This window comes from Bacillus sp. 0209A (assembly GCF_036765095.1).
In the GTDB taxonomy this organism is placed as follows: Bacteria; Bacillota; Bacilli; order Bacillales; family Bacillaceae; genus Bacillus; species Bacillus subtilis_G.
Window position 1 is genome coordinate 114,745 of the sequence record NZ_JBAIZV010000002.1, and the last position, 115,343, is coordinate 230,087.

The following is a 115,343-nucleotide window of genomic DNA, read 5'->3' on the forward strand; positions in this document are numbered from 1 at the left end:
CAAGGCGGTAAAGGGCCGAGTGTAGTCGATGTGATGACAGCGGGTGCGCACGGCGTGCCGAGAAAAATCACGGATACGATTGAAGAGAACGAATTTTATCCGAACCATGAAGCCATTGATTTCTATCACAGATACAAGGAAGATATCGCTTTGTTTGCGGAAATGGGCTTAAAATGCTTGCGGACGTCCATTGGCTGGAGCCGGATTTTCCCGAAAGGCGATGAGGCTGAGCCGAACGAAGCGGGCTTGCAGTTCTATGATGATGTGTTTGATGAGTTGCTGAAGCATGGGATCGAGCCGGTCATTACCTTGTCCCATTTTGAAATGCCGCTGCATCTGGCAAGAGAATATGGCGGCTTCAGAAATCGGAAAGTCGTGGACTTCTTCGTCAATTTCGCAGAGGCCTGCTTCAATCGTTACAAAGATAAAGTGAAGTACTGGATGACCTTTAACGAGATCAACAACCAAATGGATGTGAATAACCCGCTGTTCCTATGGACGAATTCAGGTGTTACGGTCGGAGAAAACGAAAATGCCAAGGAAGTCATGTATCAAACGGCGCACCATGAATTAGTGGCGAGCGCATTAGCGGTGGCAAAAGGAAAAGACATCAATCCAGACTTCCAGATCGGTGCCATGGTGTCACACGTGCCGATCTATCCTTTCTCATCCAATCCTGAAGATGTGATGCTGGCTGAGGAAGAAATGAGGCAGCGGTATTTCTTCCCGGATGTGCAGGTTCGCGGGTACTATCCAAGCTACGCGCTGAAGGAATTTGAACGGGAAGGCTATCACATCACTTTCGAAGATGGCGATGATGAGATTTTAAGAAACGGCACCGTCGATTACTTAGGCTTCAGCTACTACATGTCAACAACTGTGAAAAGCGATGTGGAAAATGATAATACAGGCGATATCGTTAACGGCGGATTGCCAAATGGTGTCGAAAACCCATACATCACATCGAGTGACTGGGGTTGGGCGATTGATCCCACCGGGCTGAGATATACGTTAAACCGTTTTTATGATCGGTACCAAATCCCGCTATTCATCGTGGAAAACGGCTTTGGCGCAGTGGATACGGTGGAGGAAGGCGGCAAGATCCATGATCCGGAACGAATCCAATATTTGAAATCACATATTGAAGCATTGGAAAAAGCGGTCACTTACGACGGTGTAGATTTAATCGGCTACACCCCGTGGGGCATTATTGATATCGTCTCCTTTACAACAGGCGAAATGAAAAAACGCTACGGCATGATCTATGTTGATCGTGATAATGAAGGAAACGGATCTATGAAGCGATATAAGAAAGATTCATTTGAGTGGTATAAAAACGTCATTCAAACGAATGGCGAGGAATTGTAAGCAGCTGGCCCGAATCGAGCACTTTTACTAAAGTGCCTGGTTCGGGTTTTTTTGTGTGATGTGAACGAACATCCAGTGATGGGAATAGATTACCAGCGCTGAACGTTATGTTATGATTTCACCTGTAAGATCCTTTTTTGTATAATTGAATATTAGAACGGAAGAAAGGGAGAGAGTTTGTAAGTGAAAAGGGATGAAAGCGGGTGTCTGGCTGAAGATTTTATGTTTACGATAGAGTTCCCTAAGCAATCTCCTGAAAAAAATTTGGTGAGGAAGGGGCAACATCACATTGAAAAACATTTTAATAAGAGCTGGGATATCACCATTTGATACATTTGATCCAGCTGAAATGATTGTTCGCAACTCCATTGGCGGTAACGTAGGAAACTTAGTATATGCCTACAGTGTGTTTCGTACGCTGATGACAGAAGGAACGACGATTACTCCTGATTATTATCGGATTAATGCGGCGGATGCGGAGCAAATCAATGAAAAATATGATATGTATATTATTCCGCTGGCAGATGCCTTCCGCGAGGATTTTGTGCCTTCTTTACGGAAATATACCCAATTAATTAAGAAGTTAACCATTCCGGTTGTTGTGATTGGGGTTGGTTTGCGGGCTCCGTTTGAACCAAAGTTAAATGAAGGTTTTCCTTTTGACGAGGATGTAAAGGCGTTTGTGAGTGCCGTGCTGGAGAGATCAAATATGATCGGTGTCCGCGGTGAGATTACAGCGAAATACCTTTCCAGATTAGGATTCCGTGAAGGTATTGACCATACGGTAATTGGCTGTCCTTCTATGTATGCGTTTGGAAGAGAGCTGAAGATTAGAGACACCACTATCACACCTGAATCAATGGTGACGGTTAACTCATCAAGGCTGTCTCCTAAGCATGTGCTGGACTTCATTACAAGAAGCATGAAAGAGTTCCCGAATCATTACTTCATCCCGCAATGGCGAAAAGAGATGATTTTGACGTATGCCGGGGCGCCTGCGATAGCGAAGCCTGCGGATAATTACCCTGTCAGCATGGAAGACCCAGCTTACCAGAATGATAGAGTCCGATTCTTTTTAAATGTGCCGACTTGGCTGGATTTCTTGAAACAAGCTGATTTGAGCTTTGGCGCAAGGCTGCATGGGAATATCGCGGCGGCAATTGCCGGAACACCGAGCCTTTTGCTTCCGAAAGATGCAAGAATGCGGGAATTAGCTGAATACCATCAGTTAACGCATATCATGGCAAATGAGATAACGGAGCAAACAAAACTGTCAGAATTAATTGAAACACTTGATTTTCACAAGCCTGAGAAACGGCAAGCGCAAAACTTTGACCATTTCATCAGCTTCCTGAATCAAAATGAATTGGATCATATTTATAAAGAGAAAGCGATTCCTGATACCGTTCCTTTTGACGAAAAACTATCTAACACCAAACTTCTTTCGCCTGTAACTACAGTTAGCGGCTGCAGTTCCACAGAAACAGCGAAACGCTGGGAAGCGCTTATGGCATTAGAAAATGCCAAAAAGGAAAAAACCATTAAAGACCTAAAGAACAAGGTCAAAAAGTATCAGGGCACTTTAAATAGAAAATCAGTGCGTTTCGCTTTAAAAACAGCAAATATGCTGAGCGGTAAATAATATTTCACTAACATTACAACTATATTACAAATGTATAAAACATGCAATATATTTGGAATAAAAAAGAAGCCGCAATGCTGCCACCAATCTGGCAATATTGCGGCTTTGTTGTATTAATTGCGGATAAGGTAATCAAACGCGCCGAGAGCGGCAGTTGCACCTGATCCCATCGAAATAATGATTTGATTAAACGCGCTGTCTGTGCAGTCGCCGGCAGCAAATAAGCCTGGAACGCTTGTCGCGCCGTGCTTGTCGACGATGATTTCGCCGATGCGGTTGCGTTCAACCGTTTCATCTAACCAATCTGTGTTTGGCACGAGACCGATTTGCACGAATACACCTTGGAGTTCAACGTGTTTTTCTTCGTCTGTTTCACGGTCAACGTATGTGATGCCGTTTACGCTTTGATCGCCTGTGATTTCTTTCGTTTGTGCGTTTTTCACGACAGTGACGTTAGGCAGGCTGTAGAGGCGTTTTTGCAGGACTTCGTCAGCTTTCAGTTCAGGTGCAAACTCAAGCACAGTGACGTGTTTGACGATGCCTGCGAGATCGATAGCAGCCTCGATTCCAGAGTTTCCTCCGCCAATGACCGCTACGTCTTTGCCTTCAAACAATGGCCCATCACAGTGCGGGCAGTACGCGACACCTTTGTTTTTGAACTCTTGTTCACCAGGTACGTTGACATTGCGCCAGCGGGCACCTGTTGATAGGATCACTGTTTTGCTTTTCAGGACAGCGCCGTTTTCGAGTTCAAGTTCGAACAGATCTTTCTTCTCAAGGCGTTTTGCGCGCTGAAGGTTCATGACATCAATATCATATTCCTTCACATGCTCTTCAAGGCTTGCCGCAAGCTTCGGTCCTTCTGTCGCTTTGACGCTGATGAAGTTTTCGATGCTCATTGTATCGAGAACCTGTCCGCCGAAGCGCTCAGCGACGACACCGGTGCGGATGCCTTTACGCGCAGTGTAGATCGCTGCACTTGCCCCAGCCGGTCCGCCTCCGACAACAAGAACGTCAAACGGCTCTTTGTCTGCAAACTCGGATGCGTCTGCGCCGCTGCCCATTTTCGCAAGAATTTCTTCAAGCGTCATACGGCCGCTTCCGAAGGATTCGCCATTCAGGTAAACGGTCGGCACTGCCATGATGTTTTTGCTTTCAACTTCTGCTTTATATGCTGCACCGTCGATCATCGTGTGCGTAATGTTCGGGTTGAGCACGCTCATCATGTTTAAGGCTTGTACAACATCAGGACAGTTGTGGCATGTCAGGCTGATATAAGATTCAAAGTGGTATTCACCGCTGATCTTCTTCACCTGATCAATGACTTTTTGGTCTACCTTAGGCGATCTGCCGCTTACTTGGAGCAGCGCCAAAACCAAGGATGTAAATTCGTGGCCCAGAGGGATACCGGCGAATGTAACGCCAGTATCTTCTCCAACACGATTGACACTGAAGCTTGGCGTTCTGTTTAATTCAGCTTTTTCAACTGTGATTTTAGATGACATGGAAGCCAGCTCATCAACGAGAGCCAGCATGTCCTTAGAAATGTCATCTTCACCTGCGCTCACTTTGAGAACAATGTCATTCTCAATAAGCTGCATGTATTGATTTAATTGTGCTTTGATATTTGCATCAAGTACCAATGGAATGCACTCCTTAGATTTTACCTACTAGGTCAAGGCTAGGTGTAAGAGTTTCGCCGCCTTCTTCCCATTTAGCCGGGCAAACTTCACCTGGATTTTGACGAACGTATTGTGCTGCTTTTACTTTGCTGATCAGGTTGCTTGCATCACGGCCGATACCGCCTGCATTGATTTCAACAGTTTGGATAACGCCGTCTGGATCGATGATGAATGTTCCGCGGTCAGCTAGACCAGATTCTTCATCTAATACGTCAAAATTGCGAGAGATCGTTTGAGAAGGATCACCGATCATTGCGTAAGTGATTTTGCCGATTTTTTCAGAGCTGTCATGCCAGCCTTTGTGTACGAAGTGAGTATCTGTAGAGATAGAGTATACTTCAACACCTAATTCTTTAAGTGCAGCGTATTGGTTTTGAAGATCTTCAAGCTCAGTTGGACATACGAAAGAGAAATCTGCTGGGTAGAAGCAGAATACGCTCCATTGGCCTTTCAGAGACTCGTTTGTTACATCGATGAATTCACCGTTTTTGAATGCTTTCGCTTCGAATGGTTGTACTTCTTTTCCAATTAAAGACATAATATCTTCCTCCTAATAGTGATAAATGGGCATTATAGATGATGTGAAGCCATGCTCCCGCTATCTATAATAATTATAATTCTGTATAAATTATTATATAATACCTTTTCTCTTGTCAAGTGAAAAGGAGAGATTCGGATAAAAAACATGAAGCTGCTCGGGAGAGGTTTCAACTTTCTATTATATAGTATGGTTTCCTGCAGCTCAAAATATCACAATTAAAGTCACATACGGGTGTTTTTCTTTTTTGAAGCGGACTCTAAAACTACTTGCCCGATTGCTGACTTGATTCTCATTATCAATGTGAAGGCTGCGTTTTCTCATTAAATAGGCCAGTTAAAAGGTTTAGACTAAAAAGATAAGGGGTATATCGAAAAGAAGAAAATGCCAATTACTAAAATGGATCGTGCGGTGAAACATGGAGGTCGGAAAACCGGACGATATTTCGGCTTGTTGATTATTTCGATAATAATAATACAGTAATTCTGTAAAAGATGGGTTTTTGCTGATTTTTATCATTTCGTTGGCGCTTTTTAGGAAAATGGCCGGGATAAAAAGCCGATTGCGAACGTACGATCCTGTTTTCTGAACGATTTGGCACGATAACGGAGCATTTTTATAGATATAGCAGGATAATGACTTTCAGACCGGATCAACTGAGATAATGATGAAATATCAGAGGATATACAATTTTACTGAACATTTTGTTTTGTAGTAAGATGTTCACATACCATTTCCCATGTGGTAAAACGTTATACCCCATCATTTATTTATGGGTGAATGGACCTAATCATTCGCCCGGCGTATAAAGTATTCTCCATTCAATCAAAATGAGTCCCCGTTTTAAAAATTCACTTGATCTTATGAAAGTGCCAGTCAATATGTATTCCAGATTTAGATGTAAGATCAACTTATTCAAAGGAGTGGTTTGTTGGAAACCGATAAGATAAAAAGGCCTTCGTTTATGTATGCACTATCGATGCTGATTGCAGCGGTTAGTGTGATATCAATTGGAATTCTTGTATTTGATGCACCGATTCAAATTCTGATGTTTATCAGCATGCTTGTATTGATCCCGTTTATGATGGGATTGGGGTTTACCTATAAACAAGTAGAAAAATCGATGATGAAATCGATGAGCAGGGCACTGCAGCCTGGGCTGATACTTCTAACCGTCGGGATTTTAATCGGCGCATGGATCGCGTCAGGGACAGTACCTACATTAATTTATTACGGTATACACGCGATTTCACCACAATTCTTTTTAGTCACAACTTTAGTTTTTTGTTCATTAGTATCTGTCGCAACAGGTACGTCATGGGGAACAGTCGGAACTGCCGGGGTTGCAATGATGGGTGTTGGAGCCACGATGGGGATACCGGCAGGGCTGACTGCCGGCGCTATTGTCAGCGGAGCGTATTTCGGAGATAAAATGTCTCCGCTATCGGATACGACGAACTTAGCCCCTACTGTTTCCGGCGGAGAAATCTTCAGCCATATTAAACACATGCTTTGGACGACAATTCCTGCATATATCATTGCAGCGATCATTTATACGATTGTTGGTTTGCGATACAATTCCGCATCTGTAAATTCAGAAAGTGTCAATCAACTGACATCTTATTTGAACGAAACATTCCATCTCGGACTTGTGCCAATGATTCCGATTGTTGTTCTCATTGCGCTGTTAATGTTAAAGAAACCAGCGATTCCTTCCATTTTCATTGGGGCAGCTGTTGGCGGCGTTATCGCGATGTTCTATCAAGGCTTGAGTTTTCAAGATGTCATGAATACGTTCTATGGCGGGTATACAGTTGAATCAGGCATTGACATGGTTGATAGCTTGCTTCAACGAGGCGGACTTTCCAGTATGTTGAGCTTAATTGCCTTGTTCTTATTTGCGCTTGGTTTAGGCGGGATGCTTGCGGAGTCACAAGTATTAGAAGCGTTGATTGCTTCTTTTGCCCATAAAATTAAGCATACAGGGACGGCTGTTTTTGTGACCATCATTGTGAGTTATCTTACACTTGCAATCGGCGGATCTGTATACTTCTCAACGGTTATGGGCGGAACATTGATGAGACCGATTTATGAACGCTTAAACTTAAAACCTGAAAACCTGTCGCGCGTGTTAGAGGATTCAGGAACACAAGCTGCACCGCTTATTCCATGGACTGGCGGCGGTCTATATACAGCTGGAGCCTTAGGGATAGCAACAGTCGCTTATCTTCCGTTCTGTTTCTTGGCTTTCATCACGCCATTGGTTTCTCTTTTCTACGGAATCACTGGATTGACGATGACAAAAAAAGAAAAGCGGGACAAAAAGAAAGCAAAAAAGCTTGTAGAATTAGAGGCATAATCAAAAACCTCGCTCAAAATGAGCGAGGTTTTTTTGATTACTGCCAATTGGTATGGAAAACGCCGTCCATATCTGTCCGTTCGTACGTATGGGCGCCGAAGTAATCGCGCTGTGCCTGCAAGAGGTTCGCATTGGACCGTCCTGTGCGGTAGCCGTCGTAATAAGTGAGCGCGGTGGTTAAGCATGGGAATGAGATTCCTGTGCTGATGCCCTCGCAAACAACTTTTCGCAGGCCTGTTTGATAGCCTTGGAGCTTATCTGAGAAATAAGGCGCGATCAGCAGGTTTGATAGGTTAGGTCGCTCGCTGAATGCGTCGCTGATCACGTTTAGGAAATCTGCGCGGATGATGCAGCCGCCACGGAATATCAAAGCGATGTCTTTAAGCGGCAGGTTCCAGCCGTAAAGCTCAGATGACATTTTGTATTGGGCAAAGCCTTGTGCGTAGGCGCATACTTTCCCCATGTAAAGAGCCTGTCTGACGTATTCAACCCAAGTGTCTTTATCGAAGTGTTTTTCTTCAGCTTCCGGACTTGCTAACACGTCTTGAGCTGCCACCCGTTCTTCTTTTAAGGAAGACAAGTAGCGGGCGAACAAGGACTCTGTGATGATTGTGGACGGAATGCCGTTATCAATCGCCTGCATGCTCGTCCATTTTCCGGTGCCTTTTTGGCCGGTTTTATCAAGGATGACATCAATCAGAGGCTGTCCTGTTTGTTCGTCTTTTTTGCGTAAAATCTCAGCTGTAATCTCTATTAAATAGCTTTTCAGCTCACCTTGGTTCCAGGTTTCAAAAATAGATGCGATTTCTTCGAGCGGCAGGTGCAGTGTTTCTCTCAGAAACGTGTACGCTTCTGCAATCAGCTGCATGTCAGCATACTCAATGCCGTTGTGCACCATTTTTGTAAAGTGCCCTGCCCCTTTTGGACCGATATAGACACAGCACGGATCGTCTCCAACTTGAGCTGCGATTTTCGTCAGGATAGGAGCGGCTTTGTCATAGACGTCACGATCTCCGCCCGGCATGATGGAAGGCCCTGTTAATGCGCCTACTTCGCCGCCGGAAATGCCGACTCCCAGATAGCCGATGCCTTTTTCCTTCAGCTCGTCATATCTTCTTTCTGTATCTTCATAGTGGGAGTTGCCCCCGTCCATGATGACGTCGCCTTCTTCAAGCAAAGGCATTAATGATTGGATGACGGAATCTACGGGTTTTCCCGCTGTGACCATCAGAAAGATTTTTCTTGGTTTCTCTAACGATTGAACAAAATCCTGCAGCTTGTAGTACGGGCTGAGAGATTGTCCATCCAGCTTTTGGACGAGTTGGTCCGTTAAATCTCTGGTGTAATTATAGACGGCGACGTTTTCACCTTTATTTGCCATGTTTAAGGCGATATTGCTTCCCATTACGCCTAAGCCTATGACACCAATCGTATTGAACATGTGTTACAGCTCCTTCATCAATTTCATACAACTAAACTTAACAATAATATGAATCCAAGTCCAGCAACCGAAATAATCGTTTCCAGCAACGTCCATGTGGCAAATGTTTCTTTCATGCTTAATCCGAAGTACTCCTTGAACATCCAGAAGCCGGCGTCATTGACGTGGGAAGCGATGACACTTCCGGCGCCTGTTGCAAGCACGACTAATGCCAGGTTGACATCAGATTGTCCCAACAACGGAATGACAAGTCCGGTTGTGCTTAGCGCGGCAACAGTGGCTGATCCTAGAGAAATGCGCAGGATCGCCGCGATGAGCCATGCCAAGACGATTGGCGATAATGCTGTACCTTTGAATAAGTCCGCCACGTAATCGCCGACACCGCCGTTGATCAGCACTTGTTTGAAGGCGCCGCCTCCCCCGATGATCAGAAGCATCATGCCGATTTGTGAAATGGCTGCTGAACAAGAGTCCATTACGGTTTTGATCGGAATGTTGCGTGCGATGCCCATTGTGTAGACCGCGACCAATAACGAAATAATCATAGCAGTCGATGCGTTTCCAATCAATCGGATAAAAGCTAAAACACCGTTATCCGCAAATCCGATTGTTTCTTGAAGCAGATCAATAATGGTAGCGATCGACATGATGATAATCGGAAGCATTGCAGTAAAGACGCTGATTCCGAAGCCGGGTGTCTCCTCAAGCTTGAACGTTTTTTGCGTGCCGAGTGATGCGATATTGCCGCTTTTCGCAAATGATGCAGGCACGATTTTTTTCGCGATCTTTGTAAACAAAGGCCCTGCGATGAGCACTGTCGGAACAGCAACCATAAAGCCGTACAGCAGCACTTCCCCGATGTTTGCGCCGTACTCACCGGCAATCGCCGTAGGCCCCGGGTGCGGCGGCAGGAAACCGTGCGTGACGGACAGCGCCGCGACCATCGGAATTCCGAGATATAAAATAGAAATCTTCAATTCTCTTGAAATCGCAAATACAATCGGAATTAATAGAACCAATCCTACTTCAAAAAATAAAGCAATACCAATAATGAATGAGGCAATGACAACGGCCCATTGAATGTTTTTCTCGCCGAATTTGTTGACGAGCGTCATCGCGATGCGCTGTGCGCCTCCAGAATCCGCGATCAGCTTGCCCAGCATCGCACCGAGCCCGAAGATGAGTGCGATGTGGCCAAGAGTTCCCCCTATTCCTTGTTCAATAGAGCTGACAACTTTATCGAACGGCATCCCGAGTGCCAATGCCACGCCGAACGATACGATCAGCAAGGAAATAAATGTGTTTAATTTTAAGCCCATAATCAAAAGCAGTAAAGCTAAGATCCCAATTGCAACGATGATTAATGGCATGGTAGTGCCCTCCCCTTCGTGTCATGTACTAGTTGTGTGTGATTAAGCCTCTCTGATAATCTGCAATTTGTGTATATTGATTCTCTAATGATCTTGAGAGATTAATGAAAATCGGCATTAATTTTCTATATTCTTTGGCTGAGTCTTCGATCGGCGTGTGTCTGTGCGTGCTGCCGACCATGTCGGACACGGCGTCGAATGAATCAATTTTTCCTGTCGCATACAGGCCTAAAATGCAGGCGCCAAGACATGAGCTTTCGTAGCTTTCCGGAACGACAACCTGTGATTCGAAGATATCCGCCATCATTTGGCGCCAAACCTCCGACCTTGCAAATCCCCCTGTCGCCTGGATGCGGGTTACCGGGCTATCCATGCATTCGGTTAACGCCAGGAACACCGTGTACAGGTTGTAAATGACCCCCTCTAATGCAGCCCGTATCATATGCTCTTTCCTATGCGACATCGTCAGGCCGAAAAATGAGCCGCGTACATCTGGATTCCACAGCGGAGCGCGTTCTCCGGCGAGATATGGGTGGAACAGCAAACCGTCGGAACCGGGTCTGACGCGTTGGGCGATCTTCGTCAGCACGTCATATGGATCAATCCCCAGTCGTGTCGCTGTCTCGATTTCGGAAGAGGCAAATTCGTCTCTGATCCAGCGAAGCACGATGCCCCCATTGTTTACCGGTCCGCCGATGACCCAGTGCTTGTCCGTCAAGGCGTAGCAGAAAATCCGGCCCTTTTCATCAGTTTGCGGCTGATCAATAATTGTCCGGATAGCACCGCTTGTCCCGATGGTGACGGCAATTTCGCCCTTTTTAACGGCGTTGACGCCGAGATTGGACAGCACGCCGTCGCTGGCGCCGATGACAAAAGGTGTTTCCGGATCGATTCCCATCTGTATCGCTAATTTCGGGCTGCAATGCTGAAAGATTTCAGTCGTTGGCACGAGTTTTGATAAGTGGTCCGGCGTGATGCCTGCGATGCGCAGTGCTTCTTCGTCCCAATCCAAGCTTTTCAGGTTCATCATGCCTGTCGCTGATGCCAAGGAGTAATCAATGACATATTCATTGAACAGCTGTTTGAAAATGTACTCTTTGATGCCGATATATTTTTTTGCTTTGGAAGCGATTTCTTTTTGTTCGTTCGTGATCCAGGTGATTTTGCTTAACGGCGACATCGGATGGATCGGTGTTCCTGTCCGCTTGTACACCTCATGCCCGTTCAATTCATCTTTGATCTTATGCGCCCAGCCTTCGCTCCGGTTGTCGGCCCACGTGATGCATGGCGTCAGCGGCTGGTCATTTTCATCAATTGCGATGACACTGTGCATGGCGCTGCTGAATGATATGAATGAGATCTGTTTTTGCGGATGCTGTTGTGTAATTCTCGCGGTAGTTTGGATAACGGCCTGAAAAATCGCTTCAGGGTCTTGTTCAGCCGTTGAGATGTCCGGTGTATAGAGCGGGTAGCCGATGCTTTCTTTCTGTACCACGTCTCCGTTTTCACTGAACAACACAGCTTTTGTGCTTGTCGTGCCGATATCGATTCCTAACATATAACTAGTCATTATTGTGTTCAGCTCCTTTTGCCAGCATTTGTTGTGAGAGCCACAGGTCTTCTACCTTTTCTTGCACATCATCAAAATTTTGGTGAAGAGACTGAATCATCAGTGCCCTGTCTTTTGCTTTAATGGCCTGAATATAAAGCTCATGGTTATCTAAAATCCTTGTGAAATCCTCGTGTTTTTCTTTTAATCGTGCCCGCATTGATAAAAGAATAAAGCTTTCCATAACGGGTTTTAGATTGTTCCAGATCATCTGAATGTATGAATGGTCGATCGCACGGATAATCGTTTCATGAAACAGCACGTCTTGAAATGAAAATTCATCTACGTCCTCGTATTTGATGGAGACTTTCATCATTTCAAGTATTTTGCTGAGGTCCTTGACTAAGGGCTCAATGTCGATTTTGACAAGCCGTTCAAAGACAAATGTTTCTAATAGTAAACGCACATCATAAATTTCCGTGATTTCCTTCTCAGTTAACCCAATTGCAACCGCCCCCATTCGTTCTAAGCGGATGATTTTTTCGGATGCGAGTATTTTTAACGCTTCGCGAACTGGTGAACGGCTTACGGAAAACTCGGCGGCGATCGTATTTTCTGATAGAATGGTACCGCTTTCAATCATGCCTGAAATGATCCGCATCCTCAGCTCGTATGCGACACGAACACCGGTTGACGCTTTTGAGAGCCACTTTGCGGGATACAACAGGTCTTTGGAGTCTAGCATACACTCACCTTCCTCACTCAAGGAGTATACTTGTATACAAGTATGATAACCCGATTTTTTCATTTATGCAAACACTTTCATTTCTAATTTTTATTAAAATTTTACCATAAATGATGGTATGTATTTCCAAACGTTATATGATACATTGGAGATAGATCGTGTAAGTGAATCATGTTTTGAAAGAGGCGATTTGGATGAAAATTATCATTGCACCTGATTCTTTTAAGGAAAGCTTATCAGCTTTGGATGCCGCTGACGCGATAGAAAGAGGTTTCAAATCGGTTTTTCCGAATGCCGATTACAGAAAAATGCCGATGGCGGATGGCGGTGAGGGCACCGTTCAGTCTCTGGTTGATGCCACAAACGGATGGATCAAAGAACAGGTTGTCACGGGGCCGCTGGGAGAACCGGTGAAAGCGTTTTTTGGCATGATGGGAGATGGGAAAACAGCTGTGATTGAAATGGCAGCCGCTTCAGGGCTTCATCTTGTGCCTGTTGAAAGGCGCAATCCGCTCGTCACGACAACAAGGGGGACGGGAGAATTAATGGCAGCCGCTCTTGACGCGGGCGCAGAGCGTTTGATCATCGGGATCGGCGGAAGCGCAACGAATGACGGAGGAGCCGGGATGATTCAAGCATTGGGCGGAAGGCTTCTTGATGAATCAGGCCGTGAGATCGGGTTCGGAGGCGGCGCTTTATCCCAGCTCGCATCACTCGATATCAGCGAGCTTGATTCCAGATTGGAGAATGTCAAACTGGAGGTCGCCTGCGACGTGGACAATCCGTTAATCGGGCCAAAAGGAGCTGCGGCTGTCTTCGGGCCGCAAAAAGGCGCGACAGACGACATGGTGGAAGTGCTGGACCAGAACCTAACCCATTTCGCGGATGTGGCAGAAAAAGCGCTCGGAACAGCCTGCAGGGAAATAAAGGGCGCCGGCGCAGCGGGCGGTCTTGGGTGGGGGCTGCTGGCTTTTTTTCATGCTGATTTGAAAAGAGGCATTGATATTGTGTTTGCAGCGGTTGATTTTGAAGATGAAGTTCAGGATGCGGATCTTGTGATTACCGGTGAGGGGCGGATTGACAGCCAAACGATTTATGGGAAAACACCGATCGGCGTGGCCAAAGCGGCTAAATCATACGATGTGCCCGTCATCGGCATAGCGGGATCGGTATCACGAGACAGTGATGCCGTCTATCAGCACGGAATTGATGCGCTTTTCAGCATCGTTCCCGGCGCCGTGCCTCTTGAAGACGCGTTTGAACATGCCGCAGAATACATGGAAAGAACGGCTCGGGACATTGCAGCATCCATCAAATTGGCGAAAACGATGTTTCTGATATAGCCGGCGCACATGCCGATGCATAGCCATCCTCCTTTTTGGGTAGAGACAGTTAACTACACAATGAGGCAATCATCCCAGAAGGAGGACAAAGATATGACTGTACAAGAAATCAAAGGCAAAAAACTCGTAAAAGGCATTGCGCCAAATGTCGAGCCAGATGCCCTGTTACATGATAAACGAAAAGTATTTTTGTTTGGTTCCCCGAGTTACACAAACATTGGTGACCAAGCGATTGCGTATGCGGAAGAGAAATTTATAAAAAATCATTTTCCGTATTATGAATATATTGAAATTATGGATTATGCGACAGATGAGGGGATTGAACTGGTGAAGGAGATCATCCGTGAAGACGATATTGTCTGCTTTACCGGCGGAGGAAATTTAGGAAACCTTTATCTCGATATTGAGGAAGACAGAAGGAAGGTTTTCTCGGCGTTTAAGGACTATAAATCGATTTCTCTGCCGCAATCCGTTTATTTTGAAGACACAGAGGATGGAAATAAAGAAAAGAAAAAAACACAGGACGCGTACCATCAAAATTCTAATTTAACGATTGCCGCGCGTGAGACACAGACGCTGGATGTTGTGAAAGAGACCTTCAATTCTAATGTGATTTTTACACCGGATATGGTGCTCTCCTTGGATATTGTACCGAGAGAGCTTGAGCGGGACGGCGTTCTCTTTATTTTAAGAGCGGATAAGGAGAAAGTGACCGACGAAGATTTTATTTCACAGATGAGAAAATGGGCAGAAAAAACAACCTATACGGAACGTACCGATACGGTGCTGGACACGGTAGACACCATTGATTACGCCGATCGTGAAAAACATTTAATGGAGATGCTTGACCGCATCGGTTCCAGTAAATTGGTGATCACCGACCGTCTTCACGCGATGATTTTCTCGATTATTACCAAAACACCTTGCCTTGTCTTTGGAAACAGTTACGGCAAAGCTAAACATTCGTACCGGGATTGGCTCGAAAGCTTAAACTTCATTGAATACACAGATCAACATGATATGAAGGAACTGGAGCGCATGATTGACCGCCTGCTTCAAGCAGAACCGAATGAAGTTGATTTATCCAGGGATTTTCAGCCGCTGGTTGATTTTTTCAAATCATAAAAGAAAAAGCAGACTGATGGCAGTCTGCTTTCAGCGTGTCGACAAACCCTCGCATTCGTTGTCAGTCCTGCGCGTTGGTGCTCACGAATGATAACATTCGCTCCGCTCCAATGCTCGTCCTTCCTAGACTTCAAGGGTTTTCAATCACGCTGACAAGATGACAAAATCCTAAAACTAAACCGTTTTAGGATTTTGTCAACAATCTGAAGCAGACTGATGACAGTCTGCTTTTTTGCGTTAATGATCGTTTTCCAAAGAAACGATTTCATCAATGATCCGCGCTTGCTCTTTCTCAGCCACTTCGTTTGAGATGATATCTTCCTTTGATAAGTTCTCGATCGCTTGGTACTGGGCGTATAACGAATGTTTTTTCAAGATGGTTTGCTGTTTGTTTTTGAGTTCCGGGTATGTTTCGAACAATTGGTTTGTTTGTTGATGCAGCTGGCTGACTTCTTCTTTGTATTGGTCTGTCAGTTCGCTGGAGACAGCTTCGTGTATCAGCAAATTGTGTTTGACTTGCTGGACTTCCTGGATAGCGGTTTCTAGCCGGTGTCCTTTTGCAAGCAATTCCTCATATTCCTGATTGCCCTCTTCCTTTTGATTCACGCCTAACCGTTCCAGAAGCGGCTTAATGGTAAGCCCCTGAACAACAAGGGAGAATAAAACGACACTGAAGGCGAAAATCAGAATGTCTTCACGCCCCGGGAAGTCTCTCGGCAGGCTCAGTACAAGGGCAATGGACAGAGAGCCCTTCAGCCCGCCCCAATTGATGGTATGTTTCCATGTCGCCGGAAATTTCTTAATAAATGCCAGACTGATATAGACGGCGGCACTTCGGGCGATAAGCACAATGACAATCGCCATAATCGCCAAACCCCATTTGTCAGTCAGGTCAATTCTCGTGATCTCAAGTCCCACCATCAAAAAGACAAGGGAGTTCGCGAGCAAGGCGGCGACGTCCCAAAAGTTATTGATATTCAGCTTGGTCGTCGGGCTCATGCCGATTTTTGCGCCGTAATTGCCGAATATAAGTGCGGCGACTACGACAGCGATTACGCCGGAGGCACCTGCCATTTCCGCCAAAAGAAATGAACTGTAAAATAGAATGATGCTAAAAATAATTTCTAAAGGGTAATCATCAAAATACTTGGTGAGCTGGGAAAAGACAAATCCTAGAGCGCCTCCGATAATGAGGCCGAGGGAAATGACTTTGACAAACTCCCACAAGCCTAAACCGGCGCCTTGAATGCCGAGATCTAAATAAGTCATTAAGTAAAAGGCGGAAATGTTGAACAGCACTACCGCCAGCCCGTCATTGAACAGGCTTTCTCCTTCAACGACAATCGAAAGCTTTTTCGGCGCACCGACGCTTTTGAAAATGGACAGCACACTGACTGGGTCTGTCGCACTCATCAGCGCGGCAAAAACAAACGCCGCCGGAATGGCCAAATGCATCAGCCACATGGAAGAAAAGCCGACGATCAGAAACGAGATGAGCGTGCCGCCGAAGGCCAGCGCCAGAACGGGACGTTTGTTTTCCCGCAAATGGGAAAAGGGCAGCTTCAGGGCTGCTTCTCCTAATAAAGCCGGCAAGAACAGTGTAATGATGACGAAGTTAAAGACTTCTCCTTCAGTAATAAAATCTTTCAGCGGTTCGAAGAGCGGAATATGTACAAGTCCAATGATCGTGCCGACAATCACGAGTGCGATCGGATAAGGCTGTCTGCACTTCTTGGCAATCGCGGTAATACCGGCTGCAATCATGACCAACAAAAAACCTAGTTCGAAAATATGATGCAAATCTAAGTGTTCCATTAGAACCTCCTTTTATGAATTGTACAACTGAAAAATTACCCTCATTTTGTCATTTGTAATCATATCATATGTAAAACAGTCCTTTGCCAGTCTGCGGAAAAGCAAAAAAGCAGGCAATTTGCCGGCTTTTGGTTCTTTATTCTATAAGCCAATGGAATTCACTACACTCGATACATGAGAATGAACTTTATCAAAAGATAGATGATCCTTCATTTTATCCGTGACACTGTCAATCGCTTTTCCTGACATATGATGGTCGAGAATGTCCCGCTTTGATTTAACCGTCTGCTCGGCACCTGTGATGTTATCTTTGATCGAAGATAAATTCTTACGGTCTTCTTGAAAAGCATAGCTTAATTGTTTTTTGATTGAATTCATCAGCGCCAATTTTTGTTCTTGTCTTTTCTTCTCTTTGTACGCCGCCAATTGTTCTGGTGTCATTTCAGTTGTATCTAGATGGGCATTTGAAAAAAGCGAAGTGGTTGAATGCTGGCTTGTCACTCTTTGCATAAAAAGGTCTGCATCTGTAGGTTTTTTATTCATAAAATCCATGTCTCTTTCTCTCCCTTATGAAATCCCCATCCGGCTTGCTGCTGCCAGATCTGCATCATGGTAAGCGTGTCCCATATGTCCAAGGTCATCTGCAACCATCTGAAGCAAGTGCTGTAAATGAAGCGCGGCATCTACTGCCTGATCATATTTTTCTTTTGAGTAAAAAAGGTGATGCGGTTTGTTCATTTTAAGTTTATTGATCAGATCATCGACATCAGAAATGGCTAATTCATCATATGCGCCAAAACCAACCATTCGTGCATGCATGTTCCTGACATCCTCAATAGAATCCTTTACTTTGTCATCAATTCTTTCAATCTGGCGAATAATCCTAGACCATTCCGATTCAGCAATATGTTTTAACTGAGTGCATGTATTCATCAATACATGCGACTTAATGAGGATTGAAACACCTGTATTGGCTTTCACATTCGTTGATTTCATTTGCTTAAGCATCGTTAATGCAAAGTCAGGATTGTTTTTTAACACATCATCAACAGTTTGGACAGAGCCATCTGAATTGAAGTTATATCGATCCAGATTGTGACTTCCCATCAAGGCTTCGACAAATAGTGATACATCAAGAGATTGATTGTTGTAACGTTTAAATGCAAGGCCCAACATCTTTACTGCATCAGGAAGGCGATTATTTTGTACACCGTGCGGCAAAGCCTCGTCATACATCACTTTCACATTACCTATTTCAGCAGCATCCCGATTCAACAAAGATAATCCATCATTTAAATTAATATATTCTGTTAAACGGCTGCGGAAATCCCCTTTTAATGCTCGGGCTTTGACATCCTCAGGCAGGTTTTCATATATGTTAGGATTTTCGAAAGTAACGCCGCGTTTGATAAAGTCATTCATCACGACTGCATAGCTTGCATTAGAACCGCCTAATGAGTGACCGGTGACTTGAATGTCAGCGTTTTTAAAGTCTTTATGTATTTTTTTTGCATATTGATCTGCCTGAATGGCTTGGTTCTCCGTCCCGTCATCAAATGGTTTTTTGCCAACCAAATAACTGGAATCCATATGGAGCCAATCCTGTAAAATCTCATTTGAATATTCAGGAACCCCTTGTGCGTAGTCATAGAAAGAACCATCTTCATCTTTAGGAATGTTGATTCCCTTTTTCTCTAATTCTTTAATAAGCTGTTCCCGCTCTTCACGATATGGCTTTATTGTGTCTTGTAATTGGCCCGGGCTGATGGGTTCTGATCCGCGGTAGGCGATGATGGCGTTTTGGATTTTTTCAGGGTGTTTGCCTTCAAGGGAATTACGATAATCCTCTCTAGTAACAAGTGTGAGGGCGTTAAGGCCCTTTTCTGTTTTTTTATAATCGATAACGTATAATCTTTCTCCATTACTAACTTCAATAGTCTCTCCAACATGGTATTTTTCTATTTTATAAGCATTATTTGAAATAAGGTTAAAATCTTCAGCGGTTAATTTTTTTGAACTGTATTTAGACAATCACAACACTCCTAATCTTTACATATCTAGTATAATAAAATAAAAAAGGGTGAAAAACCATGTCATTTTCCAAAAAAACACTTTTTGTTGGAGTGATTATAGTATTTTTAATAGGAATTGTTTACTTTAATCATAATCAATCATCAGATAAATCTGGAGGGGATCATAGCGTGAACACAAATGAAAAAAATGAACAACAAAAGGCAGAAGAATACGCTGAAAAAATGAAACCGAAAATAAAGGAAAAATTGAAAAAAGATGATATCCATCATTTTGTTAATGATATAACTTTCGATAAGGATGTCTCAATCAGTCCAATGGGAATGATCGAACTATCAGGGTACGTAAACAACAATCCGGAAAAGTTCTCATTCGATGTCTCTTTGAGATATGGAACTGATAAAGTAGATTCCATAGGTTATGATAAAGACTTAGCGGACCGATTTGAAAACTGGGATGATTTTGATAAAGAGGTCAAAGAAGACTTTTTAAATAGTTTATCGAAAGAAGAACGAGAACAATATTTAAAAGACATAGGCGAAATGAAGTAAAAATATGAAGAAACAAGCGCCATTTAAACTACTAGCTTTTGTTAGCGTTTTGTTAATCGTAATGATTGGCTTCATTTATGAAATCAAAAAAACGTCAGATACTTCTAAAAGTAAAAAATACATAAGTAGTAAAGAAAAAAATGAACAAGAGAAAGCTGAAGCATACGTCGACGAAATGAAGCCAAAAATAGAAGAAGAGTTAGGGAAAGAGGATATTCATCATTTTATAAAATCTGTAACTTTTGAAGATAAAGTGACTATAAATCCGATGGGAAGAATAGTAGTGAATGGTTATATAAATGACAATCCAGATAAGTTTTATTTCTCAGCAGATTTAATTTATGATTCCAATAAAGTGGACGGAATGAGTTACTCTGAGGATGTAGGTAATCGTTTTACAGATTGGAGCGAATACAGCAAAGAAGTAAAAGAAAAATACATCAAAACCGCTTACCCCGATAAAAAAGAGCGTGAACAGTATTTAAGAGATATAGGAGAGTGAAAATAAACAGGCAAAGTGCCTGTTTATTTTAGTGATCGGTTTACTTCCTCCTCTTCGCCATTCCCCAAGCCACCAGTCCGGCAACAATAGCCGCGGATACAATCGGGCGCTTCGTAGCTTTCGTGTAATAGCTTCTGGACCGCAGCCATCCTTTATTTGTCCCCCTGTCATGCATGCCGTAGCCCGCATGATAAAGCGCGCTTTCTTCACGCGGTTTGGACGGTCTTTCGGCATGCTGGCTGTGGTACATGATTTTTTCCATCAGTTTGTCGATCAGCCGGGGGAAAAGAGCGCCCAGCATGGTGATGGCTTTTGCCTGTGAGCCGATGTACATGTCGCGCTTCGGGTGTTCGGCGGCAAACAGGATGGCTTCGGCGACCGCTTCCGGCGGGTAGATCATCGAGCGGGAATGAGCCGGCTGTTTGTCGAGGTAGCTGTGAGCATGCTCGTTGTAAGGCGTGTCAATTCTGCCCGGATGGATGAGCGTAACCGAGACGGGCGCATGTTCTTTCTCGAGCTCCATCCGAATGCTTTCCGTCCAGCCATGAAGCGCGAACTTGGCTGACGCATATGTGGATTGAATGACGGTTCCCCTGTCGCCGAACAGGCTTCCTACATTAATGAGTGCGCCCGGCACGCCTCTGCTGGTGTAGTGTTTGACGGCCGTTCTTGTTCCGTAAACAGGTCCCCAGAAGTTTGTGTCAAACATGCGCTTCATGTCATCGACGGTGACATCCATGGCGTGCCCGAAAGTCGAGACGGCGGCATTGTTGACCCATGTGTCAAAGCGGCCGAATGTGCTGATCGCGGTTTCTGCGATGCGGTTGATGTCTTCTTCTTTCCCGACATCCGCCTTCACCCATATCGCGTCGTGCCCTTTTTCCTTTAATTCTTCAGTAAGATCCTTCAAAGCCTCTTCATTTCGCCCTGCTGCCACAACCTTCGCGCCTTTTTCAGCTGCCATTCGCGCAGTGACAAGTCCGATTCCGCTTGAGGCGCCGGTAATCACGATCACTTGATCCTTGAGTTGTTTCAATCTGAGCTTCTTTTTCGTGCCCGGGTTCTGTTGTTCAAGCTTTTCCGTATTCGTGAGTGAATCATCGTTTGTCATTGAGATTCCTCCTAGACGCTGTTTTTCTACATTTACCCCATCCGGGAGGTCCTTACCCCTTTTTGACAATCACAGGGTTCTTTTTTATATTATATAAGTCGCTCTACCATACCTAGGAGGGAATGTTTTAATGACTAGCAGAGGAGATTCACGCGAAAAAATTCTTCACACGGCGTCACGTCTGTTCCAGCTTCAAGGATATCACGCGACGGGTTTGAACCAGATTGTGAAAGAAAGCGGTGCTCCTAAGGGATCGCTTTATCACTTTTTCCCGAACGGCAAAGAAGAATTAGCAGTTGAAGCGGTTACATATACAGGAAAACTGATTGAACATCTGATACAGCAAAGCATGGATGAATTCTCTGATCCAATAGAAGCGATTCAGCAATTTATCAAAAAAACAGCCAGCCAGTTTGACAATACAGAAAGCATTCAAGGCCTTCCAGTCGGTTTGCTTGCGAGTGAGACAGCATTAATCAGTGAACCGCTGCGGACGGTTTGCATGAAGGTGTTTAAAAGCTGGGAAGCGGTTTTTGCCAGAAAACTAATGGAAAACGGATTTGCAGAAGAAGAAGCGAATCAGCTTGGAATGCTGATCAATTCGATGATCGAGGGCGGCATCATGCTTTCGTTAACGAATAAAGTCAAAACGCCTCTTCTTCTCATTGCCGAACAAATTCCAGTGCTGGTGAGAAAAAAAGGGTAGCGTTTTGTTATCCTTTCTCCTACAATTATATAGAACGGTCTAGTAATGTATATTTTAATATATAGACTGGTCTAAATTGGAGGAAACGATATATGAAAACATTATGTGAACATTCATTGCCTAAAGAAAAAATGCCTTATTTGCTCCGCAGCGGAGAAGGTGAGCGCTATTTGTTCGGAAGACAAGTCGCCACGGTGATGGCGAATGGGAAGAGTACAGGCGATCTGTTTGAGATCGTGCTGCTTTCCGGGGGAAAAGGAGATGCCTTTCCGCTTCACGTCCACAAGGATACACATGAAGGGATTCTCGTTTTGGACGGAAAGCTTGAGCTGACGCTTGATGGAGAACATTATTTATTAGTATCAGGCGATTATGCGAACATTCCAGCCGGAACACCGCACAGCTACCAGATGCAGAGCCACAGAACGCGACTGGTGTCTTACACGATGAAGGGAAATGTAGCGCACATGTATTCCGTTATTGGGAATCCATATGATTACGCTGAACATCCTCCGTACGCAAGCGAGGAGGTGTCAAACGAGCGATTTGCAGAAGCGGCGACTGTGGCGGACATTGCATTTCTTGATGAAGAAAAGCCTTCCGGTGCGGCAAAGTTAGCGGAACTTACAGAGCTTCCAGATGGAGCTGTTCCATACGTGCTTGAGTCTGGAGAAGGCGACCGCCTGGTGACGGGAGATCAGCTTCACCGCATTGTGGCTGCACAAAAAAATACAGACGGCCAGTTTATCGTCGTATCATCGGATGGCCCTAAAGGCGAACGGATCGTTGATCACTACCATGAACATCATACAGAAACATTTTATTGCTTAGAAGGGCAGATGACGATGTGGGCAAATGGACAGGAAATTCAGCTGAACCCTGGAGATTTTCTGCATGTTCCAAAGAATACCGTTCATTCCTATCGTCTGGATTCCCATTATACAAAGATGGTGGGCGTATTGGTTCCAGGCTTATTTGAACCGTTTTTCCGGACGTTAGGTGAGCCGTATGAAGGCCACATCTATCCAAGTGAGCCTCAGGCGCTGCGATTTGACCGCGTTTTGCAAAATATCGAAGCATTAGATTTAAAGGTCATGAAACCATAAAGATAACAAGATTGTAAGGTTTCCATGCCTGTGTGTCACCTAAATCGATGTTTCTGCGTTTCTTTTTTTCATACTCTTAGGGTACAGAAAAAAGGAGCGTGATAGATATGGTTTCATTACAGCCGACTTTGGCAAATGAACGGATCGGCGTGCTTGATGTGCTAAGGGGAATGGCGATTTTCGGGATCTTATTTGTCAATCTGGCCCATTTCAGTTATCCGGATATGTATTTGTCTATGCTTGGAAAAGAGAACTTTTTTACAGAAAAGTGGTCTGAAGCTGATTTTGCAGTAACAGACATACTGACATTCTTCATCCAAACAAAATGTATTTTATTGTTTTCCTTTTTATTTGGATTCGGCATGGTTGTTATGATGGAGAGGGCAGTAAGCAAAGGGAAACGGTTTGTTCCGCTCTATGCGAGAAGGTTAGCGGCGCTTCTCTTGATTGGAACCATTCACGCCTTTTTGATTTGGGACGGGGACATTTTAACGGAATACGCCCTGCTCGGTTTTGTTCTGCTCTTATTTCGAAAAGCAAAGCCGAAAACACTGCTGATATGGGCGCTCTCTTTGTATCTTTTGTTTACCATACCGTTCATTTTGACAAGCTTTTATCAAGCAAACGGACAGGAATGGACTCAAGCGGTAACTCAGCAGGCAAAACAAGCGCTCCATGCGTACGGAAGCGGCAGCTTGAAGGAGATTGCGGAACAGCGGATCCACGATCGTCTTGTTTACATGTCTTCGAATGGCATGCTTACGTATAACCCGATCAGCTTCTTCTTTGCATCCATTCCTTATTTCAGCATGTTTTTGCTGGGGGCTGCGGCGGCGAAGTCACGATATTTGCATGAACCCGGAAAGCATCGCAAAGGCTTGAAAAGCGTGTGGATGGCTGGGCTTGTCATCGGCATCAGCGCACAAGTGCTGTACAGTGTAACGGATAGGCAAGTATTTTTGCTGATTGGCGCGCCCTTCCTCATGTTTTTCTATGTCACAACGGTTGTCTATCTTTATCATAAAACAAGAGTAAAAACAGTGCTGCAATCATTCTCCGCTGTTGGACGGATGGCGTTTACCAATTATCTGATGCAGTCTATCGTGTGTACGTGGATATTCTATCATTACGGCTTGGGGCTGTACGGGAAAGTGTATCCTGCTGCCGGCGTGCTCATTACGATTGCTGTTTGTGCCGTTCAGATGGTCTTCAGCCACCTTTGGCTTCGGGTATTCCGGATGGGGCCGTTTGAGTGGCTGTGGAGGAGCGCTACGTATCTGGCGTGGCAGCCTATGGTAAAGAAAACAAAAGTCTAGACGCCTATTGGTGTCTAGACTTTCTTCTATTATTTATACACGACACGTGTTTTGCAAATGATGTCATGCAGACCTTTTTTCTCTCCGAAGCCGATCATGATAAAGCCAATATAAAAGATAATTCCAGATAAGATGTATGCAAAGTAACGGCCGATTGCCTGTCCGATAGAAACCCGATCGCCTTGTTCATTGACCACTTTCAGGCCAAGAATTTTTTTGCCGAGTGTGCCCTGCATTTTAGAAGCTGTGAGCAGACCGTAATATAACACACAGATGACGAGCATGATCAGCATGGTAGGCAAAAATGCGAACGTCATGTATTTCACGAGATACTCCTCTTCTGTCATGTAAGGGTCTGTTGCCACAGATCCAGCTATAAACACACTATTGATAATAAATAGAATAATATAACTAGGAACAGATACAATAATGCCATCAATAAAATAAGCTAAAAAACGAATCCAAAATCCTGCTGTTTTTTCCATGTCTTTTTCTCTCTCCTTTGAATGAATCTGGAATAGTATACTTTGAAAAAATAATATGCGCAATATGATATGGTGATAAAATCCTGATATGCCTGAAAAATGAGTCTTTTATCCCTGTGTCTTTACTATATAAATCTACTACATTTAAGCGAATCTCATTTTCTGCATTCTGTCATTTTCTAAATATAATGAATTTCTCATTTAGATTACATTATAATGATATATGTTAATATTTTCATTTGAGGGAGGGGTTTGATGTCTAGAAAAAACAGGGTGGCGATCGCAACAATCATTTCTGCGTTTCTTTTTTGTGCCGTGATTGCCGCTGCTTCACTTTCGCCGCTGGCCGGAACGGGAGCGGCGGCCAATCAATTTAACTCAGTCGGCATGTGGTCAGCTATCGGTATGATCCTTGTGATGTATTTCATTCCTTTTGTTATTTACATGCTTGGAGTTGATGCGATGAGGTATGTAATGGCGGTGCTTTGCGGTTTTGGGTTGCTGATTCATTTCTCTTCGGCCGGTTTTATCTTGATGTATGGTTTGTTCAGTGACCAGCTGCTTTCTGAGGTGGTCTTTGTGATTGTGGTTTGTTTCGCCGCGGCTGCTGTCAACATCATTTGGTTTGTGGCTGCTTTTCGTTCTGTTGCTGAAAAAACGTCCGCGAACAGCCTTACATAGTTTTCTAGTTTGTGATGGTTTTGTGAAGTAGAATTATAAAATGGATGAATATGTTATGATGATCACAAATTAGAAATTACATATAATGGGGGTCTCAATGATGGTCAGTTCATTTCGCATGAAAGCTTTGATTGCGGGAGCCGCGGTGGCGGCTGCTGTGTCAGTCGGCGCTGTTTCTGATGTGCCCGCTGCCAAAGTGCTTCAGCCAACAGCTGCTTATGCGGCGGAAACGGTGTTTTCTCAAAATAATGGAGCATCCGGCTTTTTAACAGGAAGGTATGATGTACAAGCGATGGCGCCTGCCATGTTTAACTGGTCACGCGAAAGCCGGTTCGCCGGAAATACAGACGGGACACTGAAATGGCAAAACGACATCAGAACGACTCCTCAAAATGGAGCGGGGGCTGTGATTGATGAAGACGGCACAGTATATCTTCATTCCAGAGATGGGGAAATGAAAGCTTTTCATCCGGATGGCTCAGTCAAATGGGTGACAGGCAATCTGGGAAAAACATTCACGCAATCTCCCGTACTCGGAACCAACGGCGTTATCTATCTGGCATCCTATGACAAAAAGATTTATTTTATCGACAAGGAAACAGGCGAGATTCTAACAACGGTCCCATTAAGCGGCGGGCCAAGCTCTGAAACGGTGATCGGTTCAGACGGCACGTTGTACTTCTCAACACTTGATAATTATGTTCACGCGATCAAACCGACGTCAAAATCAACTTGGACAGAACGCTGGAAGTTGAAAACAAATGGTGTCGTCAGCTCTGTGCCGGTGCTTGCCAAAAACGGCACTGTATATGTAGGCACATATAATTACGTGTTTTATGCGATCAACTCCGGAACCGGACAGGTGAAATGGTCCAGAACGACGTCAAATGCGTTTAAAGGATATCCAGTGATTGATAAGGATGGCAACGTTTATGCCGGTAACCAAGACGGACAGCTGTATGCGTATACGTCAACAGGCAGCTTAAAATGGACATTTCCGCTTAACGGGTTCTCCAGTTCATCGCCTGCGATCGACCATAATGGCAATATCTACATCGGTTCAGGAAGCGGCGAGCTGTTTTCCATCAGCAAAAACGGAGATATGAACTGGTCATTCTACACAGGAGGCCCTGTCAGAACGGCACCGCTAATTGATGCGAAAGGAACGGTTTATTTCGGGTCAGATGATATGAAGGTTTATGCGGCGGACTCAAACGGCAATGAATTATGGAGCTATCAAACCGACAGCAACGTCGTGTCATCTCCTCAGCTTGCTGAGGACGGAACGCTTTATATTGGAAGCTATACGAAGCTAATGGCTTTTGGGAAATAGCAGAAAGGCTGGCGAGGTTATCTCGTCAGCCTTTTTTTGGTAATCAATCGAGATTTTTACTTTTATAGATAACCTTTGTCCCGCAAATATAATCGTGTAATGCCAGTTTAGAGGGGAAAGCCGCCATAATGTAACCGATATACAAAATGCCTGATGGTATGTAAGCGAAGAAACGGCCAAAGCTGTGCCAAAAAGAAAGACGCTCGCCATACTGATTGACAACGATGATGCCCATGAGTTTTTTGCCCAGTGTTGCTTGCATTTTTGAAGAAGTCAGCAAGCTATAATAAAGAATGCCGAAGATATAGATGATGGCTATAACAGGGATTGTTCCGAATACCAGCACATAAAATTTATATTCTCCTTCTGTCATATAAGGGCTTCCTGCATCAATGAGAGGCAGGACAATGAAGGTGTTAATAAAAATCATAATAAAAGCAAAAAAATAGATAATCAAATCATCAATAATAGAGGCAACTGCCCGAATCCAAAATCCAGCTGGTTTTTCCATGTATAAAATTCTCTCCTTTGAAGTTTTCTGGGATATTATACGTGAGAGGTTGTGCGGTTTCAATGAGATATACTAGAGGAATTTGGTCTCGTAGCAAAAACAGTATTTTATTACTATTCATTTCTTCTATTTTCCTTTTTGCCTTTAGGTTAATAGGATGATAAAAAAGAGAATCCGCAGAGTAATGCAGATTCTCTTAACTATGATTATTTAGAGGCTTGAATCAATACACCTTTTTCGTGAGAAAACTCTTTAAATCCATATACGCCATGATAGGAGCCGATCCCGCTTGTGTTGACGCCGCCGAATGGAAGGTTGACGTCACTGAAGTGAACGACAACATCGTTAATGGCTGCGTTGCCTGATGTTGTATGCTGAAGGACGTTGTCGATCAGGCCTTGGTTGTGGCTGAATACATAAAGCGCAAGCGGTTTATCGCGGTCATTTACGTAATCGATGACCTCGTCGATGTCTTCATAATTCATCATTGGCAGGATCGGTGCGAAGATTTCCTCCTGCATGATTTTCATGTCGGGCGTGACGTTTTTCAAAACGGTTGGCGAGATCGTGCGGTCGCTGGCATCGAATACGCCGCCGAACACGACTTCCGCACCTTTTTCGATAGCGTCGTCGAACAGGTCTTTGACGCGGTTGAAGTTGCGGTCGTTGACAATCTGCGTAAATTTGTTGCGGTCCGGATTGCGATCATCCTCCATAAATCCCGCGTTGACGATTGTTTGTAAAATGCCCGCGAACTTGTCCTGCACATCTTTTTTAATGAACAGATAATCAGGTGCGATGCAGGTTTGGCCGGCGTTTACGAATTTGCCGACGGCGATCTTTTTCGCTGCGTCCATGAGATCGTATTCACTGTCAATGATTGTCGGGCTCTTGCCGCCAAGCTCAAGTGTGACAGATGCCAAGTGTTTGGCAGCCGCTGTCATGACGATTTTTCCGACATTTGTGCTTCCGGTGAAGAAAATATGGTCGAATGGCTGATCCAGAAGCTCGGTTGCCACCTCAACCTCTCCTTCAAAAATCGCGACTTCTTTTTCATCAAAAGCATCTCGGATTACTTTAGCGGCAATGTTGCTTGTGTTCATCGTAAAATCGGACAGCTTCACAATCGCGCTGTTTCCGGCTGCGAGAGAAGCGGCAAGCGGCGCCATTGTGAGCATAAACGGATAGTTCCACGGGCCAAGGATAAGTGTTACGCCTTTTGGCTCGTACATGAGAATCCCATTTGCCTCGGGGCTTAACGATGAACCGACTTCTTTAGGCGCCATCCACTTTTCCAGGTTGTTCATATTATCTCGGATTGCTTTTTTTGTTCCTTCGATTTCCGCTTTTTTGACCTCGTGATATGGTTTGCGGACGTCTTTGCGGATCGCTTCGGTGATTTCTTCCTCATGGGCGATCACAGAATCTAAAAAGCGCTGAAGCTTTTCTCTGCGCTGTTCCGCTGTTGAAGCTCGTAATGCTTTTTGCTGTTTTTTCTGAAGCTGAAACACACGCTGAATGTCGTCTTTTATTTGCTGTTCCATTGTAAATCCCCCTCATTTGCTTTCTTCTTTTCTCGGACCTATTATAAAGTGGTACCTTTTCTATAAGAAAGACAACGGTGAACCATCTATACGTTACCGTACATATATCGAATATCTGTCTAATGACTGGGGGTGTTTTTGTGGCGGAATCTGCTGAAGCTCAAGTGAAACAGGCGCTGCTGGCTTTATTGGAAGAAAGAGACATTCAACACATCACGATGAAAGAAATTGCTGAAAAGGCCAAAGTGAGCCGCGGGACGCTCTACCTTTATTATGAAGACAAGTTCTCTATTATTGAGGATGTGATCGAAGACATGAAGGAAGGGCTGGGTGAAGCGCTCTATGACGCCTTCAAGCATATGGACACACTCCATTTAAATAAAAAACGGCACACCGTGCATCCGACTCTGTCCTTTGTCCACGAGCATCGATCCTTTTTTGGCACGATGATGAATAGAGGACATTTTCATCGTTTTTTTAAGGATGTGTTTCAGCTGGATGTTTTGCTGGCTCCGGTCAATGTGAATCTGACGCCGATCGAACAGGAGATTTACGGACATTACCGGGCTTTGTACACGTACGCGATTATCCTCTATTGGCTGCATGAGGATGCGGACGCTTCTCCGGAAGCCATCAGCCAAAAGGTATGGGAGCTCGTTTCTCAAAAGCGGTTTTATTGGCTGTTTGGACAGGCCCCGTCAAGGAAGCGGCAGGAGGACAAGCAAATCGACAGGCGTGTGGTTCGAACGAGAGAAGCGCTTCAGAAGGCTTTGCTGGACGTATTGGCAGAGAAAAAAGACTACGCGGCCATCACGATTTCTGACATGACCCGGAAAAGCAATATCCGCCGCGCAACCTTTTATGATCACTATGCCAGCAAAGAGGAATTGCTGCAGACCATGATTCAGCAATCATGTGCGGAGATTATAGATCACCTGACGATTGCCTCAAGTCCGAATGAGCTTTCTTTAAAGGATGCGGAGGAGGCGCTAGCCAGTCTGCTTTCTGCTTTATCAAACATGCCCATTGTCCCTTTTCTCAATCGGGAATGGGGTGTTCCTCATGTGATACCTGATATGTTCAAAGCGCTGGAATCGTTTTACCTGCATCAGCAGACTGACATTCATGCGGAGAAAAAACTTTACGCCTATTATGTATCCGCGATGATTATAGGGCTGATTTTGTATCGGCTTGATGAAGGAAAAGCGCATGCGCCGGAAGTGCTGGCGAGGGAGTTTTTGCAGTTTTTGGATGTGAAGAAGTATAAGGTTGTCTTGCTATAAACGAGAGAAACCAGCCTGCGGTTGAAATGGAAGGCTGGGGAGTAACTTCAGTAGGTTTTGAAAAGAAAACCTGAGAGAGGTAACGCTTCCAACGGATATACATTTGCCCGGATACTCAGTCCGGGCTTTGTGTCGTTATATCACTTGGTCTTTTGAGTTTCTTTCAAGGTGAGATTTAAAAATAGAAGGGCCAAAAGAATTTGAGCAACGTTCACCAACCAAGCTTTCCAGCTTACAGTGGGGTCTAAAATTGCATTGAAGAGCAAGTGAACGATAGAAGAAAGTGAAAAGAGTAAAAAGAGAAGTTTGTTTTGTGACATAAATTGCGTACCTTTCTATATGTAGAACTTGTAAGAGTGAATTCTTTATCCTACAAGATTTTACTTTCTCTATTTTTGACAATCTGTTAAGGGATATACTAAGTATTAATTTGAACTTTTGGCGTTTTTAGCTCGTTTATATAAAAAAAGTGCATAGTTTAAATAGATAAGATATAAAGCGAGATTAAAAATACCTAACTGAAAAAAACAAGAAAGAGATATGCTTATGAAACCTCCTAAAATGATATAGGTATACAGCAATTTCATTCTATCAACTCCCAATAAATGCTAAATATATTGTAAGGTAGAATTGACAGTATGTAAAATAAATATGAATACAATAAGTAGTTTTCATCTCTTTTTTACAGATAGAGAAAAATAATTAGGAGCAAATGAAGAGAGAGCTTAACCTCGTGGTCAAGGCTGAGCTCCCTTTTAATGTTAATTAATGTATGGATCGTAATACATATATTGCGCAGACCATGTTTATTTCGTTTATTTCGTTTCTTCCTTCCACTTCTCATCAATCAACATCTTCCCAGGCCATGTATAAGCCATAATGCCGCCGTCTGCGGTGATATCTTCTCCTGTGACGTATGAGCTGTCGTCTGAGGCGAGGAACAGCGCCACTGTTGCCATTTCCTTCGGCTTACCGAGGCGTCCGAGCGGCGTGATCCACTTGTTGGCTTCACGGAATGTTTCGCCCATTTCCTGTTCCTTGGTACCTGCTAATTTGTCAATCAGCGGCGTTTCGATCGTGCCCGGTGAAATGGAATTGACGCGGATGCCGTCTCTTGCGTAATCAATCGCCATCGCTCTTGTCAGATTGGTGATTCCGCCTTTTGCGGCGTTGTAGCCGGAGCGATCGAGGTCCGCGGCCCGGCCTGACATGGAGGAGGTGTTGATGATGGAGCCTCCGTTTTCGAGCATGAGCGGAATCAAGTATTTGCTGCAAAGAAACGTGCCGCGCAGGTCGACGGCGATAATGCGGTCAAACAGGTCAACGGGATATTCGTGCACTTTTCCGCCCTCCTGATCAACCCCGGCGTTATTAAACAGAATATCAATGTTACCGCAAGCATCCTTGATTTGATCCGCAAATGCTTTCACACTGTTTTCATCTGACACATCGAGGTGAAAGGCGTCCGCCTGTCCTCCGTTTTTTCTAATCGCTTCAACGGTTTCTATCATTTGGTCTTCATTAATGTCTCCGATCATCACACGCGCGCCTTCATTGGCAAAAACCTCTGCCGTCGCTTGCCCAATGCCTGTCGCTGCGCCTGTGATGACTGCGGTTTTGTTTTCAAGTCTTCTCATAACACGAGTCCTCCTTTTTCTATTTGTCTTCCCGCTATGTGCAGTGATAAACATGCGAGAAAAGAAATGCCAACATATGTTAAGATGGACTAGAAATTGTTGGGGGGTTTGTGTGTGTTGAAGGTGCAGCATAAGAAGGAGCTCAAGTTTTATTGCTTCGTCACGATTCCGTCCGCGTTTGTTGTGCTGACTGTCATCTCTTTTCTATTCAAAGAGATTACGTTTCCGGTTACAGCCCGCGCGTTTCTAAATGCTTCATGGCATAATATATTATTTTTGATACCGTTCGGGTTGTTTTTCTACCCGGTGCATATTTGGATGAAGCGAGAGTTTGGCCGCTGGAATGGCGCAGTAAAAAAGAGAGGGTGATGACCTCTCTTTTTTGAGAATATATAGTGAAAGTGCATCTAAATCATGTTAAATTTACATATATATGCATCTATTAATCTAATTGACAATTGTCACCGTATGTGATAAATAGATGCTGATAAGAGTTTACATAACCTAATAACAAATCAAAAAGGGGCGATCTAGAATGGCTAAAAAAGAATTTAAAGCAGAGTCCAAACGCCTGCTGGATATGATGATTAACTCGATTTACACCCAAAAAGAAATTTTCCTTCGTGAGTTAATCTCCAATTCAAGTGACGCGATTGACAAGATCTATTACAAAGCGCTGACGGACGATGCGCTTACGTTTGATAAAGACAGTTATTACATAAAGGTCGCGGCTGACAAAAGTGCTAGAACATTAACGATCTCTGATACGGGGATCGGGATGACAAAGGACGAGCTTGAGCAGCATCTCGGCACAATTGCAAAAAGCGGTTCCCTCGCGTTTAAAAAGGAAAACGAGCAGAAGGACGGACATGACATCATCGGCCAATTCGGTGTCGGATTTTACGCGGCGTTTATGGTTGCCGATGTCGTGACGGTCATCAGTAAGGCGCTCGGCAGCGAAGAGGCGTATAAATGGGAGTCTGCGGGCGCAGATGGCTATACGATTGAGCCGTGTGAAAAGGATGCTATCGGTACAGACATTATTCTGACAATCAAAGAGAACACAGAAGATGACAGCTATGACGAATTCTTAGAAGAATATCGTTTAAAAGCGATCATCAAAAAGTACTCCGACTTCATTCGCTACCCGATCAAAATGGATACTACCATTAATAAGCCGAAGGAAGACAGCGAGAATGAATTTGAAGAGGTGCAGGAAGAACAGACGGTCAACAGTATGGTGCCGATCTGGAGAAAAAACAAAAGCGAGCTGACAGATGAGGACTATGAAAAGTTCTATGCTGAAAAGCATTACGGATTTGATAAACCGCTCTCACACGTTCATATCAGTGTGGATGGCGCCGTACGCTACAACGCGATTCTATTTATTCCTGAAAACATGCCGTTTGACTATTATTCCAAGGAATATGAGAAAGGCTTGGAGCTTTATTCCAATGGCGTTCTGATCATGAACAAATGCGCGGATCTGCTTCCGGACCACTTCAGCTTCGTGAAGGGGATGGTCGATTCTGAGGATCTGTCACTGAACATTTCCAGGGAAATGCTGCAGCATGACCGTCAGCTGAAGCTGATCGCGAAAAACATCAGCAAGAAAATCAAAAGCGAGCTGCAAAGCCTGCTGAAAAAAGACAGAGAGAAATACGAGACGTTCTACAAGTCGTTCGGCAGACAGCTGAAATTCGGCGTGTACAATGATTATGGCGCGAATAAGGATCAATTGAAGGACCTCTTATTATTCTACTCTTCGAAAGAGAAAAAATTGGTCAGCCTAGATGAGTACGTATCGAGAATGCCTGAGGAGCAGAAATATATTTATTACGCGACAGGTGATTCATACGATCGCATTGAGAAACTGCCGCAAACGGAAATGGTAGCGGACAAAGGCTATGAAATTCTCTACTTCACAGAGGACATTGATGAGTTTGCGATTAAAATGCTGACATCTTATCAGGAAAAAGAATTTAAATCCGTATCAAGCGGAGACCTTGGCATAGACACGGATGAGGATCAAAAGCAGTCAGAGGAAGAGGAAAGCAAGTATAAGGATCTGTTTGAGGAAATGAAAAACATTTTGTCAGATAAAGTGAAAAACGTCAAAATCTCAAAACGACTCAAATCACATCCGGTCTGCCTTGCTGCTGACGGCGAAGTCACGATTGAGATGGAAAAAATCTTAAACGCGATGCCGGACAGCCAAAATGTACAGGCGGAAAAAGTGCTGGAAATCAACCCGAATCACGAGGTATTCAATACGCTGCAGGATGCATTTGAACAGGATAAAGAGAAATTGAGCCTGTACACAAATCTCCTGTACAATCAGGCGCTTCTCATCGAAGGCCTGCCGATTCAGGACCCTGTGGAATTTACGAACAATATGTGCAAGGTTATGGTGTAACAGAGAAAGGAATCGTCCTGTGAGACGATTCCTTTTTTATAATGTACGCTCATTCAGCACTTGGCTCTGGCTGCTGTTCTTCTTTTTAAACCGTTGTTTCAGGCTTGCTTCAATGTCTTCCAAGCTTTTCCCTTTGGTTTCAGGAACCATGTAGAAGGCGAAGAAAAGCGATAGCAGGCAGATCACTGAAAAAATGGTAAAGACCCATGCGATGCCCATGGCGCTGAGCATCAGCGGGAAGACGAGCGACACGATCAGGTTGGTTGCTGATAAGACCAATGTTGTAAAGCCTGTTGCGGCCCCGCGCACTTTGGATGGGAAAAGCTCAGGCATCAGAACCCATACAACCGGCCCCCATGTTGCTTGGTAAAACACGATGTAGACGCCGAGGAAAACGACGGTCAGCCATGCTGTTGATGTAGAGAGCCCCAGTGTCAGGAGCACAGCTGCTAGTGCTGCCAAGCTCAGTGTAATACCGACACTTCCCCAGATCAGGAGCTTTTTGCGGCCGACACGGTCAATTAAGATCATGGCGGTGATACACATGATGACGTTGAGGACGCCGATCCCCATTGTGCCGAGTACTGATGCGGATGTGCCGAGACCGGCCTTCGTGAAAATGGTCGGCGCGTAGTAGATCACCGTGTTAATGCCGACAGCCTGCTGAAAAACGGCAAGGCCGACGCCAATGAGAAGCATGGGGCGAATCCATTTTGCTTTCAGCAAACCGAGTGTTGTTTCTTTTTCCCCTGCTTCCGTTTCTTTCATATCCGCAAGTTCTTGTTCAATATTTTCTTGATCATGAGTGATTTTCATGATGTTTTTCGCTTCTTCTACACGTCCGCGTTTCACGAGCCATCTTGGTGATTCAGGCATAAACGCGATCCCGATTAATAAAAGCACAGCAGGCACCGCAGCCAGCCCCACCATCCAGCGCCACGCTTCAAATGGCGTGAACAGATAGTTGACGATATAGGCTAATAAAATACCGGTAACAACCATTAAGTTGTTCATCGTGCCCAGTGTTCCGCGGATTTTTGTCGGCGCCATTTCTGAAAGATATACAGGCACCAGTGCCGTTGAACCGCCTACGGCCAATCCGAGAATCACCCGAGACGCAATCAGCATGCCGACCGTTTGAGAAAATGCGCAAGCGAGCGCACCAATAATGAAAATGATGGAGAGGACAAATACAACTTTTCTCCTGCCCCAGCGATCTGAGCATGTGCCGCTTAAAGCAGACCCGAAGATCGCGCCAAGAAGCAGCATGCTGACGACCAATCCCTCGGTCAATGTTATTAGAGGAATATCGTTGTTGATAAATAGCAGCGCTCCAGAGATAACGCCCGTATCGTAACCGTAAAGCAGCCCCCCTAAAGCGCCGAAAAAGTAGATCATATATTTCCTTATGTCTTTCTTCACAAATGTTCCCCCTCAGTTGTTGAACCAATGAGCACCTCATATATGTTTAACAAAGTTAATAAATGAGTACCCTTTCCCTATCTGATTTGAAACATTTGTTTTGAACATTAAAGCCAAAATGCGGGATACTGGCGATTTTTGCGCAAGTTATTGATAACGAGAGCGATGATCACGATGATGACAGATCCAATAAGTACGGGAAATATTAAATAGCTCCAAGCATACGCCCCTTGAATGACAACAATCGGATCTGCGCCGGCAGGAGGATGAGTGGTTTTAGTCAGCATCATCAAGCAAATGGCAAGTCCTGTGCCTAATGCAAAGGTCCATGGATGGGCCCCGAATACCTCAAAGACAACAATCCCTGTAAGTGCAGAAATGAAATGGCCGCCAATCACATTTCTCGGCTGTGATAATGGAGCATTCCAAGCGCTGAATACGAGCACACAGCTCGCTCCAAAAGGTGCCATTAACCATAGGCTTGAGGTGTAAGCCGTCAACGAGGCAAGTGCCAGTATAGTGATAAACCCTCCTACAAGCCCTGTCACAGCATCTTTGCCGTTTACCTGTAAAGGTGTTTTCCCTTTTCCTTTCATTTTCAAAAAGAAGTTGTTTTCCAAATGAATCCCTCCAGTAGGTATAGAATAATAGTTATAAACTAACCTGTCAATTTAATTTTTAATGGTTAGTTTATGATAACAGTAAAAAAACCGTTCACTGGGGAACGGTTTACTCATTGTTGATTTTTTTCTGATGGCGCGAGACCTTTTGTCTGTTGCCGCATATCTTCATGGAGCACCATTTTCGCCTTCCTGTTTTATCAAGAAAGAGCAAAATGCACTTTTCGTTTGCGCACCTTTTCAGCTGTTGGATTTCTTTTGTATGAATCAGCCATAACGCGTCGTAAGCGATAAGCGATAAAATGGATTGATCGAGTGTTCCATTCGGTATGCGTGCCAGTGTGTCATCTATGATTTGATAAGAAAAGGGAGCGGCGGCAATTTGATCTTGCAGGAAAGAGATGAAAGCTTGAGAGGGTTCACTGCCCTCGGCGATACGCTCAAAGTGTTTTCTTAGCTCAGCGCGGAATTGATGAATTCGTTGCAGCACGAGAGAATCATGTTCTTGGACTTGCTGTAACGTAAAAGAATGGAGAAAAGGAGCGGTTTCTCCCATTATTTCTAACCATGCCATCAGATCTTTTTCTGACTGGATGAGATCGTGCCGTTTATCATAGCTGATGATTTCTGTATTCACGAGATCGAGAGAAAGGTTTTGTGTGATCAGAGGGAATTGCGTATTTGCCATTGTAATCATTCCTTTCAACATCATTGTAAGCGCCAAAACCTTTTTCACGCAAGGATATGAGAAAAAGGAGGATTTATCGTGTTGAAAAAACAAAAGCTTGAGAAAGTGTGCAGCAGGCAATTGTCTTTTTTGCCACATATCAGTATTCAAGAATGCCTCGAGCCTGACTCAGAATCATTCATTTTTTACTTAACAGCTGAACGACCAGAAGAGAGATCAGTGGAAGAAGTCTTTCGTTTATTGATGGAGAGGGAAGAGTATGCAGAAGTTGGCTGGGAATGGAACAGAGCGGCGGTAGAGAAAAACAGAGAGGCTGTAATCACCAAAATACTGGAATCGGTGATAGAGTATGGGATCTTTTCAGAATTTGACGGAGCATCTGTTTTACAGCGAATTCTTGCCTATGAAAATAACGGGATTCAAATTGATGAACGGCTATTTACAAATGAAAGCAGACATGTCGTCATCTATGATGAATGGAATTTGTTTCTAGTGTTTGGGTATGAAGGGACGACAGCTTATTTATATACGTGGTTCACAACAGCATAGAGAGATGATCTTGTGATTGTCATACGCGAAATAGGCATGAAAAAACCTTACTCCTAATGGGGTAAGGTTTTCATTCTTATGCTGCAGGTGTAACGATTTGGTTTCTTTCTAAAATCGCTTGGGATTCTTCGTTTGCTGGGCGGTATCCCTTTTCGATCAGTTCTTTTATGTAAAGCTTATTATAAATAAATGAGAAAACAATGCCGCTGACCCAGCCGCCAATTCCTAACGTAAATGAGCCAAGAACGACAGAAATAATAAACATGATCGCAGCCCATTTTAAATCACCGCGGAATAACGCAGGGAAAAACCCGAAGAAGAAAGTCGTCCAGCTAAATCCGACTTTTACTTCCTTTGTCAGTCCGCCTTCGTTTTTCAGCAAAACCTTCATCGTATTCAACCTCTTCTCTAAGATGATATCGTAAGCAGAATCAAAGAAAAATAAGACAAAAGAAAGATTGCAAAGTTCATTTTCTGCTCAACAATTCCTATCATACTACTACTTTAGGGAAAAAGTAACTTCAAATTTAAAAAAACGAAAAAAAGGATGATATAAATCCAATTAAGTATAAATATGGGAAATGCGATCAAGATTAATATACAAAACCCGCCTTCCTAAGTGAGAAGGCGGGTTTCCTTTTATTATGAGAACAGCTTATCAATAAACGAAATATCGTCTTGAGAAAGCGTTACGTCGGCTGTTTTGATGTTATCAATCAGCTGATCGGCACGTTTTGCCCCAGGGATTAAAATATCAATTTCCGGTCTTGCCAAATACCAAGCCAATACGATGTGCGGGATATCAACGTTGTGCTTTTCGGCAATCGGCGCAAGCTTGTTGACCTTTCTGATATTTTCTTTAAAACGCTCGCCCTTGAAGTGTTCTTGTTCGTTTCGCAGGTCTCCTTCAGGGAACGTTGTATCTTCTGTATACTTTCCTGCCAATAATCCTGATACGAGCGGGAAGTAAGGGATAAATGAAATGTTATGCTCCTTCGTATACGGGAAAAATGTCTTTTCCGCTTCACGGTTTAACAGGTTGTATTCGCCTTGCAATACATCTACCAAGCCGTCTTTGTTTGCTTCCTTCAGCTGCTCTAAAGAGAAGTTGGATACACCGATGGAACGGATTTTTCCGGCTTGCTTCATCTCATTCAGCGCGTTAACCGCTTCATCCTTCGGCGTATGTTCGTCCGGGAAGTGAATGTAGAATAAATCGATATAATCCGTATTCAAACGCTTCAGGCTTTCATCAACTGATTTCTTAAGGAATTCTGGTGAATTATCAAAGACAAAGTCATTTCCTTCTTTTCTGTGCGCCGCTTTCGTCGCGATGACGACATCTTCGCGATTGAACTCGCTCAGCACTTCACCAATTAGCTCTTCGGAACGGCCGATCCCGTAAATATAAGCGGTGTCTAACATGGTCACACCATTACGGATCGCCTCGCGTACCAGTTCTTTCCCGGTTTCTTCATTCAGGTTCGGGTAGAGGTTATGTCCTCCGACAGCATTTGTTCCTAATCCGATAGGGAATACCTGCAAGTCTGATTTTCCGAGCGTAGCTTTTTTCATGATCTGCCTCCTAGAATAAAATGGATGAAAGACTCTCAACACTATTGTAACCGTTAGGCCAGATGAATGCTGATTTGGTGCTCATTGCAGTACTGTGTGTACTCGTCATCTAATGGCTGAGATGTCACAATGCAACGCAGCCTGTCAAACGGCGCATATGTCAAAAGTGTTGATTTTCCGAATTTAGAATGGTCAGCCAATAAATACACTTCTTTTGCTTTTTCCGAAATCCTTTTTTTAATGTCGTACTCCAGCAGATCGGAATTGGTCAATCCGTGTGTCAGCGTCGTTCCGGTAGCGGACATAAAGGCTTTGTTGATGTTGTACTTATCAAGCATAGCCGGGTCGTCCATGCCGACAAAGGAGCGGGTTTTTCTCTTATAGTTGTTTCCGATAATGATTAAGTTGATATTCTTCAAAGCTGACGCCGCATTGATAATGTCTAAGCTGTTGGTTAAAATGGTGACATTTTTGGCCGGGTCAAGCGTATCGAGAATAGACTTTGTTGTCGTTCCTGAATCAATGAAGATCAAATCGTGATCTTCAATAAAACGGGAGGCATAATGGGCGATTTTTGTTTTTTCATCTTGGTGCTGAATGGTGCGATTCTCAAAAGGAACTAATGCGGTTTTTTCAATAGATGTTACGCCGCCGTATACTTTTTCAATCGCACCCTTTTCTGTTAGCTTGTTGATATCTCGTCTGACTGTGTTTTTAGAGACATTGAACACCTGGCACAGCTCATCTAAGGAAACAGTGCCATGCGATAATATGTACTCCTCCATTTCCTGAATCCGCATCAGTTTCATATTAAAAACTCCTTCTTGAATCTTTACGTAACATAAATATATAATAAAAACCAAAAGTTTATCAATAGTTGATTAAAAAATGATAACACCGGTGTATATCTTTTGCAAGAATCGACGGACTTCTTGTTTATCTCTTAATTAGTTAAAAGATTAATATAATAAAAATAATGAAAAAATGTAGTGTTTATGATTGACTTATGGGTATTGTGCGATTAGAATATAACCAAGAAATGACCAAAAAGTAACCTGATGTGCATGAAATGGTTGCTTATTTCAAATTGCATCGCCATTTATTTTTTTGGTTTTTTTGAAAGCGTTTAATTCTTGGCTTGCTGAAAAGTGGATATTGATATGAATCTATCTTGAACCATCCATACAAGTGTATGTGTTTACTAATGAAGGAGGCAATAAGAATGGCAGAAATCAGAAAATTAAAAAACTACATCAACGGTGAATGGGTTGAAAGCAAAACAGATCAATACGAAGAAGTTGTTAATCCGGCGACGAAAGAAGTGCTGTGCCAAGTGCCGATCTCTACAAAAGAGGATATTGAGTACGCTGCGCAAAAAGCGGCTGAGGCATTTCAAACCTGGTCAAAAGTGGCGGTTCCACGCCGTGCCAGAATTCTATTTAACTTCCAGCAGCTGCTTTCTCAGCATAAAGAAGAACTTGCTCATCTGATTACCATTGAAAATGGAAAAAACACAAAAGAAGCGCTTGGAGAAGTGGGACGCGGAATTGAAAACGTGGAATTCGCAGCTGGAGCACCTTCCCTGATGATGGGTGACTCGCTTGCTTCCATCGCAACGGACGTTGAAGCGGCCAACTACCGCTACCCAATCGGAGTTGTCGGCGGAATCGCGCCATTCAACTTCCCGATGATGGTTCCTTGCTGGATGTTCCCGATGGCAATCGCGCTCGGAAACACATTTATTTTAAAGCCATCTGAGCGGACGCCGCTGTTAACAGAGAAATTGGTTGAGCTTTTTGAAAAAGCGGGTCTTCCGAAAGGGGTATTCAACGTCGTATACGGTGCGCATGACGTTGTGAACGGCATCCTCGAGCATCCAGAAATTAAAGCGATTTCATTCGTAGGCTCCAAGCCGGTCGGCGAATACGTTTACAAAAAAGGAAGCGAAAACTTAAAACGCGTTCAATCTTTGACAGGAGCGAAGAACCATACGATTGTCCTGAACGATGCGAATCTCGAAGACACAATCACAAACATCATCGGAGCAGCCTTCGGTTCTGCCGGTGAACGCTGCATGGCTTGTGCGGTTGTGACGGTTGAAGAAGGAATCGCTGATGAGTTTATGGCGAAGCTGCAGGAAAAAGTGGCTGACATTAAAATCGGTAACGGCCTTGATGACGGCGTGTTCTTAGGACCGGTTATTCGCGAAGACAACAAGAAACGCACACTCAGCTATATCGAAAAAGGTTTGGAAGAAGGCGCGAGACTCGTATGTGACGGACGTGAAAATGGGTCTGACGAAGGCTACTTTGTCGGCCCGACGATCTTTGACAATGTCACGACAGAGATGACGATCTGGAAAGATGAAATTTTCGCGCCGGTCTTATCTGTTATCCGCGTGAAAAACCTGAAAGAAGCGATTGAAATTGCCAATAAGTCTGAGTTTGCGAACGGTGCCTGCCTGTTCACATCCAACTCAAATGCAATCCGCTACTTCCGTGAAAACATCGATGCGGGAATGCTCGGCATCAACCTGGGTGTGCCGGCTCCAATGGCGTTCTTCCCATTCTCAGGCTGGAAGTCTTCATTCTTTGGAACGCTGCATGCGAACGGAAAAGACAGCGTCGACTTCTATACGCGTAAAAAAGTGGTTACAGCAAGATATCCGGCGCCTGATTTCAACTAAACGACGAACAGCCGAACGGCGTCCATGTGCGCTGTTCGGACTCATTCTGCCAATAGAAAGAGGAGGGCTTCACTATGAGTTATTTGTTGCGTAAGCCGCAGTCGAATGAAGGATCGAATGGGGTCAAACTGGTGCACGAAGTAACGAAATCCAACTCTGATCTCACCTATGTAGAGTTTAAAGTGTTAGATCTCGCTTCCGGTTCCAGCTATGCAGAAGAGTTGAAAAAACAAGAAATCTGTATTGTGGCAGTAACGGGAAAAATCACAGTGACCGATCATGAGTCGACTTTTGAGAATATCGGCACACGTGAAAGCGTATTCGAACGAAAACCGACAGACAGCGTCTATATTTCAAATGACCGTGCATTTGAGATTACAGCGGTCAGCGACGCAAGAGTGGCGCTTTGCTATTCTCCATCAGAAAAACAGCTTCCGACAAAGCTAATCAAAGCGGAAGACACCGGAATTGAGCATCGCGGGAAGTTTTCAAACAAACGCACAGTGCATAACATTCTTCCGGATTCAGACCCTTCAGCTAACAGCCTATTAGTGGTTGAAGTCTATACTGACAGCGGCAACTGGTCCAGCTACCCGCCTCATAAACATGACCAAGACAACTTGCCGGAAGAATCTTTCTTAGAAGAAACGTACTACCATGAGTTAGATCCGGGACAGGGCTTTGTGTTTCAGCGCGTATATACAGATGACCGCTCCATTGACGAGACGATGACCGTCGAAAATGAAAACGTTGTCATCGTTCCTGCTGGATACCACCCGGTAGGCGTTCCGGATGGATATACATCCTACTATTTAAATGTCATGGCAGGGCCGACGCGGAAATGGAAGTTTCATAACGACCCGGCGCATGAGTGGATTTTAGAACGCTAACAAGTGAGGAGTGGCTGTTTACGATGAAGTATACATTCAATGAAGAGAAGGCTTTTGATATTGTTGCCATCGGCCGGGCATGTATTGATTTGAACGCAGTGGAATACAACCGCCCAATGGAAGAAACGATGACGTTTTCGAAATACGTCGGCGGTTCACCTGCGAATATCGCGATCGGCAGCGCGAAGCTAGGCTTAAAAGCGGGATTCATCGGCAAAATTCCAGATGACCAGCATGGAAGATTCATAGAGTCCTATATGAGAAATACCGGCGTTGACACAACGCAGATGATTGTTGATCAAGATGGCCATAAAGCGGGCCTTGCATTTACAGAAATCCTCAGCCCTGAGGAGTGCAGCATCTTAATGTATCGCGATGATGTGGCAGACCTCTATCTGGAGCCTTCAGAGGTAAGCGAGGCGTATATCGCAAAGGCGAAAATGCTGCTTGTTTCGGGGACAGCGCTCGCCAAAAGCCCGTCACGGGAAGCGGTGTTGAAAGCTGTTCAATATGCGAAAAAGCATCAGGTCAAAGTGGTGTTCGAACTGGATTACCGCCCATATACGTGGCAGTCAGCGGATGAAACAGCCGTTTACTATTCTTTGGTCGCCGAGCAGTCTGATATTGTCATTGGCACACGCGATGAATTTGACGCGATGGAAAATCGCACAGGCGGAAGCAATGAGGAATCAGTCAATCATTTATTTGAGCATTCAGCCGACCTCGTTGTCATTAAACACGGCGTCGAAGGCTCTTACGCATACAGCAAATCAGGCGAGGTATTCCGAGCGCAAGCGTACAAGACAAACGTGCTGAAAACCTTTGGAGCTGGTGATTCTTATGCGTCAGCCTTCATCTATGGCCTTGTCAGCGGAAAAGATATCGAAACGGCATTGAAATACGGCAGCGCTTCAGCCTCCATTGTGGTGAGCAAGCACAGTTCGTCAGAAGCGATGCCGACTGCGGAAGAAATCGTACAGCTTATTGAAGCACAGTCATAATTGAAAAAGATCGAGTAAAGGTGGGATCGTTTGTGGGTAAGAAAATTCGCTTAACAACAGCACAAGCGCTGATTAAATTCTTAAACCAGCAGTACATCCATGTAGATGGAAAGGAAGAGCCTTTCGTTGAAGGGATTTTCACGATTTTCGGTCATGGTAACGTATTAGGGATTGGCCAGGCGCTTGAGCAGGATGCAGGCCATTTGAAAGTCTATCAAGGGAAAAATGAACAAGGAATGGCGCATGCCGCAATGGCGTACAGCAAACAAATGCTGAGACGAAAGATATATGCGGTCTCTACATCCGTCGGACCCGGAGCGGCCAACTTAGTAGCAGCGGCCGGCACTGCATTGGCAAACAATATCCCGGTTCTCTTCATTCCGGCAGATACATTTGCGACAAGACAGCCAGACCCTGTACTGCAGCAAATGGAGCAAGAATACAGCGCGGCGATTACGACAAACGATGCATTGAAACCTGTATCGAGATACTGGGACCGCATTACGCGCCCCGAGCAGCTTATGAGCAGTTTGCTGCGCGCGTTTGAAGTCATGACTGATCCGGCAAAAGCAGGTCCGGCAACGATTTGTATTTCTCAGGATGTGGAAGGAGAAGCATACGACTTTGATGAAAGTTTCTTCGTCAAACGGATTCACTATATTGATCGCATGCAGCCGAGCGAGCGCGAGCTTCAAGGTGCGGCGGAGCTGATGAAAGCCAGCAAAAATCCTGTGATCCTCGTCGGCGGCGGCGCAAAATATTCCGGTGCGCGCGATGAATTGGTTGCCATTTCTGAAGCGTATCACATTCCGTTAGTTGAAACGCAGGCAGGAAAGTCGACAGTTGAAGCTGATTTTGCGAACAACCTCGGCGGAATGGGCATCACAGGTACACTTGCGGCAAATAAAGCGGCCCGCCAAGCTGATTTGATTATCGGCATCGGCACAAGATATACGGATTTTGCGACATCCTCTAAGACCGCTTTTGATTTTGATAAAGCGAAGTTCCTGAACATTAATGTCAGCCGAATGCAGGCGTATAAACTCGACGCGTTCCAAGTGGTGGCGGATGCGAAAGTAACGCTTGGCAAACTGCACGGCTTGCTTGCAGGCTATAAGAGTGAATTCGGCTCAACGATCAAGGAGCTGAAGGACGAATGGCTCGCTGAACGCGAACGCCTCAGCAAAGTGGCATTTAAACGGGAAGCGTTTGATCCGGAAATCAAACATCATTTCTCTCAAGAGATTCTAAATGAATACGCTGACGCGTTGAATACGGAACTTCCGCAAACAACGGCATTGCTGACAATCAACGAAACGATTGCTGAAGACAGCGTAATTATTTGTTCAGCGGGCTCTCTTCCAGGAGATTTACAGCGTCTGTGGCATTCAAATGTTCCGAATACGTATCACCTGGAATACGGGTACTCCTGCATGGGCTATGAAGTGTCCGGGACACTGGGGCTTAAACTGGCCCACCCTGACAGAGAAGTATATTCCATTGTCGGAGACGGCAGCTTCCTGATGCTTCACTCTGAGCTGATTACAGCGATTCAGTACAACAAGAAAATCAATGTGCTGCTCTTTGATAACTCTGGTTTTGGATGTATCAACAACTTGCAAATGGATCATGGCAGCGGCAGCTACTATTGTGAGTTCCGCACAGATGACAACCAGATTTTAAATGTCGATTATGCGAAAGTTGCTGAGGGATACGGCGCGAAAACCTATCGTGCGAACACAGTAGAAGAGTTAAAAGAGGCGTTAGAGGATGCGAAGAAACAGGACGTATCAACGTTAATTGAAATGAAGGTTCTGCCAAAAACAATGACGGACGGCTATGACAGCTGGTGGCATGTCGGCGTAGCAGAGGTGTCTGAACAAGAAAGTGTTCAGAAAGCATACGAAGCAAAAGAGAAAATGCTGGAATCTGCTAAGCAGTATTAGAGGGGAGGCATCATAGATGGGCAAAAATGAAATCCTGTGGGGGATTGCTCCCATTGGGTGGCGGAATGATGATATGCCTGAAATCGGAGCGGGAAATACTCTTCAGCATTTGTTAAGTGATATTGTCGTCGCGCGTTTTCAAGGCACGGAAGTCGGGGGCTTTTTCCCTGAACCTGCCATCCTGAATAAAGAGCTGAAGCTTCGGAATTTGCGGATCGCAGGAAAATGGTTCAGCAGCTTCATCCTCCGAGACGGACTCGGAGAAACAGCAAAGGCGTTTAAAGCGTATTGTGAGTACTTACAGCAAGTAAAAGCGGATGTCGCTGTTGTCTCTGAACAAACCTACAGTGTGCAAGGCCTGGAAAAAAACGTGTTCACAGATAAACCGTACTTTAATGATGAAGAATGGGAACGGCTTTGTGAAGGGCTCGATCACCTTGGCAAAATTGCCGATCAGCATGGCTTAAAGCTTGTCTATCATCATCATCTCGGCACTGGCGTTCAAACGGCGGAAGAAGTGAACCGTCTGATGGCGGGTACAGACCCTGCGCATGTACACCTCCTCTATGATACAGGCCATGCTTATATTTCTGACGGAGACTACATGGGAATGCTTGAGAAGCATTTCGCCCGCATTAAGCATGTGCATTTTAAAGATGCCAGACTGAATGTCATGGAACAGTGCAGGCTTGAAGGGAAGTCGTTTCGGCAATCGTTTTTAAAAGGCATGTTTACGGTTCCCGGTGATGGATGCATTGATTTTAGAGACGTATATCAGCTGCTGTTAAAGAACAATTATTCCGGATGGATTGTCGTTGAAGCTGAACAGGACCCTGATGTGGCAAACCCGCTTGAGTATGCATTGATCGCCAGAAACTATATTGATAAGCAGTTGTTGAATCTGGCTTAATGGGGGTTTGGAGTCTGTTTGTCCCAATGGTTATGACCAATTTCGGCATTGGAACAATGGCTGCAATTCTTCCCGGATGTGTGACGGCCAGTATGATCATCGGGCTTCTCTTCGCGCCGAATACATCTGGCAAGTCGCTTGAACAAATTCAGGAGGAACTCTACGGATCTCCTCGGACCCAAGTAAAGCAAGGAACAGAAAGCAAAATCATGTAACCAACAGAAGGAGTGGCTGTCAATGAGTTTAGGTATTGGTGTAATTGGAACTGGAGCAATCGGAAAAGAACATATTAACCGCATCACGAACAAGCTGTCCGGTGCGGAAATCGTGGCTGTAACGGATGTGAATCAAGAAGCCGCGCAAAAGGTCGTTGAGCAATACCAATTAAACGCGGCGGTTTATCCGAATGATGACAGTCTTCTTGCCGACGAAAATGTAGACGCTGTCTTAGTGACAAGCTGGGGGCCTGCGCATGAATCGAGCGTACTGAAAGCGATTAACGCCCAAAAATATGTGTTCTGTGAAAAACCGCTCGCGACAACGGCTGAAGGATGCATGCGCATCGTCGAAGAGGAAATCAAAGTGGGCAAACGCCTTGTTCAAGTCGGCTTCATGCGCCGTTATGACAGCGGTTACGTACAGCTGAAGGAAGCGCTCGATAACCATGTCATCGGTGAGACGCTTATGATTCACTGCGCGCACCGCAACCCAAGTGTTCCCGAAAATTACACAACGGATATGGCTGTTGTTGATACGCTTGTTCATGAAATTGATGTGCTGCACTGGCTCGTCAATGATGACTACGAGTCCGTTCAAGTCATCTATCCGAAAAAATCGAAAAATGCGCTTCCGCATTTAAAAGATCCGCAAATCGTAGTCATTGAAACAAAAGGCGGCATCGTCATCAATGCAGAAATCTATGTGAACTGTAAATACGGCTACGACATTCAATGTGAAATCGTCGGAGAAGACGGTGTCATCAAGCTCCCTGAACCATCAAGCATCAGCATGAGAAAAGAAGGCAAATTCAGCACAGATATTCTGATGGATTGGCAGAGACGCTTTGTGGCCGCGTACGACGTAGAAATCCAAGACTTCATTGATTCCATTCAAAAGAAAGGCGAGGTCAGCGGACCGACGGCGTGGGATGGCTATATTGCCGCTGTTACGACTGACGCGTGTGTAAAAGCCCAGGAATCCGGACAAAAAGAAAAAGTTGATTTGAAGGAAAAGCCGGAATTCTATCAATCTTATACAACAGTTGAAAACTAAAAGTAGAGGAGTGAAAATATGAAATTAGCATTGGATCCATCGATGTATCGTGATGATTTAACGTTGGAGGAAATGGTTTATAAAACGGCGGAGCTTGGCTATGAGTATATTGAGCTATCGCCGCGCGAGGATTTTTGTCCATTCTATAAATATCCGAAGGTCGATTCAGCAAAGATTAAACAATTAAAGCGGCTTTTAAAGGATACAGGTGTTAAGCTTTCATCGCTCCTCCCTCTTTACCACTGGGCGGGTCCTGATGAAGACCGCCGCCAGGCTGCGGTGCGCAATTGGAAAAGGGCGATCGAAATTGCGGTTGAACTTGAAGTGGATTTGATGAACAGTGAATTCAGCGGTTCAAAATATGATCCTTTAACAAGTGAAGAAAAATTTATCAAATCCATGGATGAGCTTCTGCCAGTCTTTGAAAAAGAAGGCGTTAAACTGAATCTTCAAGCCCATCCATACGATTTTATCGAAACGCACAAAGGTGCGATGGATATGATCCGCGCGCTTGACAAGGATTGGATCAATCTTGTCTATTCAACTGCGCATACCTTCTTCTATGATGACGGCAAAGGCGACATCGAGACAATGTTTGACGAAGCCGGCGACCGCCTCACACATGTTTTATTTGCGGATACCTATAATCATAAAGCGGCTCATGGCCTGCGCTATATCGTCAATCCGCCTGACGCGAAAGTAACGGTTCACCAGCATTTGGACATTGGCCAAGGCGAGGTTGATTTTGAGACGATTTTCAGAAAGATGAGAGAAATGAAGTTCGATGGAATTGCGACCAACGCCGTATTTGCTTGGGTTGACAAAAGAGCGGATGAATCAAGCCGTTTTATGCTTCAAAAAATGAAAGAAGAATTAGGTCTGGCATAAGCTGAGCATGGAGTTCGGCGGGATATGGCGAACAGCCTCCCTGCCGAACTCCCTTCATATCTAAAACGCAGATGGGGGAGTCTGACATGAAACTTTGTTTTAATGAAGCCACAACATTGGAAAACTCAAATCTTAAACAGGATTTAGAACTGTGCGAAAAGCACGGCTATGATTATATTGAAATCCGCACATTGGATAAGCTGCCGGAGTACTTAAAAAACCATTCATTGGACGATCTTGCGGAGTATTTTCAAACCCATCACATTAAACCGCTTGCCTTAAACGCACTCGTTTTTTTCAACAACCGTGATGAAAAGGACACAAATGAGATCATCGCTGAATTTAAAGACATGATGGAAACGTGCAAAACCCTCGGCGTAAAATATGTCGTGGCCGTTCCGCTTGTGACTGAGCAGAAGATTGTAAAAAAAGAGATCAAAAAGAGCAGTGTAGAGATGCTGACTGAGCTTTCAGATATCGCGGAGCCGTACGGCGTAAAAATCGCGCTTGAATTTGTCGGGCATCCGCAATGTACGGTCAATACGTTTGAACAGGCGTACGACATCGTAAACACAGTCAACCGTGACAATGTCGGGCTTGTCCTTGACAGTTTCCACTTCCATGCGATGGGTTCAAATATTGAGAGCTTAAAGCAGGCGGACGGAAAGAAAATTTTCATCTACCACATCGACGATACCGAAGATTTCCCAATCGGCTTTTTAACGGATGAGGATCGTGTGTGGCCTGGCCAAGGGGCGATTGACTTAGATGCCCATTTATCAGCCCTCAAAGAAATCGGTTTCTCTGATGTTGTATCGGTTGAGCTTTTCCGGCCTGAATACTATAAGCTGAGTGCCGAGGAAGCCATTCAAACAGCGAAAAAAACAACGGTTGATGTTGTATCAAAATACTTCAACATGTAATGGATAAAGGAGGGGTGAACATGGCTTTTGTATCGATGAAAGAGCTTCTTGAAGATGCAAAACGGGAGCATTACGCAATCGGCCAGTTTAATATTAATGGCCTGCAGTGGACAAAAGCGATTTTGCGGGCTGCGGAGGAAGAACAGTCTCCTGTCATTGCGGCGGCATCAGATCGGCTGATCGACTACTTGGGCGGATTCAAAACCGTAGCCGTGATGGTCAATGCATTAATGGAAGAATTGTCAATCACCGTTCCCGTTGTCCTTCACCTTGATCACGGCAGCAGTGTGGAGCGCTGCAAACAAGCCATTGACGCAGGGTTTAGCTCGGTCATGATTGACGGATCACATTCGCCGATTGATCAGAATATCGCCATGACGAAAGAGGTAGCGGATTATGCCAAGCTTCACGGTGTGTCAGTGGAGGCTGAAGTCGGCACGGTAGGCGGCATGGAGGACGGCCTTGTGGGCGGCGTCAAATACGCTGATCTTCATGAGTGCCAGCGTCTCGCGGAAGAAACCAATATTGATGCCCTGGCGGCTGCGCTTGGATCAGTCCATGGAAAGTATCAAGGTGAACCTAAGCTCGGATTCAAAGAGATGGAGGAAATCGCTAAGGTCACGAATATTCCGCTTGTTCTTCACGGCGCATCGGGAATTCCGGCTGATCAAATCGCAAGAACAATTCAGCTTGGTCACGCGAAGATCAACATCAATACGGAATGTATGGTGGCATGGGCAGAAAAAACGCGCGTCATGTTTGAAGAAAATCGGGACTTATACGAACCCCGCGCCTATATGACGCCGGGAATTGACGCGGTAAAAGAAACAGTGAAAAGCAAAATGAAAGAATTCGGCTCAGCGGGAAAAGCCGCTAGACAGCAAGTCAGCTGAAGAAAAAGCACTCACGTCATCGTGAGTGCTTTTGTCATGCCATTTATTTTTGGTTTTCTTTCTCACGCTTCACCAGCATATCAGCAATCAAATCAACCTGTTTGCTGACGGAAATCGGATCGTATGGGTAGAATGTGTCAAAGTCATTGATAAACACGCGGTTATGTTTGACGGCGTCTAGGTTTTTCCAGATAGCGGATTCCTTCAGTTTGTCGAGTGTTTTGCTTTCGCCTTTCGGATTGTAGTCCGTAATGAACATATAATCTGCGGCATACTCAGGAATGACCTCTTGAGAGAGCTGTTTCATCTCTCCTTTTTTGATGACATCTTGTTCAATTTTTTCAGACGCTTTTAACCCAAGCGCGTTGTATACAGCTTGGCCGCCGCGTCCGCCATTGTCATTGAACACCCAAAATTCGCCCTTGTCCGTGTTTTCATAAATACCGAAAGTCGCATCTTTGTCGATGACGCCGGCCATTTTCTTTTTGGCTGCTTCCGCTTTTTTGTTAAAGTCAGCCATAAAGGATGTTGCTTCGTCTTTCGCTCCGGCGATATCCCCGAACATGCTGACTGTGTCTTCTATGTTTTTCGCTGTGTTATAAGGAACGACAACAGTTGGCGCGATTTTTTTTAATTGATCGATATTTTCTTCATTCATGACAACAATTAAGTCAGGCTGAAGCTCCGTCACTTTTTCGACGCTGATCGGATCACCGACATCCTCCACATCTTTCAGCTTTGATTTTAAAAACGGATTATCAAATGACCATGAACCCGAGCCAACCACATTCGCCCCGACAGACAGCAATTCACCAGCATAAAAATCAGTGACGATGCGTTTCGGATGTGCAGGGATTTTGACGTCTCCTTTTGTTGATTTGTATGTTCTCATTTCTGTCTTATCGGAAGCTGAATCACCTGAGCTTCCTTTCGAATCCGTGCCGCTGCAAGCGCTGACAAACATAAGAAGCAGCACCAGCATGCCCACGAGCAATGTGTTCTTTTTCATCAAGAATCCCCCAATATGTATTTTAATTAATCAGTAATGATTATCATTATCAATTAATAATATAGCAGGAAACCTGTGCTCCGTCTATCACTATTTTCTCGTTAACAGGTGACGCGGTATGCTTAATCTATTATTATAGGTAAATAGGAGGAGAAAAATATGGAAATTACAAAAAGAGGTGCCGCTTGGGAATGGCGGCATAGCTGGTGGATGCTGTTTATTTTCATGCCTTTTGCTATCACCAGTTTTTTTGCCTTTTTATTGATTGGCATCAAGGTTAGAAATAAAAAATGGATCATGTATGGAATTATTTATTTTTTCGTATTTGCGTTTGGTTTTGTGCTGCCCGATTTACCAGGAATTTTTATTGTGCTCCCGCTGTGGGCTGTGACGATTATTCATGGTTTTAAAGTGCGTCCGCTGTATCTGATTCAGCTGGATGTCTACAAAGACAATGTGGAGGCACGGGCCTTTGCTGAGGCAAGAAGTGAAGCCGAAAGCAGATTTCATGCACCAAAACAATCGATTCAAGATATACATATTCGCAAAGAACGGTAAGAAGCGGGTCTTTTATGAAGGCCCGCTTTCTCTTGTTGCGCAGAACCGATGAAAGCATTATGATGGGGGCATCAAAAAATGATGGCTCTGAAACGGCCTTATCCTTTTGGAGGATGGATTGCATGAATAAAATCATGATTGTGGAAGATAGCGAAGACATTCGGTCATTATTACAAAATTATTTAGAGAAGTACGGATATAATACCGTGGTTACCAATGATTTCACAGCTGTATTGGATAAGTTCTTGCGGGAAAAGCCCGATGTGGTGCTGCTTGATATCAACTTGCCGGCCTATGACGGATATTATTGGTGCCGGCAAATCCGCCAGCATTCGACCAGCCCGATCATCTTTATTTCTGCCAGAAGCGGCGAAATGGATCAGGTGATGGCGATTGAAAACGGCGGCGATGATTATATTGAAAAGCCCTTTTCTTATGATATTGTGCTCGCGAAAATCAAAAGCCAAATTCGCAGGGCGTATGGAGAGTATGCGGTAAAGCAGGGAGAAAGAATCGTGGAATTCGAGAGTGTGCAGCTGTATGTAGAGCGATTTGAACTGCGTTATCAAGAACAAAAGTGCGAGCTCTCAAAGAAAGAAAGCAAGCTTCTTGAGGTGTTGCTGGAACGCGGAGAAAAGGTAACGGGAAGAGACCGGTTAATGGAAAAAACGTGGGATACTGATCTGTTTGTTGATGACAATACGCTGAATGTATATATCACCCGTTTGCGCAAAAAGCTTCGTGACTTAGAGGTGCCTTTTTCGATCGAATCTGTCCGCGGTGAAGGATATCAGTTGAGGCCGCTGTCATGAGACTGTTTTTACGGGCTCATGTACTCTTAATATTGCTTTTTCTGATTCAAGGCATTTTTGTTTTTACGTACTATTGGTTTGCAGGCCAGCGTTCCCTTGCCCATTTATTCTATATACTCGGCGTGCAGCTGCTGTTGTTAGCGGTGTATTTGATCTATCGCTGGTATCAAGACCGCGGTGTTTATCAGTGGATCAGCTCTCATCAGGAGGATGCGGAAGTGCCTGATTTAGGTTCTTCTTTGTTTTGTTCTGAGCTTTATGAAAAACAGATGGAACTGAACCGCCTCCACAATCAAAAGCTTCAAGAAAAAGAAGCCAAACTGGAGGATAGGGTAACCTATATGAACCAGTGGGTGCACCAAGTGAAGACACCGCTTTCTGTTATTAATTTAATCATTCAGGAAGAGGACGAACCCATTTTTGGGCAAATCAAAAAAGAAGTCCGGCAGATTGAATATGGATTGGAAACATTGCTATATTCCTCGAGGCTCGACCTGTTTGAGAGAGATTTCAAAATAGAAGCAGTCTCTTTATCCGAGATTCTCCAAACCGTTATTCAAAGCTATAAACGGTATTTTATTGAGCATCGTGTATATCCGAAAACGAATATTCTCACTGACGATACGATTTATACAGACCCAAAATGGCTGAAATTTGCGATTGGGCAGGTTGTGACAAACGCGGTGAAGTATTCCGCGGGAATGAGTGACCGGATTGAGCTGACGATATTTCAGCATGAGGTTAAAACGGTGTTAGAAGTAAGAGATTATGGTGTGGGGATTCCCTCACAGGATATAAAGCGTGTGTTTGACCCCTATTACACAGGTGAAAACGGCCGGCGTTTCCAAGAATCAACCGGGATAGGCCTTCATCTGGTGAAAGAAATTACGAAAAAACTGAATCATGAAGTAGAGATCAGCTCTTCTTCGGGAAAAGGCACAGCGGTACAATTTTTATTTCTTACAAAAGTGTAAGGAGGCATTAAGAAAACCGCATAGCACACTGCCATCCCTCTTGATAAGATTTGTTTACCAGCTTATCAGGGGGGATTTTTTATGAGGTTCTTCGCACACATGATAAGCCGGTTTCTGATGAAGAATAACGATAAGGAGGATTCTCATGGCGAATATGCTCGAGGTCAAACATTTAAATAAAACTTACAAAGGACAAGTGTCCCACCAGGCGTTAAAACAAATCTCTTTTTCAGTAGAAGAAGGGGAATTCACGGCTGTAATGGGCCCGTCGGGTTCCGGTAAAACAACGCTTTTGAATATCATCTCTACCATAGATCGTCCTGATTCCGGAGATGTCTTGATCAAAGGAGACAACCCTCACAATCTGAAAAGAACAAGGCTGGCACAATTCAGGCGCAAACAGCTTGGTTTCGTGTTTCAGGACTTTAATCTGCTTGATACACTGACGATTGGCGAAAATATCATGCTGCCGTTAACACTCGAAAAAGAATCTCCTTCTGTCATGGAAAAAAAGCTGTATGCCATCGCAGAAAAGCTTGGAATAGAGAATCTTTTACAAAAGCGTCCGTTTGAGGTCTCAGGCGGACAGCGCCAGCGGGCGGCCATTGCGAGAGCAGTGATTCATAAACCTTCACTGATTCTGGCTGATGAACCGACGGGAAACCTAGACTCTAAAGCTTCCAAGGATGTTATGGAAACCATGCAAAGCCTGAACCAGAACGATCAGATTACAGCATTGATGGTCACCCATGATCCTGTGGCGGCAAGCTATTGCCAGCGTGTGATTTTTATTAAAGATGGAACACTGTTTAACGAAATTTACCGCGGGGATAACCGCCAGGTGTTTTATGATCAAATTCTGGATGTACTTTCTATGCTGGGGGGAAACGCAAATGACCTTTCTTCAGTTCGCTTATAAAAATGTTACACGAAACAAACGGTCGTATTTGGCGTTCTTTTTGAGCAGTGCTTTTTCTGTATTGATTTTCTTTACTTTCGCTATGTTTATTTTTCATCCTGCTCTTAAGGAAGGATACTTGAATACCATTGCGAGGAAAGGATTAACAGCAGCGGAGTGGATGATTTTTATTTTTTCAATTTTATTTGTTCTATATTCCGTTAATGCTTTTTTGAAATCCAGAAACAAAGAGTTTGGCATTCTGCTGATTCAGGGGATTACGCCCGCCCAGCTGCGGGTGCTGGTGACAGCTGAAAACATGATGATCGGCGCCTTTTCAATTGTTGCCGGGATCATCGGCGGACTGATTTTTTCAAAAACATTTTTTACAATCGGCGCTTATATTTTAGAAATGGACGCCTTGCCCCTTTATATGCCTTGGAAGGCGTTGGGGATTACGATTTGCGGATTTATGCTCTTATTTTTCCTATTATCGCAGTTTACGCTCTTTTTTATTAAATCCAAAACCGTTATTTTGCTGATCAAAGGCGCGGAAAACATGAAACCTGAGCCGAAGCCGTCTATCCTTCTGTCGATTTTCGGCGTGGCATGCCTTGTGATGGGCTACGGAATGGTCTTAAAAGAGAATGTTCACTCCTATATGCCTTTTCTGATTTTGATCTTAACCATTGTCGGAACGTATTTTTTCTTCAGCCAGAGCAGCATTTGGATATTGCGGGCCGTGAAGAAGTGGAAGGGCTTTTATTTGCGCGGGAAAAATGTCATTTGGATTTCTGATTTAGTCTATCGCTTAAAGGATAACGCCCGTCTGTTTTTTATCGTCAGTATTATTTCAGCAGTGGCATTTACAGCCACAGGGGTGCTGGCGGTTTACAAATCAACTGTCGGGGCAATGGATTCAGCCTATGAAATGGAGTACTTATCCTTTGAAGGCAATCCGAAAGAAAAACAGCACCTGCAAGATATTGAACACGAACTGAAGCATAACCATTTCTCATTTACTCGTTATGATATGCAGGTTTCATATGTGCGCTATAAGCGGGGAGATGAAGTGCCGCCTGTTATCTTAATGGATCAGGGAACATTTCAAAAGCACTTCAGCATGAGCATGAATGATCTGAAAAACGGGGAAAGCATCTATTTCCCAAGCACCTATGAAGTCAAGGATAAAACTGAATTTCCGAAACAATTAGATCTGCTGAACAAAAAAAATGAGCTGGCAAATCAGAAGCTCCAAGTGAAAGAAACAAAAAAACCGCTGATTTCTGTATACAGCGTTCTTGTCGTAAATGAAACAACCTACAAAAAGCTTCATAAGCTTGGAGAAAGCACGAAGCTCATTGGTTACAAATTTAAGAATTGGAAAGACAGTTTAGGCATCAGCCAATCACTTACAAATAAATTGTATGGTGATTATTCTGACGTTCACTTTCAATTTGATGCGAAGGCCAGCACGCACTATATGACAGTGCAACTGCCAAGCTTAAGCTTATTTATTGGGCTTTTCATTGCCATTGTCTTCTTTACCGCGGCCGGAAGCTTTTTGTATTTCCGTTTGTTTACGGATTTAGAGGAAGATCAGAAGCGCTACCGTTCATTAGCGAAGATTGGATTTAGTGAAGAAGAAATGTCACAGAGCGTAACCATTCAATTAGCGATCTTGTTCTTCTTTCCCTTTGCGATGGCTGTTCTTCATACGGTTTTTGCCATTAGAGCTGGCGACTTTGTCAACGTAACCAAACCATTGCTGCTGACAATCGGAGGATTTTTAGCTTTTCAGCTGCTGTTCTTCTTGATGGTGCGGTTTAGCTACTTGAAAAAAATAAAAAGCGATTTAACGATGAAATAAAGGAAGGTAAAGATGAAAAAAAATCTTTTCAATTATTGTGGGGGCAGGGGTTATCGCAGCGATTTGCAACATTCTCTTCATTCATAACGAGATAACAGACAGAATCAACCCGCTTGTTCCCAGACAGGATATGTATGTCCAGATGAATCGAGATGGCCAGCATCTTAAACCAGGCGGCACTAAATATACATTAGACGGCTGCAATAAGTCCGGTGAAAAGAGCGAAATAACGTTCCTGGCAAGCGGTGATCTGCGGAAGAATGCCTATTTAAAAGTCAACACAAAAGGCAAATATGTAGAGACCTGGGAAGAAGTGCAATATAAAGATTTGCCCAAAAAAGTCCAATCACAATTAAAACAATAGAGAAGCAAGCGGCATAGGGGGAGCTATGCCGCTTGCTTTTATATGTTACTGCTGGTAGGAATGCTGCTGGAATGGCGTGTTTTGTCCGAATGGAAGTGCTGATACATTCGAATTCATGCCGCTGGATTGCCCAGTGAGTTCCTGCTGCATTTGGTTGCACATGTTGACAACCTGCTGGCATTTTTGAATCGCCATATCATGTCCGTGCAGTGCTTGCTGAATGGTATGTGCAGCTTGTTGTTCGTGGTTTAGTATCTGCTGCAGCATTTGGATGTTCTGCTGCTCCTGATGAAGCATTTGGCGATATTGCTGGCTGCTTTGCTGTGTTTGCTGAATGAGCTGCTGAGCAGTTTGGCGGGCTTGGTTCAGCTGCTGCAAGCCGTGTTGTGTATTATGCATGAATGATCCCTCCATAATGATCAATTGACGTGAGTCGGTATTATCATGCAACCTGAATGAAAAGAAATTCTGCAAATGAGAAACTACAATTATTTTCCTTACCCCCTCTATCTTTGAATGAAAACGGTAAAGATTGTATACTTGTGCAAACCCTTTTTATGTAAATGCTCCGCGTTAAAATCATAAGAAGTGCGGAAAACGAAACCCTGAAATCGGGAAAATCGTATTCCGCTTCTTTCTTTGCCCGCTTCAAAAACCGCCTTCGCCTGCGGTAAATGGGATATTCAGCCTGTTTTCTACTGTGCGGAGGCGCTGATTGAGCCGATTTAAGCGGCGGGTATGGCGTTCAACAGCCTGGCTTAACTGATTGACCTGTTCGGCCATCCGTGCAATTTCCCGATTTTGGCGGCGGTCTTCATTTGTAAGGCGTGTTAACTCTCTTGTTTGTTGTTCATTTTGCCGTTCAAGTGCTGCGATTCTTCTTTCTAATGCTGGCGGCTGTCTGTCCATCTGGAGGGGCTCATAATAATCCTGCTGCGGATAAGGATTGTATTCATATTGGCTATAGTAAGGCGGCTGCGGACTGTAATATTGATAAGGGTCCATGTGATCAATCTCCTTAAAAAATGTAAAATATGGGTGAATTCTTTATAACTTATGTAGTCATTGGCACAGTGCCACGGCATTCGCCCAAAAAGGAGAGAAAGGACGGAGATTGCGATGAGAAAAACTGTGCCATGTTACTCTTAACGGATGTATGTTCATGATAGCGGGCTGCCAACAGCAACGCCATTTTATGATGGAACGTGGGATGCGGGGATGACCCCGGGACCCATGGACGGCGTGAGATGCAGCAGTTACATTTACCAAAGACGAGGTAGCAGAGACGGAAGTGATTAAAGGGAGAGGTACAGCTGTTTTAAGGCATACAAGATCATGTCCCAGATCACTGACGGGTTCATTGAGATTCAGTATCTCGGCTCCTATTATCCGCTCAAAAGCACGCTGAAAAGAGGTGAAAACGGGACGTTGAAATATGGGAGCAAAATGGCCAGACAAAAACGATGACAAGAATCGAATCAAGGACCGGCAAGGAGGAGACATATGAGAAATAAAAAAGCTGAAAGCCTGGTGTTAACAGGACTTATCTTACATATTATTCAGTGGATTTTTATGTTTTGGGCTTTTCTCAAGATTAAACATTTATTGAGTGACTATACGATTTATAATCCTAATGTCATCAGCGGATCTATGCAGTCCTTATCATTTATCCAAATGATGCGCGCTATGATCTACTCGGGGGCATTCGTGAATTATATTTTGTTTTTTGCGCTTGTATTGCTTATTTATTGTGTAGTGCTTCACGCCATCCTGATTGTTATGGAAATGGCCGCTTACGTTATGATCAGACGGAACCCTTCATCATCATGGGCAGTCTTTTTGACGGCGGCAGGTGTGAAGCTAGCCATCTTGAATATAACCGGCATTCCTTTTTTAGCTGCCGGCTTCCTGCTGATGAAACAGAAAAAAGCAGAAAACGGCGAAATGGAGACAGAAACAAAGCGGAAACCGCGCACGCGTATGCGAAGACAAGGCCGGCGTCAAAATAGAATCAGGAGAAAATCATCTCTTCCAGTTGAATATCAAAAAGAAAAAACGATATGATGGGACTATAGCCTGAAAACGACATGAAGGAGATGCAGGATGTACAAACTAATTGCAATTGATATGGACGGAACACTTTTAAATGATCACCATGAAGTAACAGAGGAGGTCCGCAACGCGCTTCACGCGGCAAAAGCGGAAGGCGTCAAAATTGTGCTTTGCACCGGCCGGCCTATCGGGGGAGTGCGGAGATATTTAGATGAACTGAATTTAATTGAAGAAGGCGACTATGTCATCGCGTACAACGGAGCGCTTGTTCAAAATACGCATACAAATGAAGTGGTCACGGAGCTGTCTCTCGGATATGATGATTTAACTTCATTATATGACCTGAGCTTAGAGCTGAAGACGCCGATGCATTACTTTGACTCATCTAATCTTTATACGCCTAACCGGGATATCAGTGAATTTACCGTATACGAATCCTATGTGACACAAGTGCCGCTTCATTACCGCAAAGTTGACGAAATGCCAAAAGACATCCTCATCCCGAAAGTGATGTTTATTGATAAACCGGAGAACTTAAGCCGCGTCATTACATCAATTCCAGAAGACGTGAGAGAAAAATATACGATGGTCAGAAGCGCGCCTTTCTTTTATGAAATTCTGCATCCGGAAGCCAGCAAAGGAAATGCCGTACGCCAGCTGGCGCAGCTGCTTGAAATTGAACAGGCGGAAGTCATGAGCATAGGTGACAACGGGAACGACCTGACAATGATTGAATGGGCGGGATGCGGCGTTGCCATGGCAAACGCCATCCCAGAAGTATTGGAGGCCGCAAACTTTCAAACACGCTCCAATAATGAACATGGAGTTGCGCATGCGATTCACGAGCTTGTTTTGGCGAAATAATGAAGTCCAGCCTTTTAGGAGGCTGGATTTTTTGTTATGGCGGCTTTATTGTGCCTGTCCGGTCTGTAATTGCGGAATGGACGCTAACATTCCTGCTGCCCCGTCGATATTTAGAACGTCAGCGATTGATCATAAACCTGTATAATTTCTGATTGGCTCTGCTGCTGAAGAAAGAGGACTGTAGAAATAAAAAGGAAGCAATCGCCATAAACATCAGCATCGTACATTTTTTTTTGAGGAACGAATCTTCTTGTTCATTGTTTTGATGTCATGCTAATCTTTTGACGAATCTATTTGACTTTCGTTATGCTGATAAAACAACTCGTTCACAAAATGTATGATTTTAGCCTGAATTGAAAGGGGACTGAATCAGATGTGCACAAGTCTTACATTGGAAACTGCTGACCGGAATCATTTATTAGCGAGAACAATGGATTTTGCATTTCAGCTGGGGACGGAGGTCATTCTCTATCCGCGCCGTTACAGCTGGACGAGTGAAGCTGACGGAAAGGTGCATCAAACGCAGTACGCGTTTATCGGTATGGGGAGAAAACTTGGAAATATATTATTTGCCGACGGTGTTAATGAAAGCGGTTTATCTTGTGCGGCGCTTTATTTTATGGGATATGCGGAGTACGAAAAAACGATACGGGGAGACGGCGTTCATATTGCCCCGCATGAGTTTGTCACATGGGTGCTGTCAGTCTGTAAGTCTTTGGAAGACGTAAAAGAAAAGATCCAATCTTTAACGATTGTAGAGAAGAAATTAGAGCTATTGGATACAGTTTTACCGCTACACTGGATATTGTCAGACCGGACGGGACGCAGCCTGACGATAGAACCGAGAACAGAAGGCATCAAAATCTATGACAATCAACCAGGTGTCATGACGAACAGCCCCGACTTTTTATGGCATGTGACCAATCTTCGGCAATATATAGGAATAAGGCCGAAACAATTCGAGAGCAAGGAGATGGCCGGCTTGATGCTGTCCGCTTTTGGCGAAGGCTCGGGCACTGTAGGTCTGCCGGGAGATTATACACCGCCTTCACGGTTTGTCAGAGCTGTTTTTCTGAAAGAACATCTAGAGCCGGCGGCAGATGAAACGAGAGGTGTATCCGCAGCTTTTCAGCTTTTGGCTAACATGGCGATACCCAAGGGTGCTGTGATAACGGAAGAAGACGAAATTGATTATACGCAATATACTTCTGTGATGTGCAGCGACACGGGAAACTACTACTTTCACCATTACGACAATCGGCAAATCCAAAAAGTAAGTTTATTTCATGAAGACCTTGACCGTTTTGAGCCTAAAGTGTTTTCTGCTAAAGCAGAAGAAAATATTCTAGAGCTTAATTAAGATTCAATCAGCTGATGCCGTTATGAATCCGGGGTCAGCTTATTTTTTTGTGCAATTTCACAGTTTTTGAATGATTGGCAAAACCAAATGGACATTAGCGGTTTCGCATAAGCGCGGCACATCATAACCAGCCGTTGAGAAAGCCGATATCAATGAATTTTTAGCGCATATTGATTAAGATTGAGCTCTATTAGGTGATTTCAGATGATATGATTAAACCAATCATACGTTTAAAAAAGGAGAAACCCCTGATGGTGAACGATGCGGTTGTATTCATTTTAGCTGTCTTTTTACTAGGGGGAGCGGCGGATTATTGTTTGGGAAACAGATGGGGGCTTGGCGAGCGGTTTGCCGACGGCTTCAAAGCCATGGGTCCGCTGGCGCTGTCGATGATCGGAATTGTGTCGCTGGCACCCGTGCTGGCAGCAATCCTGATTCCCATCGTATCTCCGGTTTATACAGCGATTGGAGCTGATCCCTCATCCTTTGCGAACACCATCTTGGCCATTGATATGGGTGGATACGCGCTCGCTGGAGAAATGGCCAAAGATCCAGATGCCGGACTGTTTTCATGGGTGTTTTTAGGAACGATGATGGGGCCGGCAATCGTCTTCACGATTCCCGTCGCTCTTGGGATCATCGAAAAAGAGGATCACCCGTATTTTGCGAAAGGCATATTAATCGGGCTGTGTACAGTACCGATCGGGTGCTTAATCGGCGGGTTATGCGCAGGTTTTGACACCATTATGATAGGTAAAAACCTTCTGATTCCGAGTCTTTTTTCTGCTGTGATCGCTTTTGGATTATGGCGGTATACCGACAACATCATTCGATTATTTCATCTGTTCGGAAAGGCTGTCAGTATGGTTGCGATTATCGGGCTCGCAGCTGTTTCCGTTGAAACGATGACCGGCATTGTGCTGATTCCGGGAATGGAAAGCGTTGAAACAGGAATACAAACGACTGGCACCATCGCCATTGCCTTGGCAGGGGCTTTTCCGATGACAGCCTTTATCACAAAAGCCTTTAAAAAGCCGCTTCAGGCAGTGGGGAGATGTTTTCATTTAGATGAGAAAGCAACAGCAGGCTTGGTGACCTCTTTGGCTCATCATATTCCGATGCTGGCCTCATTAAAAGATATGACGCCGAGAGGAAAGGTCATCAATGTCGCGTTTGCGGTTAGCGCAGCCTTTGTGCTTGGCAGCCATCTCGGTTTTGTGGCGGGAATGAAAAAAGAAATGGCGGCGGCCATGATCATTGGGAAATTAGCTGGGGGAATCACAGCTGCGGCAGCGGCTGCCTGGATGACGCCTGCACAATCAGCTGATCAGCAAAAACACGCATCAGCCGGCTATAGCTGAGGCAGAAGCTGTTTCAACTTTGTCCAATCGGGAATGTTACAGTAAGGATTCTGTGAAAGAAGGTTGGATACATGGCCGTGAAAGACGAGTGCATGTCAAAAATCAAACAGGAAACCAAGCCTTGGATTAAGCAATTCGGGAGGCTTGGTTATTTTGCATTCGGCGGCGTTTTTATCCTGCTCGGGATCTTAGCATGTATGACGGCAGCAGGGGCGGGCGGCGCGAAAGATTCGAGCGGAGCGTTTCAAACGCTATCACGTATGCCGTATGGATCAATCTTGCTTTTGCTCATTGGCGTCGGTCTCATCGGCTATGTGATATGGATGGTGCTGAGCGCGCTCAAGGACACAGAGGGCTACGGAACAAGCAGGCGCGGCCTGTCACGGAGAACGGGAAACTTTTTCAGCGCCGCCGTTTACGCATCCATTGCTTGGAATGCCTTGCGATTTGTGTTTGGCCAAGGAACCGGCGGCACTTCAGAACAGACGTGGTCCGCTTATGTATTGGCGCAGCCGTTCGGCCAATGGCTCACAGGGGTTACGGGTGCGGTTTTTATCCTATTTGCGATTGTTCAATTTGTGAAGGGTGTCCGGGCTGCATTTATGAAAGAATTCGATACGTCAAAAATGAACAAACAGATGATATGCATCGCAAAAAACACCGGACGCGCAGGCCATATCGCCCGGGCTATTATTTTCTCAGCTATCGGTTATTTTCTCATTAAGACCGCTATCACCGCTGACCCTGACGACACAAGAGGCTTTGACGGCGCGCTCGCCGAACTCGCGCAACAGCCGCATGGCAAAATGATTTTATGTATTTTGGCGTTCGGGCTGATCTTATATGGAATGTACGCCATTATGAAAGGCATTTATCAGCATATGGCATGGGAGAAGTGAGCTCTCGGCAGATTCGCGTCCAGCGCGTTTTTTCAGTTTCTTAGAAATCAGGTGGATGAAAGCTGGTGTCAGCCTGTATAATAAAAGCAAATCGAAAGCAGTTTCATCATGAACTGATCCACAGGGAGGTGCGGAATGGATTGGGAAAAACAGCAATTAAGCATAGAAGCGGCAAGGCTATACTATCAGTCTGACTACAGTCAGCAGCAAATTGCTGAGCAGCTCAACATTTCAAGGCCGACCGTTTCCCGGCTGCTGCAATATGCAAAAGCAAAAGGGTTTGTCCAGATTCGCGTCATGGACCCTTTTGAGGATTTGGATGCACTCGGTTCCATGCTTGAAGAAAAATACGGGCTTCTCGAGGCGCATGTTGTGTTTTCTCCGACCCCCGATTATGCAGGAATTACACATGACCTAAGCCGCTATGGTGCAGAATATATGCATGAAACGGTGAAAGACGGCGACATTGTCGGCGTCAGCTGGGGAACCACCATGTATCAAATCGCGCAGAACATGCAGCCGAAGCAGGTTAAAGGCGTCGAGGTCGTCCAGCTGAAAGGCGGTATCAGCCATTCCCGGGTGAACACGTATTCCGCTGAAACGATTCAGCTGTTTGCAGAGGCTTTTCAAACGATGCCGCGCTATCTCCCGCTTCCCGTCGTATTTGATCATGCCGATGTAAAGCAAATGGTGGAGAAAGACCGTCATATCGAGCGGATCATCGAGATGGGCAAGCAGGCGAATATCGCTCTCTTCACGGTGGGAACGGTCCGTGACGAAGCGCTGTTATTCAGGCTCGGGTATTTTAATGAAGAAGAGAAAGCCTTGCTGAAAAGACAGGCCGTCGGCGATATTTGTTCACGCTTTTTTGATGCGAAAGGAAATATTTGCAGCACAGCCATCAATGACCGGACCATCGGCGTTGAGCTTGAAGACTTGAGGTTGAAGGAACGCTCAATTTTAGTGGCCGGCGGAAGCAGAAAAGTGTCTTCCATACACGGAGCGTTAACCGGAAAATATGCCAATGTTTTAATCATTGACCAGCATACCGCAAGGGCGCTTGTTAATGATTTGTGACACGTGCAAACCGTTCGATGAACAAAATTTCAATTACCAATTTACATATGTTCAAAAGTCGGTTATGCTAAAAAATATCTTAACAAAAAAGGAAGTGTGCGACGGATGTCATTAGCTAACAAAATTGATCATACAGCTTTGAAACCGCATACACAAAAAGCGGAAATTCTAACATTAATTGAAGAAGCGAAAACATACAAGTTTGCTTCTGTATGTGTCAATCCGACATGGGTGCAGCTTGCTGCAAAAGAGCTTGAGGGAACTGGAGTTGACGTTTGTACGGTCATCGGCTTCCCGCTCGGTGCCAACACAACTGAAACAAAAGCGTTCGAAACAAAAGACGCGATTTCAAAAGGCGCCACTGAAGTGGACATGGTCATTAACATTGCCGCTTTGAAAGACAAAGAAGATGACATAGTTGAAGCGGACATCCGCGGTGTGGTGGAAGCTGCAGCCGGAAAAGCGCTTGTCAAAGTCATTATCGAAACATGCCTTCTGACTGATGAAGAAAAAGAACGAGCATGCCGTTTAGCGGTTTCTGCGGGAGCGGATTTCGTGAAAACATCAACAGGCTTCTCAACAGGCGGCGCAACGAAGGAAGATATCGCCTTAATGCGCAAAACTGTAGGCTCTGATATCGGTGTGAAAGCATCCGGCGGCGTCAGAACGAAAGAAGATGTAGACACAATGATCGAGGCGGGTGCGAGCCGAATCGGCGCAAGCGCAGGCGTTTCCATTGTAAAAGGGGAACATGCATCTGGCGGAGACAACTATTAAGAAGCAGACGGAAGGCCCATTGCTTTCCGTTACTCTTCTATTATTCACGGGGAAATAATAATTGTAAGCGAATACAGATAAAGGAGAACACATATGAAGTATTTGATTGGGATTATCGGTTTAATCGTGTTTTTAGGCCTTGCGTGGATCGCAAGCAGCGGGAAAAAGAGAATTAAGATCCGCCCAATTGTTGTTATGCTCATTTTGCAATTTATACTCGGCTACATTCTCCTCAATACCGGTGTGGGGAATTTCCTTGTAGGAGGATTTGCAAAAGGATTCAATTACTTGCTTGAATACGCGGCAGAAGGCATCAACTTTGTGTTTGGCGGTCTGGTGAATGCGGACCAAACGACATTCTTTATGAATGTTCTCTTGCCGATTGTGTTTATTTCCGCTCTGATTGGGATTTTACAAAAGTGGAAGATACTTCCGTTCATTATTAAATATATCGGACTTGCTCTCAGCAAGATAAACGGTATGGGAAGACTGGAATCATATAACGCAGTCGCTTCTGCTATTTTAGGGCAGTCTGAAGTGTTTATCTCCTTGAAGAAAGAACTCGGTCTTTTAAATCAGCAGCGCTTGTACACGCTTTGCGCTTCTGCGATGTCAACTGTATCCATGTCAATCGTCGGCGCGTATATGACGATGCTTGAACCGGAATATGTTGTAACGGCGCTGGTCTTGAACTTATTTGGCGGCTTCATTATTGCTACTATTATAAATCCTTACGATGTTGATGAAGAAGAGGATATGCTTCGTGTTGAAGAAGAAGAAAAACAATCCTTCTTCGAAGTGCTTGGAGAATACATCCTCGATGGCTTCAAAGTAGCGGTTGTCGTCGCTGCGATGCTGATCGGATTTGTCGCGATTATTGCCTTGATTAACGGTATTTTTAATGCAGTATTCGGCATTTCCTTCCAAGACATTCTTGGATATGTGTTTGCTCCATTCGCTTTTCTTGTGGGGATCCCATGGAATGAAGCTGTTAATGCGGGAAGCATTATGGCAACAAAAATGGTATCGAATGAATTTGTCGCTATGACGACATTAACGCAAAACGGCTTTGATTTCAGCGGCCGTACAACAGCGATCGTATCGGTATTCCTTGTGTCATTTGCGAACTTCTCCTCAATCGGAATCATAGCCGGTGCCGTAAAAGGCCTGAATGAAAAACAAGGAAATGTTGTTGCTCGTTTCGGCCTGAAATTATTATACGGCGCTACGCTTGTCAGCTTTTTATCAGCGGCAATTGTGGGCTTGATTTACTGAACATAAACGAAAAGGATCGGTGACCATAATGAGAATGGTAGATATTATCATCAAAAAACAGAACGGAAAAGAACTCACCACAGAAGAAATTCAATTTTTCGTGAACGGCTATACGGATGGAAGCATTCCTGATTATCAGGCAAGCTCGCTTGCCATGGCGATTTTTTTCCAGGATATGAGTGACCGCGAGCGTGCGGATTTGACGATGGCTATGGTGAACTCCGGTGAAACGATTGATCTTTCTGCCATTGAAGGAATTAAAGTGGATAAACACTCCACCGGCGGCGTCGGCGACACGACAACACTCGTTCTCGCCCCGCTTGTTGCGGCTCTTGATGTGCCGGTAGCCAAAATGTCCGGACGCGGCCTCGGACATACAGGCGGAACGATTGATAAATTAGAAGCGATCGACGGCTTTCACGTGGAGCTGTCGAAGGACGAATTTATTAAGCTTGTGAATCGCGATAAGGTCGCCGTCATTGGCCAAAGCGGCAATTTAACGCCGGCTGATAAAAAACTGTACGCGCTTCGTGATGTGACAGGAACGGTCAATTCCATCCCGCTCATCGCAAGCTCGATTATGAGCAAGAAAATCGCTGCCGGGGCGGATGCTATTGTACTCGACGTAAAAACGGGAGCGGGCGCCTTTATGAAAACGGAAGAAGACGCGGCTGAACTCGCCAAAGCGATGGTACGCATCGGAAATAACGTCGGCCGCCAAACCATGGCAGTCATTTCCGACATGTCCCAGCCGCTCGGCTTTGCGATTGGAAATGCGCTTGAAGTCAAAGAAGCGATTGACACGCTCAAAGGCGAGGGCCCTGAGGATCTTCATGAGCTTGTTTTAACGCTCGGAAGCCAAATGGTTGTGCTTGCGAAAAAAGCCGATACATTAGACGAGGCGAGAGCGAAGCTGGAAGAAGTCATGAAAAACGGCAAAGCGCTTGAGAAATTCAAGGACTTCCTGAAAAACCAAGGCGGCGACAGCTCGATTGTTGACGAGCCGTCTAAGCTTCCGCAGGCTGCTTATCAAATTGATGTGCCTGCCAAAGAAGCCGGTTTCGTTTCTGAAATCGTCGCGGACGAAATCGGTGTCGCAGCCATGCTGTTAGGTGCCGGCCGCGCCACAAAAGAAGACGAAATCGATTTAGCCGTCGGCATCATGCTCCGCAAAAAGGTCGGCGACAAGGTAGAAAAAGGCGAACCACTCGTCACGCTTTACGCCAACCGCGAGAACGTCGATGAAGTCATGGCGAAAGTCTATGACAACATCCGCATCGCAGCAGAGGCGAAGGCGCCGAAGCTGATTCATACGTTAATTACGGAATAAAAATAAAGCACATCCCATCCTGAGTGGGGTGTGCTGTTTTAATTAAAGGATATGATCGATCTGATAATCCTCTTGGGTGTTTTTTTTTGCTTTCTCAAGCTTTCTTTTGAAATAGAAGATGAGATAGCAAAGGATGATACAAGGAATTCCGCAGAATAGTGCGATTCTTTGATTGGGATCAAAAGCGAGACCGATACAAGAAGCTGAACATAATAAAAGAGCGGCTATAGGTATAAAAGGATAAAGCGGTGCGCGAAATGTCAGATCTTTAACATTCCCCCCTTTTTTAAGAAATCTCTTTCTAAACAAGAGCTGAGACAGGGCAATGCTCATCCAGACCACAACTCCTGCGAACCCAGCAATCGCTACCATCACCACATAAACAGTTCCGGGCGCCACGATACTGGAAACGAGAGATAAACAAGATACGGCCATACTGATGATTAGGGCATTTAGTGGGATGCCTTTAGATGTGACTTTTTTAAAACGAGAGCTGATCATGTTTTCATTTGCTAAAGACCACAGCATACGGGTTGAGGCATACAGGCCTGAATTGGCAACGGAAAGCAAGGCTGTTAATATCACGAAATTCATAATATCTGCGGCGTAAGGGATTCCGATTTCTGCAAACACTGCTACAAAGGGGCTTTCAATCACTCCTGCTTCTTTCCATGAAATCAGTCCGGATAATACGAAGACGGCACCAATGAAAAAAATGACTGTTCTCCATGCGACATTACGAATGGAGCGCGGAATATCTTTTTGAGGATCTGCTGATTCTCCTGCTGTGACTCCGATTAATTCTGTTCCAGAAAAGGCGAAACTCACAGATATCATAGCGATAAATACGGCGAGAAAGCCGTTCGGAAACAACCCTCCATGATCTGTGAAATTTGAAAACACAGGAGCATCAGCCGTCCCGTTTAGAGAGATCAGGCCGAACATGGCGGCTCCTCCTAAAATGATAAATAAAATGATGGTGACAATCTTTACGCTGGAAAACCAAAATTCGGTTTCCGCAAATAACTTGACTGAAAATGCGTTGCATACGAAAAGGAGAGCTGCGAAAATTGCACTCCACATCCATACGCTGCTGTCAGGAAACCAGCGCTGCATGAGAATGCCGGATGCGGTAAACTCTGAACCTACCGTCACCACCCAATTCACCCAGTACATGATGCCGACCATAAAACCGGTAGATGGCCCGATGAATGTTGTGGCGTATTTTTGAAAAGAACCGGTCACGGGCATGGCGACCGACAATTCACCGAGACATTGCATGACGAGGTACATCATCAACCCGCCGATTACATATGCGAGGATCGTACCGCCGGGTCCAGCTTGATTTAGCGTATAGCCTGTGCTGAGGAAAAGTCCTGTGCCTATGACGCCTCCCAATGAGATCATAAATAAGTGCCTGCTTTTCATCGTGCGTTTTAGCTGTTGGCCGCTGTTTCCCTGAAGACTCACCGTCTCGTCCTCCTTTTAGCTGCCATTCATTAGGCAGATGAGTTTCTCGTATCCAAAATACAACCAGACAGAAGATCATTAGAACGGGGAGAACTTCATTCCTTTTAATGCGTGTAACAGAACGTGCGCCGCGGCTCTGCTAGTCATATCTCGAAAATCGAGGGTAGGGTCGACTTCAACGATTTCAATCCCGGCGACATTAGGCTGCTGTGCGATGTATTTGACGGCTTCGAGTAATTCGTCTGTATAAAGGCCGCCTGGGCCAATCGCTGGACAGCCGGGTGCATGGGACTGGTCTAAGACATCCATATCAACTGATATAAAAATGAAGTCTGTTCTCGTTTGGATGGCAGGCAGAATCTCTTTTATCGTCGGGACTAGTCCTTTTTCACGTACCATGCCCATCGTGTGAATGTTCACGTTATGTTTTTTCGCATATGTTTCATACGCTAAGCTGTTGCTGAATTCTCTGATGCCCAGCTGAATCAAATGCTGGCCTTTAATGATTTCTTCATCCAAAAGGCGGCGGAAGGGAGTGCCGTTGGTCGGCCCTCCGTCCTCCGTGTTCCGAACATCATGATGGGCATCAAATTGAATAACTGCGATCGTTCCTTTCGTTTGTGCTATTGCTTTTATAGTGGAGTAGCTGATGGAGTTATCTCCACCGAGTATGAACGGCACCCAATCTGGGTGATCCGAAAGTAGCGCATGCATGGTAAGAAAGATTTGATGATGTGACTTTACGATATCAGTGACATGAATATCAATATCCCCCAGGTCGTAAAGAAGGTCAGATACGACATGTTCTCCAAGCTCGGCAGAATAGGCAGATGTGTTTTTAAGAGCCTGGCGGATTGTTCCGGGGGCAAAGGAAGCGCCTGAATGACTGATGGAGGATTTTGATAGGGGGACACCTATCAATGCCGGCCCTTTAATGCCTTGGCCGTCCCATTTTGCGATCAGGTCGCTCATTTTTGTTACATTCCGGTCTTGAAACGAAGAACCAGCCTCTCTGAGAAAAGGGTATTTATCCATAAATGGCTCTCTCCCTGTTAACAACAACTGTTCCGTTTTTCATGACTTGATGTACATGATTGACGCCATAGTGATACGGAATATACATGTAATTCGAGGCTTGCCAAATGACAAGATCAGCTGAGCGGCCGGCTTTGAGCTGACCGGCTTCTTCTCCTTTTCCTATGGCGTATGCGGCATTGACTGTGACCGCATGCCATATTTCTTCCGCAGTCATTTTCAGATGAAGCGCGGCAATCGACATGATCAGCTGGATATTTTCAGTCGGCGAGCTGCCAGGATTAAAGTCCGTTGCCAAGCTGACACATACACCCTCATCAATCATGTCTCTTGCTCTGGCGAATGTGCTTTTGCCAAGATAAAATGTCGTGCCCGGCAAGAGGACGGCGATCGTTCCTGCCTCAGCCAATTTTTTTATGCCTTCGTCTGAGGCGCCTACTAAATGGTCGGCTGAGACAGCCTTTAGCTCCCCCGCTAATTCAGCTCCTCCAAGCGGGTCGATTTCATCTGCGTGTATTTTCAACCCGAATCCCGCTTCAGCCGCTTTTTTTAAGTAACGGCGGGATTGACTGACGGTAAAAACGCCTGTTTCTGTAAAAATATCCGCAAAGCTTGCGAGCTCTTGCTCTTTTATTTCCGGCAACAGATAAAGCATTTGATCCAGAAATTCATCTGGGTTTTGTTGATATTCGGGAGGGATCGCATGGGCTCCCATAAACGTGGAGACAAGGTCAACAGGCTGGTTCTCATGAAGTTGTTTTGCGGCACGCAATTGTTTTAGCTCTGATTCTTTTTCTAAGCCATAGCCGCTTTTCACTTCAGCCGTGGTCGTCCCGTAGGACAGCATTCTCTCCAGATGAAAATGGCCTTTTTGCAGCAGCTCTTCTTCTGAAGCCGCTCTGGTGTCTTTGACAGTAGACAGAATTCCGCCCCCCTGCGCCAGTATATCTAAATATGAGATGCCCTGAAGCTTTAGATTCAGCTCCTTTTCCCGAGATCCGCCAAATACAAGATGGGTATGCGGATCGACGAGACCCGGCGTTACAAGCCGTCCCGAACAGTCAATGATTTCGTCTGCCTCGTAATCGGCTTCAGCTCCTTTTTTTGAGGCGAACACAATCTTCTGTTCATGGATGCCGACCACAGCGTCTTCGATCACATGAAGAGCCTGCATGCTTTTGCCCGCGCGGGGGCCGCTGCTTTCCATCGTCAAAAGCTGACCGATGTTGATGAGAATCGTATCAATTTGTTTCGGCATGTCATCACTCCCTTTCTTTTTGCATTGGCACGATAATGTCTTGTTTCTTCGCTACTTCAACGGCACGTTCATAACCCGCATCCGCATGGCGGATAATGCCCATCCCAGGGTCGCTCGTTAAGACCCGCGCGAGCCGTTCGTCAGCCAGCTCACTTCCATCGGCAACTGCGACCATACCGGCATGCAGGGAATAGCCCATTCCGACGCCCCCGCCATGGTGGAAGGAGACCCAGCTTGCACCGGCCGCCGTGTTGACAAGCGCATTTAGCACAGCCCAATCGCCGACAGCGTCACTTCCGTCCTTCATCGCTTCGGTTTCCCGGTTAGGAGAGGCGACAGACCCACAGTCCAAATGGTCTCTCCCAATGACGACAGGCGCTTTTAGCTCCCCGTTTCTGACCAGCTCGTTAATGGCGAGGCCCATCTTTTTTCGTTCTCCATATCCGAGCCAGCAAATACGGGACGGCAAGCCTTGGAACGTGACTTTATCCTGTGCCATATCGATCCAGCGGTGAAGGGCTTTATTTTCCGGAAATAGTTCTTTTAATAACGCATCTGTACGGTAAATATCTGCCGGATCACCGGAAAGCGCCGCCCAGCGGAACGGTCCTTTTCCTTCACAGAACAAGGGGCGGATGTAGGCTGGGACAAACCCTGGAAAATCAAAGGCATTCTCCAGGCCTTCATCTTTAGCAACTTGCCGGATATTGTTGCCGTAGTCAAATACAACAGAGCCCTTTTGCTGAAAGGCCAGCATGGCTTCCACATGTTTTTTCATACTTTGCTTCGCAAGGCGCACGTAAAGCTCTGGATTGTCTTGGCGCAAACGGTCGGCTTCATTAAGGGAATAGCCCTCGGGAACATAACCGATTAAAGGGTCATGGGCAGATGTCTGATCGGTGACGATATCAATGGTGACGCCGCGATTCAGAAGGGTATGGTGAACCTCTGCCGCGTTTCCGAGAAGAGCGATGGAGAGAGGTTTTCCTGCTAGCTTTGCCTCTTCAGCCCATGCTAAGGCTTCTTCAATCGACGCTGTTTTTCGGTCGCAGTATTTTGTTTCAATTCGTTTGTCGATTCGTTTCTCGTCAACCTCGACGGCAATGACGACTCCTTCATTCATCGTGACAGACAGCGGCTGGGCGCCTCCCATTCCGCCGAGACCGGCTGTCAGAGTCAATGTTCCTTTTAAGCTTCCTCCGAAATGCTGTCTCGCGAGCTCGGCGAAGGTTTCATAGGTTCCTTGCAATATGCCTTGTGAGCCAATGTAAATCCAGCTGCCCGCTGTCATTTGCCCGTACATCATTAATCCTTTTTTCTCAAGTTCGTGGAAATGCTCCCAGTCCGCCCACTTCGGAACAAGAACAGAATTTGCTAAAAGCACGCGCGGCGCCTGCGGATGGGTTCGGAACATACCAACGGGCTTTCCGGATTGCACGAGCAATGTCTCATCATTTTTAAGTGTTTTCAAAGAATGCTCAATGGCGTGAAAAGCGTCCCAATTCCGGGCGGCTTTGCCAATTCCGCCGTATACAATCAGGTCCTCCGGCTTCTCGGCGACTTCCGGATCAAGGTTGTTTCGAAGCATCCGAAGCACCGCCTCTTGCTCCCACCCTAAGCATTCAAGCTCTGTTCCCCTATTGGCACGGATAGATTTTTTTATATCAGTCATATGTTCATCCCCCTCAGTTCTTCATTCTTGTGATCTGGTAATAAAGATTCCTTCTTCAGCCAGTCAGTCAAGCGTTCTATGTCATAGGAGAAAATACGGTCCTGCTGAATGGAAGGCACGACTTTTCTCATTTCCTGAAAAAGCTGTTTGGTATAGGTCGCTGCATGTTCTATGCCTCTGTATTCAACCGCCTGCAATGCGCAAATCGCTTCGATTGCAATGACTCTTCTTGTATTCGCGATCACCTGGTAGGCATGCCGCGCAGCAATGGTTCCCATGCTGACATGGTCTTCTTGGTTGGCGGATGACGGAATAGAATCCACACTTGCAGGATGCGCCAGTGTTTTATTTTCAGAAACGAGTGAGGCCGCGGCGTACTGCATGATCATTGCACCGGATTGCAGACCGGGGTGAGGGCTTAGGAATGGCGGCAGGTCATTCAGCTGCGGGTTCACAAGGCGCTCTATCCTGCGCTCTGCAATATTCGCAAGCTCTGACATTGCGATTTTCAGAAAATCCATGGCAAAGGCTATAGGCTGTCCGTGAAAGTTTCCGCCGGAAATCACTTTGTCACCGTCATTGAAAATAAGAGGATTGTCCGTAGCTGCATTCATCTCAATCTCTAATTTTTCTTTGACATAGACTAACGTTTGCCAAGTCGCACCATGCACTTGCGGAATACACCGCAATGAATAGGCATCCTGAACCCGCAGTTCACCTTGAGAGGTTGTCAGGCTGCTGTCGGATAGATAGAAGCGAATTCGTTCTGCGACGTCAATCTGCTCCTGATAGCCGCGGGCTGAGTGAATATCCTCGTCAAACGCATCAATAATTCCCCTCAGCCCCTCGATCGTTAAGCTGGCGATGCGCTCGATTTGATAGGCTAGTTTTTCAGCTTCAATGTATGCGACCACACCCATAGCAGTCATGGCCTGAGTCCCGTTAATCAAGGCAAGTCCTTCCTTGGATGTCAGCGTTATCGGCTGAATACCGGCTTTTTTCAATCCCTTCATTGCCGGCATCTTTTCTCCCTCAAAAAAGACTTCTCCTTGACCGATCAGCGCAAGCGCCAAATGGGAAAGCGGCGCCAGATCCCCGCTTGCGCCAAGTGATCCCTGCTGGGGGATGACAGGATGGACGCGTTTATTTAGAAAAGCAAGCAACTGTTCAACCAGTTCAGCACGTACACCGGAAAACCCTTTTAACAGCGCATTGGCGCGCAAAAGCAACATTGCCCTGGAAACACACTCAGGAAAAGGATCACCCACTCCGCAGGCATGAGAAAGGATTAAATTCAGCTGAAGCGTCGCCGAGTCTTCTTTTTGAATCAGGACATCACTGAATTTGCCAAATCCGGTGGTGATGCCGTAGATTGTCTTTTCTTCGTGAACAATCCGTTCCACTGCCGCTCTGCTTTTTTTCACGCGCTCCATACTTTCCTCGGAAGCCGCTGTCTCCTCAAAATCAAACAGCACACGAGCGACGTCGGCTGTTGTCAATGAAGAACCGTCTAAAGTCACCATAAGCCCAACTCCTTTGTCTTTACTTTGGTAAAGCGCCCATACAAAAAGGGGCTATGCTGTGAAAATTTGATTTCACGCATAGCCCCCTATCGTCTAAGATCTATGGGCTGTTTCATATGTGATTGATTCCAACGCCGAATGTCTCATGCTCAAGTCCTTTGATCGGCGCCCCGATTGTTCCATAAAGCGAGACAGCGATCCAATCGCCTTCCGCTTCACTTTCATAAGGATTTCCCCTCAAAACGGCAAACCTCAAGCCAACCGTCCGAAGCAGCGATCCAAGCAGCATTTCACCTCTGGTCACGCCATGCAAAGCCTCCATCGTCGCATGATAGAGCGCATGTGACTCGCGATAACCGTCAGATTGAATGACACCGCTCTTTTTGGAAGCGGTTTCAATTGCGGCTACTACTTTATGCGCGTCCATTGATCCTACCTTGCCGAGGCAGACTTTCCATCCATCTCGCTCCAGCTCCCCGACCTGTGTACGTTCTTCATTTTCATTAAGCAGCAGAAGAACAGACAGCCGGCCGATCCGGCGCTCTTTGTGCAGTGTCATATGAATCACTCAATTCCTAAAAATTCTGATAACTATTAACTGTGTATTATATTAATTGGTTCAGCAGCAGAAGTCAAAGGTTTTTTACAGTCTTTAACAAGTTAGATTGCTATTGTGATAGTGTGGCGCAGATAACCGGACGGTTTTTTTCAGCACATTGCACACGATAGCCAGACAGGAGTGTGGGCGGTTGCTGTCATTTTTCTCACGAGCCAGCCGAATGAGATCCTCAGCCCGGCCAAGCCGGCTGACACAGGTGGAGACGAGCAGTCAGGCATGATTCTAAAAACAACGAATGGCCTGTCATATCACTGGCAATAAAGGGCGAACATGCAAAAAAGAGGCGTAGTTGCCGGAGAAAATGGCTTTATCACAGTCGATGACTTCACAAGGCCGGACAAAGCGTTCATTACATACGCAAATGGAATTGAAAGAAGGAGTTACGGCAAAAGGGTTGAATTATGAAGTAGAGAATATGCAAGCTACAGTCCTGCACCAAGCAGGCAGCCAGACCATCCATCTCTCCCTGGATGTCATGAACATCATGGACAATGTAAGAGAACAGTGGGGAACGTTTGAATATGAAAACATCGGGCCTTTATAACGGACCCGGGCTTTTTCATAAGGGAAATGTAAGCGCTTAAAAATTTAATAAAAAAGTGAGGCGAACTGTTTAGATGTTAAACCGATTGTTCCGTGTATGTTTTCTTGCAGCTCTTCTTATGGCCTTTACCCTGCCAAACTCCGCTTATGCACAAAAGGGAGAAAAACCTGTATTTACAGAAGTCAGTGTACATGACCCTTCCGTCATTGAGACAAACGGCACCTTTTATGTTTTTGGATCTCATCTCGCTTCAGCAAAAACAAATGACCTCATGCAATGGCAACAGCTGACCACCAACGTTAGTAACAACAATCCTCTGATTCCGAATGTCTACGAAGAATTAAAAGATACCTTCGAATGGGCGCAATCCGATACCTTGTGGGCGGCTGACGTCACACAGCTGGCGGACGGCAAATACTACATGTACTACAACGCCTGCCGCGGCGATTCGCCAAGATCGGCCATGGGCGTGGCCGTCGCTGACAACATCGAAGGCCCGTACAAAAACAAAGGCATCTTTTTAAAATCAGGAATGGAAGGCACAAGCAGCGATGGAACACCGTATGACGCAACCAAACACCCGAATGTTGTAGACCCGCATACCTTCTTTGATAAAGACGGCAAGCTGTGGATGGTGTACGGATCATACTCAGGCGGCATTTTCATTCTTGAAATGAATCCGAAAACAGGCTTCCCGCTTTCTGGGCAGGGATACGGCAAAAAACTGCTCGGCGGCAACCACAGCAGAATCGAAGGCCCGTATGTTCTCTATAACCCAGATACCAAGTACTACTACTTATACCTGTCATATGGCGGTCTAGATGCAACAGGCGGCTATAACATCCGTGTCGCCCGCTCCAAAAAACCGGACGGCCCTTACTATGATGCAGAAGGCAACTCAATGCTTGACGTCCGCGGCAAAGAAGGCACATTCTTCGACGACCGCTCCATCGAACCGTACGGCGTCAAACTCATGGGCAGCTATTCATTTGAAACAGAAACTGAAAATGGAACCGGCTACGTCTCGCCAGGCCACAATTCCGCATACTATGACGAAAAAACCGGACGATCCTATTTACTCTTCCACACCCGCTTCCCGGGCAGAGGTGAAGAACACGAAGTCAGAGTCCACCAAATGTTCATGAACAAAGACGGCTGGCCGGTAGCAGCCCCATATCGTTACGCAGGAGAAACACTGGAAAAAGTAAAACAAAAAGACATCACAGGAACATACAAACTCATCCAGCACGGAAAAGACATCTCAGCAGACATCAAAAAAACCATCAGCATCCAACTCAACAAAAACCACACCATTTCCGGGGAAATGACCGGAACATGGCAGAAAACCGGTAAAAATACAGCCGAAATCACGTTAGCCGGCAAGAAGTATAGCGGAGTATTTTTACGGCAGTGGGATTCGGTGAGAGAGAAGGACGTGATGACGTTTAGTGTGTTGAATGGCAGCGGTGAGGCTGTTTGGGGCAGTAAGATTATAAGATAAGTTATATTTAAGAACCTTTTCTTGATTAAGAAAAGGTTTTTTTCTTACATAATATTCTACTAGGCATTTTGAAAATATCTTATTGATTTTGTATACTGTAACAAAAAATAACAATTTTAAATAGAGGAATAAGATATTTTGGAGGGAATAATTTGGCGGGTGTAAGCATTGGGATAGGAAATACAACATATTCTGATCAAATTAAAGAATGGCGATTATTTAAACTAGATAATGCTAAAATAACTGTGCATATTACACTGAAAAATGGAATGAAGAAAAGTGAAGATTTGGATAGGTGTATAATTACTCCTGTTCGAAAAATGGTCATTAATAAACAAGAACGACTTGTTCTAAAGGGAAATGTAAAAGCAAATATTGAAAACGTTATAATATATGGAGATAAATATGCTGTTTTGACTTTTTGCGGAAATGACCGCAAATATATTTATAAAGAAAAGGATATTGAAAAGATTACTTTAGGTAATGCAAAGTTTAAACACCTATTGGATTATTTTGGACACATTGCGGCTATTAAAGATAAAACAAAAAATGATATCCCACCTATTTTGGAAGGTGAAATTCAGCGTATGCCGTTAAGAATAGAAAGTGCTCTCTATGCTTATTTTTTGAAAGAAAGTCGGTCGTATAAGGACTCAGAGACACTCCTTTTTCCGTTTGGTTTAAACCTAAGTCAGATCCGGGCAGTTCAATCCGCTTTTTCTTCTCAAATAAGTGTAATTGAAGGTCCTCCCGGTACGGGAAAAACACAAACTATTTTAAATATAATCACTAATTTAGTGATGAAAGGAAAGAATGCTGCAATTGTCTCAAGTAATAATTCTGCAGTTGCCAATGTGAAAGAAAAAATGGAGAGAGCAGGATATGATTTTCTTCTTGCAACATTAGGTAGCCAAAATAATCAAAAAAAATTCTTTGAACAACTTCCAGAACTCCCTCAAAATATAGCCGCATGGAGGGTTGATGATGAGAGAGAAATAGAGTTACTAAAAAGCGTCTTAAGTGATGTAGAATCTATTAAAGAACTATTAAAATTAAAAAACCAACAAGCAGTAATAAAACAGCAAATAAAAGACCTAGAAACAGAGAAAAAATATTACAAACAACATTTTGAATCATTAGAAACTATGAAGCCAAAGCTTTTACCTTTTTATAAGTTTAGTAATTATAAGATTTTAAATTTTATGGCTGATGAAGTACTCAACAAACAAAACCGAATGAACTTCTTTAAGAAAACCAAATATCTTTTCTACTATGGGTTATATGACTTCAAACAAATAGGAGACAGTTTAAATAAAGAGAAAATGCTTTCTCAACTCCAATATAAATTCTATAAGCAAAAACTAACTGAATTAAATTCTGAGTTAAATAAAATAAATCAAATGCTACATGCCAAAAATTTTAAGGAGCTAAGTAATCGAATTCAAAATTACTCTACATTAATTTTCAAAAGTTATATATATAACAAACAAAAAACGATTAAGAAAGAGAATTTTGAGTACAAGAAATATAAAGATGCAAAGCAGTTTGATCGATTTATAAATCGATATCCTATTATTTTAAGTACTGCATTCTCTTTAATGAAATCAATTCCAGATGGTTTCTTATTTGATTACTTAATTGTAGATGAAGCCTCACAATTAGAATTGATGCCAGGTATCCTTGCTCTTGGCTGTGCTAAAAATGTAATTATTGTTGGAGATACAAAACAACTGCCTCACATTCCCGATAAGAACATATCAAAGGGAGAAATGGGAATCGAACCTTGCTTTGATTATGTAGAAAATAGTCTTCTGCATTCTATTTTAAAAGTATACGAGAATAAAATCCCCGTTACTTTGTTAAAGGAGCACTATCGATGCCATCCTATGATCATTAAATTTTGTAATGAACAATATTATGATGGCAACCTCATTCCTTTGACTAGATATGATGAAGTAGACGATTCTTCAATTATTTTAATAAAAACCGTTAAAGGAAATCATATGAGATTCCAAGGCGGACGGCACAATGTTCGTGAATTGGATTCTCTTGAAGAGGCAACGATTAGAGAGAAGGTTTTCCCACAAGATTTTGATGATATTGGATTCATTACTCCTTATAGAGCTCAGATAAATGCTGCTAATCGTTACATGAGAGAAGAAATTATTAAAGATACTGTACATAAATTTCAAGGAAGAGAATGTGATGGAATTATTTTCTCGACAGTACTTGATGATAAAGGCGGTAAAAAGGATATTGAATTTGTTGATAGTGCGACTTTAATTAATGTCGCTATATCGAGAGCAAAAAAACGTTTTGTTTTAGTATCTGCAGTCGATATTTTCAAGAGAAGTAACAAAGAAATCTCCGAGTTAATACGTTATATGGAATATTATACGGAAGCTAGTTTATATCATGAAAGTCAGGTTATTTCTGTGTTCGATTTACTATATAAAGAATTCTCCGAAGTTTTAGTACAACGAGAAAATAAACTACGAGAGAGTGACTCAAAGTTTAAATCTGAAAGGATTATTGCGAGTTTGCTCAGAGATATACTTAAAGAGGAAGCCTATAAAAAAATTGAGTTTAGAAGGGAGTATCGTTTAAAGGATTTATTTAACGACACCTCTCATTTAAACGAAGAGGAACAAAGGTTCGTTAAAACAGTAGCTCGATTTGACTTTTTGCTTTATTACAAAATGGGGAATGAACCTGCTGGAGTAATAGAGGTAGACGGTACTTCTTATCATTTTTCAAATGACCAGAAAAGACGGGATGAATTAAAAGATTCTATTCTGAAGAAATCGGGGATACCTTTTATTAGATTAAAGACAAATGAGAGTGGCGAGGCTAAAAAAATAAAGGTACTGCTAAATTGTATTTTAAAAAACAAATAAGTTAAAGAATGATTAAGACACTAGCAAGAGATAAGCTTTTATTATGTGAAAATAACTCTATATAGCCAAAAAGGTTAAGTTGTTATCATAGAATCCTTTCAGTATGATACAGTTTAACTAAAAATGAAGATAACTAAATGTAATATTAAATATAGCTTTGTGACCTAATAATAAATGAAAGGAAGAAATAAAAAATGAAAAAAACAATCAAAGTAGCTGCAGCAGTGATTCAAAACGATAAAAATATGATATTATGTGCACTTCGTTCGCCAACCATGTCTTTGGCCAATCTATGGGAATTTCCAGGAGGCAAACTTGAAGAGGGAGAGAATGCACGAGAAGCTCTTGTAAGAGAAATTCATGAGGAGCTTGGTTGTAAAATTGAAGCCGGTGAAATTATCGCTGACATTCATCACGAATATGAGAAAGTCATTGTTAATTTGATTTCTATTCAAGCGAAAGTTGTTGAGGATAAACCTGTTGCCAAAGAACATGCGGAACTCAGATGGGTGCCCGTGAGTGAACTCGAGTCACTTGAATGGGCACCTGCTGATCTTCCAACTGTAAATGCGTTAGTTAATTAAATCAACGTATAAGTTTTCTGGGACAGGCTGACGGAGCTTCCATATTACATTCATAGGTTTGTTCCCGTTGCTTGATACGTATTCTACTTTACCTAGATAAATAAAAGGTAAGGTGATGTCATGCATTTTGTTAAATTTACGCACGAATAGATGTATTTTATATTTTCTCTCTTTATGGTTAATAAAATTCTGACCTACAGGAGAATCATGTGATGTTTGGTTTTGACTTTGCCAATGAAAATGATGAGGATCAATAAAGTAATCTTTATATAACAAATGATCCTCGACTTTTTCAGATTTATTTAACGTAATAAAAATTAAGTAATTGTTATTAACTCTCCGAACACCTTCTCGCCACGTTCCCTCTTGATCAGTTGATTGAAATAAATGTATGAGTTCATTTCTAGTATATGTTTGATACAAGGTGAGTTGTAGTTCACTAGATAAAAGTGCTTCTATATTATTCATACGTCTAAATTCGGTTAAACCATATTGGATACGTTCCTTAATATAAGGACCGAACTGGGGATGGCATAAACGTTCAATAATCTCTGATTGTAGTATGAACGTATTTTCCTCCACCATGCCAAAACTCCATTGGTGTTTCTTATCTGGCGTGGCTAGGCGTTCCATAGAACGTTTAATCAAGTTATCGTGTATAGTAGTATTTTTGATTTGTAAATGAAATGTATCTTCTAAAGATTTCTTAACATCATTTACAGTGATTCTTCTTATATTGAATCCACATTGCAACACTAATAAATCATAAGGCCACTTAATAGGGAACTGTTGCTCTAACCAGGATACCATTTTTAACAATAACGAATCATTTAATATTTCTTTATCTAAAGAATGAAGATCATCCATTTTTCTTTTCGTTTCGACCCAAGACTTATATTTTTTAAGAAAAAAGGTAAGCCCTGGAGCTTGATCGAAATAAAGAAAATCAAGTAACTCTGGAGAACGCCCAATATCGCGTTTAAATTGAGAATATAATGTTTTTAGCATTGAAGCTGAATTTAGTTTAATACTATCAATTTTGTGTAAAATCTCTTTCTTCGTTACAGATGAAAGATCGACATAAGATCCACCTGGTAAGTCTGCAAACTCATGGGTCACTGCAACTCTCAACGAATCCTTATCAAACGATTTTTGACTTGTTTGTCCAGAAAGGGCTAATGGTATGACGAATGATTTTTGATAGTTTCCTATAAAATCAAGTACCGTAACAAACTCTTTATCATCAGTCTTCCTTAATCCTCTTCCTAACTGTTGAATAAATATAGTTGGTGATTCAGTTGGCCTCAAAAAAAGCAGTAAGTTTAATTTTGGTATATCAATGCCTTCATTAAAAATATCTACTGTGAAAATTAGCTCTAAACTGTGATGTGGATCTTCAAGTTCTCTGATGACTTTCTGACGTTGGGCTGAGGAATCTTCCCCTGTTAAATATGTTGTATGAAATCCTAATTGATTAAATTCTTGGCTCATATATTGGGCATGTTCAATGTTAGTACAGAAGCCCAACCCACACATTTTTTCTCCGTGGAAACCGTACATGTTTATCATCTTTATTACATAATCGACTCGCTCATGGTTTTTTAAGTGGTTAACCAAGGAGCGTTCGTCGTAGACCCCGTTTATTATTTTTACTTTATCGTAATCAACGGTGTGATCTGGGATGCCAAAGTAATGAAATGGGGCAAGTAATTCTGCTTCTAGTGCATCCCGCAGGCGGATTTCATAGACCACATTATGATTGCAGATCTCAAGCACATCTTTACCGTCTAAACGTTCTGGAGTTGCAGTTAAACCTAACAAGAATTTTGGCTTAAAGTAGTTCAATACGGTTTGATAGGTAGAGGCTTCTGCATGATGGAACTCATCAATGACAATGTAATCAAATTCATCTGTTGCAAACCGTTTTAATGTTTCTTCTTTATGCAAGGTTTGAACTGTGCTAAATAAAAATCTTTTATTCCATTCTTTTTTGGATCCAGTTAACAATCCAAAGTTATCATGGTCATTTGTGACTTTTTGAAATGTTTCAATCGCTTTAGATAGTAGCTCCTCACGATGAGCGATAAAAAGATATTTTTTTGGTTGATATTCGGTAAAATCAAAAGCTGCAAGATATGTTTTTCCTGTACCAGTTGCGGCGATAATAACTGCCCTTTCCTCACCCTGTTCTCTTGTTTTATTGAGGTTTTTAAGAGCTTTTTCTTGCATTGCATTTGGTTGTGTTTTTGTTTGATAAAGAGAATTTTGAGAGACGAGAGACGCGCTCATTTTATGATTAGTTGCCTGAAATTCTTCATAGGCTTTTAAGAACTGATCATCAACCGGTTGTGCTTTTTCGAACCATACTTTGTTAAAGACATCTTTTGTTTGTTGAAAAATTGGAAGATATCTTGTATCTGGTATTTTTGCATTTAATTCATACCCAGTGGTCAGAGCGGACTGCGAAAGATTTGATGATCCAATAATGACGCTATGTTGCCCAGACTGACGTTCAAACAAGTAAGCTTTTGTGTGAAAAGATTGACGGAAATCATTTACAATTCTCAAGTCAACATTTTGAAATTGCATAAGTTGTTTAAGGGCTTTAGGTTCAGTAATTCCCATATATGTTGATGTAATAATACGTACTGGTACATTGCGTTTATTTAGCTCTTGTAATGGTGGAATAAGAAGTTGGACACCAGACCACCTTGTAAAACTGACCATAAAATCCACACGATCAGCAGTTAACATTTCATTCTTTAATGTTTTAAAAAAATTATCATCCGCTCTATGGTTTCCGAGTAGATTCAACCGTGATAGCGAAAAGTGCTCCGACACAGGAAGATCCAGGTCACCTAAATGATAAAGAACTGAAGAAAGTGGTATTGCAAAGGCAGTATCATTACCAAGATCAGAAGATATTTTTTGGGTCAATTCAACCGCCTGACTATATTGTCCATGATCAACAAGCGTTTTGATCTTCTCGCCCAATTGTTTTGCAATATGTAAAGTTAAAATTTCTGTATATTCTTTCGGTAAAACAGGCTGAAATCGATGTTCTGCGGGATAAAGCTTATGCTTTTCTTGCAATCCTTCATGAAAACCACTGTTTTTTGTCATCTTTTCTCTCTCCATATATAGATAGATATCCTAATTTTATCATTATTATTGACTATGGGTAACAGTGATTTGTAATAATGCACTGTGATTTTGGATGAGGTTAATTATCCTATACTCATAGTCCCTCTCATGCTGAATTTCACTCAGGAGTAAATAAAACAAAAAGATTGTTAGATATTTATGCTTATTTAACTCTCCTCAAGACAAACCTTTTTACCTATTTATCCAATATGACCCATCATGTAATATGAAAATAGTCTGTATTGTAAAGAATTTACACAGTTTGATAGAAACATGAGGTGTTGCGGCATGCATAGTGAAATGTTGTTACATTCGGTCAAAGCCGATTTACATGAAAAACAGGAACAGATCCATCAGTTAAAACGAGTGCTGCACGAAATCAGGCAAATCAAACACGATTTTTCCGAGGTTCAGCATCTCATTCACCGGCCGCATCTTAACCGGGATGTATGGAGAGGAACACACGCTGAGCGGTTTGAAGATATTCGTGATGGAATGAACAAATCATATCATCAAATCAAAAGCCAACAGGTCAGCGGAATCATCGAAAGCATCGAAGGAAAAATCCATTCATTAGAGGGCGATGTATATTCCATAAGACGGCAAATCACGAGAATAGAGCATGAAATAGAGCAGGAAAAACATAAAAAGTGAGGTGAGCACAAATGGCACAGGAAATTAAAATGGTCTATGGCACAGTGAAGCAAGGGCTTTCTCAGCTCAAGAACTCAGCTGAACTCAAGTCCTCCGTACCCGGCCATCTTTCAGGCAGAAACCATTTAAACGTTGTGAAGTCCATCGAGCAATTAAATGAGGACATCAAAGAGCTCACTGAAGCATATGCATCCGTTCTGGCCAAGCATATCGCACAAACGGAAAGCGCGGTAAACGCCATGAAAGAAACGGACGAAAACGTATCATCTTCCATGAAATAAAGCGCGGGAGGACAAGGAATTTGAAAACATTAGATGTCCACGCTCTTCACGAGGGCATTCAGCATACGATTGAGAAACTGGACAAGCAAAAACAGCAGCTGGAGAAGCTGGAAAAAAGCGTTGAGCATCTGGCAGGCATGAAGGATGCGTTAAAAGGAAAAGGCGGAGATGCGATCCGAACCTTCTACGAGGAGTGCCACAAGCCCTTTCTCCTTTTCTTCGGCATGTTTATCGACGAATACAAAAAAGTACTGAAACAAACGCAGCACGGCATTTCCTCTGTAGAATCCGACTCTCACGGCATGATTGCGGAGGCTTTTCTCTCACATGACGCAAGACACGGAATCAAGCATGCGCGAGAAGTAACAGAGCAGCTTACAGACGCAGTCAATCGCCAGACATCAGCCATCGACCACATCGTCAGCCTGCCAACAGTCAATGACTCCTTTTTTCGGATGGAAACAGAACAGGCTGAGCGACTGATTTCGGACACCCTGCATAAGCTCTTTCAATTTGACGGCCAGCAAACCCAAGCGCTGGAAACAGCAAAATCAGATTTTCAAACGATGAAAAAATACATAGATCAGCTCGAAACGATGTACACCGGGCCGAAAATTGAAATTACAGGCTACAAAAGCGGCTCTATCTTGAAATCAAAGGAAGAAGAAAACATCAACCAAACCTTCGGCGCCATTAACCCGCAAATGAAGCAGGCGGATGATTCTCCGATGGAGATGATGTTGAAGAAGCTAGGAGAGAAAGAAGGCCCTGAAGTTGATTCGCTGGCTGCCCATAATCGCGTAGAACAAATGATAAAGAGTCAAAAAGTCACCAAGAAAGTATATAGTGAAGAGGATATAAAAAAACTACAGAAAATTTATAAAACTATTGATGGAATAACTTACTGTGCCTACATAGATGGAAATATAATTGTCAAGATAGAGTGTGTTGATGAATCTCCAGAACCAGATGACAATGAAAGTGATATAGAGAGATACTTAGAAATGGGTTTGGAGTTATTTAGTGCAGACGATTGGGAACGAGCAGCATTAGGATATGACCCTCATACACATGAAAAACTCTCACTTCTAGATCGATTTAAAGCCGGTGTTAATATAACGCCGCCTGCTAAAGTTATCAAATGGATTCGACGGGGAAATAAACTAGCTAAAGTGTCTAAGAAAGCAGAGAAAGCCACTGATGAAGTTTCGAAAGTTGAGAAAAAGGAGAGAACGGCAGAGAAAGTTGCTAAAGCAGAGAAGAAAAACTCTAAATCAGCAAGTAAAGTTAAATTTTCAGAAATGACAGCTGATGAACAAATAAAAATAGCTAAAGAATATTCCAAGAGGGCTCCAATTAGAATCCCTGATGCTGCAAAAGTAAAAGCTCAATCGAAAACTGATTATGAACAAATAACTTATAAATGGAACGATGGAACATACAAATATGAGGTCAGATGGCACACAAGTACGCCTGGGGCGCCCAAAAACCAAGGGAATACGTGGGTTGTACAAAAAACTGTTCCGGGAAATGGTGGACAACAACCACAAAGGTTCTTTAAAATCGGAGAAAACGAGTGGATTGAAGGACATAAATGGTTTGAAGCTATTAGGGAAAGAAAAGCTGGGACAGCTACTAAAGACCAATTAAGAATTTTAGAAAAAGGTCATTGGAAGGATTGATCGAGTTGTTAAATACAAAGTTTTATGATGGATTTGAAGGTGAACCTGAACTTACCTTATCTGATGGAGAAAACAAGCTCATCATGTGGAATGGATACTTTGAAACTTTATTAAAAGCTTTATTAGATAACAATCTAGAAAAAGAGGGAATTATTAAAGAATACTTTTATCAAGAAGGCTGGTATGATGATTCACCTTGGATAATAGAAGACGTACAATTAGCAATAAACCAAATGAAAAGTTTTGATGTAAGCAAACTAGTTGTTTCAGACGGTTTTAAAAAAGAATTAGTAGAATTAGTTCAAGAGATTATACAATTTCTTGAAAATGCAAAAAACAAAACTATTGTTATTGAATACGATTAAATCTAGAAGCTGGGAAGCAGCTTCTTTTTGAAGTTTGATATAATTTGATTTGAGAGAACGGAAAACTATAATATTTCCAAGCCTAAAGGTTTATGTTAAATCTGTTTGTTATTATTCTCAAAATAATGTTTGGAATATTCTTGAAAAATAAATTTATCGACATATTGTAATAGAAGGAAAATGAAAGCGTTGACATCTCGCGAATCTAGTGCTAAAGTATATCTACAAACAAATAAAGCGACCCGTCAGGATTGTTACTGCGAAAGCAGGCAAAACCTAAATGGTGCAGGTGCAGGAGGAGACTCTCGCAATCTGTGTCATTTAGGTTTTTTTTATTCTCAATTTAGGAGGTGATGCGGCATTTGATACAAAAAAAGCTGGTGAAAGGCGGCCACCTTTCATCCAGCGGGTTCCCCCATAAAAAGGAGGTATTCACATGGATTATGATAAGTTATCGAAAGACATATTACAACTCGTAGGCGGTGAAGACAACGTTCAGCGCGTGATTCACTGCATGACAAGGCTTCGTTTTAATCTTCATGACCATTCGAAGGCAGATCGCGGTCAGCTGGAGCAGCTGCCGGGTGTGATGGGCACTAATATCAGCGGTGGTCAGTTTCAAATTATCATAGGAAATGATGTGCCCAAGGTGTACCAGGCGATGCTGCAGCACGGTAAGCTCAGTGATGAGAAGAGTGCCGGTTCATCATCCCAGAAAAAGAATGTGCTGAGTGCGGTCTTTGATGTGATTTCTGGTGTGTTTACCCCGATTCTTCCGGCGATTGCGGGAGCAGGGATGATCAAAGGGCTTGTCGCGTTAGCCGTTACATTCGGCTGGATGACAGAGACGAGCCAGGCGCATGTGATTCTCTCGGCTGTCGGTGATGGCGCGTTCTATTTCCTGCCGCTCCTGCTTGCAATGAGCGCGGCGAGAAAGTTCGGAAGCAATCCATATGTAGCGGCGGCGATTGGGGCGGCTATTCTGCACCCGGATCTGACGGCACTGCTCGGTGCGGGGAAACCGATTTCCTTTATCGGGCTTCCTGTAACCGCTGCCACGTATTCTTCAACAGTCATTCCGATTTTGCTTGCAATTTGGATCGCATCGTATGTTGAGAAGTGGATTGACCGGGTCACCCACTCTTCTCTGAAGCTGATTGTGGTTCCGACACTGACATTGCTGATTGTTGTGCCGCTGACGCTGATTACTGTCGGTCCGCTTGGCGCTATTTTGGGAGAATACTTGTCTGTCGGTGTGAATGTTTTATTTGATCATGCAGGGCTTATTGCGATGATTTTGCTTGCGGGAACATTCTCTTTAATCATTATGACGGGCATGCATTATGCACTGGTGCCTATTATGATTAACAACATTGCCCAAAACGGGCACGATTACTTGCTGCCGGCTATGTTTTTGGCGAATATGGGGCAGGCCGGGGCATCATTTGCCGTCTTCCTTCGCTCCAGAAACAAAAAATTCAAATCACTCGCGCTTACCACAAGCATCACGGCGTTGATGGGGATTACAGAACCCGCGATGTACGGCGTGAATATGCGTTTAAAAAAACCGTTTGCGGCGGCTTTGCTGGGCGGAGCGGCCGGCGGCGCGTTTTACGGTGTGACGGGTGTTGCTTCCTATATTGTTGGAGGAAACGCGGGTCTGCCGAGTATTCCGGTCTTCATCGGACCAACGTTTATTTACGCCATGATCGGCCTTGTGATTGCGTTCGCGGCGGGAACAGCGGCAGCCTATCTTATTGGATTCGAGGATGTGCCGTCTGACAGTGATCAGCGGCCGTCTGTGTATGAAGGCAGCGGAGAAATCATTCACAGCCCGATTAAAGGTGAAGTAAAGTCATTAAGTGAAGTGAATGACGGGGTGTTTTCTGCCGGGGTCATGGGAAAAGGATTCGCTATTGAGCCTGAAGAAGGAGAAGTCGTTTCTCCTGTTCATGGAAGCGTCACCACTGTTTTTAAAACCAAGCATGCGATTGGAATGACGAGTGATCACGGAGCCGAAATTCTCATACACATTGGATTGGACACTGTGAAGCTGGAGGGGCAATGGTTTACAGCTCACGTCAAAGAAGGCGACAAGGTCGCACCGGGAGATTTGCTCGTGTCCTTTGATCTGGAACAAATCAAAGCGGCGGGATATGACGTCATTACCCCGGTGATCGTGACCAACACAGACCAATATTCGTTTTCGCCTGTAAAAGAAATCGGCAAGGTGAAGACAAAAGAAGCGTTGCTAGCTTTATCTTAAAAAAACTGATGAGGTGATCAATATGAGTGCAAATGCAAAACGATTTCCAGAAGGATTTTTATGGGGCGGCGCGGTTGCTGCCAATCAAGTGGAAGGTGCTTATAACGAGGGCGGTAAGGGGCTTTCGACGGCTGACGTATCACCGAACGGCATCATGTCTCCATTTGATGAGTCGATGTCTTCCTTAAATCTGTATCATGACGGAATTGATTTTTACCATCGTTATAAAGAGGACATTGCCTTATTTGCGGAAATGGGATTTAAGGCGTTTCGCACATCAATAGCGTGGACAAGAATTTTTCCGAATGGCGATGAAGAGGAGCCAAATGAAGAAGGACTCAAATTTTATGACGATCTGTTTGATGAGCTGTTAAAGCATGAGATTGAGCCTGTTGTCACCATCTCTCATTATGAAATGCCGCTCGGCTTAGTGAAACAGTATGGCGGCTGGAAGAATCGCAAGGTCATCGAGTTCTATGAACGCTATGCCAAAACCGTTTTCAAACGCTATCAGCACAAAGTGAAGTATTGGATGACGTTCAATGAAATTAACGTGGTGCTCCATGCGCCATTTACCGGCGGCGGCCTTGTCTTTGAAGAAGGAGAAAACAAATTAAACGCGATGTATCAGGCCGCGCACCACCAGTTTGTCGCCAGCGCCCGCGCTGTCAAAGCGGGGCATGAGATCATTCCTGATTCAAAAATTGGCTGTATGATTGCGGCAACGACAACCTATCCGATGACATCTAAGCCGGGGGATGTCTTCGCGGCAATGGAGAATGAGCGCAAAACACTTTTCTTCTCAGATGTGCAGGCACGAGGCGCATACCCGGGATATATGAAACGCTTCTTGGCAGAAAATCATATTGAAATTGAAATGGCTGATGGCGATGAAGAGATTTTGAAAGAACATACGGTGGATTACATCGGATTCAGCTACTACATGTCGATGGCGGCAAGCACTGATCCTGAAGATCTTACAAAATCAGAAGGCAACCTGCTGGGCGGTGTGAAAAATCCATATCTCAAATCATCAGAATGGGGCTGGCAGATTGATCCGAAGGGCTTGCGCACCACGCTCAATACGCTATATGACCGCTACCAGAAGCCGCTGTTTATCGTGGAAAACGGCCTTGGTGCGGCAGACAAAGTGGAGGAGGACGGCTCTATTCAGGATGATTACAGAATCGACTATCTGCGGGACCATTTGATTGAAGCCCGGGAAGCCATTGCTGACGGTGTCGACTTAATCGGATACACGTCATGGGGACCGATTGACCTTGTCAGCGCCTCCACTGCGGAAATGAAAAAACGCTACGGCTACATTTATGTTGATCGGGACAATGAAGGAAACGGAACATTAAACCGCATCAAGAAAAAAAGCTTCGGCTGGTATCAGCGGGTCATCGCCACAAATGGAGAGAGTCTCTGACAATTTTTTGAATACTCATGCGCTTCAATTGACAATAACCGGAAGCGGGCGGACAATAAAAGAGAAAGGTGAACCACCCACAGTCCGAAAGGCGGGAAGAGCATGTTTAACAAAATGTTAGTTGCGATTGACGGATCAGATATGAGTGCAAAAGCGCTTGATGCCGCAGTGCATTTGGCCAAAGAGCAGCAGACGGAACTAAGCATTCTTCATGTGGGGAGAGAAGCCGTCGTCACGACTTCTTCTCTGACGGGAATGGTCTATGTGCCTGAACATTTTATTGAAGAAATCAGGGACCAGGTTAAAAAAGAAGGCATGAAAATCCTTGAGAAGGCAAAAGAAAATGCAGCCGAGAACGGTGTTCAAGCTGAAATCATTTACGCGAATGGCGAGCCGGCGCATGAGATACTAAATACCGCAAAAGAGAAAGGCGTCAGCCTGATCGTAGTCGGCAGCCGGGGCATCAGCGGCCTGAAAGAAATGATGCTTGGAAGCGTCAGCCATAAAGTGTCTCAATTATCAACTTGTCCGGTTTTAATTGTTCGATAGAAAAAAATTAAATTTCTGCTGAACATCTTGCTAATGATAGCGGCTGAACATCGTCCGAGACTTAAACTTAAACACAACCTTAAATAAACTTGTTTTTTGTAATACAGCTTTACCAAAAGAGGCGCCTCCCTTTGAACAATAAGGGATGACGCCTCTATCTGGTTTGGTTTCAAATCCAACTGCCTAGTTGCCACAGCGTTTTAATTTGTTTTCCCAGTTTCCTATTCGAATGTTAGCTGCCCCGTTCACATAAAAGTCCCGTATGCTCTTAAACATACCTTCCTCTTTTCATTGTTGCTTATTCCATCTATTTCTTTGCTGCTTTATTGGCCGGCGCAAACCAACCGAATAAAGCAATGGCCACTAAAACGCCATAGAAGATCAGCGTCCAGGTGGTGCTGTGCGGAAAGTGATGGTCCAGGATTCCAATATCCTCATGGGCAAGGGTAATGACGACCAGTTTGACACCGACCCAGGCCACAATGGCATATGCGGTTGTTTCCAGTGCGGGGCGCTGATTAAGAAGTTTTACAAACCAGGTTGCTGCAAACTTAATCAGGATAAGCCCTGCAATTCCGCCTAGGACAACAACAATAAATTGTCCTCCATCCATGCCGCCGAAATCATCAAGCGGTGAATCCGGAAGGCCGAGAGCTAAAGCAACCGCAGCAAGAATCGAATCAATGGCAAAAGCGAGGTCCGCTAAAGCAATCTTTCCGACTGTGGGCCAGAAACCTTTTCCGGCAGCCTCCTCTTTTGCCTCCTCATGAATGTTCTCATTTTTTTTCCCGAAACGGGCCTTTATCACATGCTTTAAGCCCAGGTAAAGAAGATACGCTGCTCCTATCGCCTGAATCTGCCAGACATTCGCGATAAACGAAATGGCAAAAAGCGCCGCAAACCTGAAGGCAAATGCCATGATGATTCCATAATTTATCGCTTTTTTCTTCTGATCATCGGGTAAATGCTTGGCGATCACTGCCAGTACAAGGGCATTATCAGCCGATAGCAGTCCTTCTAATCCGATTAAAATTAACAATGTCCAGGCATATTCCAGCCAGATAGACTCCATTAACATCGTTCCTTTCTAAAACGTAAAGTGTGCTGTAAAAGTTGCGATATCAACAGCATTCCCCTTCTCATCTATCGTTAATCCAATTGAGTAGGTTGGTATTTCTTGGGGGCTCTTCGTGTTGGCAAAAACCAGAAATCTACATGTGCAACATGCTAAATGATAAGTGATACATCATTTAAGTATAGTATCCGTGTTGCTTAAAATTACCAAAATGAATAAAGGTATAATGTAAAATGGTGAAAAAAAGAATATAATGAATACAGGTGCAAAGACATTGAGGCGGTAAAGCAACTTCTACCGGTCAGCGTGTCGTTGGAGTAGATAATTAAACGGATAAGATGTCAGAATTTATAGTAAACAATGCTTTCATATGAAGGAAGCAGCCTTATCTGATGTTCAGCAGGCAGAATCTTTGATGTACAGCCTGAACAAAGCCATTGGATTCCAGTATTTTAATCATTTTTGAATTATCAGCAGAATCATTTAAAAGGTCATCTTTAGCTTCTGAGAGGCGCACTTTATTACAGGCTCAAACTTTGTCATAGACGGCGGCTGGACGGCCGGAAAGAAACTATAATAAAGGGAAAAGCACCTTGCATCTGGGGTTATTTTCCATATACATAACTGGAGGTAGAATACACTTGATGCAGCAAGATCTCTCAATCATATCAAAACAAAAATCAACAGCCGTGCTGAAAATGGTCATCTCCATGGTGATTTTCGGTTCCATCGGCTTTTTCTCAGAGCATACCAATTTGCCGTCAGTTGAATTGGTATTCATCCGCTGCCTTTGCGCGACGCTATTTTTAAGCTTCTGCTGGCTGGCGTCCGGCCAGTATAAAACCGAAAAGTGGAGCAAGAGAGAAGTGCTGCAAACATTGGCGTGCGGTTTCTTTCTTGTATTCAACTGGGTGTTCTTATTTAAGTCTTTTGAAGAAACATCTGTCACGATCGCCATCTCGGTTTATCACCTTGCACCGGTGCTTGTTCTTCTCCTGGGGAGCATCATCTACAGAGAAAAATTAAACGTCATCTCCGTCAGTTCCATTATCATCTGTTTTCTGGGAACTGCGCTGATTTCCGGGATTAATGGCAGCACATCACTAACGCAGCTGATGGGATCAGGAATCATTTGGGCCGTTCTCGCCGCACTGTTTTATGCGTTCACTACTTTATTGGGAAAAGGCATTCACAACCTCAGCCCTTACGCGACCACCTTCCTGCAAACCGGTTTAGGGATCATTATCCTGATTCCGTTTATTCACTTTGGCGCTTTTGCCGGCCTGTCTCAGGGGAACTGGATCATGGTGGTGTCTACCGGTATCATTCATACAGGTATTGTGTATTTGCTGTTTTTTGACAGTTTGCGTTTTTTATCAACGAAATTTATTTCAATCATTGTCTTCCTCGACCCGGCTGTCGCGATCGTGCTGGATACCGTCTTCACAGGCTTCCGCCCAGACCTCTATCAAACACTAGGCATCGTGATGATCTTTGCGGGCATGGCTTTGACGCTTGTCAGGAGGCAGGGGAAAGCGGACGTAGTTGCTGAGAATTCTCAAATGTAAAGAAAGCAGCTGTCGAAGGCAGCTGCTTTTGTTTTATTTCCAAACGTTCTCAAGCAGAACAGGAAATGTATCTAAAGAAATGAGTCTATAGTCATTATGTATGTGAGATGCATGATAAATCGCCATAATTTAGTATTTTAGAAGGATTCATCATCTTCTAATCATGATTATCATATTTAAAGGTGATAAAAAGAACTATACGAGAGCGGGAGGAATTACATAATGAAAAAGAAGAAATTGATCATGACCTTCGTTGCTTTTGTTATCGCATTGACAAGCTTTACAGCTATAGATCTTGCCGGTAACAAAGCCCAAGCAAAAGATTGGGTGAAAAAAGGCAGTATATGGACTACCCACTACCATTCAGGCTCTTTCAAAAACTATACGTACTCACCAACATTTCAGATTTGGTATCCAGGTCAAGGAACGAATGCGAGCATTACTGCAAAAGGATCTGGAAGCGGGAAAATAAAAGCCGAGATGCAACAGAAGACAAGTAAAGGGTGGAAAACCATTAAAACGTTTTATGCCAAGAAAAAAGGCTATACTAACCTGAACTACAGTAAAGCATCTAAGAGCTATAAAACAAAATACAGATTTAAATTCAGCAACACAGGAACGAAAAAAACGATTAACTATACGTTCGCTTCTCTTTATTAATCATTTTATGATTAAGCAAAACCCCAGCCTTCACTCAAGGTTGGGGTTTCTGCGTTTGACTCGCCAAATTCTAAAGACAGAGGCTGCGTAAGTGAGGATAGCCGGGATCGTGATGGTGATGAGAAAGACAAAAAGGATGTGTATGGTGTTATGAAGTATGGAAGCTTCAGCAGAAATAAACATACTCCTGATGACTGTGAAAGCCGCAGTAAGACAGAGCATGAACAATGTGATATAGCGGAGGGTATATTCACTTTGTTTGTATTTATCAATCATGGTTGAACGGTCGGAGTAAATCGGCTTCGTTCCGGGTGCGGCGGCAAAGATATGTGTGGTGTATTCAGAACAAACATGCTCCCATCCGGCATTTTCGAATATTTCAAGGTACTCATCTATGTTGTCATCATCGACGGCACGATAGTCCAAGCTATAGATCAGGTTTTGCGGTTCAGCTTTTCTAAGCTTATACCCCATAAACGCAAATGAATCGAGCACCCAGCCTTTGCCGGCCATATCGCTTAGTCTCTTCATATCCTTTTCTTCTGAAAACGCCAATCCTTCGGACATCATATATTTTTTCTGTTTCACGACTAATCCCCTTTCAATTGTTGAAAAGCGCGTTCTCCGTGTTCCGCCATCACTTTTCTGCGCTGAATTTCTTTTTTGAGTAATTCTTGGCCGCGCAGGGTGGTCTGGTATACTTTGCGGCGCGGGTTGTCATTGTTGATTAGCTCAATGATCTCTTTTTGCAGTAATTTCTTTAACAATGTATATAAAGTAGCCGGGCCGATCGTAAAGGAGTCATCGGTCATGTCCTCAATCTCCTGCATGATCGAATATCCGTGTTTTGGTTCCAGCAATGTTAAGACAATGTAATAGGCTGGATCGGTAAGCTGATCCATTTCCTGACGTTGTTTTGGCAAGGGGTCACCTCATTTCTTATATCAACTAATGATATATCATTTATTGATATAATAAAATATTCCTTTTGTTTTGTCAAATCTGCATTCAGTCATCATAAAGAAACAATCACCGAGTATGCATAATGTATGCGTTTACATATAGGGGGAATCTTGATGAAAAAGTGGATGGCTGCGGGTTTTGTGATGATGTTGATGCTGTGTTCCGGTGGGATTGAGAGTGTGAAGGCGGCGGAGCCGAAGGTGTATCAGTTTGATTTTGGGAGCGGTTCGGTTGAGCCTGGTTACATTGGTGTCAGGGCGTCTGATCGGTATAACCTGTCAACGGGCTACGGTTTTCAAACACCGGAGAATATGAAGGATGTGGCGGCATCCGGGACTGGTGTGAAGAGTGATGCGGTTCAGTTTTTGACGTATGGGACGAAAAGCGACAATACGTTTAGCGTGGATCTTCCGAATGGCCTTTACGAGGTGAATGTGACGCTTGGCAATACGGCAAGGGCCAGTGTGGCGGCGGAGGGTGTGTTTCAGGTCATCAATATGACGGGGGACGGTGCGGAGGATACGTTCCAAATTCCTGTCACCGACGGGCAGCTGAATCTGCTGGTGACAGAGGGAAAAGCAGGCACCGCTTTTACGCTCAGTGCCTTGAAAATCAAGAAATTGTCTGATCAGCCGATGACAAACCGAACCATTTATGTCGGCGGCGATTCGACGGTGTGCAATTATTATCCGCTCAACAGCAGCAAGCAGGCGGGCTGGGGGCAGATGCTGCCTCACTATGTCGACAAACACACCTTTCAAGTCAGAAACATGGCGTCCGGCGGGCAGATCGCGAGAGGGTTTCGAAATGACGGACAGCTTGAGGCGATCTTGAAGTATATCAAGCCGGGAGATTATTTGATGTTGCAGCTCGGCATTAATGACACAAATCCGAAGCATAATGAATCTGAAGCGGAGTTTAAGGAGATGATGCGAGATATGATCCGCCAGGTGAAAGCGAAGGGTGCGGAAGTTATCCTTTCAACACCACAGGGACGGGCGACAGATTTTACGTCTGAAGGCATTCATTCGTCTGTCAACCGATGGTACAGGGCTTCTATTTTGGCTTTGGCCGAAGAGGAGAAAACGCACCTCATTGACTTAAATGTCCTTAGTTCGGCTTACTTTACATCAATCGGCCCGGAAAAAACACTCGCGTTATATATGGACGGAGATACGCTGCATCCTAACCGCGCGGGAGCCGACGCACTGGCGCGGCTAGCCGTTCAGGAGTTGAAACGCCAGAGAATTGAAGGATTTTAATACGTCATTTTTCGGCAAAACACATATGCCTGCGTGAATTAGCGTATAATGAGAACATCTGCAAGAGACAGGAGTTTATACATGAGTCATTTTAAAAACTATCAAATCAGTCATGACATTTTACGAGCATTAGAAGGACTGGGATATACAGAACCGACCAAGGTGCAGCAGAGCGTGATCCCCGCTGCCTTAGAACGAAAGGATCTTGTCGTCAAATCACAGACGGGAAGCGGGAAAACGGCTTCTTTCGGGATTCCTCTCTGTGAGCTGGCGGATTGGGATGAAAACAAGCCGCAGGCGCTTATTTTAACACCGACCCGTGAGCTTGCCGTACAAGTTAAAGAGGATATCACAAACATCGGACGCTTTAAACGAATCAAAGCGACTGCCGTGTTTGGAAAGTCTTCCTTTGATAAACAAAAAGCTGAACTGAAGCAAAAAAGCCACATCGTTGTCGGCACGCCGGGGCGTGTACTGGATCATATCGAAAAGGGCACGCTGCCGTTAGACCGTCTGTCCTATTTGGTCATTGATGAAGCCGATGAGATGCTGAATATGGGCTTCATTGAGCAGGTGGAGGCGATTATCAAACATCTGCCGGTTGAGCGTACGACGATGCTGTTTTCGGCGACCCTGCCGGAGGATATTGAGAAATTAAGCCGGCAATACATGCAAAACCCGGAGCATATCGAAATCAAAGCGGCCGGTCTTACCACCAGGAATATTGAACATGCGGTGATTCAAGTACGAGAAGAGAATAAGTTTGCTTTGCTGAAAGATGTGCTGATGACGGAGAATCCTGACAGCTGCATCATTTTCTGCCGGACGAAAGAGCATGTCAATCAGCTGACCGATGAATTGGATAACTTAGGGTATCCGTGCGATAAAATACACGGCGGAATGATTCAGGAAGACCGTTTCGATGTCATGGATGAATTTAAACGGGGCGAGTACCGTTACTTAGTCGCGACAGATGTCGCCGCGCGCGGGATTGATATTGAAAATATCTCTCTTGTCATCAACTATGATCTGCCGCTTGAGAAGGAAAGCTACGTCCACCGCACAGGCCGGACGGGGCGCGCAGGAAACAAAGGAAAGGCCATTTCGTTTGTCACGGCCTTCGAAAAACGGTTTTTAGCTGACATTGAAGAATATATCGGGTTTGAGATTCAACAAATAGAAGCCCCTTCTCAAGAAGAAGTGGCCAAGAAGAAACCTGATTTTCTATCCAAATTGAATGACCGTCCGGAATTCAAAAAGGACAAAAGCGAAGAGCTGAATAAAGACATTATGAAGCTGTATTTTAACGGCGGAAAGAAAAAGAAAATCAGAGCTGTTGATTTTGTAGGAACGATTGCCAAAATTGACGGTGTGTCAACTGATGACATCGGCATTATCACGATCATGGATAACGCCTCTTACGTGGAAATTTTAAACGGAAAAGGCCCTCAAGTTCTCAAAGTGATGAAAAACACAACCGTCAAAGGGAAAAAGCTCAAGGTGAATAAAGCGAATAAATGATGAATGACCTGCTCCCAGTTAAAGGGGCAGGTCATTTTGCTGCTGGCTTATATCCGCGCTGGTCTCCTCCGGGACAAAAGCGAGGATCACAATGCCGATTACAAATAGAACAATCAGGCTGAACACCGCAGTCGAGGATCTCCCGGTAACCTGAGCGGTAACGGCAATGAGCAGCGGTCCCATAATCGAAGCGAATTTTCCGAAAATGTTGTAAAAGCCGAAGAATTCATTGGCGTGGCGCTTTGGCACGAGCTTGGCGAAATAAGAACGGCTGAGGGCTTGAATGCCGCCCTGCGAAGTGGCGACAAGCATCGCCAGTATCCAGAAATCTAGCGTTGTCTCCATAAAATAAGCGTACACACAGACAATCATATAAATGACGATTCCAACGTACAGCATTGTTTTTCCCGTAAAGCGTTCTGCCATTTTTCCGTATACAATGGAAAACGGCGCGGCGACGACTTGAGTGACAAACAGGATGATCAGGAGGCTTGAGGGGCTGATCCCTAAATCAGACCCATAGGAAGTCGACATCGTAATAATCGTGCCGACTCCGTCGATATAAAAGAAATAAGCAAGCAAAAAGAGGAACAGCGCCCGGTACTGCCTAATCCGTTTCATCGTTTGGCCGAGCCGCTTAAAGCTGTTGATAACAATATGAGGTTCTCTTTTGATGAAATAGCGCTGATGGACATGTTTCAGCATCGGGATGGTAAACAGCCCCCACCAGGCAGCCGTTATGAAAAAGGACAGCTGGCTTGCGGCCGATACAGACAGCGGAATCGACTCTGCTTGAGCAAGCAGGATGACAGCAATGCTGATGATAAATGGAATCGTGCTTCCTATGTAGCCTAAGCCAAAACCCCGTGCAGAGATGAGGTTCATTCGGTTCTCCGGGGTGACGTCAACGAGAAAGGCATCGTAAAACACGTTGGCGCCGGAAAAACCGATAGCTGATATCGTATAAAACAGCAATAAAAGCAGCCAATGTTCACTCGGAATAAAGGCTAGCATCGCGGTGCTGGCAACACCGGCTGACACAAAGAAACCGAAAAACTTTTTTTTGCACCCTTCATAGTCGGCGATCGTGCCTAAAATCGGCCCGAGCATCGCAAGAATAAACGTTGAAATCGCAATGGTATATCCCAAATAGGCAGTCGATTGAGCAGCTCCGACACCGCCTTCCGCAGCAGCTGCTTTATAAAACAACGGAAACACCGCGGTGGTCACGACAATCGAGTATGCAGAATTTGCCCAGTCATATAAAATCCAGCTGTTTTCTTGTTTCGTAAAACGTTTCATCACAAGCCCCCTCCTCTGGTAACAATACTTTTATTGTACGAGAAATGGGGCTGAAAAGAATGGAAATCACGTAAATTTTTACAAAATGTTTATGTTTTTGCGTTCCAAATCATACTTTTGGTTTATTGATGGGGATAGGTGTATCTGGTACCATTTAACTACATTTTACGTATTTTCCAGAAGGGATTCAGCAGAGAGGAGACAGAGCATGAGGCGAATAGGCTTGTGTATAAGCCTGCTGGTCACAGTTCTTGTGATGAGCGCATGCGAAAGTGAAGATGAGGCTCAGACGTTTGCAGATCGTGATCAAGAGACGGTCAAACAAACCACAGCCAAACCGATGAGCAATAAGAATAAACAGGACTTCCAGACCCTCCCAAGCGATATGCAGCTGGCGATTGTATTCAGTTCCATGATACGTGTAAGCGAAGCATTTGATTATGGAATCGGCAATCCTGAATACTTTGTTCGGAGCAGCATGACTGAAGAAGAAGCAGACATTGCGAAGGAGAACCTTGGAGCGATTCAACATGCAAACAAACCGCTCAAAAAACAAAACACCGAGGCAATCGCTTTGCTTCAAAAAACCCGCAATCATGGAATGAGCCGCAACGAAATGCAGCAGCTGAAAGAAAATCGTGCTGCTTTTTTTGAGATCACAGAACGTATGATCAAACTCATCAGCCAAGTCACACCGAAAAACGCGAAGAAGACAAGACAGCAGCTGGATCAGCTGAAAAAACAATATACGCAATACAGTGCCGAAAGCGTCAAAATCATGAACAGCATTGTCAAAAAGCAGGGGGCTGACAAGGCAGCATTTGAACGACATCTGGAGGCACTGCTTCAAAAACAGCCCGGGCAGCCGGTGCTGAGTGGATTGTATTGACCTGCTTCCTGCTCTTTCCCTGATGATATTGACCTAGTACAAAAAGAATGTACAATCAAGGTGTAGTTTGTTCTTAGTTGATTGGAGGAACATGTCATGAAAATTGCGAAGGTGATCAACAATAACGTGATCAGCGTGGTCAATGAACAGGGAAAAGAATTGGTCATCATGGGCAGGGGGCTCGCGTTCCAGAAAAAGACCGGCGATGATGTCGATGAAGACCGCATTGAGAAGGTGTTCACGCTCGATAACAAGGATGTATCAGAAAAATTCAAAACCCTTTTGTATGATATACCGATCGAGTGTATGGAAGTATCCGAAGAGATTATCAGCTATGCGAAATTAAAGCTCGGCAAAAAGCTCAACGACAGCATCTATGTGTCGCTGACCGACCATATTAACTTCGCCATCCAGCGCAATCAGAAAGGGCTTGATATCAAAAACGCCTTGCTGTGGGAAACAAAGCGGCTGTACAAAGACGAGTTTGCAATCGGAAAAGAAGCGCTGCACATGGTGAAAAACAAGACTGGCGTGTCTCTGCCGGAGGATGAAGCTGGCTTTATTGCCATGCATATCGTAAATGCCGAGCTGAATGAAGAGATGCCTAATATCATCAATATTACAAAAGTCATGCAAGAGATTTTGAGTATCGTAAAATACCATTTTAAGATTGAATTCAACGAAGAATCGCTTCACTATTATCGGTTTGTCACCCATTTGAAGTTTTTCGCGCAGCGTCTTTTTAATGGCACGCACATGGAAAGCCAGGACGATTTTTTACTGGAGACAGTGATAGAAAAGTACCATCACGCGTATGAATGCACGAAAAAAATCCAAACCTACATTGAGCGGGAGTATAAACACAAGCTCACCAGTGACGAGCTGCTGTATTTAACGATTCACATCGAAAGGGTCGTCAAATGAAAGCGTTGACATTTTTATTTTCTTGTGTTGATTTTTTCTTACATTCACATATGAGGATGTTAGGATTGTTACTGCTAAGCAGGCAAAACCTAAATTGCAATGAGTGCGGATGATCTCTGTCTGTACTGATGGTAATTTAGGTTTTTATTTTTTTCAGAGGGTGATGAGGGCGTTTCATAGGATTGTTACTGGTCAGGCAGGCAAAACCTAAACTACTCGTTCCTATTGCGATAGGGGTAGTTTAGGTTTTTTATTTTTTAGCAGAAGGGATGAAAAATGGGGATTCTTAGCAGCGGCAAAAGGCATTTTACAGCTGGCCGGCGTGGAAGAAAATGCGTTTTCTTCTAAATAAGGGATTCTCTTTGTTCCAGGGATACGAATCACTTCATTTGCCATCGTCTATGCAAGTGCAAGCTGAGCCGGCGTACAATTTTTCAGAGCGGCTATCTCTTGTACTCGATCAACAAATCATCGACTCTTCGGCCGCTTGTATCTCGATTCATTTCCGGAACTAATTCCTTCCTTTTCATAAAAGCGCAGCGTTGAAGAAGGAATACCAAACATGTTGAATTCAATACATTCATCACTTTCATTTTGTTAAAGTTGAGTCTAAGTATAATCTAAAAATGATAGTACAGGATTCTAGTAAGTAAGATTCTTTATTATCATTATTTTGACCGATGTTCCCTTTATAAAAATCATGTATGATCGACAAAGAAAACGCTTTCTCAGAAAGGGGAATGCCAACATGTCATCTTGTATGAAAAGAGTGTTGTTGATTCTTGTCACTGGATTGTTTATGAGTTTTTCTGCAGTCACTTCTAATGCCTCGGCTCAAACAGGTGGATCGTTTTTTGACCCTTTTAACAGCTATAACTCCGGATTATGGCAAAAAGCAAATGGTTATTCGAATGGAAATATGTTTAACTGCACTTGGCGTGCAAATAACGTATCAATGACGTCATTAGGTGAAATGCGTTTGGCGCTAACAAGTCCATCTTATAACAAGTTTGACTGCGGGGAAAACCGCTCTGTTCAAACATATGGATATGGACTTTATGAAGTCAGAATGAAACCAGCTAAAAACACAGGGATCGTTTCATCGTTCTTCACTTACACAGGACCAACGGATGGAACTCCTTGGGATGAGATTGATATCGAATTTTTAGGAAAAGACACAACAAAGGTTCAATTTAACTATTATACAAATGGTGCAGGAAACCATGAGAAGATAGTGGATCTCGGATTTGATGCAGCCACTGCTCATCATACGTATGCGTTCGATTGGCAGCCAAACTCTATTAAATGGTATGTCGATGGGCAATTAAAACATACTGCGACAAGCCAAATTCCGAAAACACCAGGAAAGATCATGATGAACTTGTGGAATGGTACGGGTGTTGATGAATGGCTCGGTTCCTACAATGGTGTAACACCGCTATACGCTCATTACGACTGGGTGCGTTATACAAAAAAATAATGTCAAATGTAATAAGAGCCTGCTGCTTCAATAATAGCCATGCTCTTATGATTGTAATGTGAAATTGTTGGCATGAATCTTCTGATCTGGGCAATACTTACCGAGATTATATCAGTCCTCTTTTGATTCATAAAAATCAGTTTTTTATCGGTCTGATTAATCCAATGTTTTCAGATACGTTAGGAAAAAAACACCTAGAAGACTAGATGCAAATGATCAAAGCTACGGATATCATATTTTAATCGTAGATGTAAAAACCGGCAAAGCAATCGATTCTTTCAGCGTTTTCAATTACTACTATGCATGGGGTGTTGAAAGTCTGCCAGTCATTTCATATATCCAATAAGGTCATTCGCTCGGGCTGTTTCCGCACAAGGAACAGCCTTATTTTAGTTTGCCAGAAGGTGTAGAATGACCGTTTTTTATTTCTTGAAAAATGTTTTCTTGATTTTCTGGTTCAGGCTGTTGAACTGTGTTTGCGGCCGGCATATTCATCAATTTCTTGAATTCACCAATCGTGAGCGGTTTCTTGTCATCACGCAATTCATATCCTATTTGGCCGTTCGCTTCAATCGTTGCATTCTTAATGTCCTTTATGCTGGAGATTCCATGAATCCTCAATCGCATTTCAAGCTGGTCAACTGTCAGCCGCAGTTTTTTCATATTTTCTATATTGAGTTTGCCATCTTCAATCACTGATTTCGCTTTGCCGGTTAAGAACTTTTCCATCCAATTGGCCTTCACCTGGAACCATTCCATGAGTATTAAAGCCGCAGTAAAAATACCGGCTGCCACAAGGGTTTTCCATAAACTTGTCTCTATAATCGGCTGGACAATAATCGTTCCAATGGAAATCATCACCACAGTTTGTGCTAATGTCATCTGGGAGATTGACTTTCTTCCTGAAATTCTTAGCAATATGATGCCGGATATAATTAAAATGAGTGCTTCCCAAGCAAAATTCATGCAATCACCTTTATATTTTGATTTTTCCATAGTATGGTCTTCGATTTTTAAATTATGCAGAACAAAAGGATTTCCGCCAGCGGAAATCCTTTTCTCATTAAAACGAAATAATCCCAATCAAAAGCGCCGCAATCGTCATCACAATCGTTGTCCCCACGGCCCATTTGATGGTGAATTTTTGATGGTCGCCAAAGCTGACGCCTGCCATTCCGACCAATAGATAGGTGGAAGGCACAAGCGGGCTGAGGAGGTGCACCGGCTGGCCCAGCAAGGAGGCCCTTCCGATCTCGGCGGCGTCTATTCCGTAAGCGGTAGCGGCTTCTGCGATGATCGGAAGAACACCGAAGTAAAAGGCGTCATTCGACATGAAAAAGGTGAATGGCATGCTGATGATAGCTGTGATCAACGGCAGATGCGGGCCCATGGCGTCAGGGATGAGTGAAACGAGAGAATGGGCCATCGCATTCACCATTTTCGTGCCTGAAAGAATGCCTGTGAATATGCCTGCCGCAAACACCATCGAGACAACGTTTAACGCGTTTCCCGCATGCGCCGAGATCCGTTTCTGCTGCTCTTTGACATTTGGGTAGTTGACCATCAAGGCGATGGCGAACGCGGTCATAAAAAGAACAGGGAGCGGAAGCAGGCTGGTGATCAGCGCAGCCATGAGGGCGACAGTCAGCAGAAGATTAAACCATTGGAGAGCGGGACGCTTGAGCGGATCTGCATCCTGATCGGAGGCAGGCGCGTGTTCAATCGAAATGACGCCGAGCCGCTTCCGCTCTTTTTTTCCGAGGATATAACTGACTGCAATCACCCAGAGAATGCCGGCGATCATAGCGGGAATCAGCGGTGTGAAGACCTCCGACGTGTCCAATTTCAAGGAAGCCAAAACCCTCGCAGTCGGCCCGCCCCACGGAATAATATTCATGACTCCCGAACCGAGCATCGCAATTCCGGCCAATACCAATCGATTCATGCCGAGCCGTTTGTACAGAGGCAGCATAGCCGCAATGGTAAGCATATAGGTTGTTGTCCCATCCCCGTCCAGCGAAATGGTCATCGTCAGAACCGCTGTGCCGACGGTGATTTTTAACGGGTCTCCTTTGACAAGCGATAAGATTTTGGCAATGAGCGGATCAAACAAACCGGAGTCAATCATTATGCCGAAATACAGGATGGCAAATAACAGCATAATGCCGGTCGGAGCGAGGTCTGTTACACCTTGAATCATCATCTCGCCAAGATCTTTGCCAAATCCGCTGATCAAGGCAAATGCAACAGGAACAACAATCAATGCAATAAGAGCGGAAAGCCGGTTAGACATAATCAGGTACATAAAGACAAGGATCATCACAAAACCGAGTATGGCAAGCACGCTATGACCTCCCTCAGTCGATTTTAAGTAAGCGCTTCCACATTCTCTTTCTGAACAGAAGGCTTATTTCAAATATGTATGTCCTCATACTGATAGGTAGACCTAAAATCCTATTGAACGGATTAGCAGTTTATCTGAAGAAGGCCGCGGGTAAATGTGCTGTAGAATGTTTCGTTTTGAGATATGGAATCAATAAAAGGGGGAACGGACATGAGTGATGATCAAAGCAAACGTGTAAATGAACACTTAAAGGACGAGCAGCTTGAGCAGTACAGAGCCGATAACAGCGGGAAGAAAATGACGACAAACCAAGGCGTGCGGGTGTCAGAGGATGAGCACTCGTTAAAAGCCGGGGTTCGCGGTCCGACGCTGATGGAGGATTTTCACTTCCGGGAGAAGATGACGCACTTTGACCATGAGAGGATTCCGGAGCGTGTTGTGCATGCGCGCGGGTATGGCGTACATGGCTTTTTTCAGGTTTACGAGCCGATGGCCGAGTATACACGGGCCAAATTTCTTCAGGACCCTTCAGTGAAGACACCGGTATTTGTCCGGTTTTCGACGGTCGCGGGTTCTAAAGGCTCCGCAGACACGGTGCGCGACGCCAGAGGCTTTGCGACGAAATTTTATACGGAAGAAGGAAATTATGATCTTGTGGGAAATAACATCCCGGTGTTTTTCATTCAGGATGCGATCAAATTTCCGGACTTGGTTCACGCGTTTAAGCCTGAACCTCATAATGAAATGCCTCAAGCCGCGACCGCTCATGATACGTTTTGGGATTTTGTCGCCAACAATCCTGAGTCAGCGCATATGGTGATGTGGACGATGTCTGACAGAGGCATCCCTCGCAGCTACAGAATGATGGAGGGCTTCGGCGTTCACACATTCCGTTTTGTTAATGAACAAGGAAAGGCGCGTTTCGTGAAATTCCATTGGAAGCCAGTGCTCGGCGTGCATTCTCTCGTATGGGATGAAGCGCAGAAAATTGCCGGGAAAGATGCCGACTTCCACCGCCGCGACTTGTGGGAAACGATTGAAAACGGCGGCATGGTTGAATATGAGCTCGGCGTGCAAATGATTGATGAAGAAGATGAGTTCAAATTTGATTTTGATATTCTTGACCCAACCAAGCTGTGGCCGGAAGAGCTCGTGCCGGTGAAAATCATTGGGAAAATGACGCTGAACCGCAACCAGGACAATGTGTTTGCGGAAACAGAACAAGTCGCATTCCACCCGGGAAATGTCGTGCCGGGCATCGATTTTACAAATGACCCGCTTCTGCAGGGCCGGCTTTTCTCTTATACGGACACACAGCTGATCCGTCTTGGCGGCCCGAACTTCCATGAGATTCCGATTAACCGCCCGGTATGTCCGTTCCATAACAACCAGTACGACGGCTATCACCGGATGACGATCAATAAGGGGCCGGTCGCTTATCATAAAAACTCTCTGCAAAACAATGACCCGTCGCCTGCGACAGCCGAAGAAGGCGGCTATGTCCACTATCAGGAAAAAGTCGAGGGCAAAAAAATCCGCCAGCGGAGCGACAGCTTCAACGATTATTACGCACAGGCGAAGCTGTTCTGGAACAGCATGTCTCCTGTCGAGAAACAGCACATCATCTCCGCCTTCTGCTTCGAGGTTGGGAAGGTCAAGAGCAAGGATGTGCAGCGGCAGGTCGTTGATGTCTTCAGCAATGTGGATGAAGGCTTAGCGGAAGAAATCGCCAAAGGAGTAGGTGTGGCGCCGCCGGCGAAACGTAATGCGTCTAAAGAAATCCTGACCTCGCCTGCGTTAAGCCAAGCCCGCACAGTGAAAACAGCGTCATCAAGAAAAGTGGCTGTTCTCGCTGGAAACGGATTTCATGAAAAAGAGCTGCAAACCGTGCTGGATGCCTTAAAGCAAGAAGGGATCACAGCGGATATCATCAGCCAAACGCTGGGGTACATCACGAGCGGCAACGGCCGGCAGCTTGAGGCAGGCGGCACGTTCCTGACAACTGACTCTGTTCTGTATGATGCCGTCTATGCCGCGGGAGGACCAGAGTTAAAAGACGACAAACACGCGATGGCGTTTATCAGAGAAGCCTACAATCACTATAAGGCGATCGGTGCGGCAAATGAAGGAATTGATCTTCTTCAATCAGCTGTCGGGACAACAGAGGGGCCGGGCCTTGTGACTGCTAAAGATGAAGCTGATTACAACGCCTTCAGCAAGACGTTTATCGAGGCGGTCGCCGCTCACCGCCATTGGGATAGACGAATTTGATCCGCTCCTGTATCTTAAAAGAAGATACTTTTCATAAGGAGCATGACAGATGAACGAAAAACAGCTCGCCGAAGCTTACGAACGCGATGAAAATATGATGATTTTGGTGTTTGCCCAATGGTGCGTCAACCATGACCTTGATCCGCTGGAGCTGTACGCCAAGGCGTATCCGCAGCAAAAGCTCAATGAAAGTTTGAGAAAAACCATGGACGAACTGGCCGTGCCGAAACACGAATCCGAGCACATTCCGGACCAGACCGTCATTGCGATGTTAGAGATGTTTGGAAATATAGATTTGGCACAAGCGGTTCATGAAGCGATTTTGGGGCGTAAACAGTAAAAAAAGAGGCATCTTGTCTCTTTTTTTATTTGGAAACTTCTTTTGATTTTATCAGTACTAGGGAATGATAAACAACGACACCAAAGGAGGAGAGTGTATGAAATGGAATAACATGCTGAAAGCCGCGGGGGTTGCAGTTTTGCTTTTTTCTGTATTTGCCTATGCTGCGGCTCCATCATTAAAAGCGGTTCAAGCGAAAACACCGGCTGTCAGCAGCCATACGTACAAAAAGATTAAGGAATTAAAGTATCCTCAGGTGCATCACATCGGAAATGCCGCGTTTGAAAAGAAAATCAATCAAGAGCTGAAAGCCTACATTGAACAATCGTATCAAGAATACCTAAAAAACAAAAAAGCCGGTGAACAGCAGGGTTTCAAAGCGGAATATCAAACATCGTTCAGCGTCAAATATAATGCGGCGGGCAAGCTTAGCATTCAAACACTCAATTATATATATTCAGGCGGCGCCCATGGTTTAACGTCTGTTCAGTCCTTCAACTATGACTTGAAAACCAAAAAGCGGGTGACACTGAATCAGATTCTGAATACCAAAACAAAAGTCAGCAAAACGAAAGATTATCTATACAGCTATATCAAAAAACATGACACGCTGTTTTTCCCAGATGTAAAGAAAGAAGATATTACCCTTAACAAAGACACAGTGTTTTACTTTACGAAAAACGGAATCGCCATCGTCTTCGGCCAGTATGAATTAGGGCCTTATGCGGCCGGAATCCGTGATGTGCAGGTGCCTTCGTCTATTTATCAATAATCAAAAAAGCCATATCCGGGAAAGGGATATGGCTCAAGATTTTTACCACACAAACAGGCCGACAATCGCAGCACTTAGTAAAGATACCGCAATTCCGCTGACGAGCAATTTCCACACGTTTTTTCCGATGACCGTTGACTTTTCGCCGTCAAGGATCGAGTTGTACGTGCCGTAAATCATGCCGACAGTACTGAAGTTGGCAAATGACGTCAGGAATGTCGTCGCCACCGCAACGGTGTGAGGCGGAAGTGATGTGAGATTTTCTTTCAAGTCAAGCATCGCAACAAACTCGTTCGTTGCCAATTTCATTCCCATCAGCTGAGCGACATACATCGCATCGTGTACCGGCAGCCCAAGCAGGAATGCGAACGGACTGAAGAGATAAGCGAAGATTGTCTGGATGGTCAGGCCGTGGACGAAAACGCCAAGAATGCCATTGACCGCTGACGTTAACGCGACATATCCGATCACCATTGCTAAAATAACGATAACCATGTTCATGCCGACAAGCATACTGTTAGAAATTGTAGAGAAAAAGTCTTTCTTCTCTTCTTTAGGTGGCGTATAGATGATATCTTCATCCTCCGGCACGTGAACAGGATTCAGCAGGTTTGCGATAATCAGCGCGTTTAAGCAGTTCAAAGGAATCGCTGTAAACACGTATGTCGCCGGCACCATTGACAGATAAGATCCAATAATGGAGCCGCTGATGCTGCTCATGCTCATCAAGCCGAACGTGAGCAGGCGGTTGTTGTTTAATACCGTCAGCTGCTGGCGGATGACCGCAAGTGCTTCAGTATTTCCCAAAAACATCATTTGAATAGAGAAAAAGCTCTCTAATTTCGGCAAGCGGGAAGCCTTTGAAATCAACCAGCCGATTTTATCAATCATCCAAGGCAAAATGCCGAAATAGGTTAAAATATCAAAGAATGTGACGATAAAGATAATTGGAAGAAGCGCGCTAAAGAAAAAGTCTACTGTTTCATTCGCCATCACTGACGGGAAGGCAAACGCGATACCATCACTGGCGCAAGCAATCAGCCAAGTGAAGAAATCACCAATTTTACCGATGGTCCAGCTCCCGATTTTTGTTCCCAGCATAAACCAAGTAATCAGCAATTCCAGAACAATTAACGTAATGATCGGGCGCCACTTGATTTTCTTTTTCTGCGGAGAACATAGGAATACAACTGCCATAATCACAATGAGACCGACAAGGTTTAATAAAAAGTACATGATAGCAACTCCTATGAGGTTTATTTTGGAAACAAAAAAAGCTCTTATTCTTCACAAATTCTGGAAATGCAGAAAGTGTGAAAAATAAGAGCAAACAGAAAAGAACATGTCCTTTTCAACTCGTTCAAATTTATTCAAACTTTCTTGTAGTCTAGTTTTTTACGGTTACTAGGTAGAAACAATCAGACCATATTACTGATCATATACAAGAATGTCTATTTTCTAGGTTGATAGCAGTATTTTATCCTTTCACTTTTTGAAAATCAACCTTTTTAACTATTTTCACAATAATAAAATTTATATTTTGAATTTGAGGAAATAAAGGCTTAACACGCTGGATTGCTATGTTGAAATGATGTTTAGGAAATCAGGAGGGGAAAAATGAAGCATATCATTATTACGGGCGCGTCAAAAGGAATTGGCGAAGCATTAGGCAAAAAGCTCATCCATTCTAACCATCGGCTGTACTGTATGTCAAGACGGGCGAATCAAAGCCTGATTAACCAAGATCCCCAATTGCGATATTACTCCTTCGACCTCAGAGAGACCCACAAGATTGAAGCGCTTTTTCAGGACTTATTTGCAGACATCAATCATGATCCGCATCCGGAAGGCATTTATTTGATCAATAATGCCGGCGTGCTATCGCCTGTGGGGCCGATTGAACACAATAAAGCGGAAGACATGGTCCAACATATGCAAGTGAATTTAATGGCTCCGATGGTCATGACCTCCCAATTTGTGAAGCACACAAAGCTCATCGATACGGATAAGCGAATCATGAATATCTCGTCAGCCTCAGCCAAATATGTATTGCCCTCACAAAGCTGCTACAGCACGTCAAAAGCTGGTTTGGATTCATTTACGAAAAGTATCAAATTGGAACAGGAGAATCAGCAGAATCCAGTGAAAATCGCAGCGGTTTATCCCGGAGTGATTGATACACAGCTGCAAACCGAAATCCGCTCGGTCCGCAAAGAAGATTTTCCTTATGTTGATGAATTCATTCAGTTAAAGAAAACAGGGAAATTACAGTCTCCTGAAGAAACTGCAGACGCGTTAATTCAATTTCTGACTCATGATGAATTTGGAGAACAAGCAATCGTTGAACATCTATTTCCGATTTATGGATAATTGTTATGTACAGGGGCGGGGAAACTTCATACAGCAAAAAGAGAAACGGTTGATGTCGATATCCTAATAGGCAAAGGAAAGCTCCGAAAAAAGGGGCTTTCCTTTTTTAATGGGAATAGTTGGCCCCCGCTTCCCGTACATATGAAAAAGGGATGGAAACAGTCGATGCGGAGAGATTTTTGCAAACGCTTTCTCTTTCGCGGAAATGGGGGATGCTTGTGGAACTCATCATCATTCTATTGGCGTTAGGCTTGCTGATGTTTACGGCGTATCGGGGATTTTCTGTCATATTATTTGCGCCGATTTGCGCGTTATTCGCGGTGCTGCTGACTGATCCAAGCCACGTGCTTCCTTTTTTCTCATCAATTTTTATGGAGAAGATGGCGGGTTTTATAAAGCTGTATTTTCCGGTATTTTTGCTCGGTGCGATTTTTGGAAAGGTCGTTGAAATGTCCGGGCTTGCGGCATCGATTGCGAAAACGATTGTCAGGCTTGTCGGGGCGAAAAGAGCGATACTCGCAATCGTGCTGATGGGCGCTGTCTTGACGTACAGCGGCGTCAGCCTGTTTGTTGTCGTGTTTGCCGTATATCCTTTTGCGAAAAACATGTTCCAAGAAGCAAACATACCGAAACGCCTCATCCCGGGAACGATTGCTTTAGGGGCTTTTACGTTTACGATGGACGCGCTTCCGGGGACGCCGCAAATTCAAAATGTCATCCCGACGACGTTTTTCAAAACAGACATTTATGCCGCTCCTTGGCTTGGTTTGTTCGGCGCAGTGATTGTGCTGGCAGCGGGCATGCTTTATTTGGAATCGAGGAGGAAAAAAGCGCAGGCAACTGGCGAAGGCTATGACGGTTTTGATTCGAAGAATTCTGCCGCTCTTGAATCGTCTGAGTTAGCGGCTGCACCGGACAAAAGCCAGGTGCAGCATGCGCTTGCCTTTGTCCCGCTTATTCTCGTAGGTGCAATGAATAAATGCTTCACCATATACCTTCCAAAGTGGTATCCGAATGGGTTCGATTTTTCGTCGATCGGATTAAAGGAGTTCGATAAACTTGATATTTCTTCAGCGGCTGCCATTTGGTCGGTGGAGCTCGCTCTGGTGATTGGCATCATCACAACAATTTTATTTGATTGGAGAAGAGTGTTTGTCCAAATGAAGGAAGGGCTGAATGAAGGGATCGGCGGCGCCTTGCTGGCATCTATGAATACAGGTGCCGAGTATGGTTTCGGCGGCGTTATCGCCGCACTTCCGGGATTTCACAAGCTGAGCAGCGGGATTTCGCACACCTTTACTGATCCGCTTGTAAACGGGGCCGTCACGACAACGGCGCTGGCGGGGATCACCGGGTCGGCTTCAGGAGGTATGGGCATTGCGTTAAGTGCGATGTCGGATCAATACTTGCAGGCGATTCAGGTTTACAACATTCCGCCGGAAGTGATGCATCGGGTCATTTCGATGGCATCAGGCGGCATGGATACGCTGCCGCATAATGGCGCAGTCATCACGCTTTTGGCTGTGACGGGACTGACTCACCGGCAATCGTATCGGGATATTTTTGCGATCACACTCATCAAAACGGCTGCCGTATTTGCCGTGATCGCGATTTACAGCCTGACGGGTCTAGTGTAGGAGAAAACGAAAGGGGCATCAGTATGGGAAAAGTGCTGTTATCTAGTAAGGAAGCTGCGGAACTGATTCAAGATGGAGATACGCTGATCGCAGGAGGATTCGGGCTGTGCGGCATTCCTGAACAGCTCATTATGGCGATAAGAGATCAGGGGGTCAAGGATTTAACCGTTGTCAGCAACAATTGCGGAGTCGATGACTGGGGCCTTGGTTTGCTTTTGGCTAACAGGCAAATCAAGAAAATGATCTCATCCTATGTCGGGGAAAATAAAATTTTTGAGCGGCAGTTTTTAAGCGGAGAGCTTGAGGTTGAGCTTGTTCCCCAAGGAACGCTCGCCGAGAGAATTCGGGCAGGCGGCGCGGGCATACCGGGATTTTACACGGCGACTGGTGTCGGCACTTCAATAGCTGAGGGAAAAGAACATAAAACGTTCGGCGGCCGGAGGTATGTGCTGGAGCGAGGCATTACCGGCGACGTGGCGATTGTCAAAGCATGGAAAGCGGACACCATGGGGAATTTGGTTTTTCGGAAAACGGCGAGAAATTTTAATCCCGTTGCCGCCATGGCAGGCAAGATCACGATTGCCGAGGCGGAAGACATCGTGGAAGCGGGAGAGCTTGATCCAGATCACATCCACACACCGGGCATTTACGTACAGCATGTGGTGCTTGGCGCCAGCCATGAAAAACGGATTGAAAAACGCACAGTTCGGCAGGCGGCGGGAAAGGGTGAGGCGAAATGAAGGAAGCGAGACAACGGATGGTCAAACGGGCTGTACAAGAAATCAAGGATGGCATGAACGTCAATCTCGGGATCGGAATACCGACGCTTGTCGCAAATGAGATACCCGATGGCGTTCACGTCATGCTTCAGTCAGAAAACGGCTTGCTTGGGATCGGCCCGTATCCTGCGGAAGGAACGGAAGACGCGGATTTGATCAATGCGGGAAAGGAAACGATCACTGAAGTGACGGGCGCTTCCTATTTTGACAGCGCCGAGTCATTCGCGATGATAAGAGGCGGGCATATCGATTTGGCTATCCTTGGCGGGATGGAGGTTTCGGAGCAAGGCGATCTGGCCAATTGGATGATCCCCGGGAAAATGGTAAAAGGGATGGGCGGCGCGATGGATCTCGTCAACGGGGCGAAACGGATCGTTGTCATCATGGAGCATGTCAATAAGCATGGAGAGTCAAAGGTGAAAAAAACTTGCTCCCTTCCGCTGACGGGCCAGAAAGTCGTGCATAGGCTGATTACGGATTTGGCAGTGTTTGATTTTGATAACGGCCGCATGACACTGACTGAGCTTCAGAAAGGCGTCACAATTGAAGAGGTGTATGAAAAAACAGAAGCTGATTTCGCTGTAAGCCAGTCTGTGATCAAACAAAACTCTTAGGGAAGGTGTTTGACATGAATAAACAAGTCGCCTTGGTGACAGGGGCAGCCGGCGGAATCGGATTCGAAATCGCGAGGGAGTTCGCCCGTGAAGGAGCTAGAGTCATCGTTTCGGACCTTCATCAGGAAGCATGCGAAAAGGCCGCTTCCAAGCTTGCAGAAGAAGGTTTTGACGCAGCAGCCATTCCGTGTGATGTGACAAAGGAAGCGCAAGTCGCTGATACGGTGAACACCATTCAAAAACGATACGGCCGCTTGGATATTCTGGTGAACAATGCCGGTATTCAGCACGTCGCCCCGATTGAAGAGTTTCCGACAGAAACCTTTGAACAACTGATCAAGGTCATGCTGACGGCGCCCTTCATCGCAATGAAGCATGTTTTTCCGATCATGAAAAAACAGCAGTTTGGCAGAATCATTCATATCGCGTCTGTTAATGGTTTAGTCGGCTTTGCGGGGAAATCGGCTTATAATAGCGCCAAGCACGGTGTCATTGGGCTGACTAAGGTCGGGGCGCTGGAGGGCGCGCCCCATGGCATTACAGTTAACGCGCTCTGTCCGGGGTATGTCGATACACAGCTTGTCCGCAATCAGCTGAGCGATCTTTCGAAAACGAGAAATGTCCCTTACGACTCCGTCCTTGAACAGATCATTTTTCCGCTTGTGCCGCAAAAACGACTGCTTGGCGTCAAGGAAATCGCGGATTATGCAGTGTTTTTGGCAAGCGAGAAAGCGAAGGGTGTCACCGGGCAGGCTGTCGTCCTAGATGGGGGCTACACCGCTCAATGATATAAAAAACACACTTGCTCCGCCATGGAATCAAGTGTGTTTTTTCTTTGCTTATTTCCAAACATCGTTAGCGATTTCAACCACATGGCGCAGCTTCGCCCATTGCTGTTCTTCGGTCAGCTTGTTGCCTTCTTCAGTGGAAGCGAATCCGCATTGAGGGCTGAGGCAAAGCTGGTCTAAGCTCACATAGCGGGACGCTTCTTCGATACGGCGTTTCACATCGTCCGGATGTTCAAGCTCGCCGAATTTAGAGGTGACTAAACCAAGGACAAGCTGAAGATCAGAGCGCTTCACATAACGGAGCGGTTCAAATCCGCCTGAGCGTGAATCATCGTATTCCAAGAACAGGCCGTCAAGGTTCAAGCCGTCAAAAAT

General features: G+C 44.4%; 105 protein-coding genes, 2 pseudogenes and 1 riboswitch (2 of these 108 only partly in view). Of the genes and pseudogenes, 69 read left to right on the plus strand and 38 right to left on the minus strand.

Annotation, left to right across the window (positions count from 1 at the left end; all coding sequences use genetic code 11):
* Together bglA and V6D44_RS05850 are read left to right on the plus strand one after the other, a co-directional pair.
* On the plus strand, positions 1-1,368 hold the 3' portion of the coding sequence (bglA, locus tag V6D44_RS05845) for a 6-phospho-beta-glucosidase BglA (protein ID WP_087991817.1). The gene continues 72 nt to the left of window position 1, outside the view; only the last 1,368 of its 1,440 coding nucleotides appear in the window; the start codon falls outside the window, past its left edge; it ends in the stop codon at positions 1,366-1,368.
* Positions 1,369-1,657: 289 nt separating this feature from the next.
* Positions 1,658-3,010 carry a polysaccharide pyruvyl transferase family protein gene (locus V6D44_RS05850; RefSeq protein WP_087991818.1) on the plus strand — a complete coding sequence of 451 codons (1,353 nt, stop codon included), beginning with the start codon at positions 1,658-1,660 and terminating at the stop codon, positions 3,008-3,010.
* 113 nt (positions 3,011-3,123) lie between these two features.
* Here the strand turns inward: V6D44_RS05850 and ahpF are convergent, their stop codons facing one another.
* Positions 3,124-4,653 (minus strand): alkyl hydroperoxide reductase subunit F, encoded by a 1,530-nt coding sequence (gene ahpF, locus V6D44_RS05855; RefSeq protein ID WP_333516333.1) that lies wholly within the window; start codon positions 4,651-4,653, stop codon positions 3,124-3,126.
* A gap of 13 nt (positions 4,654-4,666) precedes the next feature.
* Positions 4,667-5,230 carry an alkyl hydroperoxide reductase subunit C gene (gene ahpC, locus V6D44_RS05860; protein ID WP_024123485.1) on the minus strand — a complete coding sequence of 188 codons (564 nt, stop codon included), beginning with the start codon at positions 5,228-5,230 and terminating at the stop codon, positions 4,667-4,669.
* 931 nt (positions 5,231-6,161) lie between these two features.
* On the opposite strand from ahpC, the gene nhaC reads away from it, so the two are divergent.
* Entirely contained in the window at positions 6,162-7,589 is a 1,428-nt protein-coding gene (nhaC, locus tag V6D44_RS05865) for a Na+/H+ antiporter NhaC (RefSeq protein WP_242519871.1), read from the plus strand.
* A gap of 37 nt (positions 7,590-7,626) precedes the next feature.
* Here nhaC and gnd read toward each other — a convergent pair whose 3' ends face one another.
* The 4 genes from gnd to gntR are packed head-to-tail and all read right to left on the minus strand — an operon-like array spanning position 7,627 to position 12,694.
* Positions 7,627-9,030: a decarboxylating NADP(+)-dependent phosphogluconate dehydrogenase gene (gnd, locus tag V6D44_RS05870; RefSeq protein WP_333516334.1), complete on the minus strand. Its 1,404-nt coding sequence runs from the start codon at positions 9,028-9,030 to the stop codon at positions 7,627-7,629.
* 23 nt (positions 9,031-9,053) lie between these two features.
* Positions 9,054-10,400, minus strand: a complete 1,347-nt coding sequence (gene gntP, locus V6D44_RS05875) for a gluconate permease GntP (protein WP_087991821.1) — start codon at positions 10,398-10,400, stop codon at positions 9,054-9,056.
* A gap of 28 nt (positions 10,401-10,428) precedes the next feature.
* The gene (gntK, locus tag V6D44_RS05880) at positions 10,429-11,970 is read right to left on the minus strand and encodes a gluconokinase (protein ID WP_087991822.1); all 1,542 of its coding nucleotides are present in this window, start codon (positions 11,968-11,970) and stop codon (positions 10,429-10,431) included.
* The gene (gene gntR / locus V6D44_RS05885; protein ID WP_087991823.1) at positions 11,963-12,694 is read right to left on the minus strand and encodes a gluconate operon transcriptional repressor GntR; all 732 of its coding nucleotides are present in this window, start codon (positions 12,692-12,694) and stop codon (positions 11,963-11,965) included. Before gntR ends, gntK begins: the two co-directional genes overlap by 8 nt.
* Positions 12,695-12,888: 194 nt before the next feature.
* On the opposite strand from gntR, the gene V6D44_RS05890 reads away from it, so the two are divergent.
* Positions 12,889-14,037: a glycerate kinase gene (locus V6D44_RS05890; RefSeq protein WP_253268721.1), complete on the plus strand. Its 1,149-nt coding sequence runs from the start codon at positions 12,889-12,891 to the stop codon at positions 14,035-14,037.
* A 93-nt stretch (positions 14,038-14,130) separates the two neighbouring features.
* On the plus strand, positions 14,131-15,162 hold the full coding sequence (locus tag V6D44_RS05895; protein WP_333516335.1) for a polysaccharide pyruvyl transferase family protein: 1,032 nt from the start codon (positions 14,131-14,133) through the stop codon (positions 15,160-15,162).
* A gap of 237 nt (positions 15,163-15,399) precedes the next feature.
* Here V6D44_RS05895 and V6D44_RS05900 read toward each other — a convergent pair whose 3' ends face one another.
* The 3 genes from V6D44_RS05900 to V6D44_RS05910 form a co-directional block, all read right to left on the minus strand.
* Positions 15,400-16,977 (minus strand): Na+/H+ antiporter, encoded by a 1,578-nt coding sequence (locus V6D44_RS05900; protein WP_087991825.1) that lies wholly within the window; start codon positions 16,975-16,977, stop codon positions 15,400-15,402.
* A gap of 141 nt (positions 16,978-17,118) precedes the next feature.
* Positions 17,119-17,529: a hypothetical protein gene (locus V6D44_RS05905; RefSeq protein ID WP_333516336.1), complete on the minus strand. Its 411-nt coding sequence runs from the start codon at positions 17,527-17,529 to the stop codon at positions 17,119-17,121.
* Between the two features lie 15 nt (positions 17,530-17,544).
* Positions 17,545-19,008, minus strand: a complete 1,464-nt coding sequence (locus V6D44_RS05910) for a lipase (RefSeq protein ID WP_333516337.1) — start codon at positions 19,006-19,008, stop codon at positions 17,545-17,547.
* Between the two features lie 59 nt (positions 19,009-19,067).
* On the opposite strand from V6D44_RS05910, the gene V6D44_RS05915 reads away from it, so the two are divergent.
* Together V6D44_RS05915 and V6D44_RS05920 are read left to right on the plus strand one after the other, a co-directional pair.
* The gene (locus V6D44_RS05915) at positions 19,068-19,559 is read left to right on the plus strand and encodes a DUF1433 domain-containing protein (protein WP_253268718.1); all 492 of its coding nucleotides are present in this window, start codon (positions 19,068-19,070) and stop codon (positions 19,557-19,559) included.
* 4 nt (positions 19,560-19,563) lie between these two features.
* The gene (locus V6D44_RS05920; protein ID WP_253268717.1) at positions 19,564-20,061 is read left to right on the plus strand and encodes a DUF1433 domain-containing protein; all 498 of its coding nucleotides are present in this window, start codon (positions 19,564-19,566) and stop codon (positions 20,059-20,061) included.
* Positions 20,062-20,101: 40 nt separating this feature from the next.
* Here the strand turns inward: V6D44_RS05920 and V6D44_RS05925 are convergent, their stop codons facing one another.
* On the minus strand, positions 20,102-21,172 hold the full coding sequence (locus V6D44_RS05925) for an SDR family oxidoreductase (protein WP_333516338.1): 1,071 nt from the start codon (positions 21,170-21,172) through the stop codon (positions 20,102-20,104).
* A 130-nt stretch (positions 21,173-21,302) separates the two neighbouring features.
* Here V6D44_RS05925 and yxaF point away from each other — a divergent pair, with 130 nt between their 5' ends.
* The 3 genes from yxaF (at position 21,303) to V6D44_RS05940 (ending at position 24,300) form a co-directional block, all read left to right on the plus strand.
* Entirely contained in the window at positions 21,303-21,878 is a 576-nt protein-coding gene (gene yxaF / locus V6D44_RS05930; RefSeq protein ID WP_087991831.1) for a transcriptional regulator YxaF, read from the plus strand.
* A gap of 92 nt (positions 21,879-21,970) precedes the next feature.
* Entirely contained in the window at positions 21,971-22,984 is a 1,014-nt protein-coding gene (locus V6D44_RS05935) for a quercetin 2,3-dioxygenase (RefSeq protein ID WP_087991832.1), read from the plus strand.
* Between the two features lie 107 nt (positions 22,985-23,091).
* Positions 23,092-24,300 (plus strand): DUF418 domain-containing protein, encoded by a 1,209-nt coding sequence (locus V6D44_RS05940; protein ID WP_087991833.1) that lies wholly within the window; start codon positions 23,092-23,094, stop codon positions 24,298-24,300.
* 29 nt (positions 24,301-24,329) lie between these two features.
* Here the strand turns inward: V6D44_RS05940 and V6D44_RS05945 are convergent, their stop codons facing one another.
* Positions 24,330-24,785: an RDD family protein gene (locus V6D44_RS05945; RefSeq protein WP_087991834.1), complete on the minus strand. Its 456-nt coding sequence runs from the start codon at positions 24,783-24,785 to the stop codon at positions 24,330-24,332.
* Between the two features lie 255 nt (positions 24,786-25,040).
* Between V6D44_RS05945 and V6D44_RS05950 the strand changes: the two genes are divergently transcribed.
* Both V6D44_RS05950 and V6D44_RS05955 read left to right on the plus strand, forming a co-directional pair.
* Positions 25,041-25,466 carry a DUF5391 family protein gene (locus tag V6D44_RS05950; protein WP_202327812.1) on the plus strand — a complete coding sequence of 142 codons (426 nt, stop codon included), beginning with the start codon at positions 25,041-25,043 and terminating at the stop codon, positions 25,464-25,466.
* Between the two features lie 100 nt (positions 25,467-25,566).
* Positions 25,567-26,799 carry an outer membrane protein assembly factor BamB family protein gene (locus V6D44_RS05955; RefSeq protein ID WP_087991836.1) on the plus strand — a complete coding sequence of 411 codons (1,233 nt, stop codon included), beginning with the start codon at positions 25,567-25,569 and terminating at the stop codon, positions 26,797-26,799.
* A 43-nt stretch (positions 26,800-26,842) separates the two neighbouring features.
* On the opposite strand, the gene V6D44_RS05960 is transcribed toward V6D44_RS05955, so the two are convergent.
* Positions 26,843-27,310, minus strand: a complete 468-nt coding sequence (locus V6D44_RS05960; RefSeq protein ID WP_148963237.1) for an RDD family protein — start codon at positions 27,308-27,310, stop codon at positions 26,843-26,845.
* Between the two features lie 206 nt (positions 27,311-27,516).
* Positions 27,517-28,854: an aldehyde dehydrogenase family protein gene (locus V6D44_RS05965; RefSeq protein ID WP_333516339.1), complete on the minus strand. Its 1,338-nt coding sequence runs from the start codon at positions 28,852-28,854 to the stop codon at positions 27,517-27,519.
* A gap of 140 nt (positions 28,855-28,994) precedes the next feature.
* On the opposite strand from V6D44_RS05965, the gene V6D44_RS05970 reads away from it, so the two are divergent.
* On the plus strand, positions 28,995-30,137 hold the full coding sequence (locus V6D44_RS05970) for a TetR/AcrR family transcriptional regulator (protein WP_202327815.1): 1,143 nt from the start codon (positions 28,995-28,997) through the stop codon (positions 30,135-30,137).
* An 815-nt stretch (positions 30,138-30,952) separates the two neighbouring features.
* On the opposite strand, the gene V6D44_RS05975 is transcribed toward V6D44_RS05970, so the two are convergent.
* Entirely contained in the window at positions 30,953-31,774 is an 822-nt protein-coding gene (locus tag V6D44_RS05975) for an SDR family oxidoreductase (protein WP_087991841.1), read from the minus strand.
* Positions 31,775-31,891: 117 nt separating this feature from the next.
* Here V6D44_RS05975 and V6D44_RS05980 point away from each other — a divergent pair, with 117 nt between their 5' ends.
* Positions 31,892-32,143: a hypothetical protein gene (locus V6D44_RS05980; RefSeq protein ID WP_087991847.1), complete on the plus strand. Its 252-nt coding sequence runs from the start codon at positions 31,892-31,894 to the stop codon at positions 32,141-32,143.
* A gap of 166 nt (positions 32,144-32,309) precedes the next feature.
* A complete protein-coding gene (gene htpG / locus V6D44_RS05985) occupies positions 32,310-34,190 on the plus strand; it encodes a molecular chaperone HtpG (RefSeq protein WP_087991842.1) in 1,881 nt (626 codons plus the stop codon).
* A 36-nt stretch (positions 34,191-34,226) separates the two neighbouring features.
* Here htpG and V6D44_RS05990 read toward each other — a convergent pair whose 3' ends face one another.
* The 3 genes from V6D44_RS05990 to V6D44_RS06000 form a co-directional block, all read right to left on the minus strand.
* The gene (locus V6D44_RS05990; RefSeq protein ID WP_333516340.1) at positions 34,227-35,612 is read right to left on the minus strand and encodes a sugar porter family MFS transporter; all 1,386 of its coding nucleotides are present in this window, start codon (positions 35,610-35,612) and stop codon (positions 34,227-34,229) included.
* Between the two features lie 107 nt (positions 35,613-35,719).
* The gene (locus V6D44_RS05995; protein ID WP_253269176.1) at positions 35,720-36,208 is read right to left on the minus strand and encodes an HPP family protein; all 489 of its coding nucleotides are present in this window, start codon (positions 36,206-36,208) and stop codon (positions 35,720-35,722) included.
* A 133-nt stretch (positions 36,209-36,341) separates the two neighbouring features.
* Entirely contained in the window at positions 36,342-36,920 is a 579-nt protein-coding gene (locus tag V6D44_RS06000; protein WP_253268711.1) for a CGNR zinc finger domain-containing protein, read from the minus strand.
* A gap of 78 nt (positions 36,921-36,998) precedes the next feature.
* On the opposite strand from V6D44_RS06000, the gene V6D44_RS06005 reads away from it, so the two are divergent.
* On the plus strand, positions 36,999-37,469 hold the full coding sequence (locus V6D44_RS06005; protein WP_087991955.1) for a hypothetical protein: 471 nt from the start codon (positions 36,999-37,001) through the stop codon (positions 37,467-37,469).
* 76 nt (positions 37,470-37,545) lie between these two features.
* Here V6D44_RS06005 and V6D44_RS06010 read toward each other — a convergent pair whose 3' ends face one another.
* The 3 genes from V6D44_RS06010 to iolR form a co-directional block, all read right to left on the minus strand.
* A complete protein-coding gene (locus V6D44_RS06010) occupies positions 37,546-37,860 on the minus strand; it encodes a DUF2628 domain-containing protein (protein ID WP_121641573.1) in 315 nt (104 codons plus the stop codon).
* Between the two features lie 251 nt (positions 37,861-38,111).
* Positions 38,112-39,044, minus strand: coding sequence for an aldo/keto reductase (locus tag V6D44_RS06015; RefSeq protein ID WP_087991953.1), 933 nt, complete (start codon positions 39,042-39,044; stop codon positions 38,112-38,114).
* A 53-nt stretch (positions 39,045-39,097) separates the two neighbouring features.
* Entirely contained in the window at positions 39,098-39,853 is a 756-nt protein-coding gene (gene iolR / locus V6D44_RS06020) for a myo-inositol utilization transcriptional regulator IolR (RefSeq protein WP_087991952.1), read from the minus strand.
* A gap of 413 nt (positions 39,854-40,266) precedes the next feature.
* Here iolR and iolA point away from each other — a divergent pair, with 413 nt between their 5' ends.
* The 10 genes and pseudogenes from iolA to fba all read left to right on the plus strand — a co-directional run bounded on the left by iolA (position 40,267) and on the right by fba (position 50,453).
* Positions 40,267-41,730, plus strand: coding sequence for a methylmalonate-semialdehyde dehydrogenase (gene iolA, locus V6D44_RS06025; RefSeq protein ID WP_202327818.1), 1,464 nt, complete (start codon positions 40,267-40,269; stop codon positions 41,728-41,730).
* A gap of 74 nt (positions 41,731-41,804) precedes the next feature.
* Positions 41,805-42,620, plus strand: coding sequence for a 5-deoxy-glucuronate isomerase (gene iolB, locus V6D44_RS06030; protein ID WP_253268710.1), 816 nt, complete (start codon positions 41,805-41,807; stop codon positions 42,618-42,620).
* 23 nt (positions 42,621-42,643) lie between these two features.
* Positions 42,644-43,621, plus strand: coding sequence for a 5-dehydro-2-deoxygluconokinase (gene iolC / locus V6D44_RS06035; RefSeq protein ID WP_087991949.1), 978 nt, complete (start codon positions 42,644-42,646; stop codon positions 43,619-43,621).
* A gap of 32 nt (positions 43,622-43,653) precedes the next feature.
* Positions 43,654-45,567, plus strand: coding sequence for a 3D-(3,5/4)-trihydroxycyclohexane-1,2-dione acylhydrolase (decyclizing) (iolD, locus tag V6D44_RS06040; protein ID WP_333516341.1), 1,914 nt, complete (start codon positions 43,654-43,656; stop codon positions 45,565-45,567).
* 16 nt (positions 45,568-45,583) lie between these two features.
* The gene (gene iolE, locus V6D44_RS06045; protein ID WP_202327820.1) at positions 45,584-46,477 is read left to right on the plus strand and encodes a myo-inosose-2 dehydratase; all 894 of its coding nucleotides are present in this window, start codon (positions 45,584-45,586) and stop codon (positions 46,475-46,477) included.
* A pseudogene (locus tag V6D44_RS06050) lies at positions 46,477-46,692 on the plus strand (MFS transporter); the annotation flags it as partial. The gene iolE and the pseudogene V6D44_RS06050, both read left to right, overlap by 1 nt.
* A gap of 22 nt (positions 46,693-46,714) precedes the next feature.
* Positions 46,715-47,749: a bifunctional inositol 2-dehydrogenase/D-chiro-inositol 1-dehydrogenase gene (iolG, locus tag V6D44_RS06055; protein ID WP_333516342.1), complete on the plus strand. Its 1,035-nt coding sequence runs from the start codon at positions 46,715-46,717 to the stop codon at positions 47,747-47,749.
* Positions 47,750-47,767: 18 nt separating this feature from the next.
* Entirely contained in the window at positions 47,768-48,637 is an 870-nt protein-coding gene (locus V6D44_RS06060; protein ID WP_087991945.1) for a sugar phosphate isomerase/epimerase family protein, read from the plus strand.
* 86 nt (positions 48,638-48,723) lie between these two features.
* Positions 48,724-49,560: a 2-keto-myo-inositol isomerase gene (gene iolI / locus V6D44_RS06065; RefSeq protein ID WP_087991944.1), complete on the plus strand. Its 837-nt coding sequence runs from the start codon at positions 48,724-48,726 to the stop codon at positions 49,558-49,560.
* Positions 49,561-49,580: 20 nt separating this feature from the next.
* Positions 49,581-50,453, plus strand: coding sequence for a class II fructose-1,6-bisphosphate aldolase (gene fba, locus V6D44_RS06070; protein ID WP_087991943.1), 873 nt, complete (start codon positions 49,581-49,583; stop codon positions 50,451-50,453).
* A 43-nt stretch (positions 50,454-50,496) separates the two neighbouring features.
* Here the strand turns inward: fba and V6D44_RS06075 are convergent, their stop codons facing one another.
* Entirely contained in the window at positions 50,497-51,462 is a 966-nt protein-coding gene (locus V6D44_RS06075; protein ID WP_087991942.1) for an iron-hydroxamate ABC transporter substrate-binding protein, read from the minus strand.
* Between the two features lie 159 nt (positions 51,463-51,621).
* On the opposite strand from V6D44_RS06075, the gene V6D44_RS06080 reads away from it, so the two are divergent.
* The 6 genes from V6D44_RS06080 (at position 51,622) to V6D44_RS06105 (ending at position 56,938) form a co-directional block, all read left to right on the plus strand.
* The gene (locus V6D44_RS06080; protein WP_202327822.1) at positions 51,622-52,020 is read left to right on the plus strand and encodes a hypothetical protein; all 399 of its coding nucleotides are present in this window, start codon (positions 51,622-51,624) and stop codon (positions 52,018-52,020) included.
* A gap of 122 nt (positions 52,021-52,142) precedes the next feature.
* Positions 52,143-52,832, plus strand: a complete 690-nt coding sequence (locus tag V6D44_RS06085) for a response regulator transcription factor (RefSeq protein ID WP_087991957.1) — start codon at positions 52,143-52,145, stop codon at positions 52,830-52,832.
* Positions 52,829-53,806: a sensor histidine kinase gene (locus V6D44_RS06090; RefSeq protein ID WP_087991940.1), complete on the plus strand. Its 978-nt coding sequence runs from the start codon at positions 52,829-52,831 to the stop codon at positions 53,804-53,806. Before V6D44_RS06085 ends, V6D44_RS06090 begins: the two co-directional genes overlap by 4 nt.
* A gap of 145 nt (positions 53,807-53,951) precedes the next feature.
* Entirely contained in the window at positions 53,952-54,725 is a 774-nt protein-coding gene (locus V6D44_RS06095) for an ABC transporter ATP-binding protein (protein WP_087991939.1), read from the plus strand.
* Positions 54,700-56,574 (plus strand): FtsX-like permease family protein, encoded by a 1,875-nt coding sequence (locus tag V6D44_RS06100; RefSeq protein WP_202327824.1) that lies wholly within the window; start codon positions 54,700-54,702, stop codon positions 56,572-56,574. The genes V6D44_RS06095 and V6D44_RS06100 overlap by 26 nt, the downstream gene beginning before the upstream one ends.
* 22 nt (positions 56,575-56,596) lie before the next feature.
* On the plus strand, positions 56,597-56,938 hold the full coding sequence (locus V6D44_RS06105; RefSeq protein ID WP_333516477.1) for a YxeA family protein: 342 nt from the start codon (positions 56,597-56,599) through the stop codon (positions 56,936-56,938).
* A 45-nt stretch (positions 56,939-56,983) separates the two neighbouring features.
* On the opposite strand, the gene V6D44_RS06110 is transcribed toward V6D44_RS06105, so the two are convergent.
* Together V6D44_RS06110 and cotNE are read right to left on the minus strand one after the other, a co-directional pair.
* Complete coding sequence (locus V6D44_RS06110) at positions 56,984-57,337, minus strand: hypothetical protein (RefSeq protein WP_087991936.1); 354 nt, start codon at positions 57,335-57,337, stop codon at positions 56,984-56,986.
* Between the two features lie 249 nt (positions 57,338-57,586).
* Positions 57,587-57,943, minus strand: coding sequence for an inner spore coat protein CotNE (gene cotNE / locus V6D44_RS06115; RefSeq protein WP_087991934.1), 357 nt, complete (start codon positions 57,941-57,943; stop codon positions 57,587-57,589).
* A 228-nt stretch (positions 57,944-58,171) separates the two neighbouring features.
* Here cotNE and V6D44_RS06120 point away from each other — a divergent pair.
* The 11 genes and pseudogenes from V6D44_RS06120 (at position 58,172) to V6D44_RS06170 (ending at position 67,933) form a co-directional block, all read left to right on the plus strand.
* Positions 58,172-58,405 (plus strand): annotated as a pseudogene (locus V6D44_RS06120) (DUF3255 family protein).
* Positions 58,402-58,452 carry a hypothetical protein gene (locus V6D44_RS06125; RefSeq protein WP_277986980.1) on the plus strand — a complete coding sequence of 17 codons (51 nt, stop codon included), beginning with the start codon at positions 58,402-58,404 and terminating at the stop codon, positions 58,450-58,452. The pseudogene V6D44_RS06120 and the gene V6D44_RS06125 overlap by 4 nt, the downstream one beginning before the upstream one ends.
* Entirely contained in the window at positions 58,442-59,002 is a 561-nt protein-coding gene (locus V6D44_RS06130) for a hypothetical protein (protein WP_087991933.1), read from the plus strand. Before V6D44_RS06125 ends, V6D44_RS06130 begins: the two co-directional genes overlap by 11 nt.
* Positions 59,003-59,041: 39 nt before the next feature.
* Positions 59,042-59,854: a sugar-phosphatase gene (yidA, locus tag V6D44_RS06135; protein WP_087991932.1), complete on the plus strand. Its 813-nt coding sequence runs from the start codon at positions 59,042-59,044 to the stop codon at positions 59,852-59,854.
* A gap of 373 nt (positions 59,855-60,227) precedes the next feature.
* Positions 60,228-61,214: a choloylglycine hydrolase family protein gene (locus tag V6D44_RS06140; RefSeq protein WP_087991931.1), complete on the plus strand. Its 987-nt coding sequence runs from the start codon at positions 60,228-60,230 to the stop codon at positions 61,212-61,214.
* A 248-nt stretch (positions 61,215-61,462) separates the two neighbouring features.
* Entirely contained in the window at positions 61,463-62,575 is a 1,113-nt protein-coding gene (gene eutH / locus V6D44_RS06145) for an ethanolamine utilization protein EutH (RefSeq protein ID WP_087991956.1), read from the plus strand.
* A gap of 71 nt (positions 62,576-62,646) precedes the next feature.
* Positions 62,647-63,474, plus strand: coding sequence for a DUF1206 domain-containing protein (locus V6D44_RS06150; protein ID WP_087991930.1), 828 nt, complete (start codon positions 62,647-62,649; stop codon positions 63,472-63,474).
* A gap of 135 nt (positions 63,475-63,609) precedes the next feature.
* Positions 63,610-64,551 carry a DNA-binding transcriptional repressor DeoR gene (gene deoR / locus V6D44_RS06155; protein WP_333516343.1) on the plus strand — a complete coding sequence of 314 codons (942 nt, stop codon included), beginning with the start codon at positions 63,610-63,612 and terminating at the stop codon, positions 64,549-64,551.
* Between the two features lie 105 nt (positions 64,552-64,656).
* On the plus strand, positions 64,657-65,328 hold the full coding sequence (deoC, locus tag V6D44_RS06160) for a deoxyribose-phosphate aldolase (protein WP_087991928.1): 672 nt from the start codon (positions 64,657-64,659) through the stop codon (positions 65,326-65,328).
* A 93-nt stretch (positions 65,329-65,421) separates the two neighbouring features.
* A complete protein-coding gene (gene nupC, locus V6D44_RS06165) occupies positions 65,422-66,603 on the plus strand; it encodes a nucleoside permease NupC (RefSeq protein WP_333516344.1) in 1,182 nt (393 codons plus the stop codon).
* 28 nt (positions 66,604-66,631) lie between these two features.
* Positions 66,632-67,933, plus strand: a complete 1,302-nt coding sequence (locus tag V6D44_RS06170; protein ID WP_087991926.1) for a pyrimidine-nucleoside phosphorylase — start codon at positions 66,632-66,634, stop codon at positions 67,931-67,933.
* A 42-nt stretch (positions 67,934-67,975) separates the two neighbouring features.
* Here the strand turns inward: V6D44_RS06170 and V6D44_RS06175 are convergent, their stop codons facing one another.
* The 6 genes from V6D44_RS06175 to hutP form a co-directional block, all read right to left on the minus strand.
* Positions 67,976-69,403: an amino acid permease gene (locus V6D44_RS06175; RefSeq protein ID WP_333516345.1), complete on the minus strand. Its 1,428-nt coding sequence runs from the start codon at positions 69,401-69,403 to the stop codon at positions 67,976-67,978.
* A gap of 78 nt (positions 69,404-69,481) precedes the next feature.
* Positions 69,482-70,438, minus strand: coding sequence for a formimidoylglutamase (hutG, locus tag V6D44_RS06180; protein WP_202327832.1), 957 nt, complete (start codon positions 70,436-70,438; stop codon positions 69,482-69,484).
* Positions 70,431-71,696, minus strand: coding sequence for an imidazolonepropionase (hutI, locus tag V6D44_RS06185; protein ID WP_202327833.1), 1,266 nt, complete (start codon positions 71,694-71,696; stop codon positions 70,431-70,433). The genes hutG and hutI overlap by 8 nt, the downstream gene beginning before the upstream one ends.
* A 4-nt stretch (positions 71,697-71,700) precedes the next feature.
* Complete coding sequence (gene hutU, locus V6D44_RS06190) at positions 71,701-73,368, minus strand: urocanate hydratase (protein WP_087991922.1); 1,668 nt, start codon at positions 73,366-73,368, stop codon at positions 71,701-71,703.
* Positions 73,365-74,891, minus strand: coding sequence for a histidine ammonia-lyase (gene hutH / locus V6D44_RS06195; RefSeq protein ID WP_087991921.1), 1,527 nt, complete (start codon positions 74,889-74,891; stop codon positions 73,365-73,367). Before hutH ends, hutU begins: the two co-directional genes overlap by 4 nt.
* Positions 74,892-75,003: 112 nt before the next feature.
* Positions 75,004-75,450, minus strand: coding sequence for a hut operon transcriptional regulator HutP (gene hutP / locus V6D44_RS06200; protein WP_333516346.1), 447 nt, complete (start codon positions 75,448-75,450; stop codon positions 75,004-75,006).
* 349 nt (positions 75,451-75,799) lie between these two features.
* Here hutP and V6D44_RS06205 point away from each other — a divergent pair, with 349 nt between their 5' ends.
* The 4 genes from V6D44_RS06205 to V6D44_RS06220 all read left to right on the plus strand — a co-directional run bounded on the left by V6D44_RS06205 (position 75,800) and on the right by V6D44_RS06220 (position 81,036).
* The gene (locus tag V6D44_RS06205) at positions 75,800-76,054 is read left to right on the plus strand and encodes a hypothetical protein (protein WP_333516347.1); all 255 of its coding nucleotides are present in this window, start codon (positions 75,800-75,802) and stop codon (positions 76,052-76,054) included.
* A 73-nt stretch (positions 76,055-76,127) separates the two neighbouring features.
* Positions 76,128-77,555, plus strand: a complete 1,428-nt coding sequence (locus V6D44_RS06210) for a glycoside hydrolase family 43 protein (RefSeq protein WP_333516348.1) — start codon at positions 76,128-76,130, stop codon at positions 77,553-77,555.
* Positions 77,556-77,707: 152 nt separating this feature from the next.
* Positions 77,708-80,452: an AAA domain-containing protein gene (locus tag V6D44_RS06215; protein ID WP_333516349.1), complete on the plus strand. Its 2,745-nt coding sequence runs from the start codon at positions 77,708-77,710 to the stop codon at positions 80,450-80,452.
* 194 nt (positions 80,453-80,646) lie between these two features.
* The gene (locus tag V6D44_RS06220) at positions 80,647-81,036 is read left to right on the plus strand and encodes a (deoxy)nucleoside triphosphate pyrophosphohydrolase (RefSeq protein WP_333516350.1); all 390 of its coding nucleotides are present in this window, start codon (positions 80,647-80,649) and stop codon (positions 81,034-81,036) included.
* Here V6D44_RS06220 and V6D44_RS06225 read toward each other — a convergent pair.
* Complete coding sequence (locus V6D44_RS06225; protein WP_333516351.1) at positions 81,025-84,159, minus strand: DUF3427 domain-containing protein; 3,135 nt, start codon at positions 84,157-84,159, stop codon at positions 81,025-81,027. The two genes, V6D44_RS06220 and V6D44_RS06225, sit on opposite strands and share 12 nt — an antisense overlap.
* 309 nt (positions 84,160-84,468) lie before the next feature.
* Between V6D44_RS06225 and V6D44_RS06230 the strand changes: the two genes are divergently transcribed.
* The 7 genes from V6D44_RS06230 to V6D44_RS06260 all read left to right on the plus strand — a co-directional run bounded on the left by V6D44_RS06230 (position 84,469) and on the right by V6D44_RS06260 (position 91,409).
* Positions 84,469-84,834, plus strand: coding sequence for a YwqH-like family protein (locus V6D44_RS06230; protein WP_087991918.1), 366 nt, complete (start codon positions 84,469-84,471; stop codon positions 84,832-84,834).
* A gap of 11 nt (positions 84,835-84,845) precedes the next feature.
* Positions 84,846-85,115: a YwqI/YxiC family protein gene (locus tag V6D44_RS06235; protein ID WP_333516352.1), complete on the plus strand. Its 270-nt coding sequence runs from the start codon at positions 84,846-84,848 to the stop codon at positions 85,113-85,115.
* A gap of 20 nt (positions 85,116-85,135) precedes the next feature.
* Positions 85,136-86,797: a T7SS effector LXG polymorphic toxin gene (locus V6D44_RS06240; protein ID WP_333516353.1), complete on the plus strand. Its 1,662-nt coding sequence runs from the start codon at positions 85,136-85,138 to the stop codon at positions 86,795-86,797.
* A 5-nt stretch (positions 86,798-86,802) separates the two neighbouring features.
* Positions 86,803-87,162, plus strand: a complete 360-nt coding sequence (locus tag V6D44_RS06245; protein WP_333516354.1) for a hypothetical protein — start codon at positions 86,803-86,805, stop codon at positions 87,160-87,162.
* A gap of 436 nt (positions 87,163-87,598) precedes the next feature.
* Positions 87,599-89,428 carry a beta-glucoside-specific PTS transporter subunit IIABC gene (locus tag V6D44_RS06250; RefSeq protein WP_333516355.1) on the plus strand — a complete coding sequence of 610 codons (1,830 nt, stop codon included), beginning with the start codon at positions 87,599-87,601 and terminating at the stop codon, positions 89,426-89,428.
* A gap of 22 nt (positions 89,429-89,450) precedes the next feature.
* Complete coding sequence (gene bglH, locus V6D44_RS06255) at positions 89,451-90,860, plus strand: aryl-phospho-beta-d-glucosidase (RefSeq protein ID WP_333516356.1); 1,410 nt, start codon at positions 89,451-89,453, stop codon at positions 90,858-90,860.
* Positions 90,861-90,962: 102 nt separating this feature from the next.
* Positions 90,963-91,409, plus strand: a complete 447-nt coding sequence (locus V6D44_RS06260) for a universal stress protein (protein WP_087992020.1) — start codon at positions 90,963-90,965, stop codon at positions 91,407-91,409.
* 307 nt (positions 91,410-91,716) lie between these two features.
* Here V6D44_RS06260 and V6D44_RS06265 read toward each other — a convergent pair whose 3' ends face one another.
* On the minus strand, positions 91,717-92,481 hold the full coding sequence (locus tag V6D44_RS06265) for a TerC family protein (RefSeq protein ID WP_202327839.1): 765 nt from the start codon (positions 92,479-92,481) through the stop codon (positions 91,717-91,719).
* Between the two features lie 647 nt (positions 92,482-93,128).
* On the opposite strand from V6D44_RS06265, the gene V6D44_RS06270 reads away from it, so the two are divergent.
* Together V6D44_RS06270 and V6D44_RS06275 are read left to right on the plus strand one after the other, a co-directional pair.
* Complete coding sequence (locus tag V6D44_RS06270) at positions 93,129-94,052, plus strand: DMT family transporter (RefSeq protein ID WP_253269175.1); 924 nt, start codon at positions 93,129-93,131, stop codon at positions 94,050-94,052.
* Positions 94,053-94,274: 222 nt separating this feature from the next.
* On the plus strand, positions 94,275-94,712 hold the full coding sequence (locus V6D44_RS06275) for a hypothetical protein (protein ID WP_202327840.1): 438 nt from the start codon (positions 94,275-94,277) through the stop codon (positions 94,710-94,712).
* A 30-nt stretch (positions 94,713-94,742) separates the two neighbouring features.
* Here the strand turns inward: V6D44_RS06275 and V6D44_RS06280 are convergent, their stop codons facing one another.
* Together V6D44_RS06280 and V6D44_RS06285 are read right to left on the minus strand one after the other, a co-directional pair.
* Complete coding sequence (locus tag V6D44_RS06280) at positions 94,743-95,300, minus strand: DUF2812 domain-containing protein (protein ID WP_333516357.1); 558 nt, start codon at positions 95,298-95,300, stop codon at positions 94,743-94,745.
* A gap of 2 nt (positions 95,301-95,302) precedes the next feature.
* A complete protein-coding gene (locus V6D44_RS06285) occupies positions 95,303-95,635 on the minus strand; it encodes a helix-turn-helix transcriptional regulator (protein ID WP_087992017.1) in 333 nt (110 codons plus the stop codon).
* Between the two features lie 153 nt (positions 95,636-95,788).
* Here V6D44_RS06285 and V6D44_RS06290 point away from each other — a divergent pair, with 153 nt between their 5' ends.
* Both V6D44_RS06290 and dbpA read left to right on the plus strand, forming a co-directional pair.
* Positions 95,789-96,937: a rhamnogalacturonan acetylesterase gene (locus tag V6D44_RS06290; RefSeq protein ID WP_087992016.1), complete on the plus strand. Its 1,149-nt coding sequence runs from the start codon at positions 95,789-95,791 to the stop codon at positions 96,935-96,937.
* Between the two features lie 81 nt (positions 96,938-97,018).
* Complete coding sequence (gene dbpA / locus V6D44_RS06295; protein ID WP_087992015.1) at positions 97,019-98,458, plus strand: ATP-dependent RNA helicase DbpA; 1,440 nt, start codon at positions 97,019-97,021, stop codon at positions 98,456-98,458.
* Between the two features lie 18 nt (positions 98,459-98,476).
* Here dbpA and V6D44_RS06300 read toward each other — a convergent pair whose 3' ends face one another.
* Complete coding sequence (locus V6D44_RS06300) at positions 98,477-99,763, minus strand: MFS transporter (RefSeq protein WP_087992014.1); 1,287 nt, start codon at positions 99,761-99,763, stop codon at positions 98,477-98,479.
* A gap of 205 nt (positions 99,764-99,968) precedes the next feature.
* Between V6D44_RS06300 and V6D44_RS06305 the strand changes: the two genes are divergently transcribed.
* The 3 genes from V6D44_RS06305 (at position 99,969) to bglS (ending at position 103,053) form a co-directional block, all read left to right on the plus strand.
* Positions 99,969-100,649, plus strand: a complete 681-nt coding sequence (locus V6D44_RS06305; RefSeq protein WP_202327843.1) for a hypothetical protein — start codon at positions 99,969-99,971, stop codon at positions 100,647-100,649.
* A 96-nt stretch (positions 100,650-100,745) separates the two neighbouring features.
* Positions 100,746-101,573: a transcriptional antiterminator LicT gene (gene licT, locus V6D44_RS06310; RefSeq protein WP_148963314.1), complete on the plus strand. Its 828-nt coding sequence runs from the start codon at positions 100,746-100,748 to the stop codon at positions 101,571-101,573.
* Positions 101,574-102,321: 748 nt separating this feature from the next.
* Entirely contained in the window at positions 102,322-103,053 is a 732-nt protein-coding gene (gene bglS, locus V6D44_RS06315) for a beta-glucanase (protein WP_087993272.1), read from the plus strand.
* 384 nt (positions 103,054-103,437) lie between these two features.
* On the opposite strand, the gene V6D44_RS06320 is transcribed toward bglS, so the two are convergent.
* Both V6D44_RS06320 and citH read right to left on the minus strand, forming a co-directional pair.
* Positions 103,438-104,019 (minus strand): DUF421 domain-containing protein, encoded by a 582-nt coding sequence (locus V6D44_RS06320; protein ID WP_333516358.1) that lies wholly within the window; start codon positions 104,017-104,019, stop codon positions 103,438-103,440.
* A 97-nt stretch (positions 104,020-104,116) separates the two neighbouring features.
* On the minus strand, positions 104,117-105,397 hold the full coding sequence (gene citH / locus V6D44_RS06325) for a citrate transporter CitH (protein WP_333516359.1): 1,281 nt from the start codon (positions 105,395-105,397) through the stop codon (positions 104,117-104,119).
* Positions 105,398-105,607: 210 nt separating this feature from the next.
* On the opposite strand from citH, the gene V6D44_RS06330 reads away from it, so the two are divergent.
* From V6D44_RS06330 to V6D44_RS06340, 3 genes are all read left to right on the plus strand, one after another.
* Positions 105,608-107,668, plus strand: coding sequence for a catalase (locus V6D44_RS06330; RefSeq protein ID WP_333516360.1), 2,061 nt, complete (start codon positions 105,608-105,610; stop codon positions 107,666-107,668).
* A 49-nt stretch (positions 107,669-107,717) separates the two neighbouring features.
* A complete protein-coding gene (locus tag V6D44_RS06335; RefSeq protein WP_333516361.1) occupies positions 107,718-108,008 on the plus strand; it encodes a hypothetical protein in 291 nt (96 codons plus the stop codon).
* Between the two features lie 97 nt (positions 108,009-108,105).
* Positions 108,106-108,780: a DUF3298 and DUF4163 domain-containing protein gene (locus V6D44_RS06340; RefSeq protein ID WP_289348765.1), complete on the plus strand. Its 675-nt coding sequence runs from the start codon at positions 108,106-108,108 to the stop codon at positions 108,778-108,780.
* Positions 108,781-108,822: 42 nt separating this feature from the next.
* Here V6D44_RS06340 and V6D44_RS06345 read toward each other — a convergent pair whose 3' ends face one another.
* The gene (locus tag V6D44_RS06345) at positions 108,823-110,016 is read right to left on the minus strand and encodes a NupC/NupG family nucleoside CNT transporter (protein ID WP_202327847.1); all 1,194 of its coding nucleotides are present in this window, start codon (positions 110,014-110,016) and stop codon (positions 108,823-108,825) included.
* A 127-nt stretch (positions 110,017-110,143) separates the two neighbouring features.
* A riboswitch (purine riboswitch) is annotated at positions 110,144-110,245 on the minus strand.
* 152 nt (positions 110,246-110,397) lie between these two features.
* Between V6D44_RS06345 and V6D44_RS06350 the strand changes: the two genes are divergently transcribed.
* The 5 genes from V6D44_RS06350 (at position 110,398) to V6D44_RS06370 (ending at position 114,968) form a co-directional block, all read left to right on the plus strand.
* Entirely contained in the window at positions 110,398-111,150 is a 753-nt protein-coding gene (locus V6D44_RS06350; protein ID WP_087993266.1) for a (S)-benzoin forming benzil reductase, read from the plus strand.
* Between the two features lie 218 nt (positions 111,151-111,368).
* Entirely contained in the window at positions 111,369-112,787 is a 1,419-nt protein-coding gene (locus tag V6D44_RS06355) for a GntP family permease (protein ID WP_253268686.1), read from the plus strand.
* 23 nt (positions 112,788-112,810) lie between these two features.
* A complete protein-coding gene (locus V6D44_RS06360; protein WP_087993265.1) occupies positions 112,811-113,527 on the plus strand; it encodes a CoA transferase subunit A in 717 nt (238 codons plus the stop codon).
* Positions 113,524-114,180, plus strand: coding sequence for a CoA transferase subunit B (locus tag V6D44_RS06365; protein WP_087993264.1), 657 nt, complete (start codon positions 113,524-113,526; stop codon positions 114,178-114,180). The genes V6D44_RS06360 and V6D44_RS06365 overlap by 4 nt, the downstream gene beginning before the upstream one ends.
* Positions 114,181-114,194: 14 nt before the next feature.
* Entirely contained in the window at positions 114,195-114,968 is a 774-nt protein-coding gene (locus V6D44_RS06370; protein WP_087993263.1) for a 3-hydroxybutyrate dehydrogenase, read from the plus strand.
* A 51-nt stretch (positions 114,969-115,019) separates the two neighbouring features.
* Here the strand turns inward: V6D44_RS06370 and V6D44_RS06375 are convergent, their stop codons facing one another.
* On the minus strand, positions 115,020-115,343 hold the end of the coding sequence (locus tag V6D44_RS06375) for a 5-methyltetrahydropteroyltriglutamate--homocysteine S-methyltransferase (RefSeq protein WP_087993262.1). The gene runs 813 nt beyond the window's last position; only the last 324 of its 1,137 coding nucleotides appear in the window; its start codon lies beyond the right edge, outside the window; it ends in the stop codon at positions 115,020-115,022.

Excerpts from the sequence above, each read along its gene's own strand:
- ahpC (WP_024123485.1), bottom strand. The coding sequence starts at position 5,230 with ATGTCTTTAATTGGAAAAGAAGTACAACCATTCGAAGCGAAAGCATTC.
- gnd (WP_333516334.1), bottom strand. The coding sequence starts at position 9,030 with ATGTTCAATACGATTGGTGTCATAGGCTTAGGCGTAATGGGAAGCAAT.
- gntP (WP_087991821.1), bottom strand. The coding sequence starts at position 10,400 with ATGCCATTAATCATCGTTGCAATTGGGATCTTAGCTTTACTGCTTTTG.
- gntK (WP_087991822.1), bottom strand. The coding sequence starts at position 11,970 with ATGACTAGTTATATGTTAGGAATCGATATCGGCACGACAAGCACAAAA.
- gntR (WP_087991823.1), bottom strand. The coding sequence starts at position 12,694 with ATGCTAGACTCCAAAGACCTGTTGTATCCCGCAAAGTGGCTCTCAAAA.
- V6D44_RS05890 (WP_253268721.1), top strand. The coding sequence starts at position 12,889 with ATGAAAATTATCATTGCACCTGATTCTTTTAAGGAAAGCTTATCAGCT.
- V6D44_RS05895 (WP_333516335.1), top strand. The coding sequence starts at position 14,131 with ATGACTGTACAAGAAATCAAAGGCAAAAAACTCGTAAAAGGCATTGCG.
- V6D44_RS05900 (WP_087991825.1), bottom strand. The coding sequence starts at position 16,977 with ATGGAACACTTAGATTTGCATCATATTTTCGAACTAGGTTTTTTGTTG.
- V6D44_RS05905 (WP_333516336.1), bottom strand. The coding sequence starts at position 17,529 with ATGGATTTTATGAATAAAAAACCTACAGATGCAGACCTTTTTATGCAA.
- V6D44_RS05915 (WP_253268718.1), top strand. The coding sequence starts at position 19,068 with ATGTCATTTTCCAAAAAAACACTTTTTGTTGGAGTGATTATAGTATTT.
- V6D44_RS05920 (WP_253268717.1), top strand. The coding sequence starts at position 19,564 with ATGAAGAAACAAGCGCCATTTAAACTACTAGCTTTTGTTAGCGTTTTG.
- V6D44_RS05925 (WP_333516338.1), bottom strand. The coding sequence starts at position 21,172 with ATGACAAACGATGATTCACTCACGAATACGGAAAAGCTTGAACAACAG.
- yxaF (WP_087991831.1), top strand. The coding sequence starts at position 21,303 with ATGACTAGCAGAGGAGATTCACGCGAAAAAATTCTTCACACGGCGTCA.
- V6D44_RS05935 (WP_087991832.1), top strand. The coding sequence starts at position 21,971 with ATGAAAACATTATGTGAACATTCATTGCCTAAAGAAAAAATGCCTTAT.
- V6D44_RS05940 (WP_087991833.1), top strand. The coding sequence starts at position 23,092 with ATGGTTTCATTACAGCCGACTTTGGCAAATGAACGGATCGGCGTGCTT.
- V6D44_RS05945 (WP_087991834.1), bottom strand. The coding sequence starts at position 24,785 with ATGGAAAAAACAGCAGGATTTTGGATTCGTTTTTTAGCTTATTTTATT.
- V6D44_RS05950 (WP_202327812.1), top strand. The coding sequence starts at position 25,041 with ATGTCTAGAAAAAACAGGGTGGCGATCGCAACAATCATTTCTGCGTTT.
- V6D44_RS05955 (WP_087991836.1), top strand. The coding sequence starts at position 25,567 with ATGGTCAGTTCATTTCGCATGAAAGCTTTGATTGCGGGAGCCGCGGTG.
- V6D44_RS05960 (WP_148963237.1), bottom strand. The coding sequence starts at position 27,310 with ATGGAAAAACCAGCTGGATTTTGGATTCGGGCAGTTGCCTCTATTATT.
- V6D44_RS05965 (WP_333516339.1), bottom strand. The coding sequence starts at position 28,854 with ATGGAACAGCAAATAAAAGACGACATTCAGCGTGTGTTTCAGCTTCAG.
- V6D44_RS05975 (WP_087991841.1), bottom strand. The coding sequence starts at position 31,774 with ATGAGAAGACTTGAAAACAAAACCGCAGTCATCACAGGCGCAGCGACA.
- htpG (WP_087991842.1), top strand. The coding sequence starts at position 32,310 with ATGGCTAAAAAAGAATTTAAAGCAGAGTCCAAACGCCTGCTGGATATG.
- V6D44_RS05995 (WP_253269176.1), bottom strand. The coding sequence starts at position 36,208 with ATGAAAGGAAAAGGGAAAACACCTTTACAGGTAAACGGCAAAGATGCT.
- V6D44_RS06000 (WP_253268711.1), bottom strand. The coding sequence starts at position 36,920 with ATGGCAAATACGCAATTCCCTCTGATCACACAAAACCTTTCTCTCGAT.
- V6D44_RS06010 (WP_121641573.1), bottom strand. The coding sequence starts at position 37,860 with ATGAAGGTTTTGCTGAAAAACGAAGGCGGACTGACAAAGGAAGTAAAA.
- V6D44_RS06015 (WP_087991953.1), bottom strand. The coding sequence starts at position 39,044 with ATGAAAAAAGCTACGCTCGGAAAATCAGACTTGCAGGTATTCCCTATC.
- iolR (WP_087991952.1), bottom strand. The coding sequence starts at position 39,853 with ATGAAACTGATGCGGATTCAGGAAATGGAGGAGTACATATTATCGCAT.
- iolA (WP_202327818.1), top strand. The coding sequence starts at position 40,267 with ATGGCAGAAATCAGAAAATTAAAAAACTACATCAACGGTGAATGGGTT.
- iolB (WP_253268710.1), top strand. The coding sequence starts at position 41,805 with ATGAGTTATTTGTTGCGTAAGCCGCAGTCGAATGAAGGATCGAATGGG.
- iolC (WP_087991949.1), top strand. The coding sequence starts at position 42,644 with ATGAAGTATACATTCAATGAAGAGAAGGCTTTTGATATTGTTGCCATC.
- iolE (WP_202327820.1), top strand. The coding sequence starts at position 45,584 with ATGGGCAAAAATGAAATCCTGTGGGGGATTGCTCCCATTGGGTGGCGG.
- iolG (WP_333516342.1), top strand. The coding sequence starts at position 46,715 with ATGAGTTTAGGTATTGGTGTAATTGGAACTGGAGCAATCGGAAAAGAA.
- V6D44_RS06060 (WP_087991945.1), top strand. The coding sequence starts at position 47,768 with ATGAAATTAGCATTGGATCCATCGATGTATCGTGATGATTTAACGTTG.
- iolI (WP_087991944.1), top strand. The coding sequence starts at position 48,724 with ATGAAACTTTGTTTTAATGAAGCCACAACATTGGAAAACTCAAATCTT.
- fba (WP_087991943.1), top strand. The coding sequence starts at position 49,581 with ATGGCTTTTGTATCGATGAAAGAGCTTCTTGAAGATGCAAAACGGGAG.
- V6D44_RS06075 (WP_087991942.1), bottom strand. The coding sequence starts at position 51,462 with ATGAAAAAGAACACATTGCTCGTGGGCATGCTGGTGCTGCTTCTTATG.
- V6D44_RS06080 (WP_202327822.1), top strand. The coding sequence starts at position 51,622 with ATGGAAATTACAAAAAGAGGTGCCGCTTGGGAATGGCGGCATAGCTGG.
- V6D44_RS06085 (WP_087991957.1), top strand. The coding sequence starts at position 52,143 with ATGAATAAAATCATGATTGTGGAAGATAGCGAAGACATTCGGTCATTA.
- V6D44_RS06090 (WP_087991940.1), top strand. The coding sequence starts at position 52,829 with ATGAGACTGTTTTTACGGGCTCATGTACTCTTAATATTGCTTTTTCTG.
- V6D44_RS06095 (WP_087991939.1), top strand. The coding sequence starts at position 53,952 with ATGGCGAATATGCTCGAGGTCAAACATTTAAATAAAACTTACAAAGGA.
- V6D44_RS06100 (WP_202327824.1), top strand. The coding sequence starts at position 54,700 with ATGACCTTTCTTCAGTTCGCTTATAAAAATGTTACACGAAACAAACGG.
- V6D44_RS06110 (WP_087991936.1), bottom strand. The coding sequence starts at position 57,337 with ATGCATAATACACAACACGGCTTGCAGCAGCTGAACCAAGCCCGCCAA.
- cotNE (WP_087991934.1), bottom strand. The coding sequence starts at position 57,943 with ATGGACCCTTATCAATATTACAGTCCGCAGCCGCCTTACTATAGCCAA.
- V6D44_RS06130 (WP_087991933.1), top strand. The coding sequence starts at position 58,442 with ATGAGAAATAAAAAAGCTGAAAGCCTGGTGTTAACAGGACTTATCTTA.
- yidA (WP_087991932.1), top strand. The coding sequence starts at position 59,042 with ATGTACAAACTAATTGCAATTGATATGGACGGAACACTTTTAAATGAT.
- V6D44_RS06140 (WP_087991931.1), top strand. The coding sequence starts at position 60,228 with ATGTGCACAAGTCTTACATTGGAAACTGCTGACCGGAATCATTTATTA.
- V6D44_RS06150 (WP_087991930.1), top strand. The coding sequence starts at position 62,647 with ATGGCCGTGAAAGACGAGTGCATGTCAAAAATCAAACAGGAAACCAAG.
- deoR (WP_333516343.1), top strand. The coding sequence starts at position 63,610 with ATGGATTGGGAAAAACAGCAATTAAGCATAGAAGCGGCAAGGCTATAC.
- deoC (WP_087991928.1), top strand. The coding sequence starts at position 64,657 with ATGTCATTAGCTAACAAAATTGATCATACAGCTTTGAAACCGCATACA.
- nupC (WP_333516344.1), top strand. The coding sequence starts at position 65,422 with ATGAAGTATTTGATTGGGATTATCGGTTTAATCGTGTTTTTAGGCCTT.
- V6D44_RS06170 (WP_087991926.1), top strand. The coding sequence starts at position 66,632 with ATGAGAATGGTAGATATTATCATCAAAAAACAGAACGGAAAAGAACTC.
- hutG (WP_202327832.1), bottom strand. The coding sequence starts at position 70,438 with ATGGATAAATACCCTTTTCTCAGAGAGGCTGGTTCTTCGTTTCAAGAC.
- hutI (WP_202327833.1), bottom strand. The coding sequence starts at position 71,696 with ATGCCGAAACAAATTGATACGATTCTCATCAACATCGGTCAGCTTTTG.
- hutU (WP_087991922.1), bottom strand. The coding sequence starts at position 73,368 with ATGACTGATATAAAAAAATCTATCCGTGCCAATAGGGGAACAGAGCTT.
- hutH (WP_087991921.1), bottom strand. The coding sequence starts at position 74,891 with ATGGTGACTTTAGACGGTTCTTCATTGACAACAGCCGACGTCGCTCGT.
- hutP (WP_333516346.1), bottom strand. The coding sequence starts at position 75,450 with ATGACACTGCACAAAGAGCGCCGGATCGGCCGGCTGTCTGTTCTTCTG.
- V6D44_RS06210 (WP_333516348.1), top strand. The coding sequence starts at position 76,128 with ATGTTAAACCGATTGTTCCGTGTATGTTTTCTTGCAGCTCTTCTTATG.
- V6D44_RS06220 (WP_333516350.1), top strand. The coding sequence starts at position 80,647 with ATGAAAAAAACAATCAAAGTAGCTGCAGCAGTGATTCAAAACGATAAA.
- V6D44_RS06225 (WP_333516351.1), bottom strand. The coding sequence starts at position 84,159 with ATGACAAAAAACAGTGGTTTTCATGAAGGATTGCAAGAAAAGCATAAG.
- V6D44_RS06230 (WP_087991918.1), top strand. The coding sequence starts at position 84,469 with ATGCATAGTGAAATGTTGTTACATTCGGTCAAAGCCGATTTACATGAA.
- V6D44_RS06235 (WP_333516352.1), top strand. The coding sequence starts at position 84,846 with ATGGCACAGGAAATTAAAATGGTCTATGGCACAGTGAAGCAAGGGCTT.
- V6D44_RS06250 (WP_333516355.1), top strand. The coding sequence starts at position 87,599 with ATGGATTATGATAAGTTATCGAAAGACATATTACAACTCGTAGGCGGT.
- bglH (WP_333516356.1), top strand. The coding sequence starts at position 89,451 with ATGAGTGCAAATGCAAAACGATTTCCAGAAGGATTTTTATGGGGCGGC.
- V6D44_RS06260 (WP_087992020.1), top strand. The coding sequence starts at position 90,963 with ATGTTTAACAAAATGTTAGTTGCGATTGACGGATCAGATATGAGTGCA.
- V6D44_RS06265 (WP_202327839.1), bottom strand. The coding sequence starts at position 92,481 with ATGGAGTCTATCTGGCTGGAATATGCCTGGACATTGTTAATTTTAATC.
- V6D44_RS06270 (WP_253269175.1), top strand. The coding sequence starts at position 93,129 with ATGCAGCAAGATCTCTCAATCATATCAAAACAAAAATCAACAGCCGTG.
- V6D44_RS06275 (WP_202327840.1), top strand. The coding sequence starts at position 94,275 with ATGAAAAAGAAGAAATTGATCATGACCTTCGTTGCTTTTGTTATCGCA.
- V6D44_RS06290 (WP_087992016.1), top strand. The coding sequence starts at position 95,789 with ATGAAAAAGTGGATGGCTGCGGGTTTTGTGATGATGTTGATGCTGTGT.
- dbpA (WP_087992015.1), top strand. The coding sequence starts at position 97,019 with ATGAGTCATTTTAAAAACTATCAAATCAGTCATGACATTTTACGAGCA.
- V6D44_RS06305 (WP_202327843.1), top strand. The coding sequence starts at position 99,969 with ATGAGGCGAATAGGCTTGTGTATAAGCCTGCTGGTCACAGTTCTTGTG.
- licT (WP_148963314.1), top strand. The coding sequence starts at position 100,746 with ATGAAAATTGCGAAGGTGATCAACAATAACGTGATCAGCGTGGTCAAT.
- bglS (WP_087993272.1), top strand. The coding sequence starts at position 102,322 with ATGTCATCTTGTATGAAAAGAGTGTTGTTGATTCTTGTCACTGGATTG.
- V6D44_RS06320 (WP_333516358.1), bottom strand. The coding sequence starts at position 104,019 with ATGAATTTTGCTTGGGAAGCACTCATTTTAATTATATCCGGCATCATA.
- V6D44_RS06330 (WP_333516360.1), top strand. The coding sequence starts at position 105,608 with ATGAGTGATGATCAAAGCAAACGTGTAAATGAACACTTAAAGGACGAG.
- V6D44_RS06335 (WP_333516361.1), top strand. The coding sequence starts at position 107,718 with ATGAACGAAAAACAGCTCGCCGAAGCTTACGAACGCGATGAAAATATG.
- V6D44_RS06340 (WP_289348765.1), top strand. The coding sequence starts at position 108,106 with ATGAAATGGAATAACATGCTGAAAGCCGCGGGGGTTGCAGTTTTGCTT.
- V6D44_RS06345 (WP_202327847.1), bottom strand. The coding sequence starts at position 110,016 with ATGTACTTTTTATTAAACCTTGTCGGTCTCATTGTGATTATGGCAGTT.
- V6D44_RS06350 (WP_087993266.1), top strand. The coding sequence starts at position 110,398 with ATGAAGCATATCATTATTACGGGCGCGTCAAAAGGAATTGGCGAAGCA.
- V6D44_RS06360 (WP_087993265.1), top strand. The coding sequence starts at position 112,811 with ATGGGAAAAGTGCTGTTATCTAGTAAGGAAGCTGCGGAACTGATTCAA.
- V6D44_RS06365 (WP_087993264.1), top strand. The coding sequence starts at position 113,524 with ATGAAGGAAGCGAGACAACGGATGGTCAAACGGGCTGTACAAGAAATC.
- V6D44_RS06370 (WP_087993263.1), top strand. The coding sequence starts at position 114,195 with ATGAATAAACAAGTCGCCTTGGTGACAGGGGCAGCCGGCGGAATCGGA.